107 protein-coding genes, 1 tRNA gene and 1 pseudogene (1 of these 109 cut by a window edge) are annotated in these 112,579 nt (G+C 66.1%); 43 read left to right on the plus strand and 66 right to left on the minus strand.

The window, feature by feature from the left end; genetic code table 11:
* The 21 genes and pseudogenes from D2V17_RS13260 to D2V17_RS13360 form a co-directional block, all read right to left on the minus strand.
* Positions 1-1,035 (minus strand): annotated as a pseudogene (locus D2V17_RS13260) (tetratricopeptide repeat protein); the annotation flags it as partial.
* A gap of 58 nt (positions 1,036-1,093) precedes the next feature.
* The gene (gene ftsZ, locus D2V17_RS13265) at positions 1,094-2,695 is read right to left on the minus strand and encodes a cell division protein FtsZ (RefSeq protein ID WP_119593287.1); all 1,602 of its coding nucleotides are present in this window, start codon (positions 2,693-2,695) and stop codon (positions 1,094-1,096) included.
* Between the two features lie 130 nt (positions 2,696-2,825).
* Complete coding sequence (gene ftsA / locus D2V17_RS13270) at positions 2,826-4,124, minus strand: cell division protein FtsA (RefSeq protein WP_119593288.1); 1,299 nt, start codon at positions 4,122-4,124, stop codon at positions 2,826-2,828.
* Positions 4,124-5,035, minus strand: coding sequence for a cell division protein FtsQ/DivIB (locus D2V17_RS13275; RefSeq protein ID WP_119593289.1), 912 nt, complete (start codon positions 5,033-5,035; stop codon positions 4,124-4,126). The genes ftsA and D2V17_RS13275 overlap by 1 nt, the downstream gene beginning before the upstream one ends.
* Positions 5,036-5,980 (minus strand): D-alanine--D-alanine ligase, encoded by a 945-nt coding sequence (locus D2V17_RS13280; RefSeq protein WP_119593290.1) that lies wholly within the window; start codon positions 5,978-5,980, stop codon positions 5,036-5,038.
* Between the two features lie 139 nt (positions 5,981-6,119).
* Positions 6,120-7,049, minus strand: coding sequence for a UDP-N-acetylmuramate dehydrogenase (gene murB, locus D2V17_RS13285; RefSeq protein WP_119593406.1), 930 nt, complete (start codon positions 7,047-7,049; stop codon positions 6,120-6,122).
* A 13-nt stretch (positions 7,050-7,062) separates the two neighbouring features.
* Positions 7,063-8,505, minus strand: coding sequence for a UDP-N-acetylmuramate--L-alanine ligase (gene murC / locus D2V17_RS13290; RefSeq protein ID WP_119593291.1), 1,443 nt, complete (start codon positions 8,503-8,505; stop codon positions 7,063-7,065).
* Positions 8,502-9,707, minus strand: coding sequence for an undecaprenyldiphospho-muramoylpentapeptide beta-N-acetylglucosaminyltransferase (gene murG / locus D2V17_RS13295; protein ID WP_119593292.1), 1,206 nt, complete (start codon positions 9,705-9,707; stop codon positions 8,502-8,504). The genes murC and murG overlap by 4 nt, the downstream gene beginning before the upstream one ends.
* Positions 9,707-10,945: an FtsW/RodA/SpoVE family cell cycle protein gene (locus D2V17_RS13300; protein ID WP_119593293.1), complete on the minus strand. Its 1,239-nt coding sequence runs from the start codon at positions 10,943-10,945 to the stop codon at positions 9,707-9,709. The genes murG and D2V17_RS13300 overlap by 1 nt, the downstream gene beginning before the upstream one ends.
* On the minus strand, positions 10,942-12,303 hold the full coding sequence (gene murD / locus D2V17_RS13305) for a UDP-N-acetylmuramoyl-L-alanine--D-glutamate ligase (protein WP_119593294.1): 1,362 nt from the start codon (positions 12,301-12,303) through the stop codon (positions 10,942-10,944). The genes D2V17_RS13300 and murD overlap by 4 nt, the downstream gene beginning before the upstream one ends.
* Positions 12,300-13,370, minus strand: coding sequence for a phospho-N-acetylmuramoyl-pentapeptide-transferase (mraY, locus tag D2V17_RS13310; protein ID WP_119593295.1), 1,071 nt, complete (start codon positions 13,368-13,370; stop codon positions 12,300-12,302). Before mraY ends, murD begins: the two co-directional genes overlap by 4 nt.
* An 11-nt stretch (positions 13,371-13,381) precedes the next feature.
* The gene (locus D2V17_RS13315; RefSeq protein WP_119593296.1) at positions 13,382-14,863 is read right to left on the minus strand and encodes a UDP-N-acetylmuramoyl-tripeptide--D-alanyl-D-alanine ligase; all 1,482 of its coding nucleotides are present in this window, start codon (positions 14,861-14,863) and stop codon (positions 13,382-13,384) included.
* A complete protein-coding gene (locus D2V17_RS13320; RefSeq protein WP_119593297.1) occupies positions 14,860-16,332 on the minus strand; it encodes a UDP-N-acetylmuramoyl-L-alanyl-D-glutamate--2,6-diaminopimelate ligase in 1,473 nt (490 codons plus the stop codon). The genes D2V17_RS13315 and D2V17_RS13320 overlap by 4 nt, the downstream gene beginning before the upstream one ends.
* A 5-nt stretch (positions 16,333-16,337) precedes the next feature.
* The gene (locus tag D2V17_RS13325) at positions 16,338-18,095 is read right to left on the minus strand and encodes a peptidoglycan D,D-transpeptidase FtsI family protein (RefSeq protein WP_119593298.1); all 1,758 of its coding nucleotides are present in this window, start codon (positions 18,093-18,095) and stop codon (positions 16,338-16,340) included.
* Positions 18,092-18,628 (minus strand): hypothetical protein, encoded by a 537-nt coding sequence (locus D2V17_RS13330; RefSeq protein WP_119593299.1) that lies wholly within the window; start codon positions 18,626-18,628, stop codon positions 18,092-18,094. Before D2V17_RS13330 ends, D2V17_RS13325 begins: the two co-directional genes overlap by 4 nt.
* On the minus strand, positions 18,625-19,596 hold the full coding sequence (gene rsmH / locus D2V17_RS13335) for a 16S rRNA (cytosine(1402)-N(4))-methyltransferase RsmH (protein ID WP_119593300.1): 972 nt from the start codon (positions 19,594-19,596) through the stop codon (positions 18,625-18,627). The genes D2V17_RS13330 and rsmH overlap by 4 nt, the downstream gene beginning before the upstream one ends.
* Positions 19,593-20,087: a division/cell wall cluster transcriptional repressor MraZ gene (locus tag D2V17_RS13340; RefSeq protein ID WP_220474120.1), complete on the minus strand. Its 495-nt coding sequence runs from the start codon at positions 20,085-20,087 to the stop codon at positions 19,593-19,595. Before D2V17_RS13340 ends, rsmH begins: the two co-directional genes overlap by 4 nt.
* A gap of 199 nt (positions 20,088-20,286) precedes the next feature.
* Positions 20,287-21,156 carry a Gldg family protein gene (locus tag D2V17_RS13345; protein WP_119593302.1) on the minus strand — a complete coding sequence of 290 codons (870 nt, stop codon included), beginning with the start codon at positions 21,154-21,156 and terminating at the stop codon, positions 20,287-20,289.
* Positions 21,122-21,496 carry a hypothetical protein gene (locus tag D2V17_RS13350; RefSeq protein ID WP_119593303.1) on the minus strand — a complete coding sequence of 125 codons (375 nt, stop codon included), beginning with the start codon at positions 21,494-21,496 and terminating at the stop codon, positions 21,122-21,124. The genes D2V17_RS13345 and D2V17_RS13350 overlap by 35 nt, the downstream gene beginning before the upstream one ends.
* A 32-nt stretch (positions 21,497-21,528) precedes the next feature.
* On the minus strand, positions 21,529-22,524 hold the full coding sequence (locus tag D2V17_RS13355; RefSeq protein ID WP_119593304.1) for a cysteine synthase A: 996 nt from the start codon (positions 22,522-22,524) through the stop codon (positions 21,529-21,531).
* Between the two features lie 62 nt (positions 22,525-22,586).
* Positions 22,587-22,904, minus strand: a complete 318-nt coding sequence (locus D2V17_RS13360; RefSeq protein WP_119593305.1) for a 2Fe-2S iron-sulfur cluster-binding protein — start codon at positions 22,902-22,904, stop codon at positions 22,587-22,589.
* A gap of 72 nt (positions 22,905-22,976) precedes the next feature.
* Here D2V17_RS13360 and D2V17_RS13365 point away from each other — a divergent pair, with 72 nt between their 5' ends.
* Entirely contained in the window at positions 22,977-23,594 is a 618-nt protein-coding gene (locus D2V17_RS13365; RefSeq protein WP_119593306.1) for a DNA-3-methyladenine glycosylase family protein, read from the plus strand.
* A gap of 276 nt (positions 23,595-23,870) precedes the next feature.
* Positions 23,871-25,820, plus strand: coding sequence for a S9 family peptidase (locus tag D2V17_RS13370; RefSeq protein WP_119593307.1), 1,950 nt, complete (start codon positions 23,871-23,873; stop codon positions 25,818-25,820).
* A gap of 140 nt (positions 25,821-25,960) precedes the next feature.
* Here D2V17_RS13370 and D2V17_RS13375 read toward each other — a convergent pair whose 3' ends face one another.
* A complete protein-coding gene (locus tag D2V17_RS13375) occupies positions 25,961-26,266 on the minus strand; it encodes a 4a-hydroxytetrahydrobiopterin dehydratase (RefSeq protein WP_119593308.1) in 306 nt (101 codons plus the stop codon).
* A gap of 54 nt (positions 26,267-26,320) precedes the next feature.
* Between D2V17_RS13375 and ccmA the strand changes: the two genes are divergently transcribed.
* Both ccmA and D2V17_RS13385 read left to right on the plus strand, forming a co-directional pair.
* Positions 26,321-26,899 (plus strand): heme ABC exporter ATP-binding protein CcmA, encoded by a 579-nt coding sequence (gene ccmA / locus D2V17_RS13380; protein WP_119593309.1) that lies wholly within the window; start codon positions 26,321-26,323, stop codon positions 26,897-26,899.
* On the plus strand, positions 26,896-27,558 hold the full coding sequence (locus tag D2V17_RS13385; protein ID WP_119593310.1) for a heme exporter protein CcmB: 663 nt from the start codon (positions 26,896-26,898) through the stop codon (positions 27,556-27,558). Before ccmA ends, D2V17_RS13385 begins: the two co-directional genes overlap by 4 nt.
* A gap of 67 nt (positions 27,559-27,625) precedes the next feature.
* On the opposite strand, the gene D2V17_RS13390 is transcribed toward D2V17_RS13385, so the two are convergent.
* The 4 genes from D2V17_RS13390 to D2V17_RS13400 form a co-directional block, all read right to left on the minus strand.
* Positions 27,626-27,997 (minus strand): c-type cytochrome, encoded by a 372-nt coding sequence (locus D2V17_RS13390; protein WP_119593311.1) that lies wholly within the window; start codon positions 27,995-27,997, stop codon positions 27,626-27,628.
* 78 nt (positions 27,998-28,075) lie between these two features.
* Entirely contained in the window at positions 28,076-28,903 is an 828-nt protein-coding gene (map, locus tag D2V17_RS13395; protein WP_119593407.1) for a type I methionyl aminopeptidase, read from the minus strand.
* A 47-nt stretch (positions 28,904-28,950) separates the two neighbouring features.
* On the minus strand, positions 28,951-29,211 hold the full coding sequence (locus D2V17_RS21575; protein WP_147367404.1) for a hypothetical protein: 261 nt from the start codon (positions 29,209-29,211) through the stop codon (positions 28,951-28,953).
* Positions 29,212-29,371: 160 nt separating this feature from the next.
* Positions 29,372-30,187 carry a DUF4163 domain-containing protein gene (locus D2V17_RS13400; protein ID WP_191229190.1) on the minus strand — a complete coding sequence of 272 codons (816 nt, stop codon included), beginning with the start codon at positions 30,185-30,187 and terminating at the stop codon, positions 29,372-29,374.
* Positions 30,188-30,236: 49 nt separating this feature from the next.
* On the opposite strand from D2V17_RS13400, the gene D2V17_RS13405 reads away from it, so the two are divergent.
* From D2V17_RS13405 to D2V17_RS13430, 6 genes are all read left to right on the plus strand, one after another.
* Positions 30,237-31,634, plus strand: coding sequence for a leucyl aminopeptidase family protein (locus D2V17_RS13405; RefSeq protein WP_119593313.1), 1,398 nt, complete (start codon positions 30,237-30,239; stop codon positions 31,632-31,634).
* A gap of 86 nt (positions 31,635-31,720) precedes the next feature.
* The gene (locus tag D2V17_RS13410) at positions 31,721-32,083 is read left to right on the plus strand and encodes a hypothetical protein (RefSeq protein ID WP_245978715.1); all 363 of its coding nucleotides are present in this window, start codon (positions 31,721-31,723) and stop codon (positions 32,081-32,083) included.
* A 9-nt stretch (positions 32,084-32,092) separates the two neighbouring features.
* Positions 32,093-33,019, plus strand: a complete 927-nt coding sequence (gene argC / locus D2V17_RS13415) for an N-acetyl-gamma-glutamyl-phosphate reductase (RefSeq protein ID WP_119593314.1) — start codon at positions 32,093-32,095, stop codon at positions 33,017-33,019.
* Positions 33,020-33,283: 264 nt separating this feature from the next.
* Positions 33,284-33,622 (plus strand): P-II family nitrogen regulator, encoded by a 339-nt coding sequence (locus D2V17_RS13420; RefSeq protein ID WP_119593315.1) that lies wholly within the window; start codon positions 33,284-33,286, stop codon positions 33,620-33,622.
* A 79-nt stretch (positions 33,623-33,701) separates the two neighbouring features.
* Complete coding sequence (gene glnA / locus D2V17_RS13425; RefSeq protein ID WP_119593316.1) at positions 33,702-35,111, plus strand: type I glutamate--ammonia ligase; 1,410 nt, start codon at positions 33,702-33,704, stop codon at positions 35,109-35,111.
* A 166-nt stretch (positions 35,112-35,277) separates the two neighbouring features.
* Complete coding sequence (locus D2V17_RS13430) at positions 35,278-35,856, plus strand: lysozyme (RefSeq protein WP_119593317.1); 579 nt, start codon at positions 35,278-35,280, stop codon at positions 35,854-35,856.
* 12 nt (positions 35,857-35,868) lie between these two features.
* Here D2V17_RS13430 and D2V17_RS13435 read toward each other — a convergent pair whose 3' ends face one another.
* The gene (locus tag D2V17_RS13435) at positions 35,869-37,389 is read right to left on the minus strand and encodes an ArnT family glycosyltransferase (protein WP_191229191.1); all 1,521 of its coding nucleotides are present in this window, start codon (positions 37,387-37,389) and stop codon (positions 35,869-35,871) included.
* A gap of 228 nt (positions 37,390-37,617) precedes the next feature.
* Here D2V17_RS13435 and D2V17_RS13440 point away from each other — a divergent pair, with 228 nt between their 5' ends.
* On the plus strand, positions 37,618-38,952 hold the full coding sequence (locus tag D2V17_RS13440; protein WP_245978716.1) for a sensor histidine kinase: 1,335 nt from the start codon (positions 37,618-37,620) through the stop codon (positions 38,950-38,952).
* A 41-nt stretch (positions 38,953-38,993) separates the two neighbouring features.
* Here the strand turns inward: D2V17_RS13440 and D2V17_RS13445 are convergent, their stop codons facing one another.
* Together D2V17_RS13445 and D2V17_RS13450 are read right to left on the minus strand one after the other, a co-directional pair.
* Positions 38,994-39,842 carry an arginyltransferase gene (locus D2V17_RS13445; protein ID WP_119593319.1) on the minus strand — a complete coding sequence of 283 codons (849 nt, stop codon included), beginning with the start codon at positions 39,840-39,842 and terminating at the stop codon, positions 38,994-38,996.
* A 170-nt stretch (positions 39,843-40,012) separates the two neighbouring features.
* Positions 40,013-41,257, minus strand: coding sequence for a threonine ammonia-lyase (locus D2V17_RS13450; RefSeq protein ID WP_119593320.1), 1,245 nt, complete (start codon positions 41,255-41,257; stop codon positions 40,013-40,015).
* A 71-nt stretch (positions 41,258-41,328) separates the two neighbouring features.
* On the opposite strand from D2V17_RS13450, the gene D2V17_RS13455 reads away from it, so the two are divergent.
* Positions 41,329-42,249 carry an NAD(P)-dependent oxidoreductase gene (locus D2V17_RS13455; protein ID WP_281270587.1) on the plus strand — a complete coding sequence of 307 codons (921 nt, stop codon included), beginning with the start codon at positions 41,329-41,331 and terminating at the stop codon, positions 42,247-42,249.
* On the plus strand, positions 42,246-43,901 hold the full coding sequence (locus D2V17_RS13460; protein WP_119593321.1) for an amidohydrolase: 1,656 nt from the start codon (positions 42,246-42,248) through the stop codon (positions 43,899-43,901). The genes D2V17_RS13455 and D2V17_RS13460 overlap by 4 nt, the downstream gene beginning before the upstream one ends.
* On the opposite strand, the gene tatC is transcribed toward D2V17_RS13460, so the two are convergent.
* The 9 genes from tatC to D2V17_RS13505 form a co-directional block, all read right to left on the minus strand.
* Entirely contained in the window at positions 43,902-44,744 is an 843-nt protein-coding gene (gene tatC, locus D2V17_RS13465) for a twin-arginine translocase subunit TatC (RefSeq protein WP_119593322.1), read from the minus strand. It abuts the gene before it with no gap.
* 2 nt (positions 44,745-44,746) lie between these two features.
* Positions 44,747-45,130, minus strand: a complete 384-nt coding sequence (gene tatB, locus D2V17_RS13470; RefSeq protein ID WP_119593323.1) for a Sec-independent protein translocase protein TatB — start codon at positions 45,128-45,130, stop codon at positions 44,747-44,749.
* 29 nt (positions 45,131-45,159) lie between these two features.
* Complete coding sequence (gene tatA / locus D2V17_RS13475) at positions 45,160-45,402, minus strand: twin-arginine translocase TatA/TatE family subunit (RefSeq protein WP_119593324.1); 243 nt, start codon at positions 45,400-45,402, stop codon at positions 45,160-45,162.
* 72 nt (positions 45,403-45,474) lie between these two features.
* Complete coding sequence (gene scpB, locus D2V17_RS13480; protein WP_119593325.1) at positions 45,475-46,089, minus strand: SMC-Scp complex subunit ScpB; 615 nt, start codon at positions 46,087-46,089, stop codon at positions 45,475-45,477.
* Positions 46,086-46,829, minus strand: a complete 744-nt coding sequence (locus D2V17_RS13485) for a segregation and condensation protein A (RefSeq protein ID WP_119593326.1) — start codon at positions 46,827-46,829, stop codon at positions 46,086-46,088. Before D2V17_RS13485 ends, scpB begins: the two co-directional genes overlap by 4 nt.
* Before the next feature lie 144 nt (positions 46,830-46,973).
* Positions 46,974-47,990 (minus strand): beta-N-acetylhexosaminidase, encoded by a 1,017-nt coding sequence (gene nagZ / locus D2V17_RS13490; protein WP_119593327.1) that lies wholly within the window; start codon positions 47,988-47,990, stop codon positions 46,974-46,976.
* Between the two features lie 84 nt (positions 47,991-48,074).
* Positions 48,075-48,908, minus strand: a complete 834-nt coding sequence (locus D2V17_RS13495) for an SPOR domain-containing protein (RefSeq protein WP_191229192.1) — start codon at positions 48,906-48,908, stop codon at positions 48,075-48,077.
* 4 nt (positions 48,909-48,912) lie between these two features.
* A complete protein-coding gene (gene argS, locus D2V17_RS13500) occupies positions 48,913-50,661 on the minus strand; it encodes an arginine--tRNA ligase (RefSeq protein ID WP_119593329.1) in 1,749 nt (582 codons plus the stop codon).
* Positions 50,662-50,716: 55 nt separating this feature from the next.
* Positions 50,717-51,367, minus strand: coding sequence for a hypothetical protein (locus D2V17_RS13505; protein WP_119593330.1), 651 nt, complete (start codon positions 51,365-51,367; stop codon positions 50,717-50,719).
* Positions 51,368-51,443: 76 nt separating this feature from the next.
* Here D2V17_RS13505 and ispH point away from each other — a divergent pair, with 76 nt between their 5' ends.
* The 3 genes from ispH to rnhA are packed head-to-tail and all read left to right on the plus strand — an operon-like array spanning position 51,444 to position 53,844.
* Positions 51,444-52,427 carry a 4-hydroxy-3-methylbut-2-enyl diphosphate reductase gene (ispH, locus tag D2V17_RS13510; protein ID WP_119593331.1) on the plus strand — a complete coding sequence of 328 codons (984 nt, stop codon included), beginning with the start codon at positions 51,444-51,446 and terminating at the stop codon, positions 52,425-52,427.
* An 11-nt stretch (positions 52,428-52,438) separates the two neighbouring features.
* Positions 52,439-53,413, plus strand: coding sequence for a homoserine kinase (thrB, locus tag D2V17_RS13515; protein ID WP_119593332.1), 975 nt, complete (start codon positions 52,439-52,441; stop codon positions 53,411-53,413).
* Positions 53,410-53,844, plus strand: coding sequence for a ribonuclease HI (gene rnhA, locus D2V17_RS13520; protein WP_119593333.1), 435 nt, complete (start codon positions 53,410-53,412; stop codon positions 53,842-53,844). Before thrB ends, rnhA begins: the two co-directional genes overlap by 4 nt.
* 20 nt (positions 53,845-53,864) lie before the next feature.
* Here rnhA and D2V17_RS13525 read toward each other — a convergent pair whose 3' ends face one another.
* Genes D2V17_RS13525 through D2V17_RS13535 form a run of 3 tightly spaced genes read right to left on the minus strand, consistent with a single transcriptional unit; the run spans position 53,865 to position 56,131 of the window.
* Entirely contained in the window at positions 53,865-54,047 is a 183-nt protein-coding gene (locus D2V17_RS13525; RefSeq protein ID WP_119593334.1) for a YegP family protein, read from the minus strand.
* Between the two features lie 57 nt (positions 54,048-54,104).
* Positions 54,105-55,211: an NAD(P)/FAD-dependent oxidoreductase gene (locus D2V17_RS13530; protein WP_119593335.1), complete on the minus strand. Its 1,107-nt coding sequence runs from the start codon at positions 55,209-55,211 to the stop codon at positions 54,105-54,107.
* An 8-nt stretch (positions 55,212-55,219) separates the two neighbouring features.
* A complete protein-coding gene (locus D2V17_RS13535) occupies positions 55,220-56,131 on the minus strand; it encodes an alpha/beta fold hydrolase (protein WP_119593336.1) in 912 nt (303 codons plus the stop codon).
* Positions 56,132-56,277: 146 nt separating this feature from the next.
* Here D2V17_RS13535 and D2V17_RS13540 point away from each other — a divergent pair, with 146 nt between their 5' ends.
* The 7 genes from D2V17_RS13540 (at position 56,278) to D2V17_RS13570 (ending at position 63,545) form a co-directional block, all read left to right on the plus strand.
* Complete coding sequence (locus D2V17_RS13540; RefSeq protein WP_119593337.1) at positions 56,278-56,769, plus strand: A24 family peptidase; 492 nt, start codon at positions 56,278-56,280, stop codon at positions 56,767-56,769.
* A gap of 71 nt (positions 56,770-56,840) precedes the next feature.
* Positions 56,841-57,920: a Flp pilus assembly protein CpaB gene (cpaB, locus tag D2V17_RS13545; RefSeq protein ID WP_119593338.1), complete on the plus strand. Its 1,080-nt coding sequence runs from the start codon at positions 56,841-56,843 to the stop codon at positions 57,918-57,920.
* Between the two features lie 22 nt (positions 57,921-57,942).
* On the plus strand, positions 57,943-59,535 hold the full coding sequence (locus D2V17_RS13550) for a type II and III secretion system protein family protein (RefSeq protein WP_425453648.1): 1,593 nt from the start codon (positions 57,943-57,945) through the stop codon (positions 59,533-59,535).
* Between the two features lie 14 nt (positions 59,536-59,549).
* On the plus strand, positions 59,550-60,200 hold the full coding sequence (locus tag D2V17_RS13555) for a CpaD family pilus assembly protein (RefSeq protein WP_119593339.1): 651 nt from the start codon (positions 59,550-59,552) through the stop codon (positions 60,198-60,200).
* Positions 60,201-60,205: 5 nt separating this feature from the next.
* Positions 60,206-61,498 carry a pilus assembly protein CpaE gene (locus tag D2V17_RS13560; RefSeq protein ID WP_119593340.1) on the plus strand — a complete coding sequence of 431 codons (1,293 nt, stop codon included), beginning with the start codon at positions 60,206-60,208 and terminating at the stop codon, positions 61,496-61,498.
* A gap of 48 nt (positions 61,499-61,546) precedes the next feature.
* Complete coding sequence (locus D2V17_RS13565) at positions 61,547-62,518, plus strand: type II secretion system F family protein (protein ID WP_119593341.1); 972 nt, start codon at positions 61,547-61,549, stop codon at positions 62,516-62,518.
* 19 nt (positions 62,519-62,537) lie between these two features.
* Complete coding sequence (locus D2V17_RS13570; protein WP_119593342.1) at positions 62,538-63,545, plus strand: type II secretion system F family protein; 1,008 nt, start codon at positions 62,538-62,540, stop codon at positions 63,543-63,545.
* A 27-nt stretch (positions 63,546-63,572) separates the two neighbouring features.
* On the opposite strand, the gene D2V17_RS13575 is transcribed toward D2V17_RS13570, so the two are convergent.
* Positions 63,573-64,043: a MarR family winged helix-turn-helix transcriptional regulator gene (locus D2V17_RS13575; RefSeq protein WP_245978717.1), complete on the minus strand. Its 471-nt coding sequence runs from the start codon at positions 64,041-64,043 to the stop codon at positions 63,573-63,575.
* A gap of 65 nt (positions 64,044-64,108) precedes the next feature.
* Positions 64,109-65,011, minus strand: a complete 903-nt coding sequence (gene mtnP, locus D2V17_RS13580; RefSeq protein ID WP_245978718.1) for an S-methyl-5'-thioadenosine phosphorylase — start codon at positions 65,009-65,011, stop codon at positions 64,109-64,111.
* Between the two features lie 320 nt (positions 65,012-65,331).
* On the opposite strand from mtnP, the gene D2V17_RS13585 reads away from it, so the two are divergent.
* Positions 65,332-68,511, plus strand: coding sequence for a TonB-dependent receptor (locus tag D2V17_RS13585; RefSeq protein ID WP_119593345.1), 3,180 nt, complete (start codon positions 65,332-65,334; stop codon positions 68,509-68,511).
* Positions 68,512-68,633: 122 nt separating this feature from the next.
* On the opposite strand, the gene clpB is transcribed toward D2V17_RS13585, so the two are convergent.
* Positions 68,634-71,213, minus strand: a complete 2,580-nt coding sequence (clpB, locus tag D2V17_RS13590) for an ATP-dependent chaperone ClpB (protein ID WP_119593346.1) — start codon at positions 71,211-71,213, stop codon at positions 68,634-68,636.
* 293 nt (positions 71,214-71,506) lie between these two features.
* Between clpB and D2V17_RS13595 the strand changes: the two genes are divergently transcribed.
* Together D2V17_RS13595 and D2V17_RS13600 are read left to right on the plus strand one after the other, a co-directional pair.
* Positions 71,507-72,094: a class I SAM-dependent methyltransferase gene (locus tag D2V17_RS13595; protein WP_245978719.1), complete on the plus strand. Its 588-nt coding sequence runs from the start codon at positions 71,507-71,509 to the stop codon at positions 72,092-72,094.
* Between the two features lie 54 nt (positions 72,095-72,148).
* On the plus strand, positions 72,149-72,751 hold the full coding sequence (locus tag D2V17_RS13600) for a DUF962 domain-containing protein (protein ID WP_119593348.1): 603 nt from the start codon (positions 72,149-72,151) through the stop codon (positions 72,749-72,751).
* A 116-nt stretch (positions 72,752-72,867) separates the two neighbouring features.
* Here the strand turns inward: D2V17_RS13600 and D2V17_RS13605 are convergent, their stop codons facing one another.
* Together D2V17_RS13605 and D2V17_RS13610 are read right to left on the minus strand one after the other, a co-directional pair.
* The gene (locus D2V17_RS13605) at positions 72,868-73,167 is read right to left on the minus strand and encodes a GIY-YIG nuclease family protein (RefSeq protein ID WP_119593349.1); all 300 of its coding nucleotides are present in this window, start codon (positions 73,165-73,167) and stop codon (positions 72,868-72,870) included.
* Positions 73,168-73,222: 55 nt separating this feature from the next.
* Complete coding sequence (locus D2V17_RS13610) at positions 73,223-74,875, minus strand: aminotransferase class III-fold pyridoxal phosphate-dependent enzyme (RefSeq protein ID WP_119593350.1); 1,653 nt, start codon at positions 74,873-74,875, stop codon at positions 73,223-73,225.
* A 66-nt stretch (positions 74,876-74,941) separates the two neighbouring features.
* Between D2V17_RS13610 and asd the strand changes: the two genes are divergently transcribed.
* The 3 genes from asd (at position 74,942) to D2V17_RS13625 (ending at position 79,363) form a co-directional block, all read left to right on the plus strand.
* Entirely contained in the window at positions 74,942-75,778 is an 837-nt protein-coding gene (gene asd / locus D2V17_RS13615; RefSeq protein WP_220474121.1) for an archaetidylserine decarboxylase, read from the plus strand.
* A 253-nt stretch (positions 75,779-76,031) separates the two neighbouring features.
* Positions 76,032-78,902, plus strand: a complete 2,871-nt coding sequence (locus D2V17_RS13620) for a M16 family metallopeptidase (RefSeq protein ID WP_119593352.1) — start codon at positions 76,032-76,034, stop codon at positions 78,900-78,902.
* 155 nt (positions 78,903-79,057) lie between these two features.
* A complete protein-coding gene (locus D2V17_RS13625; RefSeq protein ID WP_119593353.1) occupies positions 79,058-79,363 on the plus strand; it encodes a lipocalin/fatty acid-binding family protein in 306 nt (101 codons plus the stop codon).
* A 120-nt stretch (positions 79,364-79,483) separates the two neighbouring features.
* Here the strand turns inward: D2V17_RS13625 and D2V17_RS13630 are convergent, their stop codons facing one another.
* The 10 genes from D2V17_RS13630 to D2V17_RS13675 form a co-directional block, all read right to left on the minus strand.
* Entirely contained in the window at positions 79,484-79,942 is a 459-nt protein-coding gene (locus tag D2V17_RS13630) for a tRNA (cytidine(34)-2'-O)-methyltransferase (protein WP_119593354.1), read from the minus strand.
* Between the two features lie 23 nt (positions 79,943-79,965).
* The gene (gene gatB, locus D2V17_RS13635) at positions 79,966-81,465 is read right to left on the minus strand and encodes an Asp-tRNA(Asn)/Glu-tRNA(Gln) amidotransferase subunit GatB (protein ID WP_119593355.1); all 1,500 of its coding nucleotides are present in this window, start codon (positions 81,463-81,465) and stop codon (positions 79,966-79,968) included.
* Entirely contained in the window at positions 81,462-81,791 is a 330-nt protein-coding gene (locus D2V17_RS13640) for a hypothetical protein (RefSeq protein ID WP_119593356.1), read from the minus strand. The genes gatB and D2V17_RS13640 overlap by 4 nt, the downstream gene beginning before the upstream one ends.
* The gene (gatA, locus tag D2V17_RS13645) at positions 81,788-83,272 is read right to left on the minus strand and encodes an Asp-tRNA(Asn)/Glu-tRNA(Gln) amidotransferase subunit GatA (protein WP_119593357.1); all 1,485 of its coding nucleotides are present in this window, start codon (positions 83,270-83,272) and stop codon (positions 81,788-81,790) included. Before gatA ends, D2V17_RS13640 begins: the two co-directional genes overlap by 4 nt.
* Before the next feature lie 123 nt (positions 83,273-83,395).
* Entirely contained in the window at positions 83,396-83,698 is a 303-nt protein-coding gene (gatC, locus tag D2V17_RS13650; protein ID WP_119593358.1) for an Asp-tRNA(Asn)/Glu-tRNA(Gln) amidotransferase subunit GatC, read from the minus strand.
* 47 nt (positions 83,699-83,745) lie between these two features.
* Positions 83,746-85,458 (minus strand): DUF4153 domain-containing protein, encoded by a 1,713-nt coding sequence (locus D2V17_RS13655; protein ID WP_119593359.1) that lies wholly within the window; start codon positions 85,456-85,458, stop codon positions 83,746-83,748.
* A 24-nt stretch (positions 85,459-85,482) separates the two neighbouring features.
* Positions 85,483-86,064, minus strand: a complete 582-nt coding sequence (locus D2V17_RS13660; RefSeq protein WP_119593360.1) for an FKBP-type peptidyl-prolyl cis-trans isomerase — start codon at positions 86,062-86,064, stop codon at positions 85,483-85,485.
* Between the two features lie 171 nt (positions 86,065-86,235).
* Positions 86,236-86,442, minus strand: a complete 207-nt coding sequence (gene rpsU / locus D2V17_RS13665; RefSeq protein WP_119593361.1) for a 30S ribosomal protein S21 — start codon at positions 86,440-86,442, stop codon at positions 86,236-86,238.
* Positions 86,443-86,600: 158 nt separating this feature from the next.
* Entirely contained in the window at positions 86,601-87,266 is a 666-nt protein-coding gene (locus D2V17_RS13670; RefSeq protein WP_119593362.1) for a Crp/Fnr family transcriptional regulator, read from the minus strand.
* An 11-nt stretch (positions 87,267-87,277) separates the two neighbouring features.
* Positions 87,278-87,574 (minus strand): DUF4242 domain-containing protein, encoded by a 297-nt coding sequence (locus tag D2V17_RS13675; RefSeq protein WP_220474122.1) that lies wholly within the window; start codon positions 87,572-87,574, stop codon positions 87,278-87,280.
* Between the two features lie 137 nt (positions 87,575-87,711).
* Here D2V17_RS13675 and crcB point away from each other — a divergent pair, with 137 nt between their 5' ends.
* The 5 genes from crcB (at position 87,712) to D2V17_RS13700 (ending at position 90,997) form a co-directional block, all read left to right on the plus strand.
* A complete protein-coding gene (crcB, locus tag D2V17_RS13680) occupies positions 87,712-88,134 on the plus strand; it encodes a fluoride efflux transporter CrcB (RefSeq protein ID WP_245978720.1) in 423 nt (140 codons plus the stop codon).
* Complete coding sequence (locus D2V17_RS13685) at positions 88,131-89,267, plus strand: RluA family pseudouridine synthase (protein ID WP_119593363.1); 1,137 nt, start codon at positions 88,131-88,133, stop codon at positions 89,265-89,267. Before crcB ends, D2V17_RS13685 begins: the two co-directional genes overlap by 4 nt.
* A 145-nt stretch (positions 89,268-89,412) precedes the next feature.
* On the plus strand, positions 89,413-90,066 hold the full coding sequence (locus D2V17_RS13690; RefSeq protein WP_119593364.1) for an HAD family hydrolase: 654 nt from the start codon (positions 89,413-89,415) through the stop codon (positions 90,064-90,066).
* Positions 90,063-90,308, plus strand: a complete 246-nt coding sequence (locus D2V17_RS13695; RefSeq protein WP_119593365.1) for a hypothetical protein — start codon at positions 90,063-90,065, stop codon at positions 90,306-90,308. The genes D2V17_RS13690 and D2V17_RS13695 overlap by 4 nt, the downstream gene beginning before the upstream one ends.
* A complete protein-coding gene (locus D2V17_RS13700; protein WP_119593366.1) occupies positions 90,305-90,997 on the plus strand; it encodes an ATP12 family chaperone protein in 693 nt (230 codons plus the stop codon). The genes D2V17_RS13695 and D2V17_RS13700 overlap by 4 nt, the downstream gene beginning before the upstream one ends.
* 202 nt (positions 90,998-91,199) lie before the next feature.
* On the opposite strand, the gene D2V17_RS13705 is transcribed toward D2V17_RS13700, so the two are convergent.
* Genes D2V17_RS13705 through D2V17_RS13720 form a run of 4 tightly spaced genes read right to left on the minus strand, consistent with a single transcriptional unit; the run spans position 91,200 to position 94,803 of the window.
* Positions 91,200-91,808, minus strand: a complete 609-nt coding sequence (locus tag D2V17_RS13705) for an ABC-type transport auxiliary lipoprotein family protein (RefSeq protein ID WP_245978721.1) — start codon at positions 91,806-91,808, stop codon at positions 91,200-91,202.
* Positions 91,809-91,834: 26 nt separating this feature from the next.
* A complete protein-coding gene (locus tag D2V17_RS13710) occupies positions 91,835-92,782 on the minus strand; it encodes an MlaD family protein (RefSeq protein ID WP_119593367.1) in 948 nt (315 codons plus the stop codon).
* A 9-nt stretch (positions 92,783-92,791) separates the two neighbouring features.
* Entirely contained in the window at positions 92,792-93,697 is a 906-nt protein-coding gene (locus tag D2V17_RS13715; RefSeq protein WP_119593368.1) for an ABC transporter ATP-binding protein, read from the minus strand.
* Positions 93,694-94,803 carry an ABC transporter permease gene (locus D2V17_RS13720; protein WP_119593369.1) on the minus strand — a complete coding sequence of 370 codons (1,110 nt, stop codon included), beginning with the start codon at positions 94,801-94,803 and terminating at the stop codon, positions 93,694-93,696. Before D2V17_RS13720 ends, D2V17_RS13715 begins: the two co-directional genes overlap by 4 nt.
* A gap of 94 nt (positions 94,804-94,897) precedes the next feature.
* Here D2V17_RS13720 and D2V17_RS13725 point away from each other — a divergent pair, with 94 nt between their 5' ends.
* From D2V17_RS13725 to D2V17_RS13735, 3 genes are all read left to right on the plus strand, one after another.
* The gene (locus D2V17_RS13725) at positions 94,898-97,873 is read left to right on the plus strand and encodes a valine--tRNA ligase (protein WP_119593370.1); all 2,976 of its coding nucleotides are present in this window, start codon (positions 94,898-94,900) and stop codon (positions 97,871-97,873) included.
* A 328-nt stretch (positions 97,874-98,201) separates the two neighbouring features.
* A complete protein-coding gene (locus D2V17_RS13730; protein WP_119593371.1) occupies positions 98,202-98,936 on the plus strand; it encodes a 7-carboxy-7-deazaguanine synthase QueE in 735 nt (244 codons plus the stop codon).
* A 47-nt stretch (positions 98,937-98,983) separates the two neighbouring features.
* On the plus strand, positions 98,984-100,411 hold the full coding sequence (locus tag D2V17_RS13735; RefSeq protein WP_245978722.1) for an MATE family efflux transporter: 1,428 nt from the start codon (positions 98,984-98,986) through the stop codon (positions 100,409-100,411).
* Here D2V17_RS13735 and D2V17_RS13740 read toward each other — a convergent pair.
* From D2V17_RS13740 to D2V17_RS13760, 5 genes are all read right to left on the minus strand, one after another.
* A complete protein-coding gene (locus D2V17_RS13740) occupies positions 100,408-102,111 on the minus strand; it encodes an ATP-binding protein (protein WP_119593373.1) in 1,704 nt (567 codons plus the stop codon). The two genes, D2V17_RS13735 and D2V17_RS13740, sit on opposite strands and share 4 nt — an antisense overlap.
* Positions 102,112-102,210: 99 nt before the next feature.
* On the minus strand, positions 102,211-103,059 hold the full coding sequence (locus D2V17_RS13745; RefSeq protein WP_119593374.1) for a TIGR02186 family protein: 849 nt from the start codon (positions 103,057-103,059) through the stop codon (positions 102,211-102,213).
* Positions 103,059-103,973, minus strand: a complete 915-nt coding sequence (locus D2V17_RS13750) for a sulfite exporter TauE/SafE family protein (RefSeq protein ID WP_119593375.1) — start codon at positions 103,971-103,973, stop codon at positions 103,059-103,061. Before D2V17_RS13750 ends, D2V17_RS13745 begins: the two co-directional genes overlap by 1 nt.
* Positions 103,974-104,027: 54 nt before the next feature.
* Positions 104,028-105,155, minus strand: coding sequence for a hypothetical protein (locus D2V17_RS13755; protein WP_119593376.1), 1,128 nt, complete (start codon positions 105,153-105,155; stop codon positions 104,028-104,030).
* Positions 105,152-106,585, minus strand: a complete 1,434-nt coding sequence (locus D2V17_RS13760) for a glycosyl transferase family protein (protein ID WP_119593377.1) — start codon at positions 106,583-106,585, stop codon at positions 105,152-105,154. The genes D2V17_RS13755 and D2V17_RS13760 overlap by 4 nt, the downstream gene beginning before the upstream one ends.
* 140 nt (positions 106,586-106,725) lie before the next feature.
* On the opposite strand from D2V17_RS13760, the gene nhaA reads away from it, so the two are divergent.
* Positions 106,726-107,952 (plus strand): Na+/H+ antiporter NhaA, encoded by a 1,227-nt coding sequence (gene nhaA / locus D2V17_RS13765; protein ID WP_119593378.1) that lies wholly within the window; start codon positions 106,726-106,728, stop codon positions 107,950-107,952.
* Positions 107,945-108,835, plus strand: coding sequence for a hypothetical protein (locus D2V17_RS13770; RefSeq protein ID WP_147367406.1), 891 nt, complete (start codon positions 107,945-107,947; stop codon positions 108,833-108,835). Before nhaA ends, D2V17_RS13770 begins: the two co-directional genes overlap by 8 nt.
* Before the next feature lie 2 nt (positions 108,836-108,837).
* Here the strand turns inward: D2V17_RS13770 and D2V17_RS13775 are convergent, their stop codons facing one another.
* Complete coding sequence (locus tag D2V17_RS13775; protein ID WP_119593380.1) at positions 108,838-109,149, minus strand: DUF3297 family protein; 312 nt, start codon at positions 109,147-109,149, stop codon at positions 108,838-108,840.
* A gap of 143 nt (positions 109,150-109,292) precedes the next feature.
* Between D2V17_RS13775 and D2V17_RS13780 the strand changes: the two genes are divergently transcribed.
* The 4 genes from D2V17_RS13780 to clpX all read left to right on the plus strand — a co-directional run.
* A tRNA-Leu gene (locus tag D2V17_RS13780) sits at positions 109,293-109,377 on the plus strand.
* Between the two features lie 93 nt (positions 109,378-109,470).
* The gene (gene tig / locus D2V17_RS13785; protein ID WP_119593415.1) at positions 109,471-111,054 is read left to right on the plus strand and encodes a trigger factor; all 1,584 of its coding nucleotides are present in this window, start codon (positions 109,471-109,473) and stop codon (positions 111,052-111,054) included.
* A gap of 273 nt (positions 111,055-111,327) precedes the next feature.
* Positions 111,328-112,011 (plus strand): ATP-dependent Clp protease proteolytic subunit, encoded by a 684-nt coding sequence (locus D2V17_RS13790; protein WP_119593381.1) that lies wholly within the window; start codon positions 111,328-111,330, stop codon positions 112,009-112,011.
* A gap of 210 nt (positions 112,012-112,221) precedes the next feature.
* Positions 112,222-112,579 carry the beginning of an ATP-dependent Clp protease ATP-binding subunit ClpX gene (clpX, locus tag D2V17_RS13795; protein ID WP_119593382.1) on the plus strand. The gene runs 914 nt beyond the window's last position, so 358 of the gene's 1,272 nt are visible here — the first part of the coding sequence; its start codon is at positions 112,222-112,224; its stop codon lies off the right edge, out of view.

The following is a 112,579-nucleotide window of genomic DNA, read 5'->3' on the forward strand; positions in this document are numbered from 1 at the left end:
CACGGTGACCGGGGCATCCTGCTCGGGCAGCGGCGGCAGTTCCCCGGCATCTTCGGCGACCGCCACCGGCGCGCCCTGCCCGCTCACCGGGGGCAATTCCTGTTCCACCGCAACACGCGTTGTCGCCATGGCAGGCTCCGGCTCGCGCGCGGCAGCGCTGGCGAGCGCCGGGCCAGACGGAATCAGCCGCTCATCACCGCGCCCGGAGGCACGCCGGGGAGCAGGCTCATCGCCGGTCGCATTGCCCAGCGCCGCAATGCGCGGATCGTCGCGCCCGATCTGCGAGCCCGACGGAAACTGCCCCAGATTGGCCGCTGCCGCCTGCTGCGCCTTGGTCAGCCTTGGCATGTAGCGCAGGTAAGGCGCGATGCGGCCCGCCAGCCGCGGCGGCAGCATCGTCTCGGCAATGGTGACCGCCTCGGCCTCCTTGCCCAGAATTGCCAGGGCGAAGGCTCGCGCGCGATAGGCGGCCAGATCGTTGCGCTGAAGCAGCGGCAACAGCACCTCTTCCGCCGCGGGCTGATTGCCCGAGATCGCATAGCTGATGGCGAGGCGCCGCATGATTTCGGGATCGGGATCGTCGTCGATCGCTTGCCGGTAAAGCCGCTGCGCGCGGCCATTGTTGCCGACCAGATCGTAGGCCAGCGCCCGCTCGCCCGCCAGCGGCCCCATCGCCTCGCCGTGATATTCGGCATTTTCGAACAGTTGCAGCGCGGTCACCGCCTCGCCTCGGCGCACCGCCACCTGCGCCAGCCCCGCCAGCATCCTGCCATCGTTGGGGTCGACCGTCTGCGCGCGGCTGAAAAAGCCGAGCGCAGCATCGACATTGTCGAGCGCCAGCGAAGCCTCGCCGGCATCGACCAGGGAATCGACCGAATCGGGATTGGCCGACAAGCGCCGCATCGCGCTCGCCAGGTCGGCCGCAGCCGGGTTGGGCAGCGCCTGCACCACTTCCTGCGCCCGCAAGGCCGGAGCACCGCCCATGCTCGCGCAAAGGGCGGTGCAGCAGGCGAGCAGAGACGTGAGCTTCGACATTGCCGACCTAGATGGCACGCGCGCTGCATTTGGCAAGCGCGCGACCATCGCGATGCGATTACTGGTTATTCTGACGGCCCAGGAAGCGCGGAATGCGCATGTTGGGGCCGCCGTCGTCACCGTCGTCATCCGAATCGCTCTCGTCAGTCGAACCGCGCGACAGGTTGGCCATGCGCTCGAACAGGGTGCTGCCCGTACCGGCACCCGCCGCGCCGGCCGCAGCCGCACCACCGCGAGCCGGACGGTCGGCAACCACATGGGCCGAGGCATCGCTCTGCTTGCCCTCACCGCCGCCAACAATGCTGCGGCGACGACCGGTCAGACCCGCAGCCTCTTCCTCAAGCGCGAGCTTCGACGAATCGAGCAGCAGTTCGTCCTGCTGGTCACCGTCGCTGTTGCCGGCAGGCGCACCGCGATCGAACGGGGCAAAGCGCTGCGGCTGTGCCTCGTCCTGCACCTCTTCGACCTCGTCGAGCCCGGCCAGGTCCATCGGCTCAGGAGCAGCGGCAGCGGGCTGCGGGTTGCGCAGCTCATGGCCATCCGCCGCGTTCGAATCGGCAGCCTTCGCCTGCACGTCCTCGGCGCTGTCGAAAGCCGCCGGAGCCGCAGCACCAGCCGCCGCCATCGGAGTCTTCGGGCCGCGCGAGGTCGACAGGTCGAGTGGGCGCGAAGCCGCCTTGGGTGCGACGTCCCCGACCTGCTCTATACCGGTGGCGACCACCGAAACGCGGATCTTGCCGTCCAGCTCGGGGTTGAAGGCCGAGCCCCAGATGATGTTCGCCTCGGGATCGACCAGCTCACGGATGTGATTGGCAGCCTCGTCGACCTCAAGCAGGCGCATGTCCTCGCCGCCGATGATCGAGATGATCACGCCCTTGGCGCCCTGCATCGACACACCGTCGAGCAGCGGATTGGCAATCGCACGCTCGGCAGCTTCCAGAGCGCGGTTCTCGCCCTCGCCCTCGCCGGTGCCCATCATCGCCTTGCCCATCTCGTTCATCACCGAACGCACGTCGGCAAAGTCGAGGTTGATGAGGCCCGGCATCACCATCAGATCGGTGATGGAGCGCACACCCTGCTGCAGCACCTCGTCGGCCAGCTCGAAGGCTTCCTTGAAGGTGGTGTCGGCCTTGGCGACCAGGAACAGGTTCTGGTTCGGAATGACGATCAGCGTATCGACGTGCTTCTGCAGCTCCTCGATCCCGCTTTCGGCGGCACGCATGCGGCGCGTGCCCTCGAACAGGAACGGTTTTGTCACCACGCCCACGGTGAGGATGCCCTTCGAGCGAGCCGCCTCGGCGATCACGGGAGCAGCGCCGGTGCCGGTGCCGCCGCCCATACCGGCGGCGATGAAGACCATGTTCACGCCTTCCAGTGCGCGCTCGATTTCCTCGACCGTTTCCTCAGCCGCCGCGCGCCCGACTTCGGGCCGCGAACCTGCGCCGAGGCCCTGCGTGATATCGGGGCCAAGCTGGATGCGATGTTCGGCGATGGCGTTGTTCAGCGCCTGCGCATCGGTGTTGGCGACAACGAAATCAACGCCTTCGATCTCGCTCTCGATCATGTTGGCGATGGCGTTGCCGCCCGCGCCGCCCACCCCGATCACGGTGATGCGGGGACGAAGTTCTTCCACCGAAGGCGGACCGATATTGATGCTCATGTCATTCTCCTGCGGCCAAGTCCCGCAATGCTCGATTTACCGCTTGTGCCACAAAGACATAGGCGGGCGTTATCCGAAAACCTTACAAATCCACAATTGCGCGCGCCTGACCAAACACACCGCGCGCAAATCAAAAAAAGTCCCGCATGGCTTTCCACACCCGGCCGACCGCAGCCGCCGGGCCGGGCCGATGGGCGCGGGTGAAGCGCGAGCCGACCCGGCGAATGTCGACCGGATCGCGCAAGGCATAGAGCACCAGCCCCGCCAGCGTCGAGAAACCGGGCACCGAATGCGCCTCGGGCAGGCCCTTCAGCGCAGGCGGACGCCCGATCCGCACCGCCACACCGAGCACGCTCTGGGTATAGTCCGCAAGGCCCGCCAACTCGGCTCCGCCGCCTGTCAGCACGACTTGCCGCGCCTGCCGCCCGCCGCTGGTGCCGGTAAAGCCCATCGCCTCAAGGCTGCGCCCGACTTCGCTCATCAGCGCATCGAGTTCGCCGGTGATGACCGTGATCAGCTCGGCGCGCGGCACCTGTTCGCGGTCGTCCGCCCCGCGCGCGACGGGTCCGCGCCCCTCCTCGCCCGGCGCGGTGACCGCGATCATCTCGCGGTGATCGGCCGGGCTGGCAATGGCCGAACCGTGCTTGCATTTCAGGCGCTCGGCCTGAAACCGGCGGATCGAAAAGGCCGAGGCAATCGCATCGGTAATGTCGGCAGAGCCGCGCTGAATGGCGTGCAGCCCGACCAGCATCCCGCCCGCATAGACCGAAACGTTCGTAACCTCGCCCCCGAACTCGACCAGCGCCACGCCAAGGTCGCGCTCCTCTTCGGTGAGGCAGGCAAGGCCCGTGGCCAGCGGCGAGGCGACCACGCCCTGCACATCGAGATGCGCGCGCTGGACCGCCTCGGTCACATTGCGCATCGGCGCGCCGTCGGCCAGCATGATGTGAATGTCGACGCCCAGCCGCTCGGCATGGAGGCCCTTGGGATTGAACACGCCGTCCGCCCCGTCGAGGAAATAACAGGCGGGCTGCGCATGGAGCACGGTGCGTCCGTCTGGCTCAAGACTGCCCTGCGCGGTCACGAGCAGGTGCTCGATATCCTCTTCCTCGATCCGCCGCCCGCCGATGGCAATCTCCACGGGGCGGATCTCGCTGGTCAGCCCTGCCCCCGATGCCCCGAGCCAGACCGAATCGACGCTCGTCCCGGCGAGCTTTTCGGCCCGCTCCAGTGCGTCGCGCACAGCATAGGTCGCCGCCGCCATATCGGTGACATAGCCGCGCTTGATGCCCTGGCTGGCGCGGTGGCCGCTGCCCAGCACCTGCATCTCGCCGTTCTCGGCCACGGCGGCGATCATCGCGGAAATGCGGAACGAGCCGATGTTGACCGCGCCGATGACGCGTTCGATGCGGCTTGCAGCACTGGACATCAGCTCTCCCCTCCCATGTTCATTTCGCGGGCTTCATCGCGCCCCGGCACGCGCATCGTCATGCTCGGCGGGTTGCGCAGATCGAAGGCGACCACCTCGCCGCCGATCAGGCGGTGCACACCATCGGCCTCGGCAAAGGCCACCAGCGCAGCGGCAGAGCGGTCCGCCCCCTCGGGCAGCGACAGCCGCTGGCCGGTGGAGAAGGTCAGATCCCAGCGGCGGTTACCGATCCAGTCGGCCTCGGCCACCTGCTGGCGCAGCGCCGGAGCCGCATCGAGCAGCGAGGCCAGCGCCTCGACCTGGCTCTGCGCGCCTTCGCCGCCGATGACCAGCATCTCCTTCGCCTCGTCAGGCGTAACCGCTTCGAGTTCCGATCCGGTGGCGTCGATCAGCACCAGCTCATTATCCCGGCGCAGCGCAGCATGCGGTTCGCGTTCGACGATGTCGACCACCAGCAGATCGGGCAACTGTCGCGAGACCCGCGCGTCCTTGACCCACGGGATAGTCAGCAATTCCTGCCGCAGCGCCTCAAGGTCCACCCGCGTCATCGCGAGATCGCGCCGGCCGATGGCGCGTTCGTAGACCATCATCTCGTTAAGCCGCTTGGTGCCGCGCACCTCGACCCGGTGCACCTCGAACCCGGCATTGGCCGAGACCAGCGCGAACCGGTCTTCGGCAAAGTCGGCGAGGCCAGTGACGCGCGCGATAAACACCACAAAGGCCAGCACGCCGGCGAAGATCAGCACGGTAAAGAATTTGTGCAGCTGGCTCTCGCTGAACGGCAAGGCGGCCAGCACCGAGCCAAGCAACGACCGACCCTGCCCGCGCGCCTTGCGCACGCGGCGGCTGGTATCGGCGGCGCGGGCCTGACGGCGCACGCCCTTTACGTTGCGGCTGATCTTCTGCGCCATCTATCCACCCTTGCCGAAGAAGCGCAGCGCGTCGGCGACGATGGTCTCGCACAGGTCGGGATAGGAAATGCCGCAGTAGCGCGCCTGTTCAGGCACGAGGCTGAGCGGGGTCATCCCCGGCTGAGTGTTGGTTTCGAGCAGGAACAACCCGTCGGCGCCGCGCTCGTCGTCCCAGCGGAAGTCGGAGCGGCTCACGCCCCGGCAACCGAGCAGCTTGTGCGCGCGCAGGGCATATTCGCAGCACAGGGCGGCGATGTCCTCGGGGATTTGTGCGGGGCAGACGTGCTCGGTCATCCCGTCGGTATATTTCGACTGGAAGTCGTAGAAGCCCGACTTGGGCACCAGTTCGGTGACGCACAGCGCCTTGTCGCCCAGCACCGCCGTGGTCAGCTCACGCCCGCGAATATAGGGTTCAGCCAGAAGGCTGGCGAATTGCTTCCACGGCCCCTCGGCATCGCGCTGGATCGGATTGCCGTAGTTGCTCTCGTCGGTAACGATGGCGACGCCGACCGAGCTGCCCTCGTTCACGGGCTTGAGGACATAGGGGCGCGGCAGCGGGTCGCCGCCGTAAAGGTCGTCCGACTTGACCACGCGCCCGCCGGGCATCGGCACCCCGTGCGGGACGAGCGCCTGCTTGGTCAGCTCCTTGTCGATCGCCACCACCGAAGTGGCAAGGCCAGCGTGGGTATAGGGAATGCCCATAAGGTCGAGCATGCCTTGCACCGTGCCATCCTCACCGGGCACGCCGTGGAGCGCGTTGAACACGACATCGGGCGCGGCCTCGGCAATGCGCGCGGCAACGTCACGCCCCATGTCGAGCCGGGTGACCTTGTGGCCCTTGCTTTCCAGCGCATCGGCGACACCATTACCCGACATGAGCGACACTTCGCGCTCGTTCGCCCAGCCGCCCATGAGGACCAGAATGTGGAGTTTGGGGAGAGTCATGCGGACAAACTTTCAGAAAAATCGCAAATCGTCCGCTCGCCCTGAGCTTGTCGAAGGGCCGTCTTTCCTTCCAGCGCAGTGCCCGAAGAAAAAATCAGTCCTTCGACAAGCTCAGGACGAGCGGGTGTTGGGAGAAAACTCACGGCCGCCCCACCCGCTGGATTTCCCATTGCAGTGCCACACCCGTCGCCTCGGCCACACGGCGGCGCACTTCCTCGCCCAGCCCCTCGATATCGGCGCTGGTGGCGTGGCCGGTGTTGATGAGAAAATTGGCGTGCTTCTCGCTCACCTGCGCGTCGCCCATCTTCAGGCCACGGCAGCCAGCCGCATCGACCAGCCGCCAGGCCTTGTCGCCCTCGGGGTTCTTGAAGGTCGAGCCGCCGGTCTTGCTGCGCAAAGGCTGCGTTTCCTCGCGCGCATGAGCGATGCGGTTCATCTCCGCCTCGATCTCCGCCGGATCGCCCGGCTCGCCCTTGAATCGCGCGGCAACCACAATTGCCCCCTCGGGCAGGCGCGAGTGGCGGTAGGAATAGTCGAGATCGGCCACCGGCACTCGCACGCAGGCGCCATCGGGCATCACCACGTCGCAATCGACCAGCACATCGGCCACCTCGCGGCCATAGGCCCCGCCGTTCATGCGCACGAAGCCGCCGACAGTGCCCGGAATGCCGCGCAAAAACTCCAGCCCCGCAATGCCCGCATCGCGCGCGCTCGAAGCCACCAGAATGCCCGGCGCACCGCCGCCGCATTCGAGCACATTGTCGCGCTTCACCTCGACGCTGGCGAAGGGTTTGCCCAGCCGCACCACCACGCCCGGCACGCCGCCATCGCGGATGATCAGGTTCGAGCCGAGCCCCAGCGCCATGACCGGGGTGCCCTCCTCCATGCGGGTGAGGAACTGGATCAGATCCTCGACGCTCTCGGGTTCGAACAACCAGTCGGCCTTGCCGCCGCTCTTGAACCAGACGAGCTTCGCCAGCGGCGCATCGCGGGTGAGCTTGCCCGCCACATCCTGCGGCACCTTGCCGCCGACGGTCGCCTCCTCGTGCGATCCGGGCGCGCTTTGCATGGTCATGGAGCCATCAGGCTGCATCGCCGGCCTCCTGCTTGCGCTGCGCATTGACGGCATCGGCAAGGCCAGCGGCCCAGCGCGTGATGTCGCCCGCGCCGAGGCAGACCACGATATCGCCCGGCTCGACCAGCCCGGCCAGTTCAGCCGCCAGCGCTTCGGGGCTGGCGATGGGCGCGGCCTGCCGGTGCCCGCGCGCCTTCAGGCCCGCCACCAGCGCATCGGAATTGACGCCCTCGATCGGGTCTTCGCCCGCCGTATAGACCGGCGCGGCATAGACCACGTCGGCATCGGTGAAGCAGCCCTGAAACTCCTCCATCAGATCGCGCAGGCGGGTGAAGCGGTGCGGCTGCGCCACGGCGATCACCCGCCCCGAAGTGGCCTCGCGCGCTGCCGAGAGCACGGCGCGGATTTCCACCGGGTGGTGCGCATAGTCGTCGATCACGCGCACCTCGGCCCCACCGCCGAGCGCAATCCGCCCGACCTCGGTGAAGCGCCGCCGCACCCCGCCGAAGCGGGCAAAGCCTGCGCGAATAGTGTCTTCGGCGCAGTCCATTTCCAATGCCACGGCCACCGCCGCCGCCGCGTTCTGGACATTGTGCCGCCCCGGCATCGGCAGCACGATGTCGGTCACGCTCCGCTCGGAACCGTCGCGCAGGCGCTGCACCACGTCGAACCGGCTCTTGCCGCCCTCGGCGACCAGATTTTCGATCCGCACATCGGCATGGGGGGAAAAGCCATAGGTGATCACGCGGCGGTCGCGCACGCGGGCGATCACGTTCTGCACCTCCGGGTGATCGAGACACAGCACCGCCGCGCCATAGAAGGGCACGTTCTCGATGAACTGGAGGAACGCATCCTTCACCGCATCGAAGCTGCCGTAATGGTCGAGGTGCTCGGGGTCGATATTGGTGACCACGGCAATGGTGCCGTCCAGACGCAGGAAGCTGCCGTCGCTCTCGTCGGCCTCGACCACCATCCACTCGCTGTCGCCCAGTCGCGCGTTCGAGCCGTAGCTTTCGATAATGCCGCCGTTGATGACCGTAGGGTCCACCCCGCCCGCATCGAGCAAGGTCGCGACCATCGAGGTGGTGGTGGTCTTCCCGTGCGTGCCCGCCACCGCGACGGTGCTTTTCAGCCGCATCAGCTCGGCGAGCATTTCCGCGCGGCGCACCACCGGGATGCGCGCCTCCAATGCAGCGGCGACCTCGGGGTTGGTCCGGCGCACCGCCGTGCTGGTGACGACCACGGCGGCATCGCCAAGGTTCTCCGCCGCATGGCCCACATGCACGGTGATACCGCGCGCGCGCAGGCGCAGGACGCTCACGCCCTCGGCCAGATCGCTGCCCTGCACGGTGTAGCCGAGGTTGTGCATGACCTCGGCAATGCCCGACATGCCAATCCCGCCAATGCCGACGAAGTGGATCGTGCCGATATCGGTAGGAACGCCCTTCATTCCGCGCGCTCCTTGGCCAGATCCTTCGCGGCCTGACCGCTCGCCTCGCGCGAGGGCGACAGGCTGCGAGCATCGCCCGCCACGCGGATCACGTCCTGAATGGTGTCGCCGCCGAAGCTCTCGACCAGATCGGCCAGGTCTTCCGCCGCCTTGGGCCGGCCGCAGTTGAACGCCGCATGAGCAGCCGTGGCGAGAGTTTCGGGGTGCATGGCCATGGCCTGAATCTGCTTTGCGAGTTCCTTGGCGGTGAAGCCGGTCTGGCGAATAGCGCGCGCGCCGCCAGCGGCGACCATCTCGCGGGTGTTGGCGGCCTGATGATCGTCGGTCGCAATCGGCAGCGGCACGAGGATCGCCGGGCGACCCACGGCGGTCAGCTCGGCAATGGTGGAGGCTCCCGCGCGGCCGATGAACAGATGCGCATCGGCAAGCTGCGCGGCCATGTCCTCGAAATAGGTCGCGAGTTCGGCGGCGATGCCATGCTTGGCATAGCGTTCGCGCACCTTCTCAAGGTCTTCCGGGCGGCACTGCTGCGTCACCTGCAAGCGGCTGCGCAGCGCGGTCGGCAGCATCGACAGGCCATCGGGTACCACTTCGGAGAGCACACTCGCGCCCTGACTGCCGCCCGTCACCAGCACGCGGAACAAGCCATCGGCGGTGAACGGGGGAAACGGCTCGTCGCGCAGCGACAGGACACCGGGGCGCACCGGATTGCCGATCAGATGGACCTTGCCCTGATACGCGGGCTTCAGCCGGTCGACCTGCGGATAGGCCGTGGCAATCGCATCGACCCGCCCTGCCAGCAGCCGGTTGACCCGCCCCAGCACCGCGTTCTGTTCGTGGATCACCGTGCCGATCCCCGCCGAGCGCGCCGCCAGCAGCGCGGGCAAGGCCGGATAGCCGCCAAAGCCGACCACGCAGCTCGGCTCGAACGTGTCATAGATCTGCCGCGCCTGCCGCTTGCCTTCGAGCACCGCGCCAATCGCCTTGGGCCAGCCGAGCGGGTTCTTCCCGAAGCGCCCGGCGGGCAGCACATGGGCGGTAAGGAAATCGGGCTTGCCGGGGATCGCCGCGCCGCGCTCGTCGGTGATGAGCGCGACATGGTGGCCGCGCCGCTCCAGCGCATGGGCGAGCGCGAATGCGGGGGTCAGGTGCCCACCGGTCCCCCCGGCGGCAAGAACGTAGTGACGGGAAATTCCGGGCATCAGCCGGCCTCTTTCTCGAGCGTGCCGCGCAGATCGAACTTCTCGCGGTCAAGGAACGGGTTGCGCCGCGTCACCGCCAGCAGAAGTCCGATGGTGAAACACTGCGCAAGGGTCGAAGAGCCACCATAGCTTACCAGCGGCAACGTCATACCCTTGGAGGGAAAAAGCTGCAGATTGACGAGGATGTTGATGAAGGCCTGCCCGCCGAACAGAGCGATCAGCCCGCTGGCGGCAAGGATGTTGAACATCCGGTCCTCGTTCACCAGCCGCACCAGCACCCGCATCACGATGGCGAGATAGAGCACTACGATAATCCCGCAGACCAGCAGGCCGAACTCCTCGCCCACGGCGGAGAAGATATAGTCGGTATGCGCTTCGGGCAGGCGCATCTTGTTGGTGCCGAGCCAGATGCCGGTGCCGGTCCAGCCGCCGCCCTGCAGGGTGCGCGCGGCAAGGTCGACCTGATCGTAGGCCGAGCCGCCGCCAAGGAACGAATCGATGCGGTGGCGCGCGTTGTCGTAGAACAGATAGGCCGCCACCAAGCCGCCTACGCCGAGCCCGCTTATCACGCCGATCCGCTGCATCGGCAGGCCCGCCAGCAGCACCATTACGAACCACGCACCGACGAACAGGATCGCCTCGCCAAGGTTGGGCTGCGCGATCACCAGCCCGACGATCACCGCCAGCAGGCCAAAGCTGACCCAGATCACCGGCAGATCGGGATCGTGCAGCTTCCACGACAGCACCCATGCCAGCGTGATGACGAAGGCAGGCTTGAGGAATTCGCTCGGTTGCAGGCTGAGGCCGAAGTTCAGCCACCGCCGCGCGCCGTTCACCTCGGTGCCGATCACCGGCACCAGCACAAGGCAGAACAGCATGAATGCCGCCATCACGATCGCCCCGCGCCGCAGCAACGTCGGTTCGAGGAACGATGTTGCCAGCAGCACCGCGATCCCCAGCGCCTGCCAGCGCAGGTGCAACCAGAAGAAGTGCAGCTCGCCCAACTGGACGTCGGCGGTCGACAGGCGACCGGCGCTGGCAGGCGAGGCCGAGGCCACGGCCAGCGCGCCCACCGCCATCAGCAGCGCGATCAGCACCAGCAGCACCCGGTCGATCTCGCGCCACCAGATGCGCACCATCCGCCGCCGCTCTTCGGCGAGCGCCAGCCCCCGGCGCGGCGGCTTCACCGCCGTGGCCGCAAGGCCCGCACCGTGCACTATGCCGCGCTGCCTGTTCATGCCGGTTCGCTCCCGGAATCACTGACGGAATCACTGGCGGTATCGGCCCCGGAGCACAGTTCGCGCACACACATGCGGAAGGAGACTCCACGCGCCTCATAGTCGCGGAACTGGTCGAAGCTGGCGCAGGCCGGGCTGAGCAGCACGACATCGCCCGCCACCGCCTCGGCGCAGGCGCGGCGCACCGCTTCGCACAGCATTTCGCTGCGCTCGACCGCAACATGCGGGCCGAGCAGCCGCGCGAACATCTCGCCCGCCTCGCCGATGGTATAGGCCCGCACGACATTGCCGAGGTGCGGCAGGCATTCGTCGAGATTGTCGTCCTTGGGCAGGCCGCCGCAGATCCAGTGGATGCGCGGGAAAGCCGCCAGCGCAGGTGCGGTCGAGGCAGGGTTCGTCGCCTTGCTGTCGTTGACCCAGAGGACACCGTTATAGGTTCCGATCCGCTCCATCCGGTGCGGGAGACCGGCAAAGCTCGCCAGCCCCGCCATGATCTGTGCCTGCGACAGGCCAAGCTCGGCCACCAGCGCGGCAGCGATGGCAGCGTTCTGGAGGTTGTGCGGCCCTTGCAGACTGGGCCAGTCGCCCTGCCCCGGTGCCAACGCGGCGAGATCGGTGCAGACTGCCCGCCCCGGCGCACGGCGCGCCTGTTCGGCCCGGTGAATCGCACTGGTCGGCTCGTCAGCGCAGCCGAAGACGGCGAACTGATCGGCCCCCTGCATCGCCAGCAACCGCGCCTTCGAGGCGGCATAGGCGGCAAATCCGTCGTAGCGGTCGAGATGGTCGGGGGTGATGTTGATGAGCGCCGCCGCTTCGCAGGCGAGCGAGGAAGTGAGATCGATCTGATAGCTCGACAGTTCGAGCACATAGACGCCGACGCCGTTGTCGTTTGGCGCAAGCGGCTCCTGCCCCATGATCGCCAGCCCGATATTGCCGCCCATCTCGGTCGGCACGCCAGCGCTCCGGAACAGGTGATGCACCAGCGCGGTGGTGGTCGACTTGCCGTTGGTCCCGGTAATGCCGACGACCTTGTGCGGCGGCAGGTCCGCCCGCGCCTGCGCAAACAGCTCGATATCGCCGATCACCGGCACACCCGCCGCCCGCGCGCGGGGCACCAGCGGGTGGGTGTTGAGCGGCACTCCGGGCGACACCACGATAGCGTCAAAGTGATCGAGCGCGATCTCCATCGGGTCGGCAATCGTCACCCGTCCGGCAAGTTGCTCGCACGGCTCCGGGCGGCGGTCCCAGGCAGTCACCCGCGCGCCGCTCGCCAGCAGCGCCTCGACGGTCGCCATCCCCGAGCGCGCGAGCCCCAGCACGCAATAGGATTTGTCCGCAAAGGCGCGCGAAGTGATCATCGCAGCTTGAGCGTCGACAGGCCGATCAGCGCGAGCACGATGGCGATGATCCAGAACCGGATCACCACGGTCGATTCCTTCCACCCGAGCTGCTCGAAATGGTGGTGGATCGGGGCCATGCGGAACACCCGCTTGCCGGTGCGCTTGAACCAGAACACCTGCACCATCACGCTCACCGCTTCGAGCACGAACAGCCCGCCGACGATGGCGAGCACGATCTCGTGATGGCTGGCAACGGCAATCGCGCCCAGCGCCCCGCCGAGGGCAAGCGAGCCGGTGTCGCCCATGAACACGGCGGCCGGCGGCGCGTTGAACCACAGGAAGGCGAGCCCCGCACCCATGATCCCGGCGCACAGGATCGCCAGTTCGCCCGCCATCGGCACATAGGGAATGCCGAGATAGCCCGAGAAGTCGACGCGCCCCACCACGTAACAGATGATGGCAAAGGTGCCCGCCGCGATCACCACCGGCATCGTGGCAAGCCCGTCGAGCCCGTCGGTGAGGTTGACCGCGTTGCCCGCACCCACGATCACCACGGCGGCAAACACATAGTAGAACGGGCCCAGCGGGATCGCCCGATCCGACAGGAACGGCACATAGACGTTGGTGTTGATCTCGCTGACGATCAGCCAGGCGGCAATTCCGGCAACGACGAACTCGGCCAGCAAGCGCACCTTGCTCGAAAGCCCGGCATGGTGGCGCTTGGTCACCTTGTCGTAGTCATCGAGGAAACCGATCACGCCGAAACCCGCGATCACCGCAAGGCAGGCCCAGACGAACTGATTGGACAGATCCATCCAGATCAGCATCGCCAGAAACAACGAGGTGAGAATCATCAGCCCGCCCATGGTGGGCGTGCCGACCTTGGCGAGGTGCGTCTGCGGGCCGTCGGAACGGATCGGCTGCCCCTTGCCCTGCCGCACGCGCAGCATGGCGATGAAGCGCGGGCCGATGATCAGGCCGATCAGCAGCGCGGTCATCATCGTCGCACCGGCGCGGAAGGTCTGGTAGCGGACGAGGTTCCACAGACCTTCGAATTCGAACAATCCTGCGAGAAAATAGAGCATGTCCGGGCGTTTCAGCCTTCCCTGGCGACAAAGTGATCCACAAGACGCGACAGCCCGACCGAATTCGAGCCTTTGACCAGCACCGCATCGCCGCCGATCAGACCAAATTCCTCCAGCGCCGAAATTGCCTCGCCTGCATCGGCGCATTGGGCAAAGCCGAGCGGATTGCCAAGCGAATTTACGGACTGTTTCCCCAGTTCGCGGGCGAGCGGTTCCATCTCCGCGCCGACCAGCACCACGAAGTCGGCTTGCGAGGCCAGCAAGGGCTCTGCCAGCTGGGCATGGAAGCCCGGTCCGAAGTCGCCCAGCTCCTTCATCGCGCCGAGCACGGCGATGCGCCGGGTGGCGGGCGTCTGCCCCAGTTGCGCGAGGGTGGCGCGCATCGAGGCGGGGTTGGCGTTGTAGCTCTCGTCGATCAGCAGGGCATGGCCGCCGACCGCCGCAATCCGCCGCCGCGCGCCCCGGCCCTTGAGGCCGCCCATTTCCGCCAGCGCGAGGCCGGCCGCACCCAGATCGCCGCCCGCCGCTCGCACGGCGGCCATCACGCACAGCGAGTTGGCAATCCAGTGCTCGCCCGGCTCGGCGACGTGGTAGCACAGGCTCGCACCGTCCATCCGCGCGGTGACGAGCGCCCCGCCCTGCGCCAGCGGCAGGGCTTCGAGCAGACGGACATCGGCATGGTCCGCGCGGCCAAAGCTGATGACCTTCGCGCCGACGGCGAGCGCGGCATCGCGCAGCCGCGCGAAGTGCGGGCTATCGGCGGGGATCACGGCGGTGCCGCCTTGCTCCAGCCCGCCGAAGATCTCGGCCTTGGCATCGGCAATCGCCTCTTCCGAGCCGAGGTTCTCGATATGGGCGGGCGCTATCGTGGTGATGACGGCCACATGCGGGCGCACCTGTGCGGTCAGCCCGGCGATCTCGCCCGCGTGGTTCATGCCCATCTCGAACACGCCGAAGCGGCTGCGGGCGGGCATCCGGGCAAGGCTCAGCGGCACACCGACGTGGTTGTTGTAGCTGCGCACCGAGCGGTGCGCGCCGATGCTCCCGCCCAGATCGCCGCTTCCCCCGCGCGAGCGTTCGAGCGCCGCGAACAGCGCCTCTTTCACCCCGGTCTTGCCGACCGAGCCGGTGACGCCGATGATCTTGGCCACGGCGCGCTTGCGGGCAGCGGCGGCGAGCGCTTCCAGCGCCGCGTTAGTATCGGCCACCAGCACGTGCGGGCCATCGACCGGGCGGTCGACCAGCGCAGCGGCAGCGCCGCGGGCGAAAGCGCCATCAACGAAGCGGTGGCCGTCCATGGCCTCGCCCTTCAGCGCCACGAACAGATCACCGCTGCGCACATCGCGCGAATCCATTTCGACGCCCGAGACTTCGAAGTCGCCGCTCGCCGTGCCGCCGGTGGCTGCGGCGATTTCGGCGGCGGTCCACAGCGCCAGCCGCTTTGCGCGCGTTTCGCCCACCGGCCAGCGCATCACCTTGGCAAGCGCGTTCATCGCCCTGCCTCCGAGCCCAGCCCGGCGGCACACTCGCGCGCCACGGTAACGTCATCGAACGGCAAAACCTGCATAGTGTCTCCGGACCCCACAATCTGACCCTGCTCGTGCCCCTTGCCGGCCACGAGCACGATGTCCCCGGACCGCGCATCGCCTATCGCGGCGGCAATTGCCAAACGCCGGTCGCCGATTTCCTGTGCATTGGGCGCTCCGGCCAGAACTTCGGCGCGGATCGCGGCGGCATTTTCGCCGCGCGGGTTATCGTCGGTGACGATCACCAGATCGGAACCGGCGGCAGCGGCCTCGCCCATCGGCGCGCGTTTGCCCTTGTCGCGGTCGCCGCCCGCGCCGAACACGGTAATGAGGCGGCCCGACACATGCGGACGCAGCGCCGCAATCGCGGCAGACAGCGCATCGGGCGTGTGGGCATAGTCGACATAGACCGGCGCGCCGCTCGCCGCGATGGCCGCGCGTTCGAGCCGTCCGCGCACCGGCTGCAACCGCGCCACCGCGTCGAACACGCGGGCCGGATCGCTGCCCGTCACCAGCGTCAGCCCCGCCGCGACCAGCGCATTGGCGACCTGATAGGCCCCGATCAGCGGCAGGCGGATGGCATAGGCCCTGCCGCCGTGAACGATCTTCAGATCCTGCCCCAGCGGCGTGGGCTTGCGCGCGATCAGGCGGATGCCGTCGCCTTCCTCGCCCACCGTGAACGGCTTCAGCCCGCGCGCCATGGCGACGGCCTTGGCCAGCTTGCCCCACTTGTCGTCGATCCAGATCACCGCGCTGCCGTCTTCGGACACAACTTCCGAAAACAGCCGCATCTTGGCGGCGAAGTAGTCGTCCATATCCCTGTGGTAATCGAGGTGGTCGCGGCTGAGGTTGGTGAAGGCCCCGGCGGCAACTTCGATGCCCTCGTTGCGATATTGCGACAGGCCGTGGCTGGAGGCTTCGTAGGCCACATGGCTCACCCCTTCGCGCGCCAACCCGGTCATGGTGGCAAGGAAGGTGGCGATATCGGGCGTGGTAAGCCCGGTCGAAATGCTTTCGTCCGCCGTGGTGACGCCCAGCGTGCCGATCGAGGCCGAGCGCAGGCCGAGCATGCGCCAGATCTGGCGCGTCATCTCGGCGGTGGAGGTCTTGCCGTTGGTGCCCGTCACCGCCACCACGTTTTCCGGCACCGGGCGATAGAACTGCGCGGCCAGCAGCGCGAAGGCGCGGCGCGGCTCATCGGCGGGAATGTGCAGCGCCCCCTCGACCCTGGCCGAGGGCCGCGCGATCACCGCCACGGCCCCGCCCGCCACAGCCGCCGGGATATAGTCCTCGCCATTGACCCTGGTGCCGGGGAAGGCCCCGAACACGTTGCCGGGCGCGACCTTGCGGTTATCGATGGCAAAGCCCGTGATCCGCGCCGACCCGTCCTGCGGGCTCTCGACACCGGCAAGTTTGGCGAGATCGGCCAGCAGCATCGCAGTTACTCTCCTACCAGCGAGCGCACGTCGCTCAGGTCGATATCGCGGCTCGCATCGGGCAGCACGCCCAGCTGCGGACCGATGCGCGAAACCAGCCGCTTGACGATCGGCGCAGCGTTCCAGGCGGCGGTACGCTGGAACGAGGAGGCGCGCGTGCCCTTCGGCTCGTCAAGCATGGCGATCACCACATAGCGCGGCTTGTCCATCGGGAAGGCGGCAGCAAAGGTCGAGACCAGCGTGGTCCGGCGATAGCCGCGCACACCCGGCTTTTCGGCCGAGCCGGTCTTGCCGCCCACGCGGAAACCGGGCGCATCGGCGTTCTTGCCGGTGCCATACAGCGCGATCAGCCGCAAAAGCTGGTTCATCCGTGCACTGGTGCTGGCCTTGAACACCCGCCGCCCGCGCGGAGCATGGCCCGGCTCGATCCGATTCAGCGTCGCCGGACGCCAGATCCCGCCGTTCACCATCGCCGCATAGGCCGAAGCCAGGTGCAGCGGGGTCACCGCGATGCCATGGCCGAACCCGGCGTAAAGCGCCTTGGTCTTGTCCCACTTGCCGCCCATGCCGAGCGGCGCGCCGCGCGCGGGCAGCTCGATATAGGGCGCCTCGTTCATGCCGAGCTGGCCGAAGTAGTTGTGCAGCGTCGGCCCGCCGACTTCGCCCGCGATCTGCGCCGACACGATGTTCGACGAATGGATCAGCGTCTCGGGCACGTTCAGCGTATCGCCGATCCGGTGGCTGTCACCGATGGCAAAGCGGCCGACCCTGATCGGCTTGCTGGCCTGCCAGCGACGGCCCAGATTGGTGATCACCCCGGTGTCGATGGCCACCGCCACGGTCAGCGGCTTGAAGGTCGAGCCGAGTTCGTAGACCTGGTTGGTCAGGCGGTTGAACACGGCGGGCATTTCGCCCGCATCGGTGCGTTCCTTCGGCAGCACGACATCGGTGGTGAGGATCTGGTTGGGGTCGAACCCCGGCTTGCTCGCCAGCGCCAGCACTTCGCCGGTATCGACATCGAGCACGATGCCCGCCGCGCCCACCGCATCGACCGAGAGCATTCCGCGCTCCAGCTCGTCTTCGAGCGCGCCCTGCACCCGTGCATCGATGGAAAGCGCCACCGGATCGGCGCGCTTGGCGGGATCGAGCAGCCGGTCGTCAAGCACGGCCTCCATGCCGACCCGGCCATGACCGTCGGCGGCGACATAGCCGAGCACGTGCGCGGCCAGCGAGCCTTGCGGATAGTGGCGATCCTTCTCGCGCGTGATCTCCAGCGCCAGTTCGCCGATGGCCTGCACCTTGTTGGCATCCTCGGGCAGGATGCGGCGGCGCAGATAGCCCGCCTTGCCCGAAAGCAGCTTCTCGACCACCTCGCTCTCGTCGAGATCGGGGAAGATCCGGCGCAGATCGCCCGCCACCTCTTGCGGCGAACGCACCAGCGGCGAGCCGCCATCGGCCATCGCCTGCGGGTTGAACCACAGGGCATAGGCCGGAAACTCGCGCGCCAGCGGCAGGCCGTTGCGATCGGTGATCTCGCCGCGATCGGGCAGCAGAAGCGTGGCCATGGTCTGCACGCGCGGGCCGGGCTGGGCCGCACCCAGCCATGCGATCCGGCCCAGCGCACACAGCGCCAGCAGCACGAAGATCAGCATCAACAGCAGCAGCCGCAACCGCGCCACCAGCAGCGCGCGGCGGCGATGGTCGAACAGTCCGGCACCGGTGCTGCGCGCCCGCATCCGAGGGGCAGCCGCGAGCGTGCTCATTGACCGAGCTCTCCGTGCAGCGAGGCCAGCGGAATCCGCACCTGACCCGTGCCCTCGCCCAGACCGATGCGCGTCCCGCGACTGCGCGCGACTTCGCCGTCTTCAGGCGGAGCGCCCTCGACCAGCGCCGCATCGAGCGGCTCGCCGGTCAGCGGCGAGACCAGCTTGGGGAATGCCGGCACCGCATCGGTCGAGGTCAGGCCCGCCAGCCGGATCGGCGCAGGCGCATTGTCGGCCCGCGGCTTGGAGAACTGCGCCAGCTGGCGTTCGCCGTCGATGAACTGCCCCGCCTCGGGCGCACGAAAGCCGAAGTTGATGCGGTTGAGCCGCGCCAGCTGCACCTGGTTCGAGCGGGTCAGGAACTCGGTTTCGAGCATCATGTTCGCGCGTTCGAGGCGCACGATCTCACGCTCGGCCTGCACCACCTCGGAGTGAATCGCGTTCACCTTGAGGTGCAGCATCACATAAAGCACGACACAGACCGACAAAACGGCGAGCCAACCGAAACGGCGATAACGGGCGGGCGCGGTCATACAGCCTCCTGATCGGTCTGGCGGGCGGGTGCGGCGGTGCGGGTGGCGGCGCGCAAGGTAGCCGAGCGGGCGCGCGGGTTGCGCTCGATCTCGGCGGCGGACGGACGGATCGCGCGCGACACCTGCGTGTAGATCGCGGGCGTGTCGCTGGCCGCCTCGGGCAGATAGCGCGAGCCGCGCGGGTTCTGGTTGGCGGCATCGCGCAGATAGGCTTTCACGATGCGGTCCTCCAGCGAGTGGAAGCTCACCACCGCCAGCCGGCCGCCCTCGCCCAGCAGTTGCTCGGCACCGGCAAGGCCCTCAGCCAGCTCGTCCAGCTCACGGTTCACGTGGATGCGGATCGCCTGAAAGGTGCGCGTCGCCGGGTCTTTCGGCGCGCCGGGGTGATGGCCGAGCGCCTTGCGCACGACGTTCGCCAATTCGCCGGTGGTGGTGAGCGGACGCGCGGCCACGATCGCGCGGGCCACCCGGCGCGACTGACGCTCCTCACCATACTGATAGAGCACGTCGGCAATCGCGCCCTCGTCCACCGTGTTGACGAAGTCGGCGGCATTGGGGCCGGACTGGTCCATCGTCATGTCGAGCGGGCCGTCGAGCATAAAGGCAAAGCCCCGCTCCGCCTGATCGAGCTGCATCGAGGAGACGCCGATATCCATCGTCACGCCATCGACCTGCTGCACCCCGGCCTCAGCCAGCGCCTCGGCCATTTCGGAGAAGCGCCGGTGGTGCAGCACCAGCCGCGGCGGGTCTTCGCGCGTCTCGGGCCATTCGCGGCCGGCGGCGACGGCATCGGGGTCACGGTCGAAGGCATGGACCGTCGCCCCGCGCGCCAGCAGCGCACGGGTATAGCCGCCCGCGCCGAAGGTCGCATCGACCATCAGCTCGCCCGGCTGCGGGGCCAGTGCATCCATCACCTCGTCGAGCAAGACGGGAACGTGCGGCGCAGCGAGATGAGGCGCGCCTCTCATTTGGCCTTCGCCTTCTTCTTCGCGCTTTCGGCGAGGGTGCGGCAATTGGCCTGCGCATTGTTCCAGGCCTCGCCCATCGAATAGAGCTTGTCGGGCGACCAGATCGTGAAGAACGGCATACCGCCCTGGAAGAAGACTTCGTCACCCAGCCCGGCAAGGTCGGTGAGGTGGTCGGGCATCACGAAGCGGCCGCTAGCATCGAACGGCACCTCGACATAGCTCAGCAGCTGCGCGCCGCGCAGTTCGCGGTCATAGTCCTTGTCGCGACGCAGGGCGGCTTCTTCCTCGCGGTCGAGGATGTCCTCGAACCCGGCGATGGCGGACTGGCTGAAGGCCTTGAGGCAGGGCCAGCGCTCGTGCTTGCCGAGGCACAGGATGCGCTCGTCGCCCTTGTCGGCGAAGTCCTTGCGGAATGACGGAGGCAGCACGAACCGGCTCTTTTCGCCGCGAAGCGAAAAGCCCTGTCCCTTGTACTGGATCGGCAATGCCACTGCCCCGGTCCTCGATCAAACCCAAACCCCAAGGACACGCCCTCCCCGCACCCCGAAGCGCAGGCGCAACAGGGCCACTCCGCGAATCCGGAGCGCTGGACGAGAGTCATGTCCGATGCCTCACTGTAGTACCGTGAGGTCGGACGGGAATAAAGGGGAAATTACGGGAAATCTTGGGATATGTGGGACTATCTAGCCCCTAGGGCGGAGCTGAGCCTTGTTCATGATGGTTAACCAAACCCCCGGAAATTCCATCATATTCTTGATTCCGAGCGATATTATCGGACGAAACCACCTCGGCCCGCGCGCTCCCGCCCTGTCCCGCTTCGTCCCCGAATGCACGCGTCAGCAGCGCGGACAGGGCGGGAGCGGATTCGGGCGCGGGATCGGCCAGATCGAGCAGTGCGGCATCAGCCAGAATCAGCGCAAACCCGCCTCCCAGGCTGCATTGCGCCACCAGATCGGCGGCCGACAAGGTGCACGTCGGCGCGTCACCAAGTGTCGCAAAGGTGCCCGAAAGCCGGGTTGGAACGGGCGATCCCGCAAATTCCCGCATTTGCCAGTTGGCGTCCTGCGCGGGGTCGAATCGCAGTTCCAATCCCCAGTGCGCGAGAATCGGTGAGAGCAGCGCGGTATCCTGCGGGCGGCGCCGATCCCCGAGGGCGAAGCGGCTTTCCCCGGTCATCTGCGGATCGGCAAACAGCAACAGGCGCCCGCCCGCCCGCACCCAGTTATCGAGCGCCACGTTCTCGTCGGCGGTGAGTCCGCGCGGCTGGGCCAGCAGCAGGAATTGCTGCCCGGCCAATGCCTCGGGCGAGAGATAGTCGAGCGGGACGAGGCGATAGTCGAGCTCGAGGCTGGTACGCGCCCAGTGCAGCTCGGCCTCGCCTGCCAGCAATTCGTCGAAGGTGGCGCTTTCGCCCCAGTAGATCGGGACCGTCCCCATCAGGGCAAGCTGCGGCAAGGCAGCCTCACGCTCCTCGGCAGCCAGCGGCGCAGACAGCGCCAGCGCCGCCCCGAGCGCCAGCGCCAGACTACTGCGCAGCAACGCCAGCGGGCAGCGGAGCATTCCGGGCCTGAGCAGGCTTCGCACCTTCCGCAGGCGCGCCCGTTTCAACCGGCAGTTCGGGCATCACACCCGCATCGGCCAGCGGATCGCGCGGTGCCGAGGTTGGCTCTGCAATCGAAATCGGCGGACGCATCTCGGAGACCACGCTCGCCTCGGTCTTGTCGGCGCGGCTGACCACGATATCGGCCAGGGCCACCACCAGAATCATGCAGACAAGGCCGAAGATGCCGACCTGCAAGCGCTGCACTTTCTGCGCCCGCGTTCCGGCCAGGGGCGCGGCTTCGGGCACCGTTTGCGGGCGCTTGAAGGTCTTCAGCAGTTCGCGCGGATCGATTGCCATGATCTCGGCCCCCTAAACCGGATCAGATGAACCTAACCTAGCCAGTCGAACACGGGCAAGCCTTTCGCGCGCAGCCACTCCGCATTGTAGAGCGTCGAGAGATAGCGGAAGCCGGTGTCGCACAGGATCGTCGCCACCCGCGCATCAGGACCGAGTTCGCGCCCCAGCGCCACCGCGCCCGCCACGTTGATCCCCGAGGAAAGACCCAGCGCCAGCCCCTCCTCGCGCAGCAGCTGGGCGACCCACTTGAGGCCCTCCTCGTCCGAGATACGGAACTGGGTATCAATCGGCGCGCCTTCGAGATTGGCGGTGATGCGGCCCTGCCCGATGCCCTCGGCCACCGAAGAGCCCTCGGCCTTCAGCTCGCCGTGAGCATAGTAGTTATAGAGCGCCGCGCCGTGCGGGTCGGTGAGCGCAATGCGGATATTCTCGTCGAACGCCTTCAGCCCCAAGGCCACGCCGGCAATGGTGCCGCCGGTGCCCGCCGCGCAGGTGAAACCCGAGACCTTGTGCCCGAGCTGCTCCCAGATTTCGGGCGCGGTGCTTTCGATATGGGCGCGCCGGTTGGCGACGTTGTCGAACTGGTTGGCCCAGATCGCGCCTTCGGTTTCCTCGGCGAGACGGCGGCTGGTGTGAACAAAGTGGTTGGGGTCGGCAAACTTGGTCGGCGGGACCAGCACCAGCTCGGCGCCCAGCGCGCGCAGCGTGGCCATTTTCTCGGCGCTCTGGTTGTCGGGCATGACGATGATCGTCTTGTAGCCCTTCGCATTGGCCACCAGCGCGAGGCCAATGCCGGTGTTGCCCGCCGTCCCCTCGACCACGGTGCCGCCGGGCTTCAACTCGCCCCGCTCCTCGGCATCGCGGATGATCCACAGGGCCGCCCGGTCCTTCACCGAGGCACCGGGGTTGGCGAATTCACACTTGCCCCAGATCTCGCATCCGGCCGCCTCGCTCGCCCCCTTGAGGAGCACGAGCGGAGTGTTGCCGATGAGGTCGAGGCTGTCTGTCTTGACGGATAGAGCTGTCATGCCGCCCGAAGTAGGACGCGCGGGGCCAGAGGGCAATCAGCTTTGCCTTGGCCCGCGTTAAGTCAGTCTTCCTCGGCGATGCGGACCTTGAGGCCGTCCAGCTCAGCAGTGAAGGGAAGCTGGCACGACAGGCGGCTGGTCGCATCGCGATGGTCCGAGCTGTCGAGCAGGTCGTCCTCGTCCTCGCTCATGGCCGGGAGCTTGTCGGCGAAGGCAGGGTCGATATGGACGTGGCAGGTCGCGCAGGAACAGCAGCCGCCGCACAGCGCGAGCAGCTCGTCGAACCCGTTGTCGCGGATGGCCTCCATCACGGTGAGGCCTTCAGCAACCTCGACGGTCTTTTCCTCGCCCGAACGGCTGACGACGGTAAGCTGCGGCATATGTGGCAATCCCTCTGCTGGTTTCGCGAAGGCTGCTAGGCAATGCAGCGAAAATTGGCAAGAAGGGCGCGCATGGGACTTAGCTCGGATCAGATCACCACCAGCCTCGACTGGCTTGCCGCGCGCGAACCGGCGATTGCGCGCGCGCTGGAAACCTGCGGCTATCCCGAACCGCGCATCCGCGAGCGCGGCTATCGCACCTTGCTGCGCACGATCGTCGGCCAGCAGGTGAGCGTGGCGGCGGCGTCCTCGATGTGGGCCAGGCTGGAGGCCGAGCTGGGCGAGGACATTCCCCCTGCCGAACTGCTGGCCCGCGATTTCGACACGCTGCGCGCTTGCGGGTTGTCGCGGCAGAAGCAGGGCTATGCGCGAAGCTTGTGCGAACTGGTCCACGCGGGCGAGCTGGACTTGCAAAACCTGCCCGCAGACGACGAGGCCGCGATTGCCGAGCTGGTGCGGATCAAGGGCATCGGGCGGTGGTCGGCGGAGGTTTACCTGCTGTTTGCCGAAGGCCGCCCCGATATCTGGCCTGCGGGCGATCTGGCGGTGATGGCCGGGATCGGGAAGATCTTGGGCCTGGAGGAACGGCCCGACGAAAAGGCCACGCGTGCGCTGGCCGAAGGCTGGCGGCCGCATCGGGGCGCGCTCGCGATCTTTACCTGGCATTGTTATAGTAATCCGGCGCTATAGCCATTTGGACGAAGGCCGCGCGCTGACCTTTCCTACAGACCGCACTGGAGTCTACAGAACGCCCGCTCTTTCCCATTGTCTGCTTTCGCGCCGCAATCCGGCAAAGTGTCAACTTCGCCGATATCGCGCAAACCCCTGTCAATCCTCGGGTTTCCCCCCCGAACGCCGGGTGACGCACGGTCAACTTCGTCAACTTCGCGCCCCGACTTCTCCCAGCCCCGCCCTTCCCATTCCGCCACACAATCCCTAGCTCTCAAGCAACCCAAGGGAGACCCCATGACCACCACCGCCGACGCTCTTGCCACCGTTCCCCTGATCCCGCGCGATCACATCTTCGGCAACCCGACCCGCTCGGGCGGCAAGATCAGCCCCGATGGCCAGTGGGTGAGCTGGATGGCCCCGCATGAGGGCGTGATGAACGTGTGGATGGCTCCCGCCAGCGATCCCGAAAACCCGCGCCGCATGACCAGCGCCGCCGAGCGCCCGATCCCGGCCTATTTCTGGGCGCCCGATTCCACCTCGCTGCTCTACATTCAGGACAAAGGCGGCGACGAAAACTTCCTGCTTTATCAGGTGAATGTGGAAAGCGGCGAGGAACGCTGCCTGACCCCGTTCGAAAACACCCGCGCCCAGATCGTCGGCGCCTCCGACACCATCAAGGACACGATCCTCGTCGGCATCAACAACCGCGATCCGCGTTTTCACGATGTCCACAAGCTCAATCTCAAGACCGGCGAACTTGAGCTGGTCTACGAGAACAACGCCTATGTCGGCTTCGAAAGCGACGACAGCCTGACGCTGCGCTGGGCGATCCAGCAGAACGCAGCGGGCGGCAACGACATGTTCGAGATCGTCGATGGGGTGGTGTCCGAAGCCCCGCGCGAGAGCATCGGCATGGACGATGCGCTCACCACCAGCACCGCCGGCTACACCACCGACGGCAGCATCCTCTACTGGATCGACAGCCGCGGCCGCGACACCGCCGCGCTCTACGCCGAGGACACCGCCACCGGCGAACGCACCCTCATTGCCGAGCACGACAAGGCCGACATCGGCGGCACCATGCGCGACACCAGAACGGGCGTTGTGCAGGCCTGGAGCGCAACCTACCTGCGCACCGAGCACCACGCTATCGACCCCGCTATCGGCAAGGCGCTGGCCTGGCTGCGCGAACGGCTCGACGGCGATTTCGGCATTCAGTCGCGCACCGACGACGACCGCAAGTGGCTGGTCTGGAACGACCCGCTGACCGCGCCGATCCGCGCCTATCTTTACGACCGCGACGCCGAAACGCTGACCGAGTTCTACAACACCCGGCCCGAGCTGGAAGGCGCGCCGCTCCAGCCGATGCACGCGCTGGAGATCACCAGCCGCGACGGGCTCACCCTGCCCTCGTTCCTGACCCTTCCTCCGGCCTGCGACGGGGATGGCGACGGCATTCCCTCCGAGCCGGTGCCGATGGTGCTGCTGGTCCACGGCGGGCCATGGGCGCGCGATGGCTATGGCTACAACCGCACGCACCAGTGGCTGGCGAACCGGGGCTATGCGGTGCTGTCGGTGAACTTCCGCGGCTCCACCGGGTTCGGCAAGAGCTTCATCAACGCGGGCAACCTCGAATGGTCGGGCAAGATGCACGACGACCTGATCGACGCGGTCGAATGGGCGGTGGAGCAAGGCATTGCCGCGCGCGACAAGGTGGCGATCATGGGCGGCTCCTACGGCGGCTATGCAACGCTGGTGGGCCTTGCCTTTACGCCCGAGGTGTTCGCCTGCGGGGTGGATATTGTCGGCCCGTCGAACCTGGAGACGCTGCTGGAGACGATCCCGCCCTATTGGGAGCCGCTGGTAAAACAGTTCCACGAGCGGATGGGCAACCCGACCACGCCTGAGGGGCTGGCGTTCCTGAAGTCGATCAGCCCGCTTTACAAGGCGAGCGAGATCGTGAAGCCGCTGTTGATCGGGCAAGGCGCGAACGATCCGCGCGTGAAGCAGGCCGAAAGCGACCAGATCGTGAGCGCGATGGAGGCGGCGGGGATTCCGGTCACCTATGTGCTATTTCCTGACGAGGGGCATGGGTTCCACCGGCCCGAGAACAACATCGCCTTCAACGCGATCACCGAGGAGTTTCTGGCGCGCTATCTCGGCGGAAGGGCCGAGGCGGCGGGGGATACCGTGGCAAAGTCGACGGCGCAGATACCGAACGGGGCGGAGCATCTGGGCCTATAAGCCTCATCACCCTCCCCCGCTCGCCCTGAGCCCCCCACCCCGCTCATCCTGAGCTTGTCGAAGGATTGCCCTTGTCCTTGGTCGCAAAGAAATACGGCCCTTCGACAAGCTCAGGGCGAGCGGATGCTAGTTCTTGTGGCTCAATCAACCAAGGCATCAATCGCGCTGGCCATCCGAAAATCCCGCGCGGTGAGGCCACCCGCATCGTGGCTGGTCAGCGTGATCGCCACCTTGTTGTAAACATTGGCCCAGTCGGGATGATGATCGTGCTGCTCGGCCAGCATCGCCACGCGGGTCATGAAGGCGAAGGCCTCGGAGAAGTCGGCAAAGGCGAACCCGCGCGAGATCGACTTGTGCGCATCGCCCAGCGTCCACTCGGGCAGACGGGCGAGCGCGCTTTCCAGTTCGCTGGGCGTGTCGATGGCGGTCGAAGACTGGTCGGTCATGATGCGAATCCCCTGACTTGTTAGGCTCTGTTCCATCGCCTAACGCACGAGCCGATGGAAGAGTGCCATATCCGTGCGACCAATCTCGCCTGCCGACGCGGCGACCGGCTGCTGTTTGCGGGGCTGTCGCTGGCGCTTGGCCCCGGCGAGGCGCTGCAACTGGCGGGTGCCAACGGCATCGGCAAGTCGAGCCTGATGCGCATTCTGGCAGGACTCGCGCGGCCCTATTCCGGCGCGGTCGAGCGGCAAGGCGCGCTGGCCCTGCTCGACGAACGCCCCGCGCTCGACGAACACCAGCCGCTCGGCGAGGCACTTGCGTTCTGGCGGCGGATCGACGGCGGCGAAGCGCTCGGGATCGACCGGCTCGGGCTGGAGGCTCTGCTTGACGTGCCGGTGCGCTATCTCTCGACCGGACAGCGCAAACGCGCCGCATTGGCTCGCCTGATCGGTCAGCGCACGCCGATCTGGTTACTCGACGAGCCGCTCAACGGGCTCGACACCCATGCCGTCGCGCTGGTCGAGGCGCTGGTGGCCGAGCACCTTGCCGCGGGCGGCATCGCGGTGATCGCCAGCCACCAGACCTTCGCCCTGCCCGCGCTCACCCGACTAGCGCTGGCGGAGCACGTCCAATGAGCGCGGCGCTGGCGCTGCTGCGGCGCGACCTTGCCCGCCTGCTCCCCGGAACGCAGGGCGGCGGCACCTTGCTGCCGCTGCTGTTCTTCCTCGCCGTGGCGATGCTGTACCCCTTCGCGGTCGGCCCCAACCCCACCTTGCTGGCAGGCACCGGCGGCGGGGTGATCTGGGTCGCCGCGCTGCTCGCCGCGATCCTCCCGCTCGACCGGCTGTTCGCACCCGACCTCGAAGCGGGTATGTTCGACCAGTGGGCCCTGCGCGGCCTCTCCGAAGAGCTGGTGGTGGCCGTGCGCCTGATCGCCCACTGGCTGAGCTTCGGGCCGTTCGTGATGCTGGCCGCCCTGCCCGCCAGCGCGCTGGTGGGCATCGACGGCGCAACCTTGCGCGTGGTCGAACTGGGCCTGCTGGCCGGAACGCCGGGCCTTGCCGCGATCGGCATCATCATCGCCGCTGTCACCGTGGGTCTGCGCGGCGGCGGGGCGGCGCTGGCCGGACTGCTGGTGATCCCGCTCGCCGTGCCGCTGCTGATCTTCGGCGCGGGCGCGCTCTCCACCGGCGGCGAAGGCGGGCTCGCCCTCACCGCCGCGATCAGCCTCGTGCTGGTGGCCATGGCGCCTTTCGCCGGCGGTGCGGCCATCCGGGCTTCGCGCGAGGGGTAAGTCCCGGTCCTTCGAGACGGGCTCTCAGCCTGCGGCTTCGTGCCCTCCTCAGGACGAACGGATCACATTAGCGCGGCGGCTGGTAGGCCTCGTCGCGCAGGCTGAGGATATAGTTCACCAGCGAGGCGGTCTCGTCATCCTCGAGATAGAAGTCCATCTCTTCGGGATAGTTGTGCGCGTTGCGTAGCCAGTTGGTGAGCGTCGCCACACTCAGCCCGCGCGCATTGGCGATGGTCGGGAACTCGGGCGACTTGGGGTTCGGCGACAGGCCATAACGCTCCACCGAATGGCACCCCGCACAGGCCGCCTGCGCCAGCGCATGGCCCTCGGACGAGGCAACCGGAGGGGCAACCCCGGCCTCCTCGGCGGCCACGGTCTGACAGGCGCCGAGAACCAGCGGCAGGGCCAGCAGCGACAACTTGAGGGCAATCTTCGACATCGAGGGGCTCCGAAACGAGAAGCTGGCAATATGCTATCGTACGGCGTGCAATTCCTTGCGCCCGATCAACCTTTCACATCAGACGTAAGGCGGCTGATCGCGTCCGGTCGGGCTCCTGGTGAAGATTTCGCAGCCATCCTCGGTGATGCCGATCGAATGCTCGAACTGCGCCGACAGGCTTTTGTCGCGCGTCACCGCGGTCCAGCCGTCGCTCAGCACCTTCACCGCGGGCTTGCCGAGGTTGATCATCGGCTCGATGGTCATGAACATGCCCGGACGCAGTTCCGGCCCCGTCCCGGCGCGCCCGGCGTGGACCACCTCGGGCGCATCGTGGAACAGCCGACCAAGGCCATGACCGCAGAAATCGCGCACCACGCCATAGCGATGCCGCTCGGCATGGGCCTGGATCGCCGCGCCGATATCGCCTACCCGCGCACCGGGGCGCGCCTCGGCGATGCCGATCATCAGGCACTCGTAAGTCACCTCGACCAGCTTGCGTGCCTTCAGCGGCACATCGCCGACGAGGAACATCCGGCTGGTGTCACCGTGCCAGCCATCGACCAGCGGGGTGACGTCGATGTTGAGAATGTCGCCATCCTTCAGCTTCTTGTCGCCCGGAATACCGTGGCAAACCACATGGTTGAGCGAGATGCAGCACGAGTGCGTGTAGCCATGATAGCCGAGCGTAGCGGGCACGCCGCCGCCTGCCAGCGTCATCTGCCGCACGATGTCGTCCAGCTCGCCAGTGGTCACACCGGGGCGGACATGGTCGGCCAGCGCATCGAGGATTTCGGCGGCCAGCCGCCCGGCCTTGCGCATGCCCGCAAAACCCTCGGGGCCGTGCAGCTTGATCGTGCCGTCACGCACCATATCGGCGTCGGCTTCTACGTGTTGGTATTTGGTCATGGCGTCCATGTAGCGCGGCTTGCGCGCAATTTCGAGCCACCGCCTGCCTAATCCTCGGAGAAATGCGTTTCTTTCAATTGTTGGATGAAAATTCCGCATGCATCTACTGCTGCATCGGTGCTTGTTTCAGTTCCAACATCGCCGCTTACACGCGACCTGAATATATACTCAACATTGCGGGTGTTCACCCATACTTCACCCAGATTATCTCTGGTTTCATCGTCAATTTTCTCGAGCGTGCAGCACTGATTCTCTAATGCATCGGCTGCAAACGTCTTTGCTTTAGTGTATCCTACTCTAGGCGGCATCCACCGCGATGCGTTCGCAAGCGCTACTGAACGAAGATTTATTTGCGCTGGGCTTCGCTCGGTGCACTCAGGAGGGCCTCCCACATTGCAGGCAGAGACCAGGCAGCCGCTCGAACCGAGAACAAGGAGACGGACAACCCTGTTGGTCAACGATCCTTCCCTACTTCCCGACTGCGAAAATTTCGCGATACTCGGGACGCACCGTCTCCAGCATCGCCGGGGTCATGGCAAAGGTGAACTCGTAGCTCCCCTCCACCCACGGCCCGGCGATATAGGGCGCGATCTTCACGCCGATGCGGTCGAACTTGTGCCCGCCCGCTGAGCCGAGCAACAGGTTCGGCTCGCTGATCGCCACGCAGGCATCGAACATTTCGGTCGAACCCTCGGGCACCGGCTCGCCGCGCCGCTTGCCGCGCTCCTTGTTGAGCTGCTCGCACAGTTCCTTGCCCAGCACCGCATCGAGCGCATCGGGCGAGGTGAAGAAGGCGATCGGTTCGACCGGGATATTCCGCTCCTCGTCCCACACCATCGAATCGAACCCGTAGTTCGAGTGCGCGCCGCCGGTATAGGTGGAGATTTCGGCCGAGAGGCTCAGCCAGCCGGGCAGATCGGCGACCACCTGCCACTCGGTGGTCGAGAAATACTTGTTGAACGGGAAGCCGTTATCGCGCGCGGTTTCCTTGTCGCGGGCAGCGTTAAGCGCCAGTTCGTCACGGCGCTTCTCCAGCTGGTTGTCGAGCCACTTGGCCAGAACCGGATTGTCGCCCGCGGCCTGGGGATAGGAGTATTCGAAGACGAACGTGTCCGTCTCCTCCTTCACCTGCCGTGCGCCGCCAGCGGGGGCTTCCGCTTCATCGGCGCCCGATGCCACCGCCTCGGGCGGAGTCGGCGTCTGCGGCGGCTGATTGGGCTGTTGCGCCTCCTGACAGGAGACCAACGCAAGCGCGGAGGCGAGCCAGAAATATTTGCGCATCATACCCTTCGTCTCTTCCCAAATTCGCCCTGAATAGGCAAGCGACTGCTTTATGAGCATTACAGAACCTCTGATCCAGCCGGATCGTGGCCAGGACGCGCACACGATCCACCTCGTGAACACCGCCAGCTTCGACGATTTCGCCAAGCGGCTGAGCGGTCCGCAACGCGCTACGCTGGCTGCGCAAAAGTTCAAGGGGGGCGGTTATGAAACCGCCATCGTGCCCGAGGGCGACGGGTGGTTTGCGGTCGGCGGCGTGGCCAATCCCGACGACCTTTCGAGCTGGTGTCTGGCCAAACTGGCCGAAGTTCTGCCCGCCGGAACCTACCGACTCGCCAGCGGTGCGGCGGGCCCTGCCCTGCACGGCTGGCAAACGGCGCAATATCGCTTCACCCGCTACCTCGCCGAGGCCGAGGGCGAAGGCCCGCGTGTGCTGCTGACCACCGAGGCCGGCAGGATCGAAGCGGTCGAGGCCGAGGCGCGCGCGGTGGCGCTGGTGCGCGACATGGTCAACACGCCCGCCGAGGACATGGGCCCCGCCGCGCTCGAAGCCGAGGCCGAACGCATCGCCAAGGCCCATGGCGCGAGCATCGACGTGGTACGCGGCGACCGGCTCGAAAAAGAGTTTCCGATGGTCCACGCCGTGGGCCGCGCGGCGGAGCGCAAGCACGCCCCGCGCCTGATCGAGCTGAACTGGGGCGACGATGCCCACCCGCGCGTGGCCATTGTCGGCAAGGGGGTGTGTTTCGATTCGGGCGGGCTCGATGTAAAGTCATCGGCCGGGATGCTGCTGATGAAGAAGGATATGGGCGGCGCGGCCCATGCCCTCGCCCTGTCGGAATGGATCATGCAGGCCGGGCTCAAGGTGCGGCTGCAATGTCTGGTCCCCGCGGTCGAGAACGCGATTTCGGGCAATGCCTTCCGTCCGGGCGATATCCTCGCCAGCCGCAAGGGGCTGTCGGTCGAGATCGGCAACACCGACGCCGAAGGACGTCTGGTGCTGGCCGATGCGCTGGCGCTGGCGAGCGAAAGCGCGCCCGAGCTGGTGATCGACTTCGCCACCCTCACCGGCGCGGCCCGCGTGGCGCTGGGGCCGGACCTGCCCGGCATGTTCGCCCGCAAGGATGCCACCGCCGAGGCGTTGCTGGCCGCCGGGATCGAGAGCGATGACCCGGTCTGGCGTCTGCCGCTGCACGATGCCTATGGCGAGTGGCTGAAGTCGCCCATCGCCGACCTCACCAACAGCCCCAGCAATGGCTATGCCGGGGCCAGCGTGGCGGCGCTGTTCCTCGACCGATTCGTGGGCGAGAAGGCCGATGGCACGCCGATCGACTGGGCCCATTTCGACACCTTCGCCTGGCGTCCGGCGGCCAAGCCCGGTCGGCCCAAGGGCGGCGAGGCGCTGGGCCTCAGGGCAGCGTTCCATATGTTGCGCCAGCGCTTCGGTTAACGCCCGTTCACCGCGCGGCCTTGCCCCATGGGGCCGCGCCGTCTAAGCGCAGCCGCTTGTAGCCAGCACTTACGGATAACCGGCGCTTGAGCCAGAACCAAGATACCCAGCCTGCCACGCACGTACAGGGCCCCTTTGCACTGACCGGCCCGGTGACGCGGCCGCAGGGCCACGACCTGCCCCTGCGCGGCGACCTCGCGCACATCGGCCTCGCGGGCAAACACTTCGTGCCGCACTATGCGGTGCCGCAGCCGCGCGCGGTCATGCCCGGCGGCGCCACCTTGCATACCTTGCCCTCGAATGAGGCCGAAGAGCTGTGCGTGCTGATGGAAGGCGACAGCTTCGAGTTACTCGATATCACCGGTAGCTGGGCCTGGGGCTGTCTCTCGCTCGAAGGCCCGGTGGGCTATGTCCATATCGACCGGCTCGAACCGGCAGCGGCAGGCTGAGGAAAAACAATGGCATTCAATGTGTTCATCGACGGTGGTGCCGGCACCACCGGGCTCGAAATCGCCGACCGGCTGGCAGGCCGTGACGAGTTCGAACTGGTTCGCCTGAGCGAGGCCGAGCGCAAGGATGCCGACTGCCGCAAGACCGCGCTGAACTTCGCCGATTTCGTGATCCTGTGCCTGCCCGACGATGCCGCCCGCGAAGCCGTGGCGATGATCGATCCGGCCAGCGGCACGCGGGTGATCGACGCCTCCACCGCGCACCGCACCGCGCCCGGCTGGATCTACGGTTTTCCCGAGATCGTCGGCCGCGAAGTGGTGGCGGGCGCCAGGCAGGTCTCGAACCCCGGTTGCTATTCGACCGGGTTCATCGCGCTGATCACCCCGCTGATCCGCGCCCGGATGCTCCCGCGTGACTGGCCCTATACGGTCAACGCGGTCTCGGGCTATTCGGGCGGCGGCAAAGGGCTGATCGCGCGCTTCAAGGACGAGCCCGACATCGCCTTCCGCACCTATGGTCTCACCCTTGCGCACAAGCATCTGCCCGAGATGCAGGCGCGCACGGGGCTCGAATATCCGCCGGTCTTCGCGCCTTCGGTGGTGCCCGCCTATCGCGGCATGGTGGTGGAGGTTCCGCTGCCGATCGAAGCGATGCGCAAGGCCGCCCCGCCCGCCGACCTGCGCGCCTGCCTCGCCGAGGCCTATGCCGGGATGCGCACGATCACCGTGCACGAGGACTGCCCCGAAGAGCTGGTGCTGCGCGCCGAGGCCGAACCGTCCGACGGGATCGACATCCACGTCTGCGCCGATGCCGAAGGCAAGACCGCGCGCCTGATCGCCGTGCTAGACAACCTCGGCAAGGGCGCCAGCGGAGCTGCGGTGCAGTCGCTCAACCTGATGGCGGGTTGCGACGAATATGCGGGCCTGCGTCTCTGACCGGCCTGCCCGCTAATGCGGCATTGCCTGCACAACAATTAGGCACATAGCCCCGGGCTGCCTGTTTCCGCCTGTTTCACCGCAGCGCGGCTCGGGCTTAGAAAATGCCAAAAATCGGGCCTTTCGCTTAGGCTTGCGATTGTCTAATTCAGTGCAACACACCTTGGCACGATTCTTGTTAATACCTTGATGTGATTGCCGGGGAAGCGGCACCATCGGCGATCCTGAAACAGATCGGGCGCCGGACAGTACGGCAGGGGTAAAGTGAAGAAAATCGAAGCCATCATCAAACCGTTCAAGCTCGATGAAGTGAAGGATGCCCTGCACGAAGTGGGCGTTTCGGGTATCACCGTGACCGAGGCCAAGGGCTTTGGCCGCCAGAAAGGTCATACCGAACTTTATCGCGGCGCCGAATATGTGGTCGATTTCCTGCCCAAGGTTAAGCTTGAGGTGATCGTGGCCGACGGCCAGGCCGACGCCGTGGTCGATGCCATCGCCGCCGCCGCCAAGACCGGCCGCATCGGTGACGGCAAGATCTTCGTCTCCGACATTCAGACCGCCGTCCGCATCCGCACCGGAGAGCAGGACGAAGCCGCTATCTGAGCGGCCCGGCACAACCATTTTTGCGGGCCAGCGCGGCCCGCCCTCTGTTCACGCCAAACACTCCATAGGAAGGATTATCATGGCAACTCCTGCTGATATCGTGAAGCGCATCAAGGAAGAGGGGATCGAGTGGGTCGACCTCCGCTTCACCGATCCGAAGGGCAAGTGGCAGCACCTGCAGATGTGCGCCGGTGCCATCGACGAGGATGCGCTGGAAGAAGGCCTGATGTTCGACGGTTCGTCGATCGCCGGCTGGAAGGCCATCAACGAATCCGACATGATCCTGAAGCCCGACTGTGACGCGGTCTACATCGACCCGTTCAGCGCCACACCGATGATCTCGATCAACTGCGACATCGTCGAGCCGTCGGACGGCGAGTTCTACAGCCGCGACCCGCGCTCGACCGCCAAGCGCGCCGAGGCCTACCTGAAGACCACCGGCATCGGTGACACCGTCTACGTCGGCCCCGAGCCCGAGTTCTTCATGTTCGACGACGTGCGCTTCGAGGACGGCTATGCCGGTTCGGGCTTCCAGATCGACGACATCGAGCTGCCGACCAACACCGCCACCGAGATGGAAGGCGGCAACATGGGCCACCGTCCGCGCGCCAAGGGCGGCTACTTCCCCGTCGCGCCGGTCGACAGCTGCATGGACATCCGTGCCGAGATGGTTTCGACCATGCTCGAAATGGGCCTGCCGATGGACAAGCACCACCACGAGGTGGCCGCTGCCCAGCACGAGCTTGGCATCACCTTCGGCAAGCTGGTCGAAACCGCCGACCGCGTGCAGGTCTACAAGTACGTCGTGCATCAGGTCGCCCATGCCTATGGCAAGACCGCGACCTTCATGCCGAAGCCGATCAAGGAAGATAACGGCTCGGGCATGCACACCCACATGTCGATCTGGAAGGACGGCAAGCCGACCTTCGCCGGCAACGAATATGCCGGTCTGTCCGAGACCTGCCTCTATTTCATCGGCGGCGTGATCAAGCATGCGAAGGCCTGCAACGCCTTCACCAACCCGACCACCAACAGCTACAAGCGTCTGGTGCCGGGCTTCGAAGCGCCGGTGCTGCTGGCCTACTCGGCCCGCAACCGTTCGGCCTCGTGCCGCATTCCCTATGGCTCGGGCGAGAAGGCGAAGCGCGTCGAGTTCCGCTTCCCCGATCCGCTGGCGAACCCGTACCTTGCCTTCGCGGCGCTGCTGATGGCGGGCCTCGACGGCATCGAGAACAAGATCCACCCCGGCGAGTCGTCGGACAAGGATCTGTACGACCTGCCGCCGGAAGAACTGGCCGATATCCCGACCGTCTGCGGCAGCCTGCGTGAAGCTCTCGAAGCGCTCCAGGCCGACCACGAGTTCCTGCTGAAGGGCGACGTGTTCACCAAGGACCAGATCGATGCCTACATCGAGCTGAAGTGGCCGGAAGTCTATCGCACCGAGCAGACCCCTGCCCCGGTCGAATACGACATGTACTACAGCTCGTAAGAGCCGCGCCTACCTGTCGTTTTGCTGCCCTCAGGCAGCGAAGCGGTAGGGCAGCAAACAAAAGGGGCCGCTCGGGAAACCGGGCGGCCTTTTGTTTGGGCGCTTTCCTACACGGGTTGGAAATGCCTAACCGGGGAGGCGATTCGCCTTGCCGGAGCATTGCCCCATGAACCGCACTCCCATTTTCGCCGCCGTCCGCCACCTGCTCGCCCGCCCTTTGCGCGAGGCTGATGTCCGCGCGCTCGACAGCGCTATCGACGCTGCGCTGGAGCTTCCCGCCCCGCTTGCGGTCGGCCCTGCGGGGGTGGCGCTGGTTCGCCGATTCGAGGGGCTGGCCAGGCTGCGGCCTGACGGCATGGTCGAGGCCTACCCCGATCCGGGCACGGGCGGCGATCCGTGGACCATCGGCTGGGGCGCAACCGGGCCCGGCATCGGCCCCGGCACGGTCTGGACCCGCGCGCAATGCGACGCGCGGCTGGAGGCCGATCTCGCACGCCACGCCGGGGAGGTCGCCGAGGCTATCGGCGCTGCCCCGACCAGCCAGCCGCAGTTCGATGCGCTGGTCTCGTTCCACTACAACACCGGCGCCATTGCGCGGGCGACGCTGACGCGGCTGCACATCGCGGGCGACCATGAGGGGGCCGCACAGGAGTTTTCGCGCTGGGTCCATGCCGGGGGCAAGGTGATGAAGGGGCTGGTGCGGCGGCGCGAGGCCGAAGCGACCCTCTATCGCGGCGAGAGCTGAGCGCGCCCCGCCCTACCAATAGAGCTTGAGCTGAGGCCACAGCTCGCCGAGCGAGGGCTTTACCCCCCGGCACAGCGCGATGGACTTGCCGTTCTCGTGCGGCATGGCGTAGCGCGACCAGGTCTTCCCCAGCACGATGACTTGCTCGCAATAGGGGCGCATGTCCTCAGGATTATGCTCGATAGACAGCACGTTGACCGGCTCTTGCCCGCGCAGCCCCCACAGGAAATACTGGTTGTGCCCGCTCAGCACCGGCGGCAGGCCCGTGCCATAGATGTCGAGGGCGGCGGCCCCACCATAGTTGTCCGCCTTGATGGCGGTCACCGCGCGTTCGGCGGCGGGAATGCGGTTCCAGGCCGCCTCCACCTGCTCGGTGAAATCGCGCCAGCCAAGCTGATCGGCCATGACTTGCGGCAAGGTGGTGCCCGTGAAGTTGCGCTCCTGCTGCTGCGGCGCGATGCCGATCCGCTGCATATAGACCTCAAGCACGGACGGAGAGAGGATCGGCAGCGCCAGCGGTGCCACCAGCGTGGAGAAGGCCGCGGCTGCCGTCACCCCCACCCCGGCTATCGTCTTGCCCGCCACCCCGCGCACCAGCGGCGCCAGCGCCGCCGCGCCGATCACGAACAGCATCGGGTAGAGCGGCGCGAGATAGTAGTCCTTGCCGTGCCCGATGCGGACAATCACGAAGACGACCAAGGCCGCGATCACCAGAAAGCGCAGATCCCTGAGCTGTCTGACGACAAGCGGCGCGATAAGCCCGGCGATCCACAGCGGCGCAAGCGCCGGGTTCATCACGAAGATCTGGTTGCCGACAAACGGCAGCAGCGCGACTTCGGTATTCTTGTTTCTGGCCGCCGCGCCCAGTTCCAGAAACGGGAAGCCGTGAGCATATTGCCACAGGAACGACGGCAGTGCGATCAGCCCCGCGAGCAGCGCGCCGATCCAGAATGCGCGCCGCCGCAGCAGCCTCCGCTCGGGCATTGCGACAAGGCCGATGGTCAGGCCCAGCATCCAGAACACCATCGAATATTTGATTTCGAGCGCGACGCCCGCAACCAGTCCGGCGAGGATCAGCGCGCGGTCATCGCCCTCGCGCGCGGCCTTGACCAGCAGATAGGCGATGGCGGTCCAGGTCAGCGGTTCGAAGGCGGAAGTGCCCAGCGTGGACACCAGCCCCATCAGCATCGGCGCGATCGCGCAGGCGAGCCCGGCCAGCCCCATCGCCAGTCCGCCCCCGCCGAGCAGACGCACAAAGCGCATCGCCAGCCACACCAGCGCGCCCGCAGCGATGGCGGTGGGAATGCGCAGCCCCCATGCGCCGAGGCCCAATTTGTACAGCGAGGCCGCCATCAGCGGCACCACGGGGGGCTGATCGGCATAGCCGAAAGCGGGATGCAGGCCGCAGACGATGAAATACAGCTCGTCGCGGAACAGGTCGTAGCGCCCGCCCAGGGCGAGATGGCACGCCATGACGATCAGCGCGGCAGCAAGGGGACCTGTCTCTCTCCACCGCATCTCCTGAAGTGCCATCTGCATCGCCTCCCTGCCCTTTTTGTCCTATCTGCCAACTGTGTTATATATATAATACACGTGTCAAGGGGGGGCTTGGCCCGATGGCGCGGACCATGCCGCCTGCCCGGTGGGGCGCGACAAACTTGTGGCCGTGGCCGTGGACAATTGCCTCGCCTTCCACCAAGCATGGGAGAGGATTACCGCAGGGCCATGCCGATTGGGATGAGAGGACAGCCGAGGCGCGCCATGAACGCTATCGGGAAACCGCGAGAGGAGAGAGCTGCTATTTTTCGTCGGCTATCTCCGGGCTTCGCGGTCCATATCGCGATCGTCTTTCTTGCGCTCGGGCTGGTGCAGCTGGCGGGCAGCCTGATATTCTACCAGATCATCGACCGGCAGACTTTGCGCGATGACCACGCCCGCCGCGTGGCGGAGCTGCTGATTGTCGGCGAGCGGATGCACGCAATCGCCCCGGCCCAAACGGCGACGAACATGACGACGCGCTATCTGCTCGCCAATGTGTCGCCCGCCCCGATGGTTGCGGCGCCAGGCGACGACGAAATGCTGGCCGACATTGCCGCCCGCATCGTCGCGTGGGAGCCTTCGCTTGGCGGGCGACCGCTTCATCTCGCCCTTCTCGCCGAGCAGGGAGAAGGCAGGAACCTCGCGGGCTCGTTGCAGCTGGCTGACGGAAGCTGGTTCAATTTTCAGTCGCGTGACATCACCAGCATGTGGCCGGTCGCCTGGCGCGCCATGGTCCTGACCATGCTGCTGACCGCCGCCTTCATGGGCATCGGCCTCGTTGTCCTGCATCGGATCGGCAAGCCGCTGCGCCAGCTGACCGATGTTGCCGAGACGATCGGGCAGGGAAAGCAGATCGCGATTTCGGAAACCGGCCCCAAGGATCTGCGCGATCTCGCCCATGCCATGAACGTCATGCAGGAGCGGATTGCCCGCCTCCTCAGCGATCAGGCCGCCGCTTTCGAAGCGATCACGCACGACCTGCGCACCCCGCTTTCCCGGCAGCTGGTGGCGACCCGTCTTGTCGATGACGATGAACTCTCGCAGCTGCTGAGGGACAGCATCGAGGAGATTACCGAGCTGCTCGACTCGCTACAGGCCTATCTGAACGCGCAGCACTTCACCTGCGAACCCGAGACGGTTGCGCTGGCGGAATTCCTGCGCTCGGAGGTGTCCGGGTACGGCGACGCGATCACGATTGTGGCATCCGCCGATCCCAGGGTCAGGACATTCCGCGAGCCGCTTGCGCTCGCCCTGCGGGCCTTGATCGAAAACGCCGTTCAGTATGCCGGAGAGGCCGTGGTCAGCCTGCACCGGCGCGATGGCGATTGGGTGATCGATATCTCGGACAATGGGCCGGGTCTGGCGCAGGAATTCTATCAGCCGGTGCTCGAACCCTTTTTCCGGCTCGACGAAGCACGGCAGCGCAACACCAAGGGTTTCGGTCTGGGCATTCCGATGGTCCATCGGCTGATGATGCGGTTCAACGGATCGCTAGGCTTTTCGTCTCCGGCGAAAGGTGGCCTCACCGTGCATCTCACAGTCCCCAGAGCCAGCTAGCGCTTGGTCGGTTCTCGCAGAGACCGTGCCCAATCAGCGCCTCAGACCTTCACCACCCGCCGCGTCAGCTCCGCATTGCAGTCCTTGCTCGCGCCTGCCGGTGCCGGGCCTGCCGCGCCGGCTCCGCTCACCACGCGCGCGATCTGGCGGTCCTGCTCCTCGTCGCTCATCCGCTGCCAGCCTTCGGGGCCGAGCTTGTCGAGCGGGCGATAGCGCACCTTGTACTGCATCCGCTCCGAACCCTCGACCCAATAGCCGAGATATACATAGGGCAGTCCCTCGGCCGCAGCGCGGCGGATGTGGTCGAGGATCACGAAGGTGCCGAGCCCAGAACGTTCGGAATCGGGATCGTAGAAGCTGTAGATCATCGACAGGCCGTCGCCCTGCCGGTCGGTCAGGCAGGCGGCGATCAGGCGGCCGGGGCCGCCATCCTCGCGCGGCTCGCGGTATTCGATCACCACCGTGCTGACCGAGGTGTGCTCGACCATGTCGGCAAAGTCGATTTCGTCCATCGCCGCCATGCCGCCGCCGGGGTGGCGGTGCGACAGATAGCGTTGCAGCAGCGCAAACTGTTCTGCCGTCGCCCAGGGGCGGCATTCGCTCACCACGAGATCAGAGTTGCGCTTCAAGGTCCGCTTCTGCGAGCTGGAGGCACGGAACTCGCCCGCCACCACGCGCACCGACACGCAGGCGCGGCAATCGGCGCAGCTCGGGCGATAGGCAACGTTCTGGCTGCGCCGGAACCCGATCCGCGAGAGGGCGTCGTTCAGCGCGTCGGAGTTCGGCCCGTTCAGCTCGGTGAACACCTTGCGCTCGGTCTTGCCCGGCAGATAGGGGCACGGTGCGGGGCTCGTCACGAAGAAGCGGGGGAAACGCACGGGTGCGGTCACTGTGAGGCGATCCTCTCATCATGGCAGCGGCTGGCGCGTGGCAGCGCCGATACACCGGACCATGCCGAGGGGAATCGCCCGGTTAAAGCATCTTAACCATGTTTGAACGGCTGCGCAGCGTTAATTTGCGCCCGCAGAGCGCCTGAACGCAAGGATTGCCCCGTTCCGGGTCAGTTCAGTTCGACATGACTAACCGAATAGCCCTTCGCCCGCAGCTGTGTGATCAGCGCTTCGAGCTGCACACTGTCGCGCGCCTCGCACTCGATGTCGGTGACGAGGCCCTTGGCCGGCAGATTGGTGAAGATCCGCTGGTGCGAGATTTCGAGGATGTTGACGTTGGCCTCGGCGAATTCGTGCATCACCTTCATCAGCGAACCGGGCCGGTCCTGCAAGGTGATCCGCAGCCGTGCAAGGCGGCCCGAACGGGCCAGATCGCGCAGCAGCACATTGGCGAGCAGACGGGTGTCGATATTGCCGCCGCACAGCACGAGGCCGATGTTGCGCCCGGCAAACCGTTCCTTGTTGGCGAGCACCGCGGCAAGCCCCGCCGCACCCGCGCCCTCGACCACGGTCTTTTCGATCTGCAACAGCAGCGCCACCGCCGTTTCGAGATGCGGCTCGTCGACCAGCACGATGTCGTCGACCAGCTTCGCCACCACTTCGCGGGTGAACTTGCCCGGCTCCTTCACCGCGATGCCCTCGGCCAGCGAATCGCCGCCGCTCGGCATGTCCTTGCCCTTGGTGCAGGCATACATGCTGGGATAGAGGCGCGCCTGAACGCCGATCACTTCGATCCGGCGATCTTCCTCTTCGGCCTTCGCCTTGGCCACCGTGGCCATCCCTGAGATCAGCCCGCCGCCGCCGATGGGCACCACCAGCGTGTCGATCTGGGGCGCGTCGGCAAACATTTCGAGCGCGACAGTGCCCTGCCCCGAGGCCACCGCCGGATCGTCGAACGGGTGGACGAAGGTGAGGCCGAGTTCGGCCTCCAGCTTGCGCGCATGGGCGTAGGCCTCGTCGAAGTTCTCGCCTTCGAGCACGACCTTGCCGCCCACGCTTTCGGTCTGCATCACCTTCACCGTGGGCGTGGTGCGCGGCATCACGATCGTGACCGGCACGCCGAGCCGGGTGCCGTGGTACGACAGGCCCTGCGAGTGGTTGCCCGCCGAGGCGGTGATCACGCCGCGCTTCAGATCGGCCGGATCGAGCTGGAGCAGCTTGTTGAGCGCGCCGCGCTCCTTGTAAGCGGCGGTGAACTGGAGGTTCTCGAACTTGAGCCAGATATTCGCCCCGGTCATCTGCGACAGCGTTCTGGAGAACAGCGTGGGCGTGCGGACCACCGCGTCACCGATCCGGGCGGCGGCGGCGCGGATCGTGTCGATGGTCAGGGCGTTGTCGGAGGCGCTTTCGGTCATGCCGGAGCGCCTAGACCGAAATGGCAGGCAAAGGAAATAGGTGAACGCATGGAGCAAGGCAAAGATTGCGCATCGCGGCGAAGCGCGGCAGGGCTGTGCGCATGAGCAAAGTCGCCTTTCTGGGCCTCGGCGTGATGGGCGCGCCGATGGCAGCCCACCTCGCCCGCGCCGGCCATCAGGTCACCGTTTTTAACCGCACCGCTGCCCGCGCCGAAGCATGGCAGGCGAAGCTGGCAGACGAAGGCCTTGCCGTGCAGGTAGCCGCAACGCCCGCCGAAGCCGCGCAGGGGCAGGACGTGGTGCTCGCCTGTCTCGGCAACGATAACGACCTTGCCGCCGTGATGCTGGGCGATGAGGGCGCGCTGAAGGCGATGCGCGACGGCGCCGTGTTCGTCGATCATACGACGGTTTCGCCCGCCATCGCCCGCACCATTGCTGCGGAGGCGGAAAGCTGCGGGGTCCTCGCTCTCGATGCGCCGGTTTCGGGCGGACAGGCAGGCGCGGAGAACGGCAAGCTCTCGATCATGTGCGGCGGGTCCGATGCGGCGATGGCCGCCGCGCGACCGGTGATCGAGGCCTATGCCGCCCGCATCGTTCATGTCGGAGCGGCAGGCGCGGGGCAGGCAACCAAGGCGGTCAATCAGGTCTGCATCGCGGGCGTGCTGGCGGGTCTGTCCGAAGCTGTCCGGCTGGCGCAGGCCGAGGGGCTGGCGATGGACAAGGTTCTGGAAGCGATTGCAGGCGGCGCGGCGCAGAGCTGGCAGATGGAAAACCGCTGGGCCACGATGGCCGCAGGCGAGTTCGACTTCGGCTTCGCCATCGACTGGATGCGCAAGGATCTCGCCATCGCGCTGGCCGAGGCGAAGGACGCGGGCCTGTCGCTGCCGATCACCGCGCTGGTCGACCAGTTCTATGCGCAGGTGCAGGCCCAGGGCGGCGCGCGGCAGGACACCTCCGCGCTGATCCGCCACCTGCCGGAGGCGACGCGATGAAGCGCCTGCTGCTGGCTTCCGCCATCGCGCTGGCCCTCGCCCCCTCGCCCGCGCTGGCCGATACTTTGTTCGAGAATGTCGATGGCATCTCGATCACGCCCGAGGGCAAGGTCAAGCGCTTCGCCGCCATGGTGGTGAACGACGAGGGGCGGATCACCGAATTGCTCGACTTCGGCGACGGGCCCGAGGGCAAGGTCGACTATCTCGAAGACATGAAGGGCGCACACGTGGTGCCCGGCTTCATTGATAGCCATGCGCATGTGATGGGGCTCGGCCTCGGCACGATGACGCTCGACCTCTCGCAAACCCGTTCGCTGGAAGAGGCGCTGGCGCTGATCGCGGACTATGCTGCCAAGTATCCCGAGCGCCCGTGGCTGCTCGGGCACGGCTGGAATCAGGAGCAATGGGGCCTCGGCCGCTATCCCACCGCCGCCGAACTCGACGCCGTGGTCGGCGACCGCCCGGTCTGGCTGAGCCGGATCGACGGCCATGCCGGTTGGGCCAACTCCGCCGCATTGGCCGCCGCCGAGATCACCGCGCAGACGCGCGATCCGGCGGGCGGACGCATCCTGCGCCTGGGCAATGGCCGCCAGCCAGCCGGCGTACTGATCGACGCGGCGATGGCTCCGGTCGATCAGGCGGTGCCGCCGCCGCTGCCGGAAGACCGCGAGCAGGCGCTGTTCGCGGCGCAGAAGATCTTTTTCGAGCACGGGATCACCGCCGTCGCCGACATGGGCACCAGCCTTGCCGACTGGATGAGCTATCGCCGCGCGGGCGATGCCGGCTGGTTGCAGATGCGGATCATGGCCTATGCGGGCGATCTTGAAGAGATGCTGCTGATCGGCGGCACCGGGCCGACGCTGTGGCTCTATGACGACAAGCTGCGCATGGGCGGGATCAAGGTCTGGCTCGATGGCGCGCTCGGCTCGCGCGGGGCACGTCTGAAGACCGGCTATGCCGACGATCCGGCCAACCTCGGGATTGATGTGACCAGCGGCACCCAGCTGCGCAACATCATGAGCCGCGCCGCGCTCGACGACTTTCAGGTGGCGATCCACGCCATCGGCGATGCCGCCAACGACGAGGCGCTGGCCGCCATCGACGAACTCGCCGCCGAATATCCGGGCGAACGGCGCTGGCGCATCGAACACGCGCAGATCGTCGACCCCGCAGATATTGCCCGGTTCGGCCAGCATGGCGTGATCGCCTCGATGCAGCCCGTGCACATGGCTTCGGACCGGCTGATGGCGGAGGTGCGAGTCGGGCCCGACCGGCTGGCGGGTGCCTATGCCTGGCGCTCGCTCGCCGATGCGGGCGCACTGCTCGCCTTCGGGAGTGACGCGCCGGTAGAGCCGGTGGACGTGCTGGCTGGCCTTGCCACGGCGATCTCCCGGCAGGATGCAGCGGGCGAGCCAGCGGGCGGCTGGATGCCCGAGCAGCGCGTGACCCGCGAACAGGCGCTGGCCGCCTATACCGCCGCCGGAGCCTATGCCGGATATGCCGAGGGCCGCTTCGGCAGCCTGCAGGTGGGCGAGCGCGCCGACTTCGTGGTGCTCGATAACGACCCGCTGCTGACCTCGCCCGAGGAGCTGCGCACCACCCGCGTGTTGCAGACCTGGGTGGCGGGACGGCGGGTGTTCCCGGCGCAGTAATCAGCGCAGGTCGCGGTCGCCGAATTCGGGGGTGGGTTGCTCGGCGCTGGCCGGGGACTCGGCCTCCGGCTCTGCCTCGCCCTCGGCTGCGCGCTTCTTCTCAACCAGGCGCATCAGCAACAGCGAGCCTTCGAACAGGATCAGCAGCGGGATCGCCAGCAGCAGCTGCGAGCCCGGATCGGGCGGCGTGATGATCGCGGCCACCGCGAACACCGCCACGATCACATAGCGGCGCGCCTTGGCCAGCTGCGCGCGTTCGAGAATACCTGCGGTGTGCAGCAACATCAGCAGCACCGGCAAGAGGAAGCTCGCCCCGAAGGCGAGGATGAACTGCATCACCAGCGAGAGGTATTCGTTCGCGCTCGGCAGCGCCTCGATCTTGAGGCCGCCCGCCTCACCCTGAAAGCCGAGGAACCAGGTGAAGGCCGTGGGCATCACCACATAGTAAGCCAGCGCCGCGCCCATGATGAACAGCACCGGGGTGGCAATCAGGAACGGCAGAAAGGCCTTCTTCTCGCGCGCATAGAGCCCCGGCGCGACGAAGGCCCAGATCTGGTTGGCGATGACCGGAAAGCTGAGACAGAACCCGGCGAACACCGCCACCTTCAGCTCGACGAAGAACACCTCGTAAAGCTTGGTGAAGATCAGCTGCCCCTCGCCATTGGGGAAGGCGTTTTTCAAGGGCTGGATCAGGAAGCCGAGGATCGGATCGGCGAAGTAGAAACAGATGCAGAAGGCGATGGAAAAGGCGATCAGCGCCCGCACCAGCCGCCCGCGCAGCTCGATCAGGTGTTCGAGCAACGGAGCCTGCGTGTCGTCGAGATCCTTGATCGAAAACGCCATGGTCAGGCCTGATCGCCCGGCTTGGCGGCGCTCTCGGGCGCAGGAGTGGGTGCAGATTCCACCGGCTTGGCGCTTTCGGCCGAAGCAGGGGGCGGATCCGCGGCCGGGGGCGGATAGGCGCCGGTCGGCTGCATCTCGGCGGGGCCGCCCTGCGGATGCTCACGCATGATGCGGGCGTTCTGCTCTTTCCACTTCTTCTCCATCTCCTCCAGCTCGGCCTCGCGCACCATGGCGTCGATACCGCTGCGGAAATGGCCGGAAATCTTGCGCATCTTCCCGATCCACCGCCCGGCCGTGCGCATGGCGAGCGGCAGGTCCTTGGGACCGATCACGATCACCGCCACAATGACGATGACGAGCAGTTCTGAAGCACCGATGTCGAACATGTCAGCGGACCTTCACGCCGCTTCGCAAATCAGGACGCCGACTTGTCGGTCGCCTTGGCGCTGTCGACCGGTTCCCCGGTGCCATTGGCAGAAGGCGCGCCGATCTGACCGGCGGGCTTCTCGGCAGGCCTGTCGGCCTCTTCGTTCATGCCCTTCTTGAAGCTGGAAATGCCCTTGCCGAAATCTCCCATCATTTCGGAAATGCGGCCACGCCCGAACAGGACGAGCACGACAACGGCGATGATAGCAATCTGCCAGACACTAAGACCCATGAGACAACTCTTCGGTTTGAGGACGCCCCCTCTATAGAGGCGCGAAAGCGGCATGACCAGCGCTGCAAATGCTCAGGACGAAGAATCCTCGCCCGCGTCCGGATCGCTGCCACTGTCCTCATCCGCCCCCATCATCTCGTCGTAGGCCTCGTCGACCGGATCGAGCAGGCCCGCTGCCTTCAGCTCGTCGATACCGGGCAGATCGCGGCGGCTGGCAAGGCCGAAATGGCTGAGAAACTCTGGAGTCGTGGCATAGATCAGCGGCCTGCCCGGCACCTCGCGCCGCCCCACCGAGCGCACCCAGCCCGCCTCCATCAGCACGTCGAGCGTGCCCGATGAGGTCTGCACCCCGCGGATCGCCTCGATCTCGGCGCGGCTGACCGGCTCGTGATAGGCGACGATGGCGAGCAGCTCGGTCGCGGCGCGACTCAGGCGGCGGACCTGCTCGCGCTCGCGCCGCAGCAGGTGGGCAAGATCGGGCGCGGTCTGGAACTGCCAGCGCCCGCCTCGCTCGACCAGCCGCACGCCGCGCTGGGCATAGTGTTCGGCCAGCTCGGCCAGCGCCGGGCCGACCTCCGCCCCTTCGAGGTGAGTCGCGATCTGATCTTTCGTCAGCGGCTCCTCCGCCGCGAACAGGCAGGCCTCGACGGCGCGGACGAGATCGTCGGGGGCATTATCCTCGCTCATGAGGCCATCCGGCGCAGGTGGATCGGGCCGAAGGTCGCCTCCTGCCGCAGTTCAGCCCGGCCTGTGCGCGCCAGCTCGAGCGCGGCGACGAAACTGGAGGCGAGCGCCGAGCGTTTGAGGCGCGGATCGGCATGGGCGGGCAGCATCGAGCGCAGTTCGAGCCAGTCGCGCGTCACCCCGAGCATTGCCGCCACCCGGTCGATGGCCGCTTCGAGGCTCATCACCGGGCGTTCGCGCACCATGTGCACCACCGGCTGGTTGCGCAGCTTGACCTGGCCATAGGCGTTGATGAGGTCGTACCAGTCGCAGGTCCAGGCGCTCTTGGTGAGCACGCGCAGCCCCTCGGGCGCACCGCGAGCGAAAACGTCGCGGCCCAGCCGGTCGCCCGCCATCAGCCGCGCCGCCGCCTCGCGCATCGCGCCCAGCCGTTGCAGCCGCAGTTGCAGCCGGAGTGCCAGCTCTTCCGGGCTCGGGTCTTCCTGCTCCTCGCGCGGGAGCAGCAGCGCGCTTTTGAGGTAGGCCAGCCACGAGGCCATCACCAGATAGTCGGCGGCGATCTCCAGCTTCAGCGCCTCGGCCTGCTCGATATAGGCGATGTACTGGTCGACCAGTTCGAGGATCGAGATCGCCTTCAGGTCGACTTTCTGCCGCCGGGCGAGGTCAAGCAGGAGGTCGAGCGGCCCTTCCCAGCCATCGAGTTCGAGGTAGAGCGCGTCTTCGTTGTGAGCAGCCTCGGTCATCGCGCTACCCTCCCCTCCCGCCTGCGGGAGGGGCAGCGAGACTTGGCAGCTTGCTGGCTAGTCGCAGCGGGGTGGGCCCTGCGGGCCCATGCCCACCCCCGGCCCCTCCCGTGAACGGGAGGGGAGAGTGGGAGCGCCCACGTTTCACGCATTCGCCTCGGTCAGCGCCAGCAGGCTGTCGCGCTTGGCCAACAGGTCTCCTCGGCGGGAGAAATCGGGCACCTGCGGCACAGCCAGCGCCGCATCGAGCCTTGCGTGGGCCGCGTCACTAATCGTCGGCACACGCTCGGCGATACCGCGCATATCGTCCATCTTCGCCCAGCAGTTGAGCACCACGTCGCAGCCCGCCACAATCGCCCGCCCGGCGCGTTCGGGCACGCTGCCCGAGAGCGCCTCCATGTCGACATCGTCGGTCAGCAGCAGTCCGCCAAAGCCGATCTCGCCGCGAATGATCTCCTCGATCACTGTGCGCGAGAGCGTGGCCGGATTGTCCGCATCCCACGCCGTGTAGCGGATGTGCGCCGACATCGCGATCGGCGCATCGGCAAGGCGGCGGAACGGCGCGAGGTCGGTTTCCAGCTCCTCGGCGCGGGCCTCGACCACCGGCAGATCCTTGTGACTGTCGACCATGGCCCGGCCATGGCCCGGCATATGCTTCACGCAGCCGGTCACCCCGCCGCGCGCGAGCCCATCGAGAATCGCGCGGCCCAGAGCGGCGACCCGCAGCGGCTCGCTGCCCAGCGCGCGGTCGCCGATCACGTCGTGCGCGCCCTCCTGCCGCACGTCGAGCAAGGGAAGGAAGTCGACCGTTATCCCGACCTCGGCCAGATCGAGCGCCAGCGCCTCGGCATTGGCGCGGGCGGCCTCGATGGCACTGGCGGGGGCCACATCGTAAAGCTCGGCAAAGCGCGCACCCGGCGGGAACGCGGCCCAGACCGGCGGCTTCATGCGCGAAACGCGCCCGCCCTCCTGATCGATGGAGATGAACAGCCGATCGCGCCCATGCAGGCTGCGCAGCTCGTCGGTCAGCGCGCGCAGTTGCTCACGGCTTTCGATATTGCGGCCGAACAGGACATAGCCCGCCGGGTCGCAATCGCGGAAGAAAGCGCGCTCATCATCGGTCAACGAAAGACCGGAACAGCCGAAAATAGCCGGGATCATGCCGCCAGCTTACGCACAAAAGCGGCTGGCTCGGCAAGGGGGCAGACGGTGCGGGCGGGGAAAAGTCCCCGCCTCACACGATCCTTAGCGCTTCACCTGGCAATCGCCACCGGCAGCGCGGATCGAACGACAGGCCCCCTCGGCCGCCGAGGTCGAGCTGGCCATCGCCTGCAAACGGTAAACGGTCGCCCCGTCGACAACGGCTTCCTCGATCCGGTGGCTGAGGCCCGTCAGCGCCTCGTAGCGGTTGCGCACATCGTTCCAGCCCTGCTCGGCCCGCGCGCGGCTGGAATAGGCGGCGACCTGAATCGGCACCCCGCTCACGCTGCTCGCGGTGGCGGTGGGCGAAGGGGGCGGGGTTGGCGTCGCGCTGGCAGTCGCTGCGGCCTGCGTGCGGTCGATGCTAGGGGTCGGGCTGCTGTCGGTGCTGGCGAGCTGCGAATCGCGGCTCTGCCCCTCACCCACCTCGAAACTCATGTCGCCGGTGCCCGCCACTTCGGAGCCGCCGGGATTGTCGGGAGCGGTGCGATAGGGCTCTTCCGGCGCGGTAATCGTGGTGCCTTCGGGTTGCAGACCCTCGTCCTTGGCCGGCTGCGACAGGAACCACAGCAGCGCGAGCAGGCCAAGCAGGGCCGCCAAGGCCACCACCGCCAGCGCCACCAGCCGACCGACATCGACGCCGCCCTCGTCATGGTCGTCATCCGATTCGAGCCACGGCAGCCGCTCGTCCATATCGGCCAGCATCAGCGGTTCTTCGGGCATGGCATCGGAATGGTCGGGCTGCGTCAGCGGCTGCTCCGGCGTCTGTTCCGGCGTCTGATCCTGCCCGATCACGCGCCCGACGCCGTTGTCGCCATCGACGTTGCCCAGATGATCGGCAAAGCCCTTATTGTTCCGATCACCACCACCACTCTGCATTGCCTTACAACTCCTCCACCGCCTCGACCCCGAGGATCGCCAGCCCATTGCGGATAACCTGCCCAATCTGCAGGGCGAGGAAAAGCCTTGCCCCCGAAAGGGTTAATTTCTGTGCCACAATGATGCGTTTTTCCGGATCGTCGTTGCCCATGTTCCACCAGCCATGGAGCGCCCCGGCCAGTTCGTAGAGGTAAAAAGCGATGCGGTGCGGCTCACGCGCGCGCGCCGCCGCCTCGACCTCGCGCGGGAACTGCGCGGCGAGCTTGATCAGCGCCAGTTCGTCCTCGCCCAGCAGCGCCGCCTGATCGGACAGCGGCTCAACACCTTCGCCCGCCGCGCGGCGCAGGATCGAGCAGATCCGGGCATGGGCGTACTGGACGTAGAACACCGGGTTGTCCTTGCTGGTCTCGACCACCTTCACGAAGTCGAAGTCCATCTGGGCATCGGGCTTGCGGGTCAGCATCGAGAAGCGGACCACGTCCTTGCCCACTTCCTCCACCATATCGGCAATGGTGACGAAGTTGCCGGAGCGCTTGGACATTTTCGCAGGTTCACCGTCGCGCAGCAGCTGCACCATCTGCACCAGCTTGACGTCGAACGGGATCACCTTGCCCTCGCCCTCGGCCAGCGCGGCGACGGCGGCCTTGATGCGCTTGACCGTGCCGGCATGGTCGGCGCCCCAGATGTCAATCAGCGCGTCGGCGCTTTCGGCCTTCTGCATGTGATAGGCGAGGTCGGCGCCGAAATAGGTCCACTTGCCGTCGCTCTTCTTGATCGGGCGGTCCTGATCGTCGCCGAACTTGGTGCTGCGGAACAGCGGCAGCTCGACCGGCTCCCAGTCTTCCGGCGGGGCCTTGCCCTTGGGCGCTTCGAGCACGCCATCGTAAACGAGATCATGCGCGCGCAGCCACGCTTCGGCTTCTTCGGGCTTGCCCGCAGCCTGCAGTTCGGCCTCCGACGAGAACACATCGTGCTGAATGCCGAGCATGGCAAGATCGGCGCGAATCTGGTCCATCATCGCCGCGACCGCCTTGCCGCGGAACAGCAGCAGCCACTCGCTTTCGGGCGCATCGCGATAGGTGTCGCCGAATTCCTCGGCCAGCAGCTTGCCGATGGGCTTGAGGTATTCGCCCGGATACATCCCGGCCGGGATCTCGCCGATGTCCTCGCCCAGCGCCTCGCGATAGCGCAGGTGTGCCGAGCGGGCGAGCGTATCGACCTGACTGCCCGCGTCGTTGACGTAATATTCCTTGGTCACCGCGTGCCCGGCATATTCGAGCAGGTTGGCCAGCGCATCGCCCACCACCGCGCCGCGGCAGTGGCCCATGTGCATCGGCCCGGTCGGATTGGCCGAGACATATTCGACGTTGACCCGCGTGCCCTCGCCCATCACCGAACGGCCATAGTCGCTGCCCAGACTGGCGATCGCGGCCAGCTCGTCTTCCCAGGCCTTGCGGTCCAGCCGCAGGTTGATGAAGCCCGGCCCCGCAATTTCGGCCGAGACAATCGCCGGATCGCGGCGCAGGTGCTCGACGATCTTCTCCGCCAGCGCGCGCGGATTGGTGGCGGCGGGCTTGGCCAGCACCATCGCGGCATTGGTTGCAAGATCGCCATGCGACGGGTCGCGCGGCGGCTCCACCGCGACATTGGCGCGGCTTACGCCTGCGGGCAGCACGGCTTCGGCTTCAAGCGCCGAGAGCACGGCATCGATACGGGCCGCAAAGGCGGCATAGAGCGTTTGGATATCCGACATGGCGCGCCGTTAGCCCAACCGCGCGTCCATATCCAGCGGGCGTTAGCGCCCTGCCCTATCGCGTAGCGTTGTAGGCGAGTTGCTCTTCGGTCAGCTGGAAGCCGATCAGCAGCTCGAACGTGGCCTTGGCCACGGCGGCGCGCACATCGGGCTCGGTCAGCGGATCGATGGCGGCCGAATCCTCACCCGCGCGGCGCTTGCGGGTGATCCGCTCGCGAATGTCGTCGGGCAGAGTTGCCTCGGCCCGGTCGACCCATGCCTCGGCACTGCCGCTCGCCTGCGCGCGCGCCTGTCCGTCGGCAAAGGTCAGCTGCACCGTGCCCACGCGCTTGGCCACGACATTGTCGTTTCCGCGCACCACGGTGGAGAAATAGGGCAGCTCGACCGTGCGCGCGCCCGCCGTATCCTCGCGGCTGGCGATCACATCGAATGTGGCCGAGGTAAACACCTGACCGCCATTCTCGTCGCAGGTGGAGCGCACATTGGTGATATAGGCGGTCACGTCCATGGCATCGAGCGTGCGCGCATCGGCGGGGGTGAAGGTGGTGATGTCGCCGGTGTAGATCGGCACGCCCACCGCCGGGCAGGTCGAGCGCAGCGCGGTGATGCCGACGCCCTGCTCGATCACGATATCGCCCTCGCTCCGGCAGCCGGCCAGAGCCAGAAGTGCGGCCAAAGCGCCGGTGGCGATAATCCTCGGATGCATCGAATGTCCTCGCATATGCTTGTGGCGGGTGCCCTAACTCTTTCGCCGCGCGGTCACAAGCGCTAGAGGCCCGGATATGAACGCCCCCTTTCCAAGCCCCTCGCCCGACGACGCGGCCAAGCCCGCACTGATCGCGCTGATTGCCGCACCGCGCGGTTTCTGCGCCGGGGTCGACCGCGCCATCGAGATCGTCGAGCGCGCGCTTCAGCGCTATGGCGCGCCGGTCTATGTCCGCCACGAGATCGTCCACAACAAATATGTGGTCGAGAACCTGCGCGCCAAGGGCGCGGTGTTCGTGGAGGAGCTGGACGAGGTGCCCGCCGATGGCCACGTGGTGTTCAGCGCGCACGGCGTGCCCAAATCCGTCCCGGCAGAAGCCGAGCGGCGCGAGCTGACCTATCTCGACGCCACCTGCCCGCTGGTGAGCAAGGTCCACCGCCAGGCCGAACGCCAGATCGAAAAGGGCCGCCACATCATCTTCATCGGCCATGAGGGCCACCCCGAGGTGATCGGCACCATGGGTCAGGTCGAGCCGGGTGAGATGACGCTGGTGGAAACGGTGGCGGACGTGGCTGCCCTGCCCTTCGCGAAGGACGTTCCGCTCGCCTATCTCAGCCAGACCACACTCTCGGTCGACGACACCGCCGAGATCATCGCCGCGCTCGAAGCGCGCTATCCCGAGATCGCCGGGCCCAAGGCGGAAGACATCTGCTATGCCACCTCCAACCGGCAGGCAGCGGTCAAGCGGATCGCCCCGGCGAGCGATCTGGTGCTGGTGATCGGCGCGCCCAATTCGTCCAATTCGCTGCGGCTGGTCGAGGTGGCCGAACGTTGCGGCACCGAGGCGAAGCTGATCCAGCGCGCCGACGAAATCCTGCCCGAATGGCTCGACGGCGTCGGCACCGTGGGCGTCACCGCCGGGGCCTCCGCGCCCGAGCGGCTGGTGCGCGAGGTGATCGAGCGGCTCGGCGAATGGCGCGCGGTGGAAGAGCGCACGCTCGTTTCCGCCGAGGAAAAGATGGTGTTCAAGCTGCCGCGCGAACTCGCCGACAGCGAATAGGGACTTCCATCTTGGCCGTTTATACGCAGCTTTCCGCCGAGACGCTCGCCGAGCTGATCGCGCACTACGACGTGGGCGAGCTGGTCTCGGCCAAGGGCATTGCCGAGGGCGTGTCCAATTCCAACTGGCTGATCGACACGACCGGCAGGGATGGCGCAGGCGCGCGCTTCATCCTCACCATGTACGAGAAGCGGATCGAGCTTTCCGACCTGCCGTTCTTCCTCGACCTGCTTGACCATCTGGCCGCGCAAGGCTGTCCCGTGCCGCGCACGATCCACGACCGTGAGGGCGCGTCGTTCCGCTGGCTTGACGGCAAGGCCGTGGCGCTGATCGAGTTCCTGCCCGGCGTCTCGGTCGACCATCCTACGCAAGGGCAGGCCTTTCATGTCGGCGCGGTGCTGGCCAGGATGCACCTTGCCTCGGAGAGCTTTGCCGCGAGCCGCGCCAACACGCTGGGCCCCGAGACCTCCGCCCAGGTGCTGGGCGACTGCGGCGAGGCGGCGCTGGCCGAAATCGACCCCGCGCTGCCCGCCACCATCGCCGAGGCGCGCGCCGTGGCGGAAAGCTGGCCCGCCGACCTGCCGCGCGCGATCATCCACTCCGACCTGTTCCCCGACAACGTGCTGATGCGCGGCGACGAGGTCTGCGCGCTGATCGACTTCTACTTCGCCTGCACCGACGCCATGGCCTACGATCTGGCCGTGACGCACGCGGCCTGGAGCTTCTCCGCCGACGGGCGCAGCTATCGTCCCGAAATCGGGCAGGCGCTGGTGCAAGGCTATGAATCGGTGCGCAAACTTGGCAGCGACGAGCGGGAGGCCCTGCCTTTGCTCGCGCAAGGTGCGGCGCTGCGCTTCGTCTCCAGCCGCGCGCAGGACTGGATCGAGACGCCCGCCGATGCTCTGGTCACGCGCAAGGACCCGATGGCCTTTGTGCGCCGGCTGGAGTTCTATCGGCGCGAAGGCAAAGAAGTGTTTACGGCATGAAAGAAGTCGAGATTTTCACCGATGGCGCCTGCAAGGGCAATCCCGGCCCCGGCGGCTGGGGCGCGCTGCTCAGGATGGGCCCGCACGAGAAGGAGCTGTCGGGCAGCGAGCCCGACACCACCAACAACCGGATGGAAATGACCGCCGTGCTGCGCGCGCTCGGTGCGCTGATCGAACCGTGCCACGTGCGCCTGCACACCGACAGCCGCTATGTCATCGACGGCATGACCAAGTGGATTCACGGCTGGCAGAAGCGCGGCTGGATCAATGCCAGCAAGAAGCCGGTGCGCAATGCCGACCTGTGGCATGACCTGATCGAGGCCGCCCGTGTCCACGAGATCGAATGGATCTGGGTGCGCGGCCACTCGGGCCATGTGGAGAACGAGCGGGTCGATCGCCTCGCGAGCGACGCGGCCGACTCCGCTCGATAAATCGGATCCGGGGCTGTTAATCAGGCGTCGGAGTTATCGACGACCTCGGCCTTGGGGCCGTTCTGCTTGATCGATTCGATGGCATTCTTCGCGCTTGCCTTGGAAGCATAGCCTTCGGTCGAGAACATGATTTCCGAATTGTACTTGAAGCGGACCCGGAATTCTCCGGCCTTATCCTTGTAGATTTCGAAGTGGTGAGCCACGAACTTGTCCTCTCTTTGCTAAGGGCAGACGAACTATAACATTTCGCAAGCCGCTGGCTAGCCGAAGCGGGCCGCTGCGTAGGGCGCCGGATCGATGCCCTGCGTCATCGCATCGGCCTCGCGGCCCAGCAGCAACTGTGCGCCCAGCCGTGCTCCCGCAGGGGCCGTCTGGATGCCGTAGCCGCCCTGCCCCGCGTACCAGAAAAAGCCCTCCTGCCGAGCGTCGAACCCATAGACCGGTGCACGGTCGGGGGCGAAGCTCCTGAGGCCTGCCCACTTGTGCTCGACCGCCTCGATGCGCCAGTCGACCACCTGTTCGAACCGGTCGATGGCAATGGCCACGTCCAGCTCTTCGGGCGCGGCGTCGCACGGCTCGCTCGGCGTCTCGTCATGCGGGCTGAGCCACAACTTGCCCCCCTCGGGCTTGAAATAGAAGCGGCCCGCCAGATCGAGCACCACCGGAAGCTCGGGCGGCACTGCCGGGGCACAGCGCAATTGCGCGATGGTGCGGCGCAAGGGCGTGATCCCGAGCGGTCGGGCACCGCAGGCGCTGGCGACCTCGTCGGCCCAGGCCCCGGCGGCATTGACGATCACGCCGGCGCGCAGTTCGCCCGCCGCGCCGAGATCGGCAAGCCAGCCGCCCCCCTCGCGTTCCGCCCGATGCAGGCGATGATGGGTGCGGATTTCCACCCCGCCAGCGCGCGCACGGGCGAGGAACTGCTGATGCAGGCCCGCCACGTCGATATCGGCGCAATGCGGCTGGGTGATCGCGAGGTTCCACTCAGGCCGAATTCCCGGCACGATGGCGCGAATCGCCTCGCCGCCGATCCGCTCGATGGTCACGCCGCTATCGGCAAAGCGCTCCATGAAGGCATCGACCGCCGCACGGTCCTGCTCACGCGAAAGATAGAGCGCCCCGCGCGGGGTGAGAAAGCCGCCCTCGCGCAGCGCCTTGCCCGAGGCCATGGTCAGCGGAACGATCTCCGGCCCGCCATAGCACTCCTCCCAGAACGCGGCGGAGCGACCAGTGGTGTGATAGCCCGGCTGGCTCTCGGCCTCGACCACCACCACCCGGCCCGCGCCGTGTTCGGCCAGTTCGGCGGCGATACTCGCCCCGGCAATTCCGGCCCCGACGACCAGAATGTCGCAATCAAGCGCGCTCATTTCTGCTGCTATTCCTTGTTCGTGGTTCGCCGCGCGAGGAAGTCGTCGATCGCGGCCAGCGCCCGATTGCGCACCGGATCGACCTCGCGCAGGATTTCGTGGTGCGCCTCCGGCCCGAATTCGAGCAGCTGCGCATCGGGCAGCCGCCGCGCGGCCACGCGGATCGCGGCGGGACTGACGAGCTTGTCGGTCGCGGCGGCTACGATCATCACCGGCACATCCAAACTCTCAAGCGCACCGGGCGCAAACAGCTTGCCGGTCGAGCGCGTCGCCGCCGCCAGCCAGCCCCAGCTGCCCGGCCCCAGTTTTAGCTCCGGGCGGGCCTCGCGCCAGAAGTGTTCGTCCTCATAGCGCGCCTTGTCGTGCGTGAGCAGCGACTGGCGCGCGCTCGGCCTGCTGCCGGGCTTCTCGCTCATCTTCCAGGCCGCGCGGCGCGGATCGCCCAGCCGCACCATCGCATCGGCCACCAGCCGCTTGGCGAACAGCGGCAGATGCTCGGGAAAGATGTCGAGCATCGGCGCCGACAGCACCACTGCCGCCGGACGCGGCTTCAGCACGCCTTCAACCGCCGCGCGCAGCACCAGATGACCGCCCATCGAATGCCCCGCCAGCACCAGCGGCCCCGCGCGCCCTTCGGCCCAGTCGGCCCAGAGCGCGGCAAGATCGCTTACCCAGATGCCGAAATCGTCGATATGGCCCGCATCGCCCAGGCCCAGCCGCCCCGAGCCGCCCTGCCCGCGCCAGTCAGCCGCGCTGACCTGCCAGCCCGCCAGCCGCCAGTGCTCGAAGCTTTCGAGATATTTCTCATAGGCATCGCCGCGCCCGGCCATGAACAGCAGGTGTCCGCGCGGCTTCACCCCGGCGGGCGGGGCAGGCCAATCGATCCGGCGGATGGGATGGCCATCGGCGGCATGCCACATGGTTTCGCTCGCCGCTGCCGGAATGGCGCGCCGGTCGAACGCGGCGGCTTGGTGCGACTGGTGAATGGCGACCTCCCGAGCTTGGTTACTGTTTCGTAAGCACTAAGAGCTAGCACCCGTGCCCAAGGGGAACCCACGGGGGCACGATGGTTGACGATCCATTCCAGTACGGACTGCTGTGCGCCTTGGCAATTGCACTGCTGATTGCCGCCTTCACCGACATCCGCAGTCGCCGCATCGCCAACTGGCTGAACGGTGCCATCGCGCTCGGCGCGCCGCTTTACTGGTTTGCCAGCGGCATGGCGCTGTGGCCCGATGTCGCCTGGCAACTGGGGCTGGCACTGGCGACATTCGCAGTGCTCTCGCTGCTGTTCGCGATCCGCGCGATGGGCGGCGGCGACGTCAAGCTGCTGACCGCGCTGGCCTTGTGGATCGCGCCAGCCTCGTTCCTCAAGCTGCTGATGATGATGGCGTTGCTGGGGGGCGTGCTCACCATCGGGCTGGGCCTGTGGCACGTCGCACGGCGCCAGAAGGACAAGCTGACGATTCCCTATGGCGTGGCGATCTCGCTGGCAGGCCTATGGGTCATTTACGGGCTGATCCAGCCAGCCCTGCCAGGACACCCGATAGCGGGGTGAACCCGATTTTAACCCTCACAACCTAGATTCGCGACACCAAGCCGCAAGGACCTGAAGGGGCGTAAGGTACCATGGACAAAAAGAAACTCGTATTGCTGGTCGCAGCACTGGTCGTCGCGGTGGGCACCGCGCTGGCCGCGCGCAGCATGTTTGCGGGTGCCGCTGCGCCGCAAGCGGCAGCGGTCACGGTCGAGCCGCAAGGCCCCAAGGTGCTGGTTGCCAAGCGCAGCCTTCCGGTCGGCACCATCATCACCGCCGATGCCGTCGGCTATCAGCAGTGGCCGAAGGAGCTGATGCAGGACGCCTACTTCATCGATGGCGAAGTCAACATGGAGAGCCTGCTCGGCACCGTCGTGCGCAACACCATCACCGCCGGCGAACCGGTCACGCAGGGCGCGCTGGTCGCGCCGGGCGACCGTGGCTTCCTCGCCGCAGCCCTCGGGCCGGGCATGCGTGCCGTGTCGGTGCCGGTATCGGCCCGCACCGGCGTTTCGGGCTTCGTCTTTCCGGGCGACCGGGTCGACCTCGTGCTGACCCAGAGCGTGGCCGGCGACAACGAAGGCGGGGCGCTCAACACCTCCGAAACGGTGCTGTTCAACCTGCGCGTGCTCGCCACCGACCAGGACACCGAAAGCGTCACCAACGAAGACGGCAAGACCGTGGTCCGCCAGTTCCGCGCCGTCACCCTCGAAGTGACCCCGCGCATCGCCGAAAAGATCGCCGTTGCCCAGACCATCGGCACGCTCAGCCTGTCGCTGCGCTCGATTGCCGACAACCAGTCCGAACTCGAACGCGCGCTGGCCTCGGGCGACATCAGCCTGCCCGACAACGCCAGCAAGGAAGAGGAAGAGGCGCTGCTGCGCACCGCCGTCTCCCGCCCGCGCGATAACGCCACCACCTATGTGACCGGCGGCGACGTGTCGCGCTTCCAGCGCAGCACCATGCCGCGCCGCGCGCCGCAAGGCGGTGAAGGAGGCGGCACGACGCAGGGCATGTTCAGCCCGGTCGGGCAGATGGTCGATACCGTTACCGCCGCCGCGCCGCGCGGCCCCACCGTCCGCGTGACGCGCGGCAAGGATACCACCGTCGAGCCGGTTGGCCGGGCGGGCGCCATGCTCGATCGCGGCGCCGCCGCGACCAGCCAGCGCTGAGGCCGAGAGCAAGGTGACAGTCATGAGCCAGATCATTCCGCCATCGCATCCCGGCACATTCGCCAACCTGAAAGGCAAGTCGATGCACAGCCGCCTTACCAAGATCGCGCTGAGCGCGGTCTGCACCCTGGCCCCGCTGGCCGCCGTGCCGGCTGGCCCGGCACAGGCCCAGGGCATGATCGCCCCGGCGCAGGATATCGTCCTCTCGATCGGGCGCGGCGAACTCGTCAACGTGCCCGGCTCGATGACCGACGTCTTCGTCGCCAACGACCAGGTGGCCGACGTTCAGGTCAAGTCGCAGCGCCAGCTGTTCGTGATGGGTCTGGCAGGCGGCGAGACCACGATCTACGCCAGCAATGCGGGCGGCGACATCATCTGGTCGGCCAATGTCCGCGTGGGTTCGAACATCGATTCGATCGATCAGATGCTGGCGCTGGCCATGCCCAGCGCCAAGGTCAACATCTCCACCATGGGTTCGAACACCGTGCTCCTGACCGGCACCGTGGCTGCACCCGAGGATGCCGCCGAAGCCGAACGCCTCGTCTCGGCCTTCGTCGGCGAGCAGGCCAACGTGATCTCGCGGCTGCGCATGGCAACCCCGCTGCAGGTGAACCTGCGTGTGCGCTTCGCCGAGGTGAGCCGCTCGCTGGTGCGCTCGCTCAACGCCAACATCACCACCGTGGACGGCGGCGACGGGTTCCAGTTCGGCCTCGGCCGCGGGCGCAGAAACTTTGCTACCAGCTTCGTCCCGGGCAGGCCGCTCAGCGTCGGCAACACCGCTGGCGGCACCACAATCACCCCTCAGGATGGCGCCACCACCCTTGGCGGAGCGGGCCGCTTCCTCGGTCTCGACATCGCCGGGGCGCTCGACCTGGCGGAAACCGAGGGTCTCGTCACCACGCTGGCGCAGCCCAACCTCACCGCGCTGTCGGGCGAAACCGCCGAATTCCTCGCTGGCGGCGAATTCCCGATCCTGGTCCCGCAGGCGCTGGGCACCAATTCGATCGAATACAAGAAATATGGCGTCAGCCTCAGCTATGCCCCCACGGTGCTTGCCAATGGCCGCATCTCGATGCGCGTGCGCCCGGAAGTGTCCGAGCTGTCGACGCAGGGAGCGATCAGCCTCGGCGGCAACTCGATCCCCGGCCTCACCACGCGCCGCGCCGAAACCACCATCGAGCTGGGTTCGGGTGAGAGCTTCATGATCGCCGGGCTGTTGTCGAACAACGCCACCAGCGTAATCGACAAGACCCCCGGCGTGGGCGACCTGCCGATCCTCGGCAACCTGTTCCGCTCCAACGAGTTCCAGCGCGGCGAGACCGAGCTGGTGATCGTCGTCACCCCCTATCTGGTGAAGCCGGTCAACGACAGCGAGATCCGCCTGCCGACCGATGGCTATGCCTCGCCCAACTTCGGCGAGCAGGTCTTCCTCAACCGCCGCAACGCGGTCGACGCAGGAACCGCCCGACCGATGCCGCGCGCAGCCGGGGAAGCGGACGCCAATCCGTCGGTAAGCGCCGCCGAGCAGAGCGATGCGATGCTGGCCGAGGGCGCGCCCGGAGCCGCTCCTGCCCAATCCGCCGCGGCTGCCCGCCCCGGCTTCAGCCTGAACTGAGAAGGGTTCTGACGATGACCAACAGCCGCAACCGCGCCGCCACCCCGGTCCTGGCCCTCTCGCTCGCGCTGGGTCTGGCCGCCTGCGCGAACACCAACCCCGCACACAACAGCACGCTCAACTCGGTTCATCAGCCGGTCGTCGAGCGCAACACCTACACGCTCGACCTTGCCACCAATGCCGGCGGCCTGCCGATCAGCGAACAGCAGCGGCTGGCCAACTGGTTCGAGGCGATGGACATCGGCTATGGCGACCGCATCGCAATTGACGCCGCGGTCGACAACCCGTCCGTGCGCGAGAACGTGGCCGCCATCGCCAGCCGCCACAGCCTGCTGCTGAGCGACGGCGCTCCGGTGACCGAAGGCTTCGTCGATCCGGGCAAGGTGCGCGTGGTCGTCACCCGGTCGCGCGCCTATGTTCCGAACTGCCCTGACTGGTCGGCCAGCGAAGGTACAACACTGGGCAACAACACCTCGCCCAACTTCGGCTGTGCGGTCAATTCGAACCTCGCCGCGATGATCGCCGATCCCGAGCACCTGCTCGAAGGCGCACGCGGCACGGGCGAAACCACGGTGATGACCTCGACCCGAGCGATCCAGACCTATCGTGAAATCAGGCCCTCGGCCGCCCAGGGTGTGACCGCAAACGCCAGCACGGGGAATTAAACAAGATGAGCGCAGCCTGGAAACCCGGCCCCTTGGGCAACCGCGATATCTTCGCCGCCTATATCTGCGACGATGCCGCGCTCGACGTGCTGCGTCCGGTCGTCAGCGAGATGGGCTGGCAGAGCGAGAAGTGCAACAAGGGCGGGCTGCGCAACGCGGTGCAGTCGCTGGCAATCTCGGCCAGTCCGGCGATCCTGATGGTCGATCTCAGCGAAAGCGGCGATCCGCTCAACGATATCAACGCGCTGGCCGAAGTCTGCGAACCGGGCACGGTGGTGATCGCCATCGGTCAGGTCAACGACGTGCGCCTCTACCGCGACCTGCTCTCCAGCGGCATTCACGACTATCTGCTCAAGCCGCTCTCGCCCAATCAGCTGCGCGATTGCCTGACCCAGGCCCAGGCCGTGTTCAGCAACCCGCGCGGGGCCGATGGCGGCGAGGATCGCGAGCATATCGCCACCGCAGTGGTGGGCACGCGCGGCGGGGTCGGCGCCTCGACGCTGGCGACCTCGCTCGCCTGGCTGTGCTCGACCGAGCACAACCGCTCGACCGCCCTGCTTGATCTCGACGTGCACTTCGGCACCGATGCGCTGTGCCTCGATCTCGAACCGGGGCGCGGCCTGACCGACGCCATCGAGAACCCCAGCCGCATCGACGGCCTGTTCATCGAGCGGGCGGCGATCCGCGCCAACGAAAATCTGGCGATCATGTCGGCCGAAGCACCGATCAATTCGCCGCTGATGACCGACGGCACCGCCTTCCTGCAATTGCAGGAGGAGTTTCGTTCCGCCTTCGACATGACCATCGTCGACCTGCCGCGCAACATCCTCATCAACTTCCCGCACCTGCTGGCCGAGGTGCATGTCGTGGTGCTGGTGTGCGAGCTGACGCTGGCCTCGGCGCGCGACACCATCCGCATCCTGTCGTGGCTGAAGAGCAATGCGCCCAACGCCCATCCGCTGGTGGTGTGCAACAAGGTCCAGCCGGGTGTGGCCGAAATCTCCAGGGCCGATTTCGAAGCCTCGATCGAGCGCAAGATCAACTACGCGATTCCCTTCGACCAGAAGGCGGCGGTCAATGCTGCCAAGCTTGGCCAGACCTTCGCCGAAGCCAACACCAACGCCAAGGCGACCGCCCCGATCTGCGAGATCGCCCGCCTCATTGCCGGCATCAGCGAAGATGACGGCGCGGCGCTGGCCAACTCGTCGAAGGGAGGCTCGTCGCTGCTCGGCAAGCTCGACCTCAAGGCGCTGCTCGGCGGCTCGAAGGCCAAGGCCAAGGCAACTGCGGCGCAGTAAGACACAACGCGGCTCCCGGCGGGCATGACCGGCGAAAGAAGGTAGACGATGAACATCCTCCAGCTCCTGCTTGTCGGCACCGGCCTCATGACGCTGATGGTTCTCGGCTACCTTCTGCTGGCCGGACCCAATCCCGCCAAGGAAAGCGCGCGCCGCCTGCAAGCCGTGCGCTACCGCCATTCGGAAAGCACCACCGACAAGGTCGAAAGCCAGCTCAAGAAGGCGATCGCCGCGCGCCGGCCCAAGGCCTATCGCATCGCCGGGTCAGGATCGCGCGGCGAGGCGCTCGCCCTGCGGCTGGCCCGCACCGGCATGAGCTGGACCGTCACGCAGTACATCTATGCCTCCATCGGCCTCGCGGTGATACTGGCCGGGCTGTTCTACTTGCAAACGGGGGCCGCCCTGCTGGCGCTCGGCCTCGGGCTGATGCTGGGGGCGGGTATTCCGCATCTGGTGGTCAGCCACTTCATCAAGCGGCGGATAAACCAGTTCACCGCCAAGTTTCCCGATGCCATCGAACTGCTGGTGCGCGGCCTGCGTTCGGGCCTGCCGGTGTCCGAGACGCTGAGCGTGGTGGCAACCGAAGTGCCCGGACCGGTCGGCGCGGAGTTCCGCAGCGTGGTCGAACGCATCAAGATCGGGCGCACGATGGAAGAGGCGCTGCAGGAAACCGCCGACAAGCTGAACACACCCGAATTCCAGTTCTTCGTCATCACGCTGGCCATCCAGCGCGAAACCGGCGGCAACCTCGCCGAAACGCTCTCGAACCTGTCGGACGTGCTGCGCAAGCGTGCGCAGATGAAGCTCAAGATCAACGCGATGAGTTCGGAATCGAAGGCTTCGGCCTATATCGTCGGCGCGCTGCCGTTCATCGTGTTCATCCTGATCTACTGGATCAACCCCGGCTACATCGGTGGCTTCTTCACCGAAGACCGCCTGATCGTGACCGGCATCGGCGGGCTGATCTGGATGACCATCGGCGGCTTCATCATGGCCAAGATGGTCAGCTTCGAGATCTGAGCGAGGAAGGACAAGGCACATGTCACAGGGCGGACCCACCCTCCTCGGCGTCGACATCATTCTGGTCGGCTCGGTGCTTGCGGCCATCGCCGCGATGGCGGTGATCTTCGCGATCTACACCGCCATCACCGTGAAAGACCCGATGGCCAAGCGCGTGAAGGCGCTCAACGCCCGGCGCGACGAGCTGAAGTCGGGCATGATGTCGCACAGCTCGCGCAAGCGGCAGAGCCTCGTGCGCCGCTCCGACACCACCGACAGGATGAAAGACACCCTGCAGGGCATGAAGGTGCTGCAGGAAAGCCAGGTCAAGGACATCCAGCAGAAGCTGGCGCAGGCGGGCTACCGCAACAAGGAGCTGGCGGTCGTCATTATCTTTGCCCGCATGGTGCTGCCGATCGTGCTTGGCCTGATCGGCGTGGTGATGTTCTACTGGTCCGACATGTTCCCCGACTGGGGCAGCTTCAAGCGCTTCCTCGGCTTCGCGGGGCTGGTGATCCTCGGCTACAAGGGCCCCGAACTGTACATTTCGAACATCGCCGCCAAGCGGACCAAGGCGATCCAGAAGGGCCTGCCCGACGCGCTCGACCTGCTGGTGATCTGCGCCGAGGCCGGCCTCACGGTCGATGCCGCGTTCAACCGCGTCGCCCGCGAACTGGGCCGCGCCTATCCCGAACTGGGCGACGAATTCGCGCTGACCGCGATCGAGCTGTCGTTCCTCACCGAGCGCCGTCAGGCCTTCGAGAACTTCGCCTATCGCGTCGACCTCGATGCGGTGCGCGGGGTGGTCACAACCATGGTGCAGACCGAACGCTACGGTACGCCGCTCGCCTCGGCGCTGCGCGTGCTCTCGGCCGAATTCCGCAACGAACGGATGATGCGCGCAGAAGAAAAAGCGGCCCGCCTGCCCGCGATCATGACCGTGCCGCTGATCATGTTCATCCTGCCGGTGCTGTTCATCGTGATTCTCGGCCCGGCGGCCTGTTCGATCGCCGATGCCTTCTCGGGCGGCGGACCGGGCGCCAACTAGCGACCCCGCCCCGCGCGGCAGGGACGGCTATTCGATCCCGAAGTTGTCGCTCACGATATCGTCGGCATCGACGATCTCGGACTGCCGGTGCAGCCGGTCGAGCATCGCGCGGAAGGTGTCGAGTTCGGCATCGCTGAACCCGGCGCAGATGCGCCGCTCCATCTCGCGCGCGAGCGGCATGATCTGCCCGTGCATCTCGCGCCCCGAGGCAGTCAGATCGAGCAGGTGCGAACGGCCGTCCTGCGCGTTGGGCGTACGCTCCACCAGCCCGCGATCTTCCAGCACCTTGCAGGCCCGGTTCACCGCCACCTTGTCCATCAGCGAGAGCCGGGTGAGATCGCGCTGGGTAATCGTGCCGAAATCGCCCAGCAGCGCCATCACCCGCCATTCGGGCACCGAAAGCCCCCAACGGGCGCGATATTCCTGCGCGATCCTGCCGCTCACCGCATTCGAGGCGATGGAGAGCTGATAGGGCAGAAACCGAGCGAGAGGAGCCATTTGTTGCATAGGCAACTATCCTTCAACAACTTGCGCAAAATTGCAAGTATCGCTCGTAAGGTGTCTCAATCCGGCAATGTCTGGAACAATCGCCCGGCCACGGCATCGAGCCTTGCCGCCCCGCTTTTCCGCAGGTTTTCGCGGGCCGAAACGATAGCGGTATCAAGCACGGTATCGATCGGGCTGGCCGGGCGCGTTTCGGGCAGCAGACCGGCCAGTCCGGCGATCAGCGCGCGGGCCTTGTCGGCATTGGCGTGCATCACTTTGAGGATTTCGGCGATATCCACATCGGCGTTGCTTTCGCGCCAGCAGTCGTAGTCGGTGACCATGCCGACCAGTGCATAGGGCAGCTCGGCTTCGCGGGCGAGCCGCGCCTCGGGCATGGCGGTCATGCCGATCACCTGCCCGCCCCACTGGCGATACATGTGGCTTTCAGCGCGGGTCGAGAACTGCGGCCCTTCGATGGCGACATAGGTGCCGCCCGTATGGACCCTGGCCCCCGCCTTGTCCGCCGCCGCGCCCGCCAGTTGCGACAGGCGCGGGCAGACCGGATCGGCGAGCGGCACATGGGCGACGACGCCCTCCCCGAAGAAGCTGCGCTCGCGACCCAGCGTGCGGTCGATCAACTGGTCGACCACCACGAAATCGCCCGGTGCCATCTCTTCGGCGAGCGAGCCGATGGCGCTGATCGCCAGCACATCGGTCACTCCGCAGCGCTTGAGCGCGTCGATATTGGCGCGATAGTTGATCTCGGACGGAGCCAGCCGGTGCCCAGTGCCATGGCGGGCGATGAAACTGAACCGGACGCCGCCGACATAGCCGGTGGTGATGGGACCGGACGGCTCACCAAAGGCGCTGGCGACGCGGATTTCCTGCGCCTCTTCGAGCACACCGTGTTCATAGAGGCCCGAACCGCCGATGACGCCGATGTGCCACCTGGCGTCGGGCTTGGTTGTCGTGTCGGGCACAGTATTCTCCAGTCTGACTTCGGGGTGGCGAAAGAGTGACACTGGCATAGCCGTCGCCGTGGTCGGCTTTCCAGCGCGTTTTGGCGAGGGGAAAGACAGGCGTGCCGTGCACGTGCTAACATTGTGGTGAATCTGCAACAGATCCGGAGCAATCTTGCAGTGCGGCATGATATAAATTGAAACTAAACCGTTATTAACGCAATCCCCCGTATATGTGAACGACACCTGACTGATCGCCACGCAACAGAGTTGCGGCCGAAACAGCAGCGATTCACGTTATTCGGGTCACAATTCTGGCCGCTTACTAGGGACTGCAACCTGTGAAGCTTCAAACCATCCTCAAGGGCGCCAGCGCGCCGATTGCTCTTTCCGTCGCACTGATGGCTTCGCCGTCTTTCGCGCAGGACAGTGAAGCATCGACCACCGTCGTCGAAGAAGAGAGCGTCATCACCGTTACCGGCTCGCGCCTACGCAAGCCGGAACTCGAATCGACCGTTCCGGTCACGAACTTCGGTGGCGACCAGATTTACAAGCGTTCCAGCCCCAACATCGGTGAAGCGCTCAACAGCCTGCCCGCGCTGCGCAGCACCTATTCGCAGTCCAACCCGGATCTCGGGATCGGCGTGGCCGGCCTGAACCTGGTTGACCTTCGCGGTCTCGGAGCCCAGCGCACGCTGGTGCTCGTGAACGGTCGCCGCCATGTGCCGAGCGATCTTCAGGTCACCGCATCGGCAGTCGACATCAACACCATTCCCAGCGCCCTCGTCGAACGCGTCGAGATCGTGACCGGCGGCAACTCAGCCATTTATGGTTCGGACGCCATCGCCGGTGTTGTGAACTTCGTCATGAAGGAAGACTACGAAGGCGTGAACGTCCGCGCCGGCATCGGTATGCCCGAATTCGGCGCCGGCTCGAACCAATATGTGTCGGCCATCGCCGGCAGCAATTTCGCTGGCGGACGCGGCAACGTCACGCTGGCGCTTGAGTACACGAACCAGGATCGTGTCTTCGCATCGGACGTGCCGTGGCGCCGGAAGAACTCCGGCTGGGCAACTGTTGACGTGGATACCGACTCGCCAAGTGATGGGATTCCCGATCGTCGTTTCTACGATGATCGGCGCGGTGCCACCATCTCGCGTTATGGCCTCGTGCCCTTCCTGCAGCCTGCGCCCAAAGCGGCTTGCGGCGGCACTTCGCTGACTGGTGCAGCCTTCAACTGCGATTACATTTTCCAGCCTGACGGCACCCTCGTGCCCGTTACTTTCGACGAACGTCTGGGTACTGGTACCTTCGGCACCTACATTGGTGGCAACGCGGACACCGGCCAGGAAGGCCGCCAGGTCTCGGTTTACCCCGAAAGCCATCGTTACGTCGCCAATCTGTTCGCCAAGTACGAAATCAGCCCGGCCGCCGAGCTGTTCCTGGAAGGCAAGTACGTTCGCGCTGAAGCCACCGGCTCCAACTCGGGCCCGGCGTTCAACCAAGGCCAGTACATCACCTTCAACGATGATCGTGCACGCCTGCGCCTCGATAACCCGTTCCTGAGCGGGCAGGCTCGTCAGATCATCTCCGAACAGCTGATCGCTTCAGGTCTGCACAACGATCTGGTGCCGGTTTTCGGCGCCCTCGGGGCCGATGATCTGGCTGCAATCGCCGATGGAAGCTATCGCTTCGCCATCGCCAAGAGCTTCGAGGATCTGGGCATCCGCGACGAAGATGCAGTGCGCGAAACCTATCGTGCCGTTGTCGGCGTCCGCGGCGATCTCAGCTCCAACCTCAACTACGAAGTTGCAGCTACCTACGGTCGCACCAACGAGGCCATCAGGGTTCTTGGCAACGTCAACGTGCAGCGCCTGATGATGGCGCTTGATGCGGGGGTCAATCCGGCCACCGGGAACATCGAGTGTCGCGCCAAGTTCGACCCGAGCGCGGCCTTCGTATCGCCCGACGTCGATGCCGATGGCGGTGCGGCAACGCTTGCTGGCGATATCGCCGCCTGCGTGCCCTACAACCCGTTCGGCATGCCGGACAATGCAGCGGCAGCCAATTACATTGTCTCCAATGCGGGCAACAAGGGCCATCTGGAGCAGATCGACGTTCAGGCATTCATCGCTGGTGACACCGGCCAGTTCTTCGAACTGCCCGGCGGCCCGGTGGCCTTCGCGATCGGTGCCGAATACCGCCGCGAGAACGCCTACTTCAAGGCGGACGACATCATCAACTCGGGGCTGACCTTCGCCAACGCGTTGCAGACCTTCGATCCGGATCCCACCGAAGTGAAGGAAGTGTTCGGCGAACTCGACCTTCCGCTGCTCAGCAACAAACCCTTCTTCGAAGAGCTCGGCCTGACCGCAGCCGGTCGTCTGTCCGACTATGGCGGCGCCACGGGTACGGTCTTCGCGTGGAACATTGGCGGTTGCTGGTCGCCGGTGCGCGACATCATCTTCCGGGCCAACTACGGCAAGGCGGTGCGTGCTCCGAACTACACCGAGACGCAGTCTCCCCTGACGCAGAACTTCGCTACGATGGAAGACCCCTGTGCGCCTGCGCGTATCAACGCCAACCCGAACCGTGCAGCCAACTGCGCGGCTGCTCTGGGCGCGAATCTCGACAACCCGGCTTACCAGAACTTCGTCGCAGGCCAGTACTCGCTTGAAACTCTGTCGGGTGCCAACCCGCTTCTCACCGAAGAGAGCTCGAAGTCGCTGACCGTCGGTGCGGTGTTCCAGCCGCGCTGGGTTCCGGGGCTGGCAATCACGGTCGATTATTACGACATCGACGTGACCGACGTGATTGTGAACGTGGGTGCCCAGACCATCGTGGACCAATGCTACGATCTGCCGACGCTCGACAACCAGTTCTGTGCCCAGTTCAAGCGTAACAACACCTCGGAACTCGGCCCGAATGGCGAACAGCCCGGCACGATCATCAAGCAGTCGCTCATCGAAGGTCCGCTCAACTTCGCGCGGCGCCAGCGTCGCGGCATCGATTTTGACGTGCAGTACAACTACGAAGTTGCTCCCAACGTCTTCATCAACAGCCGTGCTTATTACACGCACACGCTGAAGGTCGCCAACTACACCGATCCGGTGAACCCGGCATTCGTGAACATCTTCCGCGGTGGGCTGGGTGATCCGATCGACGAGGTGGTGTTCGATCTCGACGTGACCTTCAACAACTTCACGGTTGGCTATGGCGCTCACTACATCGGCCCGATGTATCTGGGTGACTATGAGTTCTACAACTCGATGAACGGCAATCCGCCGACCAACCCCGACGCGTACCCGCGGCAGAAGTACCCCTCGGTGCTGTACCACGATGTGCGCCTGGCTCTGAAGGCTGACAAGCTCGGCCCGGCAACTTCGGGTGAGTTCTTCATCGGTGTCGACAACCTGTTCGACAAGCACCCGCCGCTCGGTGCCACCGGCCTGACAGAGAACAGCGCGATCTTCGACGTGTGGGGCCGCCGCTTCTACGCCGGGTTCAGCCTGGACTTCTAAGCGAGATTTCCTGTCAAGGCAGGCAAAGAAAGAGGGGCGGAAGGTTCAGACCTTCCGCCCCTCTTCTCGTTTGCGGCGGCGGCCGCGATGGGGCCGTCCGCCGCTCTTCTATTCAAGCTTGATCAGACGACGCTCAACACCAGCTCGCCCTCACCCTCGTCGACCTTCACCGTCGAGCCATCGGGCACCTTCCCGGCAAGGATCATCTCAGCGAGCGGGTCCTGCAAATACCGCTGTACCGCCCGCTTCAAGGGCCGCGCACCATAAACCGGATCGTACCCCACCCGGCCCAGCCACCTGAGGCCCGCCTCGGTCAGGTCGAGCGTCACCTTGCGCTCGTCGAGCAGCTTCTGCACCCGGCCGACCTGGATTTTCACAATCGGCGCCATGTGCTCCTGCCCCAGACGGTGGAACAGGATGATCTCATCCAGCCGGTTCAGGAACTCGGGGCGGAAATGCGCCCGCACCGTCTCCATCACCTGCGGCTCCACGTCCGCCACCTTCTGATCGTCGCCCAGGTTCGACAGGTACTGGCTGCCGAGGTTGCTGGTGAGGATGATCAGCGTGTTCGAGAAATCGACCTGCCGCCCCTGCCCGTCGGTCAGCCGCCCGTCGTCGAGCACCTGCAACAGCACGTTGAACACATCGGGATGGGCCTTCTCGACCTCGTCGAACAGCACCACCTGATAGGGCCGGCGCCGCACCGCCTCGGTCAGCACCCCGCCCTCGTCATAGCCGACATAGCCCGGAGGCGCGCCGATCAGGCGGCTCACCGCGTGCTTCTCCATGAACTCGCTCATGTCGATGCGCACCATCGCGTTGTCGTCGTCGAACAGGAAGGCGGCGAGCGCCTTGGTCAGCTCGGTCTTGCCGACGCCGGTGGGGCCGAGGAACAGGAAGCTGCCCAAAGGCCGCCCCGGATCCTGCAAGCCCGCCCGCGCCCGGCGCACGGCTTTCGACACGGCCTTCACCGCGTCCTCCTGCCCGATCACGCGCTGGCCGAGCACCGCTTCCATCTTCAGCAGCTTTTCGCGCTCGCCTTCGAGCATCTTCTCGATGGCGACCCCGGTCCAGCGGCTGACCACCGAGGCGATGTCGTCCTCGGTCACCTCTTCCTTGAGCAGGGCGTTCTGCGTCTGCCCCTCGGCTTCGGCGAGCTTCTTCTCCAGTTCGGGGATGCGCCCGTAAGACAGCTCCCCCGCCTTGGCGAGATCGCCCGCGCGCTGCGCCTGTTCGAGTTCGATCCGCGCCGCGTCCAGCTCTTCCTTGATCCGCGCCTCGGCGTGGATCTTGTCGCGCTCGTTCTGCCAGCGGGTGGTCAGCTCGGACGACTTCTGCTCCAGATTGGCCAGTTCCTCGCGCAGGCTGGCGAGCCGGTCCTTCGAAGCGGCATCGCTCTCCTTGGTCAGCGAGTGCTCCTCGATCTTCAACTGGATGATGCGCCGGTCGAGCCCCTCGATCTCCTCGGGCTTGCTCTCCACCTCCATGCGGATGCGGCTGGCGGCCTCGTCCATCAGGTCGATTGCCTTGTCGGGCAGGAAACGGTCGGTGATGTAGCGTTCGGACAGCTTCGCCGCCGCCACGATCGCGGCATCGGTGATGCGCACGCCGTGGTGCAGCTCGTACTTCTCCTTGATCCCACGCAGAATCGAGATCGTATCTTCCACCGAGGGTTCGTCCACGAACACCGGCTGGAACCGGCGCTGCAAGGCGGCGTCCTTCTCGACATACTTCTGGTATTCGTCGAGCGTGGTCGCGCCGATGCAGTGCAGCTCCCCCCGGGCGAGCGCGGGCTTCAACAGGTTGCCCGCATCCATCGAGCCTTCCGACGCGCCCGCGCCGATCAGCGTGTGCATCTCGTCGATGAACAGGATGATCTGGCCATTGGCGCCCTTCACCTCGTCGAGCACCGACTTCAGCCGCTCCTCGAACTCGCCGCGATACTTCGCGCCCGCGATCATCGAGCCCAAGTCGAGGCTCATCAGCGTGCGGTCCTTGAGGCTGTCGGGCACGTCGCCATTGGCGATGCGCAGCGCGAGGCCTTCGGCGATGGCGGTCTTGCCGGTGCCGGGTTCGCCAATCAGCACGGGGTTGTTCTTGGTGCGGCGAGCGAGGATCTGCACCGTGCGGCGGATTTCCTCGTCGCGCCCGATCACCGGGTCGAGCTTGCCGTCCTTGGCCGCCTGCGTCAGGTCGCGGGCGTACTTCTTCATCGCGTCATAGGCGCTTTCGGCAGAGGCGGTGTCGGCGGTGCGCCCGCCGCGCAGCTCGTTGATCGCGGCGTTGAGCGCCTCCGCCGTCAGCCCCGCATCGGCCAGCGCCTTGCCTGCGGCGGTGGTCTTGGCCAGCGCCAGCGCCATCAGCAGCCGCTCGACCGTGACATATTCGTCGCCCGCCTTCTGCGCGACCTGCTCGGCCTGGTCGAGCACGCGCACGGCATCGTTGTCGAGCCCCGGCGTCTGCTGCGCCCCGCTGCCCGAAACGGCGGGATGCTTGGCCAGCGCCGCATCGACCGCGTCGACCGCGCGCGCGGGATTGCCCCCGGCGCGCTGGATCAGCCCGGCGGCCATGCCCTCGCTGTCTTCGAGCAAGGCCTTGAGAATGTGGTCCGGGCTGATGCGCTGGTGGTTCATGCGGATCGCCACGGTCTGCGCGCTTTGCAGGAACCCGCGCGCGCGGTCGGTGAATTTTTCGAGATTCATGGTGTACCCCTAATCCTTTCTCCGCCGAGATAGTGTTGCATAATGGCAACACAAGCCCGAGGCGCAAATAAATGTCCCGGCTCTATTTGGGGAGCGCGATGGCGGGGTAAAGCCCCGCAGGCGCGCTTGTCGCATAAGAGCCCTATCGCATTCTTGTGATGGTCATATTTTCGTCTCCCAGCTGAAACGTAAGGCCCGCATAGCGCCCCCTTATGGCTAGCACAGCACAACCCGCAGACCTCCAGACCACCTCGGTCACCGCCGCCTACGATCGCTGGGCCCCGGTTTATGATATGGTGTTCGGCAAGGTCTTTACCGAAGGCCGTTCCGACGCGATCCGCGCCGCCGAAGCAGCGCTCCCCGAAGGTGGACGCGTGCTTGAGGTGGGCGTCGGCACGGGCATTTCCCTGCCGCACTATCAGCGCAGCACGCGGCTGGTGGCTGTCGATCTTTCCGATGCGATGCTCGACAAGGCGCGCGCGCGCAAGGCGCGGCTGGAGCTCGACAATGTCGAGGACATCCAGGTGATGGACGCCGAGGCCATGCGCTTTGAAGACGACAGCTTCGAAGTAGTGATGGCGCAGTACATCATCACCTCTTGCCCCAACCCCGAGCGCGCGCTCGACGAATTCGTGCGCGTTGCCAAGCCCGGCGGCGATATCATCATCACCACCCGCATCGGCGCGAACCTCGGCCTGCGCGGGCGGATCGAGAAGTTCCTGATGCCGCTCACCACGAAGCTGGGGTTCCGCACAGAATTTCCTTATACTCGTTATGAGAATTGGGCTAAGATGAACGGACGTGTTGAGTTGGTGGAGAACACAAGTTTGCCACCTCTTGGACACTTTTCCATGTTGAGATACCGCAAACTGGCGGAATGACTTAAAATCTCCTTGTCATAACCTGGACACGGATATTCGGACGGAGTGCAAAGAATGACCGGTTTTCGCGAACAACTGCGCGAACAGCGCTGGGACGACCACCGCTACTATCACCAGTCGATCATCAATCAGGCGCTGCACTTCTTCAGCGCCTGCACCTTCCTGCTGAGCTATGTGCTGGTATGGAACTACCCCTGGCTGGCCGCGCTGCTCGCATGGGGCTTTGCGATGGTCAGCCGGCAGGCCGGGCACTTCTTCTTCGAGCCGAAGGGTTATGACCACGTCAACGAGGCGACGCACGAGCACAAGGAAGAGATCAAGGTTGGCTACAACCTGTTCCGCAAGGTGATCCTGATGGGCCTGTGGGCGATCTCGCCTGTGGTGCTCTATGTCTATCCGAGCTTCTTCGGCCTGTTTTCCGAGCCCTTCACCACGGCGCGGACGTTCTTCGAGAATCTGGGCATGATCTGGCTGGGCCTTGGCGTGGGCGCGCTGGTGTTCCGCATGGTGCAGCTGTTCTTCATCCGCGATGTGGAGACCGGCATCGTGTGGGTGACGAAGATCATCACCGACCCCTTCACCGACTTCAAACTTTACATGAAGGCGCCCGGTGAATGCGCGAAGGCGGCGGTGGCCTGGCGGCCGTCGCGGGGGTGATTTCCCGGCTGAGTTAGCGAATTGAGAGGCCGGGGCGCTGAGGGGGCGCTCCGGCTCTTTATACGCACTGCCTCCACCCACTTCGTCACCCCGGGCTTGACCCGGGGTCCCGCTCCTTACACGAGCAAGTCGAACAGATCGCGCCAATCCGGGTTAGCCTGCTCAATCAGCGCGAACTTCCAATCACGCCGCCAGCGCTTCACGCGCTTTTCGTGGGTGATGCAGTTGCCGATGGTGTCGCCACGTTCGGCCCATACCAGCCGCTTGAGACCATAACGCGCGCAAAAGTCCGATCCAACGCCCCGCCGGTGTTGGTCGATGCGCGAGGCGAGATCGGCGGTCATGCCAACATACATGGCACCGCGATAGCGGTCGGCCATGATGTAAACCCAGCCGCCTTTCTGCTCACGATCCATTGCGCGAGTTCAAGGGAAGCGGGACCCCGGGTCAAGCCCGGGGTAACGGAGCGGCTTAGCTTCGCCCCATTTTCGCCCGCAAACTCTCGCGCAAAATCTGCCGCTTCAGGTCCTTGTTCGTCACGCCGTCTCCACTCCACGCCCAGCCGTCAGCCTCGAACGCCCGGGCCGCCGCGACATAGCGGTCCGCCACTTCGCCGAACTCCGCATCGCCATAGGCAAAGGAGAAGATGAACCGCCCCGAGCCGGTCCAGCCGGTCGCGAGGCCCTCGGCGCGCAGATAGAACTGGAACATCCAGTTGTAGCGCGACGGCCTGGTGTAAAACGTGCTCCACACCGTACCGAGATTGCTCACGCACGGACTCAAACCCTCGGCCTCCAACCGCGTATTCAGCGCTTCGGCGCGCGCGTTCCACTTCTCGTCCACGCCCGCGTAGGCCGCATCGGCCTCGGCGCTGGCGTGCCATTGCAGGAACTGGTCCATCGCCCCCATCACGCTGGGGTGCGAGTTGAAGGTTCCGCGCGCGAAGCAGATGTCGGCGGGGCGGTCGTCGCGAAAACGCTTCATCAGATCGGCGCGCCCGCACAGCACACCCACCGGATAGCCCCCGCCCAAAGTCTTGCCGTAGGTCACCAGATCGCCCTGCACGCCGAAATATTCGCTCGCGCCGTGTTTCGCGAGGCGGAAGCCGGTGAAGACCTCGTCGATGATCAGCACCACGCCCGCCCTGGTGCAGACCTCGCGCAGCCGCGCCAGCCAGGCCGAATAGGCAGCCCGGTCTACCCCGGCGCGGCGGCTAGAATCGACCAACGCCGAATCGCCCGGAGCGTTCGCATTCGGGTGCATCGCCTGCAACGGATTGACCAGCACGCAGGCAATGTCCTTGCGGCTCGCCAGCACCTTGAGCGTCTGCTCGCTCATATCGGCCAAGGTGAGCGTGCGGTCAGCCGAGACGGGGTTGCCCACCCCCGGCTGCACGTCGCCCCACCAGCCGTTGTAGCTGCCGGCAAAGCGCACGATCCGCTGGCGCCCGGTGTGATACTGCGCCAGCCGCACCGCCTGCATCACCGCCTCGGTGCCCGACATGTGGAAGCTCACCGCATCGAGCCCGCTGATCGTCTTCAGCCGTTTCACATTCTCGGCCACCACCGGGTGCAGCCCGCCCAGCACCGGACCGAGCGCCGCCACCGTCTCCTCACCGCGCTGCATGAACGCCTTGTAGGCATCGGTGCCGAGCAGGTTCACGCCATAGGAACCGCCGAGGTCGTAAAACCGATTGTCGTCGAGGTCGGTCAGCATGACCCCGTCGCTGGCGGCGTAAAAGTTGCCCGAGGCCAGGGCCTCGCGCACCACGCGGCTGAATGGGAACGGCACCCGGTAGGTACCGGTGAAGGCGATGTCAGGGATAGAGTCGCGCATTTCCGCCGAGGCCGCCGCGCTCTTGGGAAACCGCTCCTTGAACAGGGCAGAGAGCCGCGTGAACCCAGCCTCACGCTGCGCCACCACGTCGGCAGGCGCGCCATCGGCGGCGAAAAACTGGTCGCGGTCGAAATCATAGAACGGGAGCATCCGGCTCATCCGCTTGGCCATGCGCACGTGGCCGACCAATCCCTTGTGCTTGGCCCGGCTCAGTTGCAGCCGCTTGGGCAGCTTCACCGCAAGCACCGCGACGGCAGCGGCACCGGCAAGCCATGGGGCGATTGTCATACGCGTTCCTTATTCGTGGTCTTAAGGCGAATCCCAATGGGGTCGCGCCCTTGCAATCGGACATTTATGAGTCAGGCATATGTCAATTTCCTGCTGACCAACCGAATCCCGCGCCACGCGCTGACGCGGTTCATGGGCTGGTTCAGCAAGATCGAGTTTGCCCCCGTGCGGATCGTGTCGATCGCGCTGTGGAAGGCGTTTTGTGCGGTCGACATGAGCGACAGCAAGGAGACCCGCTTCACCAGCCTGCATCAGGCCTTCATCCGCCAATTGAAGGACGGCGCGCGCCCGATCGACCCCGATCCCGCCACGCTCACCAGCCCGTGCGATGCGATTGTCGGCGCGTTCGGAAGGGTGGAGCGCGGGATGGCCTTGCAGGTGAAGGGCATGCCCTATCCCGTCGCCGACCTGTTCGGCTCAGCCGACGAGGCCGCCGCGTTCGAAGGCGGCTGGTATGTCACCTTGCGGCTGACAGCGGGGATGTACCACCGCTTCCACGCCCCGCACGACGTGGTGGCCGAGCAGTTGCGCTACATTTCGGGCGACACCTGGAACGTGAACCCGCCCACCCTCGCCCGGATCGAGCGATTGTTCTGCCGCAACGAACGCGCCCCGCTCACCGTGCGGATGCAGGCAACCGGCGAGCGCGTGGTGTTGGTGCCGGTGGCGGCGGTGCTGGTCGCCTCGATCCGGCTGCCATGGCTGGACGAGCGCTTTTCGATCCGCCGCGGCGGCGCGCGCACCGAGCCATTGGACCACGCCTTTGCCAAGGGCGAGGAAATGGGCTGGTTCGAGCATGGCAGCACGATTGTGGTCTTTGCCCCATCGGCCTGGGCTCCGGTGGCGGGGCTTGAGACGGGGCGGACGATCCGGCTGGGGGAGCCGTTGTTACAGCGGCTTTAGATCGTTTGGGGCGCTCGCAGAGGCGCAGAGGCGCAGAGGAGTCTGGTCCTGCGCCGCAGGCTTTCAATTTGTTCGCGCAGAGAGCGCAGAGAGCGCAGAGGTGTTGGAGGGGCACGAAATCTCTGCGTCCTTTGCGATCTCTGCGCGAAAAACAATCTGCGCCTGCGGCGCGGACAAAAACTCTGCGCCTCTGCGCCTCTGCGAGCGCCCCAAACGCACTGGCATAGGCGACAAACCCTGCTATTGGTTTCGCATGAAAACTGTCTTCCGGCGCACGCTGCCGTTCGCTTTTCTCGCCCCCTTCGCGCTGGCCGCCAGCGCCACGCTCGCGCAGACCGCTCCACCGACCGCCGAAATCACCGCCCCGGGCGACACCTCGCTCACTGCGCTCGTCGATCAGGTGCAGATCCCCTACGAGCGCTTCACGCTCGAAAACGGCCTCACCACGCTGGTCCACACCGATCGCAAGGCGCCCATCGTCGGTGTCACCGTCTACTACCGCGTCGGTTCACGGCACGAACCGCGCGGACGCACCGGCTTTGCCCATCTGTTCGAACACCTGATGTTCGGCGGCAGCGAGAACGTCGAGAATTTCGACATCCCGCTCGAAGCCGCAGGCTCGACCTCCACCAATGGCTCCACCTGGTACGACCGCACCAACTATGTCGAAACCGTGCCCACCGGCGCGCTCGATCTGGCGCTGTTCATGGAGAGCGACCGCATGGGCTATCTGCTCGGCGCGGTCAGCCAGGAGAAGCTCGATAACCAGCGCATGGTGGTGCAGAACGAGAAGCGGCAGGGCGACAACCAGCCCTACGGCCTCGTCGATTATCTGATGGCCGATGGGATGCTCCCGGTCGGCCACCCCTATCGCCACGCCACCATCGGCTCGATGGCCGATCTCGAGGCCGCCAGCCTCACCGACGTGCAGGACTGGTTCCGCTCCAACTACGGCCCCAACAACGTGGTGCTGGTGCTGGCGGGCGATATCGACGCCGCCACCGCGCGCCCGATGGTCGAGCGTTGGTTCGGCGCCATCCCGCGCGGGCCCGAAGTGGCCGAGGCCCCCGGCGGCCCCGTAACGCTCGCCGCCCCGGTCAGGCAGGTGGTGACCGATCAGGTTCCGGCCACGCATATCTACCGCACCTGGACCGGGCCCGAAATGACCAGCCCGGATGCGATTCCGCTCACCGTGGGGATGTATATCCTCGGCGGCCTCGCCTCCTCGCGGCTCGACAACGCCATGGTGCGCGGCGACGAGATCGCCACCTCAGCCTCGGCCTATTCGCTCGGGTTCGAGAAGATGAGCCAGCTCATCACCATGGTCGAGGTGAAAGACGGGGTCGAACCCGAAGAGGCCGAAGCCAAGCTCGTCGCCGAGACCGAACGGCTGGTCACCGAAGGCCCCACCGCCGACGAACTCGAACGCGCGAAGACGACGCTCATCGCCTCCACCGTGGGCGGGCTGGAGCGCGTCGGCGGGTTCGGCGGCAAGGGCATGGTGCTGGCCGAGGGCGAACTCTACACCGGCGATGCCGATCACTACCGCAAGGAACTGGAGGCGATTGCCGCGCTCACGCCCGCGCAGGTGCAGGGCGCGCTTGAACGCTGGCTGTCGCGCCCGGCCTATACGCTCTCGGTGGTGCCCGGCCAGCGCACGCTCGATGGCGCGACCATGGGCGGCTGGGGCGACGAAGACCTCTCGCCCCCGCCCGCACCCGATGCCCGCGCCCCCGTCGAAGTCACCCGCACCGCCCCGCCACGCGAAGCCCCGCCGGTGCTGCCGGTGGGCGAACTGACCTTCCCTGCGGTCGAGCACGCCACGCTGTCGAACGGGATCGAGGTCGTGCTCGCGCGCCGCGAGGCCGTGCCGATGGTGTCCATGACGCTGACCTTTGCCGCCGGTTCGGTGGTCGATCCGGCCGATGCCGCCGGTCGTCACGAAACGATGATGGACCTCCTGACCGAGGGCACCACCACGCGCAGCGCGCTCGATATCGCCATCGCGCAGGAAGAGCTGGGCAGCTCGCTTAGCGCCGCTGCTGGCGTGGAGACCTCGCAGGTGACGCTCACCACGCTCACCAGCAACCTTGCCCCCTCGGTGGCACTGATGGCCGACGTAACGCTCAACCCCGCCTTCCGCGCCGAGGACGTCGCGCGGGTGAAGGAACAGCGGCTGGCCGAAATCGCGCAGGAGCTGGCCTCGCCCGGCAGCCTTGCAAGCAAGGCCTTCATGCCGCTGATTTACGGTGCGGACCACCCCTATGCCCACGCCTCGTCCTCGGGCGATGCTGCGGTGGTCGAGGCGCTGACCCCGGCGGTGCTCAAGGCCGAGCATGACCGCTGGCTGCGCCCCGACCTCGCGCAGATCACCGTCGTGGGCGATGTGTCGATGCCTGAGCTGGTCGCCGCGCTCGAAGCCGGGTTCGGCGGCTGGAAGGCCCCCGCAGCCCCCGCCCCGACCCGCCATATCGACGCCCCCGCCCCTGCCCCGCACGCGCAGATCGTCGGCGTTAACCGGCCCAATTCGCCATCAAGCTACCTGATGCTCGGCCGGGTCACGCCGCTGGTGGGCGAGCCCAATGGCATCGAGGTGATCGAGACCGCCAACGAAGTGCTCGGCGGCGGCTTCCTCTCGCGCCTGATGGGCGACCTGCGCGAAACCAAGGGCTGGACCTATGGCATCGGGTCGAGCATCCCCGCCGCCACCGGCCAGCGCCGCTTCACCATCGCCACGCAGGTGCAGGCCGACCGCACCGGCGATTCGATCGTCGCCATCGTCGATCAGCTCAAGGCTTTCCCGGCCACCGCGCCGGTCGATCCGGTCGAACTGCAACGCGTGACCGACGGCAACGTGCGCGGCCTGCCCAACCGCTTCGAGACCAACGGACAGGTACTCGGCGCGCTGGTCAGCAACCGCGTGCTTGGCCGCGACATCCGCTATCAGGCGCAGCTGCCCGACATTTATCGCGCGATGGACGCGGCCATCATCAACGCCGCCGCCGCGGACTATCTCACGCCCGACAACCTCACCATCGTGGTGGTGGGCGACCGCGAGACCGTCGCGCCGCAGCTCGAACAGCTCGGCATGGAGGTCACCTGGCTCGACGCCGAGGCGCTCTAGCGTCTGATGACATTGCATCGAAACCCAAAGCCCTTCCCCTGTGGGGAAGGGTTGGGATGGGGGTTCCACGCCAACCACCGTCGAGCCCCCCCAGCCCCTCCCCAAGGGGAGGGGAGCAGGGTATCATCAGGCTCTCAAAGCAAGGACAACAGACAATGTCAGTCGCCGGAACTTACGAATTCGCCGTGAACACCCCGATGGGCGCGCAGTCGGGGACCATGACCGTGGTGCCCGATGCCAGCGGCACCGCCTTCACCGGCGTGATCGACGGCTCGCTGGGCCATATCGAAGTGGAAGACGGCACCATCCTGGGCGACACGCTGACCTGGTCGATGCGCATGTCCTCGCCGATGCCGATGGGGCTCGATTGCGAGGCCGTGGTCAGCGGCGACAGCGTGGAAGGCAAGGTGCGCGCCGGGATCTTCGGCTCGATGGCACTGACCGGGCGCAAGATCGCCTAGCGCGGGATGACGCCTCACAAAGCCCTTCCCCTTGGGGAAGGGTTGGGATGGGGGGGCCACGCCAGCCAGCCTCGAGCCCCCACCCCCGGCCCCTCCCCAAGGGGAGGGGAGCATGGTCGATCAAGTAAACTGCCCGCGCACCGCCTGATAGGCCGCCGCCGCCACCGTATTCGCCAGATTGAGCGAGCGCACCTTGTCGCTGCGCATCGGCAGGTTTACCATCTGCGCCCGGTGTGCAGTGACGATCCCATCGGGCAGGCCCTTGGTCTCGCAGCCGAACACCAGATAGGCATCGTCCGGATAGGCGGGATCGTAGAAACTGCGCTCCGCATATTCCTCGAACAGGTAGAGCTGATCCTCGCGCGGCGCGCGCTCAGCAACGAACTCGTCCCAACTGGCGAACTCGGCCAGCCGGATATGCTGCCAGTAGTCGAGCCCCGCCCGCTTCAGCCGCGTATCGCTGATGGTGAAGCCGAGCGGATGGATCAGCACCAGCTCAAGGTCGAGCGCCACGCAGGTGCGCCCGACCGCGCCGGTGTTGCCGGGGATCTCCGGGTGGACGAGGACGATGGCAGTCATGCGGCGACCGGCCCGGCCCTCGCCTAGCCCAGCTTGTCCTTCAGCAGTTGGTTGACCACCGCCGGATTGGCCTTGCCCTGCATCGCCTTCATCGTCTGGCCGACGAAGAAACCGAACAGCTTGTCCTTGCCGCCGCGATATTCGGCGACCTTGTCCTCGTTGGCGGCCATGATCGCGGCAATCGCCTCTTCGATCGCGCCAGTATCGCTGACCTGCTTGAGGCCTTCGGTCTCGGCGATCTCGTCGGGCTCGCGGCCGGTTTTGAGCACGATCTCGAAGATCTCCTTCGCCTGCCCGCCACTGATCTCGCCCGCGTCCTGCATCTTGAGGATCGCGGCCTGACGCGCCGGGGTGGCATTGGCCATGTCGCCCTCGTCACCCAGCGCCTTGATCACGCCCGGCGCGACCGACAGCGACCAGTTCGCCACCGGCGTCGCCACCTTGGCCTCGGGCTTGCCGAGCGCCCTGGCGGTCTCGGCCAGCAGCGTCTCGAAGCGGGCGAAGGTCTCGACCTCGGCGGTGAGTTCGCGGGCGTTGTAGTCGGTCAGCCCCAGTTCGCCGGTATAGCGCGCGCGCTTGGCGTCGGGCAGTTCGGGCAAGCTGGCGCGGCACTCGTCAAGGAAGGCCTGATCGAGTTCGAGCGGCAGCAGGTCGGGATCGGGGAAGTAGCGATAGTCGTGCGCGTCTTCCTTGCTCCGCATGCTGCGCGTGGTGCCGGTGTTCGGATCGAACAGGCGGGTTTCCTGCACGATCTGGCCGCCGTCTTCGAGCACATCGATCTGGCGGCGCACCTCGTGTTCGATCGCCTGCATCACGAAGCGGACCGAGTTCACGTTCTTGGTCTCGGTGCGGGTGCCGAGTTCGGTATCCCCCACCTTGCGCACCGAGACGTTGACGTCGGCGCGCATCGAGCCTTCTTCCATGTTGCCATCGCACGAGCCGACATAGCGCAGGATCGACCTGAGCTTGCGGATATAGGCCCCGGCCTCGGCAGGTGAGGTCATGTCCGGGCGGCTGACGATCTCCATCAGCGCGACGCCCGTGCGGTTGAGGTCGACATAGGACATGGTCGGATGCTGATCGTGCATCAGCTTGCCCGCGTCCTGCTCGACGTGGATACGCTCGATGCGGATCACCTTGTCTGCGGGGATGCCGGCCTTTTCGTCGGCCTCGATGGTGAGCTGCCCCTCGCCCACCAGCGGGTGGTAAAGCTGGCTGATCTGGTAGCCCTGCGGCAGGTCGGCATAGAAGTAGTTCTTGCGGTCGAACCGGCTCCACGCGTTGATCTGCGCCTCGATGGCCATGCCGGTGCGCACGGCCTGGCGGATGCACTCGCGGTTGGGCACGGGCAGCATCCCGGGCATGGCGGCGTCCACCAGCGAAACCTGCGAGTTCGGCTCGGCCCCGAAGGCGGTGGAGGCGCCCGAGAACAGCTTGGCGTTGGAGGTGACCTGCGCGTGGACCTCAAGGCCGATCACGACCTCCCAGGTTCCGGTTGCGCCTTCAATGCGATAATTGCTCATTTGCTTTCCAAAAATTCGATCGTTTTCTGAAATTCTGCTTTCAGCATATCGGCTCTGCTGCCTTTGACATCTATGTCCGAAAGAGCGCGAATAATGAGGTCCGAGTACTCCGGGAACTTTCGCAACTCGTACGAGACAGCCATATTTCCTAACACCGACTCTCCAGCAGTCCCAAGCGTACCCATAAGCGCGTGAAACTTCTCGAACTCGCGAAATTCCTGCTCACGCCGCTGATTCTTAACATGCTGGACTGCGGACCAAGCCAAAGCCATCAGCGGAATGACTAATCCCAGCCAAGCTATGACTTGATCCCAAGTGTAGCTCACCACCACTTCTCCGGCTGCGCATCGAACCCGCTGCGCTGTTCGATTGCCAGCCCTGCGTTGAGGACCATCTGCTCGTCCATCGCCTTGCCGACCAGTTGCAGGCCGAGCGGCAGGCCCTTGGCGTTCAGCCGCGAGGGCACGCTCATCGCGGGCAGGCCGGCAAGGCTGGCGGGGACCGAGAACACGTCGTTCAGATACATCGCCAGCGGATCGTCGAGCTTGTCGCCCAGCGGGAACGCGGCGGTCGGCGTGGTCGGGGCGAGGATCACGTCGCACTTGTCGAAGGCCTCGTTGAAGTCGCGCTGGATCAGCGTGCGCACCTTCATCGCCTGCGTGTAATAGGCGTCGTAGAACCCCGCCGACAGCACATAGGTGCCGAGCATGATGCGGCGCTTCACCTCGGGCCCGAACCCGGCGGCGCGGGTGGCGGCGTACATGTCCTGTAGCCCCGCCCCCTCGGGCAGATCGCGCAGGCCGTAGCGCACCCCGTCATAGCGCGCGAGGTTCGAGGAAGCCTCGGCGGGCGCGACGATGTAGTAGGCCGGCAGAGCATACTTGGTGTGCGGCAGGCTCACGTCGACCACCTCTGCGCCCGCGTCCTTCAGCCAGGCGATGCCGTCGTCCCAGCTGGCGAGGATTTCGGCGTCGGTGCCGTCCATGCGGTATTCCTTCGGGATACCGACCTTCTTGCCGCGCAGGTCGGCATTGAGCGCTCCGGCCCAGTCGGGCACCGGCGCATCGAGGCTGGTCGAATCCTTCGGGTCGAACCCGGCCATCGCGCCGAGCATCACCGCGCAGTCCTCAACCGAGCGCGCCATTGGCCCTGCCTGATCGAGCGAAGAGGCAAAGGCCACGATGCCCCAGCGCGAGCAGCGGCCATAGGTCGGCTTGATGCCGCTGATGCCGGTGAAGGCGGCAGGCTGGCGGATCGAGCCACCGGTGTCGGTGCCGGTCGCCGCCGGGGCGAGCCGCGCCGCAACCGCCGCCGAGGAGCCGCCCGACGAGCCGCCCGGAGCCAGCACCGCGTTGCCGCCGTCGTTCGCCTTCCACGGGTTGGCGACATTGCCGAAGTGGCTGGTCTCGTTCGAGGAGCCCATCGCGAACTGGTCGAGGTTGAGCTTGCCGAGCATGCCCGCGCCCGCGTCCCACAGCTTCTGGCTGACGGTGCTTTCGTACTCGGGCTTGAAGCCTTCGAGGATCGCGCTGGCGGCGGTGGTCTGCACGCCGCGCGTGGCGAACAGGTCCTTCATGCCGATCGGCACGCCCGCCATGGTGCCCAGTTCCTCGCCCGCCGCGCGCTTCGCATCCACCGCATCGGCGGCGGCGAGCGCGTGCTCGGGGGTGGTGACGATAAAGGCGTTGAGATCGGCGGCGGCGGCGACATTGGCGTTGAACGCCTCGGCCACTTCGCGCGCGGTGAAGTCGCCGGCGGCCACGCCGTCGCGGATGGCTTTGACGCCGAGGTTGGTCAGATCAGACACATATTTCTCCGCTCGTGCTGAGCTTGTCGAAGCACTGCTTTTCTTTGAGCGCAGCGCTGGAAGAACAAAGGCAATCCTTCGACAAGCTCAGGATGAGCGGGGAAGGATGCTTGGGCATGGCGATCACTCGATCACCTTCGGCACACCGAAAAAGCCGTGCTCGGCCACCGGCGCATTGGCCAGCACCTCGGCCTGCTTGCCGCCACCGGTGAGCGGATCGGCGTCGACTACGTCGTCGCGCAGGCGCAGATGTTGCGGGATCACGGCGGTCATCGGTTCGACCGAGGAGGTATCGACCTCGCCCAGTTGCTCGACAAAGCCGAGGATCGCGTTGAATTCGGGCACGAAGTGGTCGAGGTCGCCCTCGTCCACCTTGATGCGGGCAAGCGAGGCGATTTTCGCCACCTGTTCACGGGTTACGGACATGAGGCTGCGTTAGCGCCGGGGCGCGGCGGCATCAAGCGGGCGCAGCGCTATTTGAACGGCGCACCCACCGGCTTGCCGTCGACATAGACCCGGCGGACAGTCTCCTCGCGCACTTCCACCGCGCCATCGTCGGCCATCGACGGGTCCGCCAGAGGCTCGTCCGCGTCGGTCATCGGGGCGAAGAACTGCTCCAGTTCGCCGCCTTCGGCCATGGCCAGATGCACCGCATCGCGCCCGTCGACGAGAATGAAGTGGCGGCGGCCATCGGCCATCGTCTCCAGTTCGAGCACATGGCACGTCGTTCCGCAGCGCCAGCCTTCGCGGCGCAGCAGCGCGGCAAAGGCATCGCGCGCCGCCTTGTCCTCGGGCACCCCGCGCAGATTGGCGCGGCGCTCTTCCACCGGAGTGGTCGCAAATTCGTAGGGACGCCCCTTCATCGCCTTGGCCTCGGCCGCCAGCCTGGCGACCTCGCCCTCACCCTTCGCCAGCTTCGCCAGCGCCGCGCGCCCGGCATCGCCGAAGTTCCAGCGCAACGCATCGAAATCGAAGTCCTCCGCCGTGACCTTCCCGGCCTCCAGCCGCGCCACCTGATTGCGGGCGGACAGCGCGCCGAAATCCCAGAACGGCAGCGCCAGCACCAAGGCTACCACACAGACGCCCGCAGCAAGATGCAGGTTCGCATCGCGCATCCGCGCGCTCCACATAGCCTTGCGGCCACGGATCAGCGCCACCCAGCAGGCCAGCCCATAGGCGCAGGCCACCGCAATCGCGATCAGCGCCCAGATGCGCTCGGGCGACAGGCCGTGCTGGTCGATGCGAATGCCGAGCGAGATCGCCGCGAACGCCGACAACGGCAGGATCAGCCCCGCCAGCAGCGCCGCCGCGATCTGCATGATCCGGCTGGGCGAACGGTCCTCGTCCGAATCGCGGATGATCGCATTGGCGAGAATGAAGGCCCCGGCAGCGCAGGTGAGCAGGATCGGCGTCGCCGAATCGGTCGCCTCCCACAGCGCCTTGCCGCCCGAGGCGAGCAGGATCGCGAGGAACACCAGCAGCGCCGCGGCAAAGGGCACGGCGAGGATCGCGAAGACCAGCATCACCACCTTCTGCAGCGCGCCGATCACCTTCAAATTGTTGCGAATCACCCCGAGGCCAGCACCGAAGGTGCCGCCCGACCAGGCAAGGCCAAACGCATCCTCGCGCATCAGCTTGCCGATGGCCTCGATTCCGACCAGCCCGAACAGCCCGTCCATCAGCACCAGCGCCAGCCACGAGAGGCCGACAAAGGCCAGCGCGCCGGCTCCGCTGACCGCATCGGCCCAGACGTGGAAATGGCTGGTGCGATAGTCGGTCGCCAGCCGTTTGCGGTGAAAGTCCGCCTGAAACAGCGGCAGCGCCAGCAATGCAAAGAAGCACCCGGCGGCAAAGGCGAACTCGACACCCGAGCGATGCCCCTCGGCGGCCACCACCTGCCAGGCGATCCCGCCCATCACGAGGCCGAGCAGGCCCGAAAACACCAGCGGCTCGACCAGCTTGTTCGCGCGCAGGGTAAAGCCCATGGCGAGCGCGAAGAACACGATCAGCGCCACCATCCCCGCCGCAGCCGGGCTTTGCGGCGAATGATCACCGGTAATCAGATGAATCAGCAGCCCGGCCAGCGCACCCAGCCCGGCCAGCAGCCAGGGCCGCGCGGCCCAATCCTCAATCAGGCCGCCATCCTCGATCACTCCGGTATCAGCGTGGAGGGACGTCTCGTCCATCCGGCCTGTCTCCTGCAAATCCGCTTACTGCGGCGCACCTTCGGGTGCGGGCGCCGCAGCACCTGCGGCACCGGCGGCGGGCGGCATCTGCTGCTGCATCGCCTGCATCATGCGGTTGTAGCGCGCCTCAGCCTCTTCACGGGTCATGAAGTCGACCATCTCGACATCGAACACGAGGTCGGCATTGGGCGGGATCGGCGCGCCCGGAGGCGGCGATGCGCCATAGGCCATGTCGGACGGGATCTCGACCGTGTACTTGCCGCCCTTCTGCATCTGCACCATCGCATCGCGGAAGCCGGGGATCACCTGATCGAGCGCCATCGGCGCGCCATCGGGCAGAATGCCGGGCACCGGCCAGGCGGCCGGCTGCGACTGGTCGAACACGGTGCCATCGGCGAGCTTGCCGGTATATTTCACGAAAACCACGTCGGTCGGACCGGGGTGTTCGCCGGTGCCTTCGGTGATGGTGTCGATCGAGACGCCCGCGGGCAAGGCCGCATAGGCCACCCCTGCGCCCAGCGCGATGGCAGCGGCAACGCCCAGCCACAGCTTGGTCATCGAGCCCTTGGCAATCGGCTGCAGCGGAACGCGGGTGACTTCGGTCATGAATCGGGTGTCCTCAAAAGCAATGGGGCGCGCAAGGTTCAGGTCCCCGCCCCTTTGGCCCAGTGGGATAACTTGTTCAAGCGGTTCCGCCCCGTACCGCATCGGCTTCATGGCAAAGAAAAAGCGGGCCGAAACCGACCCGCCCTCTCTGCCGTAAAGCTGGCTCAGCGCTTAGCGCGAACCGTCACGCTCGGTGCGCTTGCGCTCCATCTTGCGGGCGCGGCGCACGGCGGCAGCCTTCTCGCGGGCGCGCTTTTCGCTCGGCTTCTCGTAGTGGCGGCGCAGCTTCATCTCGCGATAAACACCTTCCCGCTGAAGCTTCTTCTTCAGGGCACGAAGGGCCTGTTCGACGTTGTTATCGCGGACGACGATTTGCATAAACCTGAACCACCTTTTCTAAGCTCAAAAACGGCGAGAACCCGCGGATCAAGGCGCGGGGTGCACCATAGTAAATCAACGAAAAACGCGCCGAATCCGCTGGGGAGTTCAGCTACTCTGGGGCGCGGATATGCGAATCACGGGCAAAATGCAAGACATCAGCCGCATCGCGCCAACAAGGCGGCCCGGTCGAGGATGGCAATCCGGCCATATCCGCTCCGGATCAGGCCCGCGCCGACAAGGCCGCGCAAGAGGCGCGACACCACTTCGCGCGAAGTTCCCAGATGGCTCGCCAGCCGCTCGTGCGGCAAGCCGATCACGCCTTTGTCGTCGGCCAGATCGAGCAGCAACTGCGCCAGCCGGGCTTCCAGCGGCAGGCGGATGACCTGTTCCAGCGTGGCCAGCAGGCGAAACAACCGGTCTGACGCCTGTTCGAACAGCGCGCGCACGAATTGCGGGTCCTGCTGCGCCAGTTCGCGCGCCGCCGCGCCGTCGAGCACCAGCAGGCTCGCGCCTTCGTCCTCGGCATTGGCCCAGGCGGGATAGTGCATCTGCGAAAACAGGCAGTTGAGCGCGAGGATGCAGCTCTCTCCCGGACAGAGGCGGTAAAGCGTGCCCTCCTGCCCCTCGGCATCGAGATAGTGCACCCGCACGCATCCGGCTTCGACGAAATAGACCCCGCTCACGCTATCGCCGGGGCTCAGCAAGGTCTCGCCCGCCCCGGCAGAGAGGCTGTGGACACGCTGCGCCAGCAAGGCACGCGATGACGGCGACAGGTCGCCGGCAAAGGGAATGGCTGACAACAGCGTGTCCGTATCTTTCATCGTTCCGCTCCTCAGGCCGCCTGTGCGCCCAGCAGCATATTGAACGAGGAGATGTCGGTCACCTCGGTAATCGAATCGAAGGTCATGCCCACGCGCTCGTGCGCCCGGCGCACCGCCTCGGCATCGGGCGCCAGCGACACGCAGAAGACACGCCCTTCTCCGAGGCCTGCATGGGCGCGCAGGCTGGTCACGCCCTCGGCGCGGCAGGCCTCGGCATATTGTTCGTAAACGCCGCGGAACTGGGCTTCGGTGAGGCCTTCGGGCAGGGTGCCATTGGCACTGTCATGGATATCGATGAACATCTTCATGGTCGCTATTCCTTGCTGCGCGGGATTGCGCGGTGCCCCGTCTGCCACTGCGCGAGGGCCGAGACTGGAACATGAGTCACAATCTTCTGACGCGACACCGGGATGACGCGCGAGCGATCTGCCGCTAAGGGCATGCGATGATCTCCACCCCTCCGCCGCTTTATGCCTCGCTTTCGGTGGCCCTTGGCGGCGGCATCGGCGCGCTGCTGCGCTATCAGCTGGGCCGCGCGCTCACCCATCTGGCCGGGCCGCAGACGATGCTCGGCTTCCCCTGGGCCACGCTGGCGGCAAATGTGATCGGCAGCCTCGCCATGGGCGTGCTGGCCGGATGGCTGGCCCGCCACGGGCCCGACCTGCGCGATGGCGGCGAACAGGTGCGGCTGATGGTGGGCGTCGGCCTGCTCGGCGGGTTCACCACTTTCAGCTCGTTCAGCCTCGAAATGATGCTGCTGATGGACCGGGGCGACAATGCGCTCGCCTTCGTCTACGGCTCGGTCTCGATCATGGCTGGGCTGGCCGGACTCTATATAGGCCTTATTGTAATGCGGTTGTTTGGATGACTACGGACCAGTCGGCGGAAAAGGTCCGCCAGTTCACCATTGCCGAGGATGACGACGGCGTCCGGCTTGACCGCTGGTTCAAGCGGCACCTGCCGCAGGTCGGCTTCGGCACGGTCTCGCGCTGGGCGCGCACCGGGCAGCTGCGCGTCGACGGCAAGCGCGCCAAGCCGGAAGATCGGCTCGCCACGGGCCAGGTGCTGCGCGTGCCGCCCGGCGGCGAGGATGCCCCGCGCACCCAGCGTCAGAAGCGCGAGCTGAGCGAGGCCGAACGCCACGCGGCCGAGGACATGCTGATCCACCGCAGCAAGGCGGCGCTGGTGCTGAACAAGCCGCCGGGGCTCGCCACACAGGGCGGCACCAAGACCCACCACCACGTCGATGGCCTGCTCGACGCCTTTGTCGAGGGCGATGAGCCCCGCCCGCGCCTCGTCCACCGGCTCGACAAGGATACGAGCGGAGTGCTGCTGGTGGCGCGCACTCCGGGAAGCGCGGCGTTCTTTTCCAAGCGGTTCTCCGGCCGCAGCGCGAAGAAGATCTACTGGGCGCTGGTGGTCGGCGTGCCCGAAGTGCACGAGGGGACAATCGAGGCCCCGCTCGCCAAGCAGCCCGGCTCGGGCGGCGAGAAGATGCACATCGACGAGGAAAACGGCCAGCCCGCCAAGACGGTCTACCGCGTGGTCGAACGCGCGGGCAACGCGGCGGCCTGGGTCGAGCTGCAACCGTTTACCGGGCGCACCCACCAGCTGCGCGTGCACATGGCGGCCATCGGCCACCCGATCGTGGGCGATGGCAAGTATGGCGGGCAGGATGCGTTCCTCACCGGTAGCGTCAGCCGCAAGATGCACCTCCACGCGCGCCGCCTGATCATCGACGCGCCGGGTGGCGAGAAGCTCGACGTGACCGCCGATCTGCCCGAGCACTTCGCCGCCTCGATGGAGCAGCTCGGCTTCGACATGTCGCTAAGCGAGGCCGCGCCGGTCGCCGCCCCGCCGCCCGAGCGCAGCCGCGAAGAAAAGAAGCAGGCCGCTCGCCAGCACGCCAAGCAATATCGCAAGGCGCGCAAGGGCGAACGCCGCGGGCGCCGGTCGGGATCGGAGAGCAAGTCTGCGCCCAAGGGGCGGCCAAAACGATGAGCAAAGCCCGCGCCGCAGGCGCCTTCCGGATTTTACGCTCGCAGAGGCGCAGAGGCGCGGAGATTGAGCGCAACTCCTCTGCACCTCTGCGCCTCTGCGAGCGCAAAATGGGTGCCCTACCTGCGGCGCAGGGAGGGATCGCCCGATGACCGTCCGCCTCGCCGTGTTCGACTGCGACGGCACCCTGTCGGACGGACAGGCCGGTGTCGTGCGCGCAATGGACACGGCCTTTGCCGAACAGGGCCTGCCCGCCCCCGATCACCACACGGTGCGCCGCATCGTCGGGCTGAGCCTGCCGCAAGCCATGCGCGAACTGGCCCCGCAGGCCGACGACGACGCCGTGCACGACCTCGTCGACAGCTACAAGGCCGCCTTCCGCGCCATGCGCGCGGACGGCTCGCTCAAAGAGCCGCTGTACGACGGCATTCCCGCGCTGCTCGCACGGCTCCACGCCAAGGGCTGGACGCTCGGCGTCGCCACCGGCAAGTCCGACCGGGGGCTCGCCAGCACGCTTGCCGCCAATGGCCTCACCCACCTGTTCGGCCCGCTCCACACAGCCGACCGCCATCCCTCCAAGCCCAGTCCGGCGATGTTGCAGGCCGCGATGGACGATTGCCTCGCCGCGCCGGAAAACACCGTGATGATCGGCGATACGGTCTACGACATCGTGATGGCGCAGAGCGCGGGGGTGCGCGCCATCGGGGTCAACTGGGGCTATCACGAGGTCGACGAACTGCTCAACGCCGGGGCCGAGGCCGTGGCCACCTCCATGGCCGAGCTGGAAGAGATGATCGGATGAGCCAGCAACGCAAACTCGATCCTGCACCCGATCCGGCACCCGATCCTGCTCAGGGCCGCTGGGTCATGCTGCAACTGATGCGCCTTGGCGGCGTGATGCTCGCCGTGGGCGGGCTGGTGATTATCGGCGGCGCGATCAAGGGGCCCCCGGTGCTCGGCTATGGCCTGCTCGCGTTCGGCCTGTTCGAGTTCTTCGTGATGCCCGTGATGATGGCCAGACGCTGGAAGACGCCTGAAGAATGAAGCGGTTTTACAAGAATGCCGCCGCCGCCCGCATCGACGGCGGCTGGCAGGTGCAGCTCGACGGACGCGGGATCAGGACACAGGGCGGCGGCCAGCAGGTCGTCCCCACCGAAGCCGTGGCACAGTTGCTGGCCGGCGAATGGGCCGCGCAAGGCGACAAGATCGACCCGAAAAGCTTCGTGTTTCGCGATCTGGCCGATCTCGCGCTCGACACCATTGCGAACGACCGCGCGGCGACCGTGGCCAAGCTGCTCGCCTATGCCGAGACCGACACCCTGTGCTACCGCGCCGAACCGGGCGAGCCGCTGTTCGAACGACAGGACGCGCTGTGGGAGCCGCTGGTGAAAGCCTGCGAACAGCGCCACACCGCGCGGTTCGAGCGGATCAGCGGGATCATCCACCGCCCGCAGCCCGAAACCACCATGGCCGCGCTGCGCACCCGGCTGGAGCGCGAGAGCGACTTCACGCTGGCCGCGCTGCTTACCCTCGCCTCGCTTTCGGCTTCGCTGATCGTGGCGCTGGCGGTGCTGGAAGAAGGCGAGGCAGAACGGCTGTTCGCCGCCGCCAATGCCGAGGAAGACTGGCAGGCCGAGCTATGGGGCTCTGACTGGGAAGCGGAGAAAGTGCGCGCACTGCGGCTTGAGGCATTTCAGCGCGCGGCGGAGTTTGCTGCGGCTGTGCGCACTTAGCAAACACCCGCTCGCCCTGAGCTAATACCAACACCCGTTCGCCCTGAGCTTGTCGAAGGGCTGTTCTTCACTTTTGGCCTTGCGCGCCAAGATAAGGGCAATCCTTCGACAAGCTCAGGATGAGCGGTGTTTGGGATTGGCTCAATGACTCAGAGCGGTCGGGTGCGAACTTGGTTCAATGCCTCACCCCAAGCAAACAACCTCAGTCCACCCAGGCCGCCACATCGGCCGCCACCGCATTGGTCGCTTCGTTCAGCGCGCGGCCCACGTCGAGCGCCTCGGGACGCACACCTTCCACGCGGTGCTCGAAGCGCTGCGTGCGCAGATCGCCCATCGCGTTGGCCATCACCGCATCGAACACCACCACGGCCGAGCGGCTCGGCGCATCATAGCCCATTTCGACCAGCTCGCCGGTCAGCTGCACGGGTGCGGCATAGGCAAGGTCGCCGCCGTCGACCACGAACCGCTTGCCGCCCGCGCGGATGGTCTCGGCCAGCACGTTGCGGAACAGCTTGGCGGGCTTCTCCACCCAGAACGCGTCTTGCAGATAGGCGAGCGAGCTGTCCGTGGTGCTGACCGGAATCCGGTTCACGTTGAGACGCTGCGACGTGCTCGGCTCCATCACCGCCAGCGTCGCGTTGATCGCGCCTTCGCGGACCGCTCCGGCCTCGATCCGGGCCTGCGGGGTCAAGGTCAGCAGCTGCTCGGGCGGATCTTCGCCGAAGCTGATGCAACCGCTCAGCAGCGTGGCTCCGGCCACAGCCGCCAGCAGTGCGGAAAAGCGCCGCGGCATCGCGGAGGTGCGGCTCATCGCCCAATGGCTCATCTCAGACACTCTCATGGTTCATAGTCCGGCAGCTTGGTCCCGCCCACCAGAGCGCCCGCGCCGTTGGTTTCGAGGCGCTCGGTGAGGTTGCGCAGCGTCTCGCTGGTGCGGCGCATATCCTGCAAGGTGGCGCTCGCCGCTGGCAGGGTGTCGCGCTGCAACTGGGTGGTCACCGGCTCGACATCGGCCAGCGTGGCCTGAAGCTGGTCCGCCGCGCCCTTCGCACTGCGCAAGGTGGTGCGCAGTTCGGCGGCCAGCGCCTCGCCTTCGCGGCCCAGCATCCCGTTCGCCGTGTTGAGCGTGCCTTCGAAGGCCGCCAGCGTGCGGGTCGACTGCGCCAGCGTACCCTGCAACTCGCGCATGGCGACCTGCACTTCGGGCGCGGTCTGGGCGAGGTTGGCGCTGATCTGGTTGGTGTTCTTCAGGATGCCCGCGATCGATTCCTGATTGTCGTCGTCAAGCACGCGGCTGAGGCGATCGGTCAGCGTGGCCAGCCGTTCGAGCAGCAGCGGCGCGCTGGTGAGGATCTCGCCCAGCGCACCGGGCGCGGGCGGGATCACCGGCACGCCTTCGGGGCAATCGGTGGTCTGGCACGAGATCGGCGGCTGGTTCGAACGCCCGCCATCGAGGCTGATGTTCGAAACGCCGGTGAAGCTGGCCGAGACGGTGGCCGTGGTGCCCACGAGAATGGGGGTCTGGCCCTGCACATTGATGCGGACCTTCACGAATTCCGGGTCCTTGTCCCAGATCGAGATGTCAGCCACCTGCCCCACGGGCACGCCCGAATAGGTGACGACCGAGCCCTTGGCCACGCCGCCGACCGACTGGCCGAAGAAGATATCGTATTCCTTGTTATTCTGCTGATCGAGCCGGGCCAGCCAGACGAAGAAGATCGCCGCCGCCGCCAGCAACAGCAGCGTGACAATTCCGACCCAGACGTGATTGGCTCTCGTTTCCATTGCCCGCCCCTATGAACCCTGCGGGTCCGTGTTGTCCAAATGTTTCCCCGCGGCTGCGGTTCCCTGCGCCTTTGCCGCCTCGAAGGTGCCCTGTGCGGCGCGGGCGCGCGGGCCCTTGAAATATTCCTCGATCCACGGGTGCCCGCTTTCGAGCAGTTCGGGGATCGTGCCCACGGCCACCACCTTGTGATCGGCCAGCACCGCCACCCGGTCGCAGATGGCATAGAGCGTATCGAGATCGTGGGTGATCAGGAACACCGTCAGCCCGAGCCGGTTGGTCAGCTCGCGCGTAAGATCGTCGAACTTGGCCGCGCCGATCGGGTCGAGCCCGGCGGTCGGCTCGTCAAGGAACAGCAGTTCGGGGTCGAGCGCGAGGGCACGGGCAAGCCCGGCGCGCTTGCGCATCCCGCCCGACAGCTCCGAGGGATACTTGCTGGTCGCGGTTTCTGGCAGGCCGGTGAACACCACCTTGTAGCGCGCGATCTCGTCGAGCAGCTCCTGGCTCAGCTCGGGATAGAACTGCTTGAGCGGAACCTGCACGTTTTCGGCCACGGTCAGCGTGGAGAACAGCGCCCCGCCCTGAAACAGCACGCCCCAGCGGTTGCGCACGCCGATCACTTCATCGGGCTCGGCATCGGTGATGTCGTGGCCGAACACCTCGATCGTGCCTTCGTCGGGCACTTGCAGCCCGATGATCGAGCGCATCAGCACGCTCTTGCCGGTGCCCGATCCGCCGACCACGCCGAGGATCTCGCCGCGCCGCACGTCGAGGTCCAGCCCCTCGTGGACGACCTGATCGCCGAAGGCATTGCGCAGGCCGCGGATGCGGATCGGATACTTGCCCTCGAACCGCTCGGTTTCGGGCAGGTCTTCCGCGTCGGCAGGAGCCGGGGTGACGATGTCTTCTTCGCTCATCCCCAGCCGATCTCGGTGAAGAACACCGCAAAAAACGCGTCGAGCACGATCACCATGAAGATCGCCTGCACCACCGCCTGCGTGGTGCGCAGCCCCACTTCCTCGGCATTGCCCTTGACCTGCATGCCCTGATAGCAGCCCGAAATCGCCACGATCAGCCCGAACACCGGCGCCTTGACCATGCCGACATAGAAGTCGTGCAGCGGCACCACTTCCTGTATTCGCGCAAGGAAGGTGAGGAACGGGATGCCGAGCATCACGTCACCGATCACCGCGCCGCCGATAATCGCCACCACGCTGGAGAAGAACCCCAGCAGCGGCATCATCAGCACCGCCGCAAGGATGCGCGGCAACACCAGCGCTTCCGCCGGGGAGACGCCGATGGTGCGCATCGCGTCGATTTCCTCGGTCAGCTTCATCGTGCCGATCTGCGCGGCAAAGGCGCTGCCCGAGCGGCCCGCGACCATGATCGCCGTCATCAGCACGCCCAGTTCGCGCATGGTGATACGGCCAACGAGGTTCACCGTCAGCGTTTCGGCCCCGAACTGCTGCAACTGCACCGCGCCCTGCTGCGCGATGACGATGCCGATCAGGAAGCTCATCAGGCCGATGATCGGCAGGCTCGATACGCCCACCAGCTCCATCTGCCGCACCAGCGCCTTGCCGCGAAAGCGCCGCGGGTGGCGGATGGTGCCGAACATGGCGGCGATTACCGCGCCCAGAAAAGCGATCGTGGAGTAAACGCCCTGAAACCAGTGGACGACCTTCTCGCCGGTAAATTCCGGCACGCGGGTGAAGAAGGGGAGGCGCGGCGGTTTCACGTCGGCGCTGGTCTGCGTCTCGCGCACGGCTTCCATCAGCACGTCGGCCTGTTCGCTGGCGCCGACAACCACTGCGTTATGCGCGTCGACAAAGCGCTGCACCACCCAGGCACCGACCGTGTCGACCTCCGTCACCTCGCTGAGGTCGACGGTCTGCACCGGCTCTTCGATGGCGCGCAGCTGCGGGTCGAGCTTGCCGATGGAGGATACGCGCAAAGGCCCGCTGATGGCGACGGTCAGCCGCCCGCCTGCCTCCTCGATCGTAAAGTCCGCCCACTCACGCATGGGCACGCTATGCGGCCAAATGCGCGCGCTTACAAGCGCTGCACTGCGTCATCCCCATTGCCCTTGCGATAAGCCGCTGGCAAAGGCTGGCCCCATGACCCGCGAACTTGACAAGACTTTCGACCCCGCCGCCATCGAGACGAAATGGTATGCCCACTGGGAAGAAACCGGCGCCTTCCGGCCCGAGCGCCCGGATGCCGAGCCCTTCACCATCGTCAATCCTCCGCCCAACGTCACGGGCTCGCTGCATATCGGTCATGCGCTGGATAACACACTGCAGGACATTGTGATCCGGTACGAGCGCATGAAAGGCAAGGATGCGCTGTGGGTGGTCGGCACCGACCACGCCGGGATCGCCACGCAGATGGTGGTCGAGCGGCAGATGGAAGCCGCTGGCGACAAGCGCAGCAACTATTCGCGCGAAGAGTTCATCGAGAAGGTGTGGGAGTGGAAGCACGAGAGCGGCGGCACGATCACCCGCCAGCTGCGCCGCCTCGGCTGCTCGATGGACTGGAGCCGCGAGCAGTTCACGATGGACCCGCACTTTACCCGCGCGGTGGTGAAGGTGTTTGTGGACCTCTACAACAAGGGCCTGATCTACCGCGACAAGCGGCTGGTAAACTGGGACCCCAAGCTGAAGACCGCGATCTCCGACCTTGAGGTCGAGACGCAGAACCTCAACGGCGGGTTCTGGCACTTCAAATACCCGCTGGCCGATGGCGTAACGCTCGACGATGGTCGCGACTATATCGAGGTCGCCACCACCCGGCCCGAGACGATGCTGGCCGATATGGCCGTGGCGGTGAACCCGGAGGACGCGCGCTACAAGTCGGTTGTGGGCAAGTTCGTGACGCTGCCGATCACCGGACGGCGCATCCCCATCGTCGCCGACGAACATGCTGATCCCGAGCTGGGCAGCGGCGCGGTGAAGATCACGCCGGGGCACGATTTCAACGACTTCGAAGTGGGCAAGCGCGCGGGGATCAAGCCGGCCGAGATGCTCAACATGCTCGATGCAGATGCCAACGTGTGTCAGACGGCGGACGGGCTGGTGCCCGAGGACTATATCGGCCTGCACCGCTTCAAACGCGATGGCGAGGACGGCGCGCGCGAAAAGGTCGTGGCGGCGCTGAAGGCCGAGGGCCTGCTGATCCCGCATGCGGCCAAGACCAAGAAGGGCGAAGAAGTCGAGCACGACGCCGAGCCGCGCGTGATCGCGACGCCCTTTGGCGACCGTGGCGGCGTGGTGATCGAGCCATGGCTTACCGACCAGTGGTATGTCGATGCCGAGAAGCTGGCCGGTGCGCCGATTGAGGCGGTGAAGTCGGGCGAGATCGAGATCGTGCCCAAGACGTGGGAGAAGACCTTCTTCAACTGGATGGAGAATATCCAGCCTTGGTGTGTTTCGCGCCAGCTGTGGTGGGGGCACCGGATTCCGGCTTGGTACATTTTCAATCACATCACCCTTGAGACCGAAGTGTTCGTCACTGACAGCCGCGATGAGTTCGAGACGCTCGCGAAAGCGAAACACCCAGCCATCAAGGAGTTCGTCTATTTCGACAATCGCAACGATGCGCTCTCCTATGAGCCTGCGGATGGCAATCCTGCCCACGTTGCACTCGCTTACCGCGACACTGACGTCCTCGACACATGGTTCTCCTCCGCGCTCTGGCCCTTCGCCACGCTCGGCTGGCCTGACAACGACCCCACCTCCGCTCGCCCTGAGCCTGTCGAAGGGCTGCTTTCCAATTCGAACGCAACACAGGAAGAAAAGGACAGTGCTTCGACAAGCTCAGCACGAGCGGACGTGGGGGTTGGTGGCTCAGCACGAGCGGATGTCGGTTCAGGCTCGCTTTACGAAAAGCACTATCCCAACAACCTGCTCGTTTCGGGCTTCGACATCCTGTTCTTCTGGGATGCGCGCATGATGATGATGGGGATGCACAACACCGGCCAGATCCCATGGCCGCGCCTCTATCTCCACGGGCTCGTGCGCGCGGCGGACGGCTCGAAGATGTCGAAATCGAAGGGCAACGTGGTCGATCCGCTGATCCTGATCGACAAATATGGCGCCGACGCGCTGCGCTTCTTCATGGCCGCGATGGAAAGCCAGGGCCGCGACATCAAGATGGATGAAAGCCGCGTCGAAGGCTATCGCAACTTCGCCACCAAGCTCTGGAACGCCACCCGCTTCTGCCAGTCGAACGGCATTGGCGCTTCGGCCAGCCTTGCCGCGCCGGAAGCGAAACTGGCGGCAAACCAGTGGATCATCGGCGAAGTCGCACAGACGGTCGAGGCGCTGGATAAAGCCATGGCCGAGCTGCGCTTCGATGCCGCGGCCAACACCATCTACCAGTTCGCGTGGAGCCGCTTCTGCGACTGGTATCTGGAGCTGACCAAGCCCGTGTTCGCGGGCGATGAAAGCAGCCCTGCGGCGGTGGAAACCCGCGCGGTGGCCGGTTGGGCGCTCGACCAGATTCTGGTGATGCTGCACCCGTTCATGCCCTTCATCACCGAGGAACTGTGGCACGCGCAGGGGACACGCCCCTACGACCTGATCCTCGCCCAGTGGCCCGAACCGCAGGCCTCGGTCAGCAAGGACGCGACCGACGCCATCGATTGGGTGATCGCGCTCACCACCGCCACCCGCGCGGCGAAGAACGAGCTGGGCATTGCGCCGGGCGCAAAGCTCGCCGCCTTCTGCCCCGCCCCGAGCGACCTCGCCAAACGCGTGGTCGAGCGCAGCGCGGCGGCGATCGAGCGGCTGGCGCGCCTCACCCCGGTGGAGTTCGCCGAGGCTCCGGCGGGCGCGGCGATGCAGGTGACGGCGATGGACGACGTGTTCCTGATCCCGCTTGAGGGCGTGGTCGATCTCGATGCCGAGAAGGCGCGTCTGGAAAAGGCGCTGGCGGCCTCGCAGAAGGAGTTCAAGAGCCTCGACGGACGGCTGTCGAACCCGGCCTTTGCCGAGAAGGCCAAGCCCGAAGCGGTCGAGAAGGCCCGCGCCGATCATGCTCACCACGCGGGCGAGATCGAGCGGCTGACGGCGGCCTTGGCGCGGTTGGGGTAACGAACCTCCACCCGCTCGCCCTGAGCTTGTCGAAGGGCTGTCTTTCTTCTTCCGAGCACTACGCTCAAAGAAAAGGACAATCCTTCGACAAGCTCAGGATGAGCGGGGGTGGTGTTTGGCTCAGGATGAGCGGGGTTGGTGTTTGGCTCAGGGCGAGCGGATGAGGTTCTTGATCCATGGCGGATTTCCTACAAGCCACACCCTGTGGCATGAACCAAACAATGACCCGCCCCAGCCCCCCTCGCACCAAGGCCCAACAGCGCCAAACGCCGCGCAAAAAGTTTCCGCTCAGGACAGTGTCACACCTGTCACACCTTGAGGCAGCCTCATGGCGCTAGTCCTCGCCACGCAGGCCCCCGGAGAGCCCGAGATCTTCGCCTCCCTCCAAGGCGAAGGCCCGAGCACCGGCACCCCGGTCGCCTTCGTCAGGCTGTCGCGCTGCAACCTCGCCTGTGTCTGGTGCGACACCCCCTACACCTGGCACTTCGCCGATGACGAGCGCCCCCACCGCGACAACACCACCTACGACCGCAAGGCCAACCAACTCACCCTCGACGAGGCCGACGTCGCCGCCCGGATCGCGGCGCTCGGACAGAAGCGGCTGGTGATCACCGGCGGCGAGCCGATGCTGCAAGGCGGTGCGCTCGCCACCATGCTCGAACACCTGCCCGCGATGACGGTAGAGATCGAGACCAACGGCACCACCAAGCCCCCCGCCCGGCTCGACGTGCGGATCGACCAGTTCAACGTCAGCCCCAAGCTCGCCCATTCGGGCAACCCGGCAAGCCTCGCGCTCAAGCCCGCAATGCTCGACTTCTGGGCCAGCGAGCCCCGCGCCGTGCTCAAGTTCGTGATTGGCGCGCGCGAGCACATCGACGAGGTGTTGGCGCTGGTCCGCCGCCACATGATCGCGCCTGCCAAGGTCTACCTGATGCCCGAGGGCACCGACAGCCAGACCCTGCGCGAGCGCGAGAAGTGGCTTGCCCCGATCTGCCTCGCGCACGGCTTTCGCATGAGCGACAGGATGCACATTCACCTGTTTGGCGATACACGCGGAACTTGACTATGTCCGATTCGCCAACAGAAGTGGCCACGAAGCCACCAGCCCGGATGCGCGGTGATCTCACCTCGGGACCGATCCCCAGGACGCTGCTGATGTTCAGCCTGCCAGCGCTGCTCACCAACGTGCTGCAATCGCTGTCGGGCACGGTGAACTCGATCTGGGTCGGGCGGCTGATCGGCGAAGAGGCGCTGGCCGCCACCGCCAATGCCAATATCGTCATGTTCCTCGTCAGCTCGGCGGCCTTCGGCTTCGGCATGGCGGGCACGGTGCTGATCGGACAGCGCTTCGGCGGGCGCGACCTTGATGGAGCGCGGCGCAGCTTCGGCTCGGTGGTGGGCTTCTGCGCGATGCTGATGCTGGTGATCGCCGCTATCGGCTATGCCGGCGCGGGCCCCCTGCTGCGCCTTCTGGCGACGCCCGCAGGGGCCTATCCGCTGGCGCTGGTATACCTCCAGCTGATCTTCCTCTCGATGCCGTTCATGATGGTGTCGATCATCCTCTCGATGGGCCTGCGCGGCACGGGCGATGCGAGCACGCCGCTGATCTTCATGGGTGTGACCGTGGCGCTCGATACGGTGCTCAACCCACTGCTGATTGCGGGCTATGGCCCGTTCCCGCAGCTCGGCATTGCGGGCTCGGCACTGGCGACGATCATCTCGGCCATGATCTCGTTCATCGCGATGGTGACCTACGTCTACGTCAAGGATCTGCCCTTGCGGCTGCGCGCGAAGGAGCTGCGTTACCTCTGGCCCTCGAAGGAGGAGCTGACCTTCATCCTCACCAAGGGTCTGCCGATGGGCGCGCAGCTGCTGGTGATGAGCAGCGCGGGGATCATCGTGGTCGGCCTCGTCAACCGCGAGGGGCTGCTGACGACGGCAGCCTATGGCGCAACGATGCAGCTGTTCAACTACATCCAGATGCCCGCCATGGCGATCGGCGGCGCGGTCTCGGCGATGGCGGCACAGTTCATCGGCGCGCGGAAGTGGGACGGGCTCGACAAGGTGACCAAGGCCGGGTTGCTGCTCAACTTCAGCTTCACCGGCGTGGTGACCGTGCTGCTGCTGCTGTTCGACCGCCCGGTGCTGGTGCTGTTCCTCGGGCCCGACAGCCCGGCAGTGCCGATTGCGCAGCACATCCAGCTATTGGCGAGCTGGAACTTCATCCTGTTCGGGGTGACGATGGTCTATACCGCCACGATGCGCGCGGCAGGCGCGGTGTGGATACCGCTGGTGGTGGTGGCCGTGGCGCTGTTCCCGGTGCGTCTGGGCTTCTACGAGCTGACCTACCGGTGGCTCGAAGCCGATGCGATCTGGCTGAGCTTCCCGGTCGGCGCGGCGGTTGGCCTGTTGCTGGGCTGGTACTTCTACCACCACTTCAACTGGCGCAGCGCGGCAGGCGCGCAAAGCCCGGAACTGGCGGCCGAGGGTGCCCATGCCGAGGGGCAACCCACCGGTCGGATGAGCGCGGACCTCTAGCTGCCCTGCGCGCGCCAGCGCTGGACGGTGCGGTGGACCATCTCCTCCTCGCCGCCGCTCTGGCTCCACAGCTCGACGAAGCTGGGGTCGTCGGAGGCGGGGCGCTTGGACTCCTCGAGCGCATCGAAGTTGACGCGCATCGGGATCGACACGCCCTCGCCGCAGATGATGCACTCGCGGTTGCGCAAGGCGGGCACCGAATCGAGGAAGCCGCGCGCGCCTTCGGGCATGGCGGCCTTGACGAAAGCCTGATCGCGCTCGTTGTTGAGGCGCATCGAGATGATCGTGCCGCACTGCGAGAGCACGCCCTCGGCAAGGTCCGACGGTCGCTGGGTGATAAGGCCCAGCGAGATGCCGTACTTGCGGCCCTCCTTGGCGATGCGCGAGAGGATACGGCCGACCGAGTTGCCGTCGGAGTTGCGCTCGTTCGGCACGTAGCGGTGGGCCTCCTCGCACACGAGCAGGATCGGCGTGGTGCGCTCGCCCCGGCTCCAGATCGCGAAGTCGAACACCATCCGGCTGAGCACGGCAACCACGGTGCGGGTGATGTCCGAGGGCACGCCCGAAACGTCGATGATCGACACCGGCTTGTCGGAACTGGGCAGACGGAACACCTTGGCGATGAAGTCGGCCATGGTGTCGCCCACCAGCATGCCGGAGAACATGAACTGATAGCGCGGATCGGCGCGCAGTTCCTCGATCTTGGTCTTGATCCGCATGTAGGGCGCGGTGGTGGTCGCCTTGTCGAGCTTGCCCATCTCGTCCTGCAGGATGTTGGTCAGGTCCGAGAGCAGGTAGGGGATCGGCGAATCGACGGTGATCTTGCCGAGCCCCTGCGCCAGCCGGTTCTTCGACCGCGCCGCCAGCAGGCACTTGGCGAGAATGTCCTTGTCTTCCTGAAGGTCGTTGCCGGCGGAGCGCAGCAGCACCTCGCAGTGCTCCTCGAAGTTCATCAGCCAGTAGGGCATCTGCAGGTTGGAAACATCGAAGATCATGCCGGTGTTGCGGAAGGCGGCGGCATATTCGCCGTGGGGGTCGATCATCGCGATATGGCCCTGCGGCGCGGCCTGACAGATGCGGTGCAGGATCAGCGCCGCGCCGGTCGACTTGCCGGTGCCGGTCGAGCCGAGCAGCGCGAAGTGCTTGCCCAGCATCGCATCGACATAGATCCCCGCGCGGATGTCGCGGGTAGGATAGACGGTGCCGACCTGGATCGAACGGCGCCCATCGGAAGAGTAGATCTGCCGCAGATCGTCGGACGAAGCAGGAAAGATCTCTGCACCCGGAACCGGATAGCGCGTCACACCGCGCCGGAACCCATAGAGCTTGCCGGTCAGCCGTTCCTGTAGCCCCTCGCCCATGAAATCGATGTGGGCGACGATCACGTTGCCGTCGCCGCGCCGGTCCTGCCGCTGGTCGCGCACCGAACCCAGCAACCAGCCCTCGCTGGTGCGCACCTTGATCTGGCTGCCCACCTGCCCGGCCAGCGCGACCGAGGGGTCGGCATCGGCCATACAGGCATTGAGCTGCATCAGATCGAGCGCAATGGCCGCCCCCGCACCCGATACCTCCAGCACGCAGCCAATGGGCTGCGCATCGAGATCGTGTCCCTCGTCAGGCGAAGCGGGAGCCGTGTGCGGATCGGCAGCCGGGCTATGCGGCTGTGCGCCGTCGAAGAAATTGTGGCGCATGTCGGTCATCGGCAGTTTCCGCTCCAAACACTTTGGATTGGTCAACGGATAGCGACCGGCTGGTTAAAATCGCGTCAAAATCAAGGCCCCGCCCCTTGGGGCCATCCGCTAGACGATTGCGAACAGACGCCCCGCCGCCCAGCCCATGAACAGCGACATGCTGATCGCGAACAGGCCGTAAAGAAACGAATTGTCCTGCGACTGGTTGGCGATGGCGAGCTCCACGCCTTCCTTGTGCACCACCAGTTCGCGGCTGTTCGAGGCGATCACCCGGCCTTTGAGAACCGCGAAGGTCTCCGCCGTATATTCGCCCGGCCTCACGTTCGAAGGGATCGGCAGACGCACCGAATAGAGCACGCCCTCCTCCAGATCGACCGCACCGTCGAACTGGTTGTAGAGCCCCTGCCGCTGGCGCAGGTCGACGAGGCCGGAGGAAAACCGCGCCTGTTCCTCGGGATCGATGGTGCCGGTGGGCGAAAGCTGGATATAGTCGAGGCCGAACTCGTAGATCGCCGCCGTGCGCGGATCGACGATCTCGGACACCGGGCTCGACGAGGCCATGGCGTAGAAGCTGGGCACCGAGCGATAGTCGGTGCTGGCGGCGTTGACCCAGATGCCGGCGATCTGCTCCTTCTCGCGCAGGGTGATCGGCTCGGTCGGGCCCTTGAGCACGACCACGATGTCGTAGTCCTCCGCCGCGCGCCGCCCGCGTGGGTCGAGCAGCGCGCCGTACAGCAGCAACTCGGTGCCAGTGAAGCCCTGCCGCAACACGATATCCTTCTGCGAGGCGCCCACGACAAGGATCGGATCGCGCCCCTGCGCATGGGCTGGAGAAGTAAGCAGCACGGCGAAAAGGAGCGCCACCACCGCCAACGGCCCGAAGGGCCGCAAGGCCGACCGGCCGCCCGCAGGTGCCCCGGAGCCAAAGGCGGAGGGAACAGCGCCGAGGATACCCATCACAAAGGCACCACCGAATAGACCTCGTCGGGCCGGATGGTGAGGCCGAAGGCCATGCGCAGCGCGATGGCCAGCACGATCGAGGCGAGGATCAGGCGCAGGATCTCGGGCTTGGCCACCTGCGCGATACGGGTGCCGTATTGCGCGCCCGTCACCGAGCCGACCAGCAGCAGCCCCGCCAGCACGATATCGACCGCATGGGTGGTGAACGAGTGCACCATCGTCACCAGCATGGTGATGAACAGGATGTTGAACAGGCTGGTGCCGACCACCACCCGCGCGCTCATCCCGAGGATATAGAGCATCGCAGGCACCATCATGAAGCCGCCGCCCACGCCCATCAGCATGGTCAGAATGCCAACGATCAGCCCCAGCAGCCCCGGCGCGAGCGGCGACACGTAGATGCCCGAAGCATAGAACCGCATCCGATAGGGCAGCGCAGCGATCATCGGGTGGTGGCGGCGCTTGGCAGCCCGCTTCTTGGTGCCGAAGCGGGCCGGCTTCAACTCGGCCAGCGCCTCACGCATCATCAGCCAGCCGATTGTGCCGAGCAGCAGCACATACAGCAGGTTGATGACCACATCGATCTGGCCAATCGCCTGCAACAGCGAGAACAACCCGGCGCCCACCAGCGCGCCGCACAGGCCGCCCGCGACCATCACCGCGCCGATCTGGAAGTCGACGCCCTTGTTGCGCATGTGTCCGAACACACCCGAAACGCTGGCCCCGGTCACCTGCGTGGCGGCGGAGGCGGCGGCAACAGTGGGCGGAATGCCGTAGAAGATCAGCAGCGGCGTGGTCAGAAACCCGCCACCGACGCCGAAAATGCCCGACAGGATGCCCGTGCCAAAGCCGAGCATGACGATAAACAGGCCGTTTACCGACAGATTGGCGATGGGAAGGTAGACATCCATAGCAGCGGCCTATCGCATGGCAGGCCTGAGGCAAAGGTGAATGCCGCGCTGCGGCTAAAAACCTGCTGACAGTGTGAGCGCAGGGCCACTTGCAGGCTCGGCATTGCCCGCCACGCGCACCCTGTAGTCCGCAGAGAGGCGACCGTAGACCTCGTCGCTCACGCGAAAACTGGCGCTGACGGTGGGGCCGACATCGAGTCGCCGGGTGCCCTTCTGCGCCCCGGCCCATGCCCCGCCGCCCGCCGACAGGGCAAAGCCCTCGCTCCGCACCAGGGCGCGGGTGATCCGCATCTGGGCATCGACGAAGCCGGTCGCGAAATCGCCCCCGACCCAGCCCGCCTGCGCATAGGCCTCGCCCACCATCGAGGCCGGAAGCGCAAAGGGCGCCAGTTCAGTGACCGCAAAAACCGCCGGACGCAGCTCGCTCGTTCCGTCACGCAGGCTCACGCGGGCCTCGGCTGCCAGTCGTAGCGGCACATCGGGCACAGGCCGCGCCGAGAGGCCAGCGGCCAGACCGTCTTCGCGCGGGCCTTCAAGCGCAGAGGTGGCGCGGATGTAAAGCTGCGGACGATGCCCGCTCTCGGGCGCCAGCCGGTAGGCCAGCACCACACCGGCCTGACTGCGGCCATAGTTCGGGGTGGTCGCCGCCTGTTGCCCTCCGGCATTGCTATCGCGCCAGAACAGCCAGCTGCTCGCCGTCCAGCGCGACTGCGCGGCAGGCCTCGGAGCGAACACCGGATCACCCGACGGGCCAGCGGATGCGACTGCGGACGGACGGCTCACGCGAGGCACTGGTTCGCTCGCCTGCGCTGGCTCGGGCGAGAGCCGTATCAGGCGTTTGGAGTACGGTGCAGGTTCGCCGGGATACACAACAACCGCCGTCTTCGCGGAGTGCAGGGTTTCGCGGCTCATTCGGCCAAGCTCGATCCTGACCAGCGGGCGAAAATCCGTCTCAAGACGGGCGTAGCGCGCGGTAATGGCTCCGTCACCGTCACGCCCTGTCCTGGCCAACCGCCTCGGCAGCGCGGCAAGCGCGCCGGGGATGGTCCACTCCGCCTGGGCCTGCGAGAGCATCAGCGGCGATTGCCAGAACGCCAGCCGCAGGGAGACCCACACAGCCAGAACCGCGACCATGGCAACCACCGGTTGCCCTCGTACGGTTTCCGTTCCGACCGCGATCATTTCACGACCTCGCCAAGCTTCCGCCCCGACTGCGGCGAGTTGTCGCCGAAGGCGCGCGCCGGGTGAGCGTCATGCTCGGTCTTGTCCCAGGTCGGCGCAGCCCCGCGCAGCGTGCGCAGATAGGCGAACAGCGCCCGCCGCCCGGCCATGATGGCCACCACATTGGCCACCGGAATGCGCATCACCGCACGCAGTCCCTCGGTCCGGCCATATTCGCGCGCGGTGAAGGCATAGCGCATGGCCCCGCGCCATACGAAGCTGGCTACGTTCAGCCCCAGCAGCCACAACAGCAGCGCATCGGGCTTCCAGGCCACACCCAATCCAAACTGCCTGAGCAGGAACGACAGCGTTCCGAGCACCAGCAGCAGATAGCCGCTGAACAGCACCAGCGCCGCGAACGGCCCGCGCCGGTCGCGCAGGCGCATCCACCATTCGCCAAGGCCCCGGCTCCAGCCGAGCCGGTCCCAGCCCTGCAACGCAATGCCGTGCACCCAACGCGACTTCTGCTGCACCGCCGAAGCAATGTCGGACGGGAAATAGGCCCGCGTGGCAACCAGCACACCGGCCTCGTCGCGCACGCGCAGGAACCGCGAACGCCCGCCAGCCAGTGCGACTCGCAGACCCAGCTCGTAGTCCTCGGTCAGCGAGCGTTCCGCAAAGGGGCCGCTCTTGCTGCGCTGGCGCTCCATCTCCGACAGCATCCCGCGTTCGAATGCGCAGCCGACCCCCGCTGCGGGTAAACCCGTAGCCAGCGCCGCGCGCACGACCATGCCCTTGCCGTGGGCCTCGGCAAATTCCTCGCAATAGTGGCTGCCGATCCAGCGGCTGTCGGGCTGCGGCACGGGAAGGACCGGCAATTGCACAAACTCCGCCCGCTCGATGGCCCGGTCGAGCAGCGGCAGCGCCGCCGGATCGACCATGTCCTCGGCATCGTGCAGCAGCACCATGCGCACCTGACGGCCCGTGCGCTGCTCGTCCTGGGTCATCGCCTCATAGATGCGGTTGAGGCAATCGGCCTTGCTGGTCGGCCCGTGCTTCGTATTGACCACGATGCGCAGGCGCGGATCGCCGTTGGCGGCGCGCATGGCCGCCTCCAGCGTCGCCGAATCGTTGGCATAGCAGCCAACGTAGATTCGCAGGTCCTCGTGAGGCCAGGCCGATAGCGCGTGGGCGATGGTATGGCCGATGACCTTGTCTTCGCGCCAGGCCGGAATCATCACCACCGCCAGCCCGGAAAGTTGACGATGCGGCAAATCGCGCGTCGATAAACGGAGCGTTCGCAGTTCTCCGCGCCATCGCTTGTAGAAATAAATCAGATCAACCGCGAACTCATCAGCCGCCCCGATAAGAAAGAACACTCCTGCGAAGAGCAGAAGTTCATACTCGACTAAAGCCAGCCATTGCCCGACTGACCAAAGGTCGCTCCCCATGAATGAGCCCCCTCATTACAGTAGGGAATTATATGTAGATGATAATCGCGGACTACTCAACGTAGGTCAGGAGAAAATTCCGTTGCGCGAAGGGCGCGGGGCTTGCAATCGATCCCGCATCTGCGAAATGTGGCCGCGAGATGAACCAGCCCTCCCTGATCACCACCGCCGTCCGCCCGTTCAAGGCCCTGTTCAAGGCCGATAGCTTCGAAGGCATCCTCCTTATCGCAGTTGCAGCATTGGCGATGATTATCGCCAATTCGGGGGTCAGCCACGCCTATCACGAGCTGTTCCACGGCTACCTGTGGTCGAAGGAGGCGTTCAAGCTGAACACCATGCACCTGTGGATCAACGACGGGTTGATGGTGATCTTCTTCTTCGTCGTCGGGCTGGAAGTGAAGCGAGAGCTGATCGCGGGCAACCTGTCCGATCCCAGGCAGCGCAACCTGCCGGTGCTGGCCGCCATCGCCGGCATGGCCATGCCCGCCGCCGTCTACATGTTTCTGGCCGGCGGCGAACCGGGCCTGCAACGCGGCTGGGCGATCCCCGCCGCGACCGACATTGCCTTTGCCATGGGCGTCATCGGCCTGCTCGGCACCCGCGTGCCCGCTCCGCTGCGGCTGTTCCTGCTGACCGTCGCGATTGTGGACGACATCGGGGCGGTGCTGATCATCGCGGTGTTCTACACCGCCAACCTCTCGCTCGCCTGGCTGGCCGCGGCTGCCGTGGTGCTGGGCGTGATGGTGGCGCTGGGCCGCTTTGGTGTGACCCGGCTGTGGCCGTTCATCCTCGCCGCGCTGGTGCTGTGGCTGTGCGTGCTGTTCTCGGGCATCCACGCGACCATCGCCGGGGTGCTGGCAGCGCTGACCATTCCGATGAAGAAGCGCGACGGCAACTCGATGCTCGAAGATGTCGAGCACGCGCTGGTGCCGTGGAACGCCTATCTGGTGGTGCCGGTGTTCGGCTTTGCCAATGCCGGGGTCGACCTGTCGGACATCGGGCTGGAGAACCTGCTTGACCCGCTGCCGCTGGGCGTGGCCGCCGGGCTCGTGATCGGCAAGCAGCTCGGTATCTTCTCCTGTGTGCTGGCCGCGGTGAAGGTGGGCCTCGTGCAGAAGCCGAAGGACTGCACCTGGGCCGAAATCTGGGGCGTGTCGATCCTGTGCGGGATCGGCTTCACGATGAGCCTGTTCATCGGCGAACTGGCCTTCCCCGGCGCGGGCGACGTGATGCGCCTGCTGCGCGAAGAGGCCAAGATCGGCATCCTCGTCGGCTCGGTGATCAGCGCGCTGCTTGGCTACGGCGTGCTGCGGCTGGTGACGAAGGTGCGCCCGGAATACGACGATCCGAACGATCCGATTGTCTGATTTGCGGGCACTGCGCCGTTTGCGCCGGGCCTTCATCGTCGGACTGGCATCGCTCGCAGTGGCCGGATGCGGCAATGCGGACGAGAACTGGGCTGCTCACGAACAGGCATCCGGGCCAGCGCCTTACGATCCTGCGCCGATAGAGTTTTTCCAGCGGCCTGCGACACTCGCCGAAGCGCGTGCGAGCGGCAAGCCGATGCCGCTGCTGGTGCTGATCGAAAGTGCGCGCTGGAGCCCGATGACAGGTTCGGATTCGCCGCGTCTTGCCCTCTATGACGATGGCCTCGTCATCTACCGCACCAAGGCCGGGTTCCGACAGGCGCGGCTCAATGCGCAGGAGCAGAGCGATCTGCTGGCCATCACGAACGATTTCGACCCCGCTGAGAGGGCAGGCCGTTATGCTCTCGCGGATAGCGATGTGATGCGGCACGAACTCTCGCTGCTGCTCTATCGCGAAGAGCCTGTGTTCATCTCGTCCTTCGGCTTCCTCAACGACGGGACAGGCTCTGTGCATCTGCCGAAGGATCTACGCAGAGCCTACTCGAGGCTGCTCGACTATTCCCATCCGCAGGCGCAGCCATGGCTGCCGGAGTTCGTCGAGGTGATGATCTGGCCCAATGACCATGCGCGCGAGGACGTGATCGCCTGGCCTGCGAGCTGGCCCGGCCTCGATGATGCGCGCACGGTCCGCACCGGCGACGGTTACAGCCTCTACCTGCCGTCCGGCGAACTGGGCGAACTGCGCCCATTCATCGCATCGCGCAGACCGCGCGGAGCCATCGAGCTGGGCGGCATGAAGTGGTCCGTCTCGCTGCGCTACCCCTTTCCGATGGAGCAGCTCTGGGTCGCACCCAATCCGGAGCAAGACGCTCCGGATCCGTAGAATCAGGCCTTCGCGAGCGGCGCGTTCTCGCCGAGGTCTTCGTACCAGGCCTCGACCTCGCCCTTCAGCTTGATCGTCAGCGGGCGGCCCTTGCGGTCCATCGCCTTGCCCGCCTGCACGCGCACCCAGCCCTCGGAAATGCAATATTCCTCGATATCGCGCCGTTCGCGGCCCTTGAACCGGATGCCGACGCCGCGCTGCAGCTTCTCGCCATCGAAATGCGGACTGCGCGGGTCGATCGCGAGGTGATCGGGCGGCACGTCCGCAGCAGCGGGGGTGGCCGGGGTCGTTTCGGGAGTTTGCTCTTCGCTCATGGGGCAAGGCCCCTATAACGCCGCCCGGCGCGTGGCAATGCCGATCCGTACCCTTCGTGCTTGCCCTTTGTCGCGCCGCGCTTTAAGGGCGCGGCTTCGATTTTTGCGGGGTGGCTTGCCACCTTGCAGCTCATCGTCGGGCCGCGGGCGTGGCGGAATTGGTAGACGCGCTGGTTTTAGGTACCAGTATCGCAAGATGTGGGGGTTCGAGTCCCTTCGCCCGCACCAGTTCCGGTTGACGCCCCGATACCCGGTTATCGGATGCGGGTGTTCGTGCCCGGTCCGCAGCAATTAGAAGGCCTGAAAGAACCAGATATGGCAATGCAGATCGTCGAAACCACCAATGAAGGCCTCAAGCGCGCCTATACCCTGACCATCCCCGCCGGCGACATCGCCGACAAGGTCGGCGCGGAGATCAAGAAGATCGCTCCGCAGGTGCGCATGCCCGGCTTCCGCCCCGGCAAGGTGCCCGCCAACCTCGTGAAGAAGATGCACGGCGAGGCGATTCACGCCGACGTGCTCAACAACACCCTGCGCGGCGCGATCGACGAGCTGATGGCCGAAAAGAAGCTGCGCCCCGCGCTCCAGCCCAAGGTCGACATGGCCGACGGCTATGAGCAGGGCAAGGACGCCGAGCTGACCGTCGAGCTGGAAGTGCTGCCCGAGATCGAGGTGCCCTCGCTCGAAGGCCTGAAGCTCGAAAAGCTCACCGTTGCCGTCAGCGACGAGCAGGTCGAAGAGGCACTGGGCAAGATCGCCGAGGGCCAGAAGAGCTACAAGGACGCCGCCAAGACCAGGAAGGCCGCCGAGGGCGATCAAGTCATCATCGACTTCGTCGGCTCGGTCGACGGCGTCGAATTCGAAGGCGGCAAGGCCGAAGACGCTCCGCTGGTGATCGGCTCGGGCCAGTTCATCCCCGGCTTCGAAGAGCAGCTGACCGGCGTGAAGACCGGTGAGGAAAAGACCATCACCGTCACCTTCCCCGAAGACTATCCAGCCGAGCACCTGAAGGGCAAGGAAGCCCAGTTCGCGATCACCGTGAAGCAGGTGAAGGTCGAAGCCGAAAGCAAGATCGACGAGGACTTCGCCAAGTCGCTCGGCCTTGAGAGCCTCGAACAGCTCACCGGCCTCGTGAAGGGCCAGCTGGAGCAGGAAAGCGCCGGGCTCACCCGCACGCAGATGAAGCGCCAGCTGCTCGATACGCTGGCTGCCAGCCACGATTTCCCGGTGCCGCCGACCATGGTCGAGGCCGAGTTCGAGCAGATCTGGCAGCAGCTCGAAGCCGAAGCCGCGCGCGAGGAAGATCCCGAAGCCGCCAAGGCCGAGATCGAAGCCGAGAAGGACGACTACAAGCGCATCGCCGAACGCCGCGTGCGCCTCGGCCTGCTGCTGAGCGAAATCGGCCAGGCCAATGGCGTCGAGATCAGCCAGCAGGAAATGGGCATGCTGATCCAGCAGGCCGCGCAGCAGTATCCGGCCGCTCAGCGTCAGCAGTTCGTGGACTACGTCCGCAACGAGCCGATGGCGCAGGCCCAGCTGCGCGCTCCGCTCTATGAGGACAAGGTCGTCGACTTCCTGTTCGACAAGGCCGACGTCACCGAGCGCGAAGTGACCCGCGAGGAAATCGAAGCCGCGATCGAGGCCGACGAAGCCGGCACCGAAGAGAAGAAGCCCGCCGCCAAGAAGGCTCCGGCCAAGAAGCCGGCTGCGAAGAAGGCCCCGGCCAAGAAGGCGGCTGACGCTGACGGCGAGGCGGAAGCCAAGCCTGCGGCCAAGAAGGCTCCTGCGAAGAAGGCACCCGCCAAGAAGGCTGACGCCGATGCCGAGGCCGCTCCGGCCAAGAAGGCACCCGCGAAGAAGCCTGCTGCGAAGAAGGCTCCGGCCAAGAAGGCTGACGCCGAGTAAGCCTCGCGCTCACCAACACCACGAAGGGGCGGCCCCGCGAGGGGTCGCCCTTTTCGTTTGCTCCGATGCTGCCCGGCCTCCCGGTCGGTCTGTGCAAGTAAAAATACGTATACAGCCGCGAGCAGGAACCAAGCCGGTCTGCTGGCAAAAGGGCTCGGCGCTCGGGTCGCGGGCCGGTCAACTTGACAGTGATGCACAGCTCCAGGGGCCAAGCCTCTTGAACATCACGCGGCCAAACGCGACATAGCGTTCGGATCACACGAAGGGATATTCATGTTCGACGTTTTCGGCGACGCCAAGGACCGTTTCCACTCCGACCCCATTACTGGCGCTCTCGTACCTGTCGTGGTCGAATCGACCAGCCGCGGCGAGCGCAGCTTCGACATCTTCAGCCGCCTGCTGCGCGAACGCATCGTGTTCGTGACCGGACAGGTGGAAGACAACATGGCCTCGCTGATCGTGGCCCAGCTGCTGTTCCTCGAAAGCGAGAACTCGCAGGATATCTCGATGTACATCAATTCGCCCGGCGGCGTGGTGACGGCCGGCATGGCGATCCACGACACCATGCAGTACATCAAGCCCAAGGTGCGCACCGTGTGCATCGGTCAGGCCGCATCGATGGGTTCGTTCCTGCTCGCCGCCGGTGAGCCGGGCATGCGCGTAGCGCTGCCGAATGCGCGGATCATGATCCACCAGCCCTCGGGCGGCGCGCGCGGCATGGCCTCGGACATCGAGATTCAGGCCAAGGAAATCCTCCGCATCAAGGCGCGGATGAACGACCTCTACGTGAAGTACACCGGGCAGGATCTCGCCACGGTGGAGCGCGCGATGGATCGCGACACCTTCCTCGAAGCCGACGAAGCCAAGGAATTCGGTCTCGTCGACGCGGTCTTCGCGCATCGCCCCAAGGGCGAGGAAGACAGCACGAGCGAAGGTTCGGGCGGCGCTCCGGAATAAGATATCGGCGCAGTGTCCCGAAACCGGTCAGACCGGAGGGACACTGTAGCCATTTGGCAACCGTGTGCGTTCAGCATCCCTCAAGCCGCGCTGAAATAGGCTGATGGGAATTGATCTTGCGCACACGGGGCCTAGACTGCCCTATTCGACTCTCCCGTCCGGCAGCGGCCGCCACGGCAGGGCAACAAGGGCTCGCACTGGACAAGGATTATGACGAAGTTGAGCGGATCCGATAGCAAGAGCACCCTTTACTGCAGCTTCTGCGGTAAGTCGCAGCACGAGGTGCGCAAGCTGATCGCCGGGCCGACCGTGTTCATCTGCGATGAATGCGTCGAGCTGTGCAACGACATCATTCGTGAAGAGGCCAAGGTCGGCGTGGGCGGCAAGAAGGACGGCTCCGTCCCCGCCCCGATCGAGATCTGCAACACGCTGAACGACTATGTGATCGGGCAGGAACGCGCCAAGCGCGTGCTCTCGGTCGCGGTGCACAACCACTACAAGCGGCTCAAGCACTCGGGCAAGGGCAACGATGTCGAGCTGGCCAAGTCGAACATCCTGCTCGTCGGCC

The organism is Aurantiacibacter xanthus (genome assembly GCF_003584015.1).
Lineage (GTDB): Bacteria > Pseudomonadota > Alphaproteobacteria > Sphingomonadales > Sphingomonadaceae > Alteraurantiacibacter > Alteraurantiacibacter xanthus.

Coding starts and splice junctions, on each gene's coding strand:
- ftsZ (WP_119593287.1), bottom strand. CDS start 2,695: ATGAGCATCAATATCGGTCCGCCTTCGGTGGAAGAACTTCGTCCCCGC.
- ftsA (WP_119593288.1), bottom strand. CDS start 4,124: ATGTCCAGTGCTGCAAGCCGCATCGAACGCGTCATCGGCGCGGTCAAC.
- D2V17_RS13275 (WP_119593289.1), bottom strand. CDS start 5,035: ATGGCGCAGAAGATCAGCCGCAACGTAAAGGGCGTGCGCCGTCAGGCC.
- D2V17_RS13280 (WP_119593290.1), bottom strand. CDS start 5,980: ATGACTCTCCCCAAACTCCACATTCTGGTCCTCATGGGCGGCTGGGCG.
- murB (WP_119593406.1), bottom strand. CDS start 7,049: ATGCAAAGCGCGCCCGGATCGCACGAGGAGGCGACCGTCGGCGGCAAG.
- murC (WP_119593291.1), bottom strand. CDS start 8,505: ATGAAGGGCGTTCCTACCGATATCGGCACGATCCACTTCGTCGGCATT.
- murG (WP_119593292.1), bottom strand. CDS start 9,707: ATGCCCGGAATTTCCCGTCACTACGTTCTTGCCGCCGGGGGGACCGGT.
- D2V17_RS13300 (WP_119593293.1), bottom strand. CDS start 10,945: ATGAACAGGCAGCGCGGCATAGTGCACGGTGCGGGCCTTGCGGCCACG.
- murD (WP_119593294.1), bottom strand. CDS start 12,303: ATGATCACTTCGCGCGCCTTTGCGGACAAATCCTATTGCGTGCTGGGG.
- mraY (WP_119593295.1), bottom strand. CDS start 13,370: ATGCTCTATTTTCTCGCAGGATTGTTCGAATTCGAAGGTCTGTGGAAC.
- D2V17_RS13315 (WP_119593296.1), bottom strand. CDS start 14,863: ATGAACGCGCTTGCCAAGGTGATGCGCTGGCCGGTGGGCGAAACGCGC.
- D2V17_RS13320 (WP_119593297.1), bottom strand. CDS start 16,332: ATGCTGCTGGCCGATCTCGCCAAACTTGCCGGTGTCGAGAGCCCGCAG.
- D2V17_RS13325 (WP_119593298.1), bottom strand. CDS start 18,095: ATGAGCACGCTCGCGGCTGCCCCTCGGATGCGGGCGCGCAGCACCGGT.
- D2V17_RS13330 (WP_119593299.1), bottom strand. CDS start 18,628: ATGACCGCGCCCGCCCGTTATCGCCGTTTCGGTTGGCTCGCCGTTTTG.
- rsmH (WP_119593300.1), bottom strand. CDS start 19,596: ATGAGAGGCGCGCCTCATCTCGCTGCGCCGCACGTTCCCGTCTTGCTC.
- D2V17_RS13345 (WP_119593302.1), bottom strand. CDS start 21,156: ATGCTCCGCTGCCCGCTGGCGTTGCTGCGCAGTAGTCTGGCGCTGGCG.
- D2V17_RS13350 (WP_119593303.1), bottom strand. CDS start 21,496: ATGGCAATCGATCCGCGCGAACTGCTGAAGACCTTCAAGCGCCCGCAA.
- D2V17_RS13355 (WP_119593304.1), bottom strand. CDS start 22,524: ATGACAGCTCTATCCGTCAAGACAGACAGCCTCGACCTCATCGGCAAC.
- D2V17_RS13360 (WP_119593305.1), bottom strand. CDS start 22,904: ATGCCGCAGCTTACCGTCGTCAGCCGTTCGGGCGAGGAAAAGACCGTC.
- D2V17_RS13365 (WP_119593306.1), top strand. CDS start 22,977: ATGGGACTTAGCTCGGATCAGATCACCACCAGCCTCGACTGGCTTGCC.
- D2V17_RS13370 (WP_119593307.1), top strand. CDS start 23,871: ATGACCACCACCGCCGACGCTCTTGCCACCGTTCCCCTGATCCCGCGC.
- D2V17_RS13375 (WP_119593308.1), bottom strand. CDS start 26,266: ATGACCGACCAGTCTTCGACCGCCATCGACACGCCCAGCGAACTGGAA.
- ccmA (WP_119593309.1), top strand. CDS start 26,321: ATGGAAGAGTGCCATATCCGTGCGACCAATCTCGCCTGCCGACGCGGC.
- D2V17_RS13385 (WP_119593310.1), top strand. CDS start 26,896: ATGAGCGCGGCGCTGGCGCTGCTGCGGCGCGACCTTGCCCGCCTGCTC.
- D2V17_RS13390 (WP_119593311.1), bottom strand. CDS start 27,997: ATGTCGAAGATTGCCCTCAAGTTGTCGCTGCTGGCCCTGCCGCTGGTT.
- map (WP_119593407.1), bottom strand. CDS start 28,903: ATGACCAAATACCAACACGTAGAAGCCGACGCCGATATGGTGCGTGAC.
- D2V17_RS21575 (WP_147367404.1), bottom strand. CDS start 29,211: ATGCCGCCTAGAGTAGGATACACTAAAGCAAAGACGTTTGCAGCCGAT.
- D2V17_RS13400 (WP_191229190.1), bottom strand. CDS start 30,187: ATGATGCGCAAATATTTCTGGCTCGCCTCCGCGCTTGCGTTGGTCTCC.
- D2V17_RS13405 (WP_119593313.1), top strand. CDS start 30,237: ATGAGCATTACAGAACCTCTGATCCAGCCGGATCGTGGCCAGGACGCG.
- argC (WP_119593314.1), top strand. CDS start 32,093: ATGGCATTCAATGTGTTCATCGACGGTGGTGCCGGCACCACCGGGCTC.
- glnA (WP_119593316.1), top strand. CDS start 33,702: ATGGCAACTCCTGCTGATATCGTGAAGCGCATCAAGGAAGAGGGGATC.
- D2V17_RS13430 (WP_119593317.1), top strand. CDS start 35,278: ATGAACCGCACTCCCATTTTCGCCGCCGTCCGCCACCTGCTCGCCCGC.
- D2V17_RS13435 (WP_191229191.1), bottom strand. CDS start 37,389: ATGGCACTTCAGGAGATGCGGTGGAGAGAGACAGGTCCCCTTGCTGCC.
- D2V17_RS13440 (WP_245978716.1), top strand. CDS start 37,618: ATGAACGCTATCGGGAAACCGCGAGAGGAGAGAGCTGCTATTTTTCGT.
- D2V17_RS13450 (WP_119593320.1), bottom strand. CDS start 41,257: ATGACCGAAAGCGCCTCCGACAACGCCCTGACCATCGACACGATCCGC.
- D2V17_RS13460 (WP_119593321.1), top strand. CDS start 42,246: ATGAAGCGCCTGCTGCTGGCTTCCGCCATCGCGCTGGCCCTCGCCCCC.
- tatC (WP_119593322.1), bottom strand. CDS start 44,744: ATGGCGTTTTCGATCAAGGATCTCGACGACACGCAGGCTCCGTTGCTC.
- tatB (WP_119593323.1), bottom strand. CDS start 45,130: ATGTTCGACATCGGTGCTTCAGAACTGCTCGTCATCGTCATTGTGGCG.
- tatA (WP_119593324.1), bottom strand. CDS start 45,402: ATGGGTCTTAGTGTCTGGCAGATTGCTATCATCGCCGTTGTCGTGCTC.
- scpB (WP_119593325.1), bottom strand. CDS start 46,089: ATGAGCGAGGATAATGCCCCCGACGATCTCGTCCGCGCCGTCGAGGCC.
- D2V17_RS13485 (WP_119593326.1), bottom strand. CDS start 46,829: ATGACCGAGGCTGCTCACAACGAAGACGCGCTCTACCTCGAACTCGAT.
- nagZ (WP_119593327.1), bottom strand. CDS start 47,990: ATGATCCCGGCTATTTTCGGCTGTTCCGGTCTTTCGTTGACCGATGAT.
- D2V17_RS13495 (WP_191229192.1), bottom strand. CDS start 48,908: ATGCAGAGTGGTGGTGGTGATCGGAACAATAAGGGCTTTGCCGATCAT.
- argS (WP_119593329.1), bottom strand. CDS start 50,661: ATGTCGGATATCCAAACGCTCTATGCCGCCTTTGCGGCCCGTATCGAT.
- D2V17_RS13505 (WP_119593330.1), bottom strand. CDS start 51,367: ATGCATCCGAGGATTATCGCCACCGGCGCTTTGGCCGCACTTCTGGCT.
- ispH (WP_119593331.1), top strand. CDS start 51,444: ATGAACGCCCCCTTTCCAAGCCCCTCGCCCGACGACGCGGCCAAGCCC.
- rnhA (WP_119593333.1), top strand. CDS start 53,410: ATGAAAGAAGTCGAGATTTTCACCGATGGCGCCTGCAAGGGCAATCCC.
- D2V17_RS13530 (WP_119593335.1), bottom strand. CDS start 55,211: ATGAGCGCGCTTGATTGCGACATTCTGGTCGTCGGGGCCGGAATTGCC.
- D2V17_RS13535 (WP_119593336.1), bottom strand. CDS start 56,131: ATGTGGCATGCCGCCGATGGCCATCCCATCCGCCGGATCGATTGGCCT.
- D2V17_RS13540 (WP_119593337.1), top strand. CDS start 56,278: ATGGTTGACGATCCATTCCAGTACGGACTGCTGTGCGCCTTGGCAATT.
- cpaB (WP_119593338.1), top strand. CDS start 56,841: ATGGACAAAAAGAAACTCGTATTGCTGGTCGCAGCACTGGTCGTCGCG.
- D2V17_RS13550 (WP_425453648.1), top strand. CDS start 57,943: ATGAGCCAGATCATTCCGCCATCGCATCCCGGCACATTCGCCAACCTG.
- D2V17_RS13555 (WP_119593339.1), top strand. CDS start 59,550: ATGACCAACAGCCGCAACCGCGCCGCCACCCCGGTCCTGGCCCTCTCG.
- D2V17_RS13560 (WP_119593340.1), top strand. CDS start 60,206: ATGAGCGCAGCCTGGAAACCCGGCCCCTTGGGCAACCGCGATATCTTC.
- D2V17_RS13565 (WP_119593341.1), top strand. CDS start 61,547: ATGAACATCCTCCAGCTCCTGCTTGTCGGCACCGGCCTCATGACGCTG.
- D2V17_RS13570 (WP_119593342.1), top strand. CDS start 62,538: ATGTCACAGGGCGGACCCACCCTCCTCGGCGTCGACATCATTCTGGTC.
- D2V17_RS13575 (WP_245978717.1), bottom strand. CDS start 64,043: ATGGCTCCTCTCGCTCGGTTTCTGCCCTATCAGCTCTCCATCGCCTCG.
- clpB (WP_119593346.1), bottom strand. CDS start 71,213: ATGAATCTCGAAAAATTCACCGACCGCGCGCGCGGGTTCCTGCAAAGC.
- D2V17_RS13595 (WP_245978719.1), top strand. CDS start 71,507: ATGGTGTTCGGCAAGGTCTTTACCGAAGGCCGTTCCGACGCGATCCGC.
- D2V17_RS13600 (WP_119593348.1), top strand. CDS start 72,149: ATGACCGGTTTTCGCGAACAACTGCGCGAACAGCGCTGGGACGACCAC.
- D2V17_RS13605 (WP_119593349.1), bottom strand. CDS start 73,167: ATGGATCGTGAGCAGAAAGGCGGCTGGGTTTACATCATGGCCGACCGC.
- D2V17_RS13610 (WP_119593350.1), bottom strand. CDS start 74,875: ATGACAATCGCCCCATGGCTTGCCGGTGCCGCTGCCGTCGCGGTGCTT.
- asd (WP_220474121.1), top strand. CDS start 74,942: ATGAGTCAGGCATATGTCAATTTCCTGCTGACCAACCGAATCCCGCGC.
- D2V17_RS13620 (WP_119593352.1), top strand. CDS start 76,032: ATGAAAACTGTCTTCCGGCGCACGCTGCCGTTCGCTTTTCTCGCCCCC.
- D2V17_RS13625 (WP_119593353.1), top strand. CDS start 79,058: ATGTCAGTCGCCGGAACTTACGAATTCGCCGTGAACACCCCGATGGGC.
- D2V17_RS13630 (WP_119593354.1), bottom strand. CDS start 79,942: ATGACTGCCATCGTCCTCGTCCACCCGGAGATCCCCGGCAACACCGGC.
- gatB (WP_119593355.1), bottom strand. CDS start 81,465: ATGAGCAATTATCGCATTGAAGGCGCAACCGGAACCTGGGAGGTCGTG.
- gatC (WP_119593358.1), bottom strand. CDS start 83,698: ATGTCCGTAACCCGTGAACAGGTGGCGAAAATCGCCTCGCTTGCCCGC.
- D2V17_RS13655 (WP_119593359.1), bottom strand. CDS start 85,458: ATGGACGAGACGTCCCTCCACGCTGATACCGGAGTGATCGAGGATGGC.
- D2V17_RS13660 (WP_119593360.1), bottom strand. CDS start 86,064: ATGACCGAAGTCACCCGCGTTCCGCTGCAGCCGATTGCCAAGGGCTCG.
- rpsU (WP_119593361.1), bottom strand. CDS start 86,442: ATGCAAATCGTCGTCCGCGATAACAACGTCGAACAGGCCCTTCGTGCC.
- D2V17_RS13670 (WP_119593362.1), bottom strand. CDS start 87,266: ATGAAAGATACGGACACGCTGTTGTCAGCCATTCCCTTTGCCGGCGAC.
- D2V17_RS13675 (WP_220474122.1), bottom strand. CDS start 87,574: ATGAAGATGTTCATCGATATCCATGACAGTGCCAATGGCACCCTGCCC.
- crcB (WP_245978720.1), top strand. CDS start 87,712: ATGATCTCCACCCCTCCGCCGCTTTATGCCTCGCTTTCGGTGGCCCTT.
- D2V17_RS13685 (WP_119593363.1), top strand. CDS start 88,131: ATGACTACGGACCAGTCGGCGGAAAAGGTCCGCCAGTTCACCATTGCC.
- D2V17_RS13690 (WP_119593364.1), top strand. CDS start 89,413: ATGACCGTCCGCCTCGCCGTGTTCGACTGCGACGGCACCCTGTCGGAC.
- D2V17_RS13695 (WP_119593365.1), top strand. CDS start 90,063: ATGAGCCAGCAACGCAAACTCGATCCTGCACCCGATCCGGCACCCGAT.
- D2V17_RS13700 (WP_119593366.1), top strand. CDS start 90,305: ATGAAGCGGTTTTACAAGAATGCCGCCGCCGCCCGCATCGACGGCGGC.
- D2V17_RS13705 (WP_245978721.1), bottom strand. CDS start 91,808: ATGAGCCGCACCTCCGCGATGCCGCGGCGCTTTTCCGCACTGCTGGCG.
- D2V17_RS13710 (WP_119593367.1), bottom strand. CDS start 92,782: ATGGAAACGAGAGCCAATCACGTCTGGGTCGGAATTGTCACGCTGCTG.
- D2V17_RS13715 (WP_119593368.1), bottom strand. CDS start 93,697: ATGAGCGAAGAAGACATCGTCACCCCGGCTCCTGCCGACGCGGAAGAC.
- D2V17_RS13720 (WP_119593369.1), bottom strand. CDS start 94,803: ATGCGTGAGTGGGCGGACTTTACGATCGAGGAGGCAGGCGGGCGGCTG.
- D2V17_RS13725 (WP_119593370.1), top strand. CDS start 94,898: ATGACCCGCGAACTTGACAAGACTTTCGACCCCGCCGCCATCGAGACG.
- D2V17_RS13730 (WP_119593371.1), top strand. CDS start 98,202: ATGGCGCTAGTCCTCGCCACGCAGGCCCCCGGAGAGCCCGAGATCTTC.
- D2V17_RS13735 (WP_245978722.1), top strand. CDS start 98,984: ATGCGCGGTGATCTCACCTCGGGACCGATCCCCAGGACGCTGCTGATG.
- D2V17_RS13740 (WP_119593373.1), bottom strand. CDS start 102,111: ATGACCGACATGCGCCACAATTTCTTCGACGGCGCACAGCCGCATAGC.
- D2V17_RS13745 (WP_119593374.1), bottom strand. CDS start 103,059: ATGGGTATCCTCGGCGCTGTTCCCTCCGCCTTTGGCTCCGGGGCACCT.
- D2V17_RS13750 (WP_119593375.1), bottom strand. CDS start 103,973: ATGGATGTCTACCTTCCCATCGCCAATCTGTCGGTAAACGGCCTGTTT.
- D2V17_RS13755 (WP_119593376.1), bottom strand. CDS start 105,155: ATGATCGCGGTCGGAACGGAAACCGTACGAGGGCAACCGGTGGTTGCC.
- D2V17_RS13760 (WP_119593377.1), bottom strand. CDS start 106,585: ATGGGGAGCGACCTTTGGTCAGTCGGGCAATGGCTGGCTTTAGTCGAG.
- nhaA (WP_119593378.1), top strand. CDS start 106,726: ATGAACCAGCCCTCCCTGATCACCACCGCCGTCCGCCCGTTCAAGGCC.
- D2V17_RS13775 (WP_119593380.1), bottom strand. CDS start 109,149: ATGAGCGAAGAGCAAACTCCCGAAACGACCCCGGCCACCCCCGCTGCT.
- tig (WP_119593415.1), top strand. CDS start 109,471: ATGCAGATCGTCGAAACCACCAATGAAGGCCTCAAGCGCGCCTATACC.
- D2V17_RS13790 (WP_119593381.1), top strand. CDS start 111,328: ATGTTCGACGTTTTCGGCGACGCCAAGGACCGTTTCCACTCCGACCCC.